Below are 115,027 nucleotides of genomic sequence, written 5' to 3' on the forward strand. Positions count from 1 at the left end.
CTTCTGGCTGGCGCCGCCCAGCCTCGGCGGGCAGGGCGAAGGGCAGCCCAGAAAGAAGCGGTTCGGCCCCAACACCATGCTGCTGTTCAGGCTGCTCGCGAAGTGCAGGCGGCTGCGCGGCACCCGCCTCGATCCGTTTGGCCGGACCGAGGAGCGTCGTGCCGAGCGGCAGCTGGTCGAGGACTATTTCGCGCTGCTGGATGAATTCGCCGGCACGCTGACCGCCGCACGGCTGCCGCTGGCGATCGAGCTGGCGAGCCTGCCCGACGACATCCGCGGCTACGGCCACATCAAGGAAGCCGCGATGCGCAAGGCGGCCGGGCGGCGCGAGGCGCTGCTGCGCCAGTACCGGTCGGCGCCCGCGGTCTTGCCGCAGGGGCGGGTCGCGAACGGGGCGGCCTAGCTCGGAAACGCGTTCAGGCGGCGGTCCGCCTTGGGCGCCGCCGCAGGGAGGCGCCAAACAGTTCCTTGCGCGCCGCCTCGGTGATCGCGGTCACGCAAGGATGCGTGATGCGGCGCTCCACCGAGATCGCGAAGAACTCCTCCTCCACGTCCGGCGTGGCGCCGAGCGCGCGCACGCCGTTCTGCTTCTCGATGTCCCGCTCCAGCACCGTGGGGCCGACGAAGATGCCCAGGCCGCGCCGGCCGAGCTCCTTGGCCAGCGCGCTGTCGTCGCATTCGGCAACGACGCGGGGATGCAGCGCATGCGCCTGCAGCCAGTTGCGCAGGCGCTTGCCGACGGCCGATTCCTGCGCCGGCATGACCATCGGCGCACCGTCGAGGCAGGCGGGAAATCGTCCGCCGTACGTGTCGAGCAGCGCCGGTGCCGCGAAGAAACTCACGCCGCAGCTGCCCAGGCGGTGGTTGAAGGCCGACACGCTGACGTCGGAGGGAATCGGCGCGTCGGCAATGACCAGGTCCAACCGGTGCAGCGCCAGCTCGCCGAGCAGCATATCCAGCTTCCACTCCCGGCAGACGATGCGGACCGGCTCGGGCAGTTGCGAGGCGGGCTCGATCAGCCGGCAGGCGATGGTCTTGGGCACCGCGTCCGCCACGCCGACGCGAAATTCCAGCAGCTTGCCGCGGCGCGGGTGTTCCCGCACGGCCTCCTCCAGCTCGGCGCCGATCGAGAAGATCGCCTCGGCGTAGCCGAGCACCATGCGGCCCGCGTCCGTGAGCGCCAGATTGCGCCCGCTTTTCTCGAACAGCGCCACCCCCAGCGCGTCCTCGAACGACTGGATCTGGCCGCTGATCGTCTGCGGGGCCACGTGCAGGCGTTCGCTGGCGCGCAGCACGCCACCGAGCTTGGCCACCTGGAAGAAGTAGTGCAGATGCTTGTAGTTCATGGCGTGCGTCTTCTCGCTGTCGTCTTGTCGTGTCAGCCGGCCGTTTCCGGCGTCTGTTCGGTTTTTTCTGATAATGGTATCCGAACAATCTGCTTTTCGCGGAACGTGCATGGCCCTAGATTGCATGCATGTCCTGCCGCCGCATAGCCTGCGGCGGCCGTGGTGGTCGACAGCCATTTTCCTGGAGAAACCGGCATGGCAACGCTCCTTCTGCCCTGCGACGGCTCGCCCAGCGCCCTGCTGGCGGTGCGGCACGCCGTCGACGAGTTCCAGCGCGGCGACGCGCAGCGGGTACATCTGCTCAACGTGCAGCCGCCGTTCTCGCACTACGTCGCGCGCCATGTCGGCCGCCAGGTGCGCGCCGAATTCCAGCGCGAGCGCGCGGACGAGGAGCTCGCCGAGGCCCGGCGGCTGCTGGACCAGGCAGGCATGCCGTATGTCGCGCATCGCGAGGTCGGGGACAAGGCGCAGTGCATCGCCGAGGCCGCGCGGCGGCTGCGTTGCGATCGCGTGCTGATCGGTACCGCGCGCAAGAGCGCGCTGGTGCGCGCGGTCGAACATTCGCTGACGAACCAGCTGCTCGACTGCTGCACCGTACCGGTCGAGGTGATCGGCGGCCCGCCGGCCGGCATCATCGAACGCATCGGCATCCCCGCCGGCGTGGGGGCCGGCGTGGCACTGGTCTGGGCCAGCGCGTCCTGAACGATGGCGGGATGCCGGGATGCCGGCATCCCGTACACACCCGCCCGCGGCCACTTTCCGGCAGGGCCGCAAAGGCACGCAAGCTCGCTGGAAGAACGACCCTTTCCCATCTCCACTTTCGACCATGATCGTTGATACCTTCGCCACCGGCCCGATGTGGGCCGGCTTCATCGTCTTCGTCATCGCGATGCTCGCACTGGACCTGTTCGTCTTCGGCGGCAACAAGGCGCACCGCGTCTCCGTCAAGGAGGCGGGCAGCTGGGTCGCGGCGTGGGTCAGCATGGCATTCGGCTTCGCGGCGCTGCTATGGTGGTATCTCGACATGAGCGCCGGCCGTGAGGTCGCCAACAGCAAGGCGCTGGAGTTCATCACCGGCTATCTGATCGAGCAGTCGCTGTCGGTCGACAACATGTTCGTCTTCGTGATGATCTTCAGCTATTTCGCCGTGCCGCCGGAGCTGCAGCGGCGGGTGCTGCTGTACGGCGTGCTCGGCGCTATCATCATGCGCGCCGGCATGATCCTGGCGGGCGTGTGGCTGGTGCAGGAGTTCGCCTGGATCCTCTACCTGTTCGGCGCCTTCCTGATCGTGACCGGCATCAAGATGCTGATCTTCGCGGACCACCAGCCGGACCTGGCGAAGAATCCGCTGCTGCGCTGGCTGCGCAGCCACATGCGCATCACGCCCGATTTCCACCACGAGAAGTTCTTCGTGCGCATCGACGGCGTGCGCTGGGCCACGCCGATGTTCCTGGTGCTGATGATGATCGAGGCGAGCGACCTGGTGTTCGCGGTCGACAGCATCCCCGCGATCTTCGCGGTGACGACCGATCCGTTCATTGTCTTCACCTCGAACATCTTCGCCATCATGGGGCTGCGGGCGCTGTACTTCCTGCTGGCCGACATGGCCGGGCGCTTCCACCTGCTCAAGTATGGCCTGGCGCTGGTGCTGGTCTTTATCGGCGGCAAGATGCTGGCGGCGCCGTGGTTCCACATGCCGGTGCAGTGGTCGCTGCTCGTCGTGGGCTCGGTGATCCTGGTCTCGGTACTGCTCAGCCTCATGGTGACCGCGCGCAAGCTCGACCGCAGAACGACATGACGGGCGCCTGGCCCCCGGCGCTGCCCTCGCGCGGGAGATCACGGCCGCCGTCCGGGGGCTGGCTTGCCAGAGCCGCGCACGGGTAGAATCCCGCCACCAAGCACCTTGGCGTCTCTCGCCAGATCGTGCGGCCATCGCGTGCATGCGGCATGCGGCATGCGATGGCATCGTCAGTCCGCCATCTCCCATGGTTCTATCGCCACATGACCTGGCGGCCATCGCTTCGGTGGCCGTTGGGGCTGCCGGTGCAACGGAGCCGATGATGCGGCGCCAGCCCAATGCCTTATTCCTTCCCGAATGGAGCACCGTGCGACTGGAAGACCTGAACTACTTTGTCGCGGTGGCGCAGGCCGGCCAGGTCGCGCGCGCTTCCGAAATGGTGGGCCAGAGCCAGCCAGCGCTGACCAAGGGCATCCAGCGCCTGGAAGGGGAACTCGGCATCCGGCTGTTCGAGCGGTCGTCCCGCGGCATGGAGCTCACGAGCGCGGGCAGCGCATTTCTGGAGCGCATCCTTCATGTGCGAGGAGCCCTGCACGATGCGATCCGCGAAGCCAACGATCTGCATCTGGGCAAACTGGGCGTCGTGCGCGTCGGGGTGCCATCGTCGCTGGTGGGCTCGCTGTTCTCGGATGCCTTCGCGGAACTGATCCGGCAGCGGCCGGCGGCGCGGGTGCAGGTGACCATCGAACTCAACGATCCGCTGCTGTCCGCCCTGCGGCATGGCGAACTGGATCTGTGCATCGCCACCTTGCCGCGCAAGCGCGAGGCGGATCTTCAGCAGATTGCGCTGTTCGACAACGAGATGGTGGTGGTGGCGCGGGACCAGCATCCGCTGCACTCCCGCGCCGCGTTGCGGTTGTCCGATCTGGCCGCCTGCTCGTGGCTGCTGCCGAACGAGAACGTGATTGGCCGGCGGCTGGTGGATGCCTGCTTCGCGGAGGCCGGCCTTGCTCCGCCCGTGGTGGCGCTGGAAACCAATTCCTCGGCCGAGGGCTTGATGGCGGTCATTCGCAAGACCGACCTGCTGACCGTCATTGGCCGCCGCACGCTGACGCAGTCCGCGCGCGGCCTGCGCGCGCTGGAGGTGCCCAACCTGCGATGGCCCCGCACCGTCGGCGTCCTCCGGCGCAAGGGCGGCTACCAATCGCCGCTGGCCGAGCGGCTGACCGAAATCCTCGTCAAGCGCACGGCCCCGTACCGGGAAGCCTGACTGGCTTCCGGCTTGCGGTCGCTCCCGTCAGTCGCCGTAAATGCCGGCCCGCCGCACGAGCCGGCCCCAGGCCGCCGCTTCGCGCTGCAACTGGCGCTGAATGTCCGCGGGCGCCATCGGCTTCCACGCCGACCACACCTCTTCGCGCTTGCGCGTCCAGTGGGGCATGGCGCCGACCTTGTCGGTGGCCCGGTTCAGGGTGTCGATGATGGCGCCGGGCGTGCCGCTGCGGACCATGAAGCCCGTCCAGCCGGTGCGTTCGTAGCCCTCGAATCCGAGTTCCGCGAAGGTCGGAACGCCAGGCAGGTGCGGCGAGCGGTCCGTTCCCGTGATCGCGAGAATCCGCACCTGCTCCTTGGCGAGCAGGGGCCGCAGGTTGACGACATCGAGCATCATGAACGAGATCTGGCCGCGCAACAGGTCCAGCAGGGCGGGTCCTCCGGCCTTGTACGGAATATGGGCCGCTTCGAATCCGAAGTCGCCGGTCAACTGGAAGCCGTACAGATGGGGCACCGTGCCGTTGCCCAGGGACGCGTAGTTCAGTGCGCCCCCCTGGCGCCGGGCCCAGTCGATCCAATGCGCGAACGTGCGGCTCGGATTGGACGCGGGGATCGCCAGGCCGATGGGCGCGCCGCCGGTCATCGCGACCGGGGTGAAGTCCTGCAGCGGCCGATAGGGCAGCTTGCGGAAATAGCTGGGCGTGATGGTGAAGTTCGCATTGGCCAGCAGCACGTCATGGCCTTCTGGCGGGGACAGCAGCACGGACTGCGCCGCGATCTGGCCGGCGGCGCCCAGTTTGTTCTCCACCACCATCGGGACGTTGCCCAGCTCCGCGGACAGCGACTTCAGGTACTCGCGCAATTGCAGGTCCACCGGATCGCCGGCGCCGGATGCGGTCACGAAGCGGATCGGGCGGGACGGCCACTGCGCGGCGAAGCCAAGGCGGGCCATGGCCAGGCCGAGGGCGCCGCCGCCGGCCTGCGAGAGGAAGCGGCGCCGGGCCGCTGGGTCTTTGGATGTCATTGCTGCGCTCGTCAGAGTGTTTCGGGAGGCGAGTCTGCCTCAGGCCGCGGGGTCAGAACCGGTGCCGGATGCCGGCGGCCACCGCCAGCATGCTGTCGTGTCCCAGGCCCAGGTAGTAGCCGTTCGCGAAGCAGGCATGGGCACCGCGGCGCGCAGGCGGTGGGCATGGCCCAGGCGCAGCGCGGCTAGTCCACGCCGGCCGCGCGGTGAACGGCCAGCGCCGCCGCGATCAGCGCCTCGGAAGTCTCGAGCGCGCGCGCCGGCTCGTCGCGCCGGCGGATATCGGCGGCGCTGGTGGGGCGCGCCGCGTCGTCGGGGCTCGCGGAGAACTTGACGACGGTCAGCGCCTTGCGCGGGTTGATATACATGCGCTGCCCAAAGCGGCCGCTGGCCTCCACGCTGCCGTCGCCGTCGTTGCACTGGAACCAGTAGTGCCGATAGCCGTATCCCTTGCGCCCCGATACCAGATTGCCCTGCGCGAAGCGGTGCTGGTTGTCGGCGGGGCGGAAGGCGATGGCCGCCGCGGCCGGCGCGATGGGGCCGGTGGCGTCGCCCGCCATCGCGCGCCGCACGGCCTCGGCGAAGCGCGCGGCGTCGCGCAGCGTGGAGTTCAGCCCGCCGCTTGCCATCTCGGTGCCCAGGCGGTCGACGCTGGCGTAGGCATCGTCGTCCGCCAGATGCGACCACAGGCGCTCTGTCACCAGCTGCGACCAGCGCTGCCCGGTCACGCGCCGCAACGCCCAGGCCAGCGCTTCGGCGGACCCGTTCTGGTAGTACCACTGCGGTTCGTCGCCCGGCTTGCCCGTGGCGTGCGCCACCTTCAGGAAGTCATAGATGTTGTCCGGCGCGTCGTCCTTGCGGGGAACGATGCCCACCGCGCCGAAGAGACCGAGGTCCGGAGGCAAGGCCGGCGGATAGCCCACCGCGACTTCCATGTCGAGGTTGCGCTGTACCGTGGCGTCGCCGAACGGATTGCCGGCCAGCTCCGGCACGTAGCGATGCAACGGCGCCTGCGGATCGAGCTTGCCTTCGGCAATCAGCATCGATGCCAGCAGGCCCGTCACGGACTTGGTCATCGAGGCCCAGATATGGGGCTGGTGCCGGTCGAAGCCGCCGAAGTAGCGCTCGTACACGATCCGGCCGTGGTGCAGCACGATGAAGCCATCGGTATGCGTCGCGCGCAGATAATCGTCGAGCCGCATCGGCCCGTCGGCAAGCGCGATCTCTACGCCATCGAGGTCCTGCCGCTGCGGCGGCGGCAGCGGCATGGGCGCGTCCGCGTGGCGGATGCCCACGGTGGGCGCCAGCTCGCGGGTATGGCTCAGCGCCCAACGCATGAAGGGCGGACGCAGCCCGCTGCCGCGCATCACCTGCTTGTCGGCGGGAGGGGGGAAGCCCTGCATGATGCCGTCCTCCGGCGCGGCCTGTGCGAGCGCGGCGCCGGCGGGGAGGGCGAACAACACGGTGGCAAGGCCGGTCAGCGGGGTGCCGATCAGGATCCTGGCGAGCGAAAAGGGATGGTGCATGCGCGCTCCGTCGTCTCGGGGTTGCCATGCAGCAATGCCTTTGCCCGCTGCATGCGGCCAGTCCTCGGACCGGCCTCGTGCATGCATGCTGGGGGGCGCAACGCCCGTTCGGTATTCCCGAATGGAATTGGGCTATACGAACGTGGAATGGCGGCGCAAGGGACGCGTGTGGTCCTCGTCATGCCAAAGCTAAAGGAAAGAGCATTTTTGGCCGTTACTCCGTCCTCGGCTGGAACGTCGGGCCGATAGAGTGGCCATGTTTCGCGCATCCGCTGACAGTTCGACCAACCACCGCGTGCCATCGCCCGGCGATCGTGCGGCGCTCCCCCTAACCTCTCGTGTTTCCGATGTTGTCCAGATTCCCTTTGCATTCGCTGCCGGCCTTGCCGCGCAAACCCCTGGCGCTGGCCGTCGTCGGCGTGCTCGCCACGCTCTCGAGCACTGCAGTCCATGCGCAGCTCTCCATCGACGTCATTTCCGCGCCGACAGGCACGAAGTACGTGCCGGATTCCATGTACACCGGCGTGGAAATCCAGTCCACGGGCAGCGTGGAGACGACCGGGACGGACGCCGTCCTCAGCCAGCACCAGCTGGACACCTTCGTCAACCAGGGAACCATCCGCTCCGGCGGGGGCATCGGCCTCGTCGTCGATGGCAGCCAGAGCGGCACGGTTGCCGAGATCGGGATGCTGACCAACGGCGGTGTGATCGACGGCTATAACGGCATCTTCAATGCGAGCGGCGGTGGCACCATCGTCGGGTATGGCATCGGCACGCTGACCAACACCGGGACGATCTCGGGCAGCGCCATCGCCATCGACAACGGTGGCCCGGGCGGGGCTTTTGCGAACGCCTCGATCGGCCTGCTTCACAACACCGGGTCCATCGTCGGCGCCGATATCGGCGTCCGTTCCAGCGGCGCCATCGGCTCGATCAACAACACCGCCAGCGGCACGATCGCCGGCAACGTAGGGATCCAGGTCGACAGCGGCGGCAGCATCGGCCGGCTGACCAACGCCGGCGTGATCCGGGGCGGGCAGGCCATCGTCAATCATTCGACCGAAGCGAACGCGATCATCGAGATCCGCAACACCGGCCTGATCGACGGCACCATCCTGAATCTGGGCAGGCTCGGCGCCGGCACCTTCGGCGTCCAGAACATCGGCACCATCACGACGCTGGAGAACCGTGGCACGATCGGCGGCGCCGCCATGGGCGTCTACAACGTGTCCCCCGGGCGAATCGATACGATCATCAACCGCGGGCTGATGGGGCCGCGCGATCCGTCCACGCCCAGCATGGGCGGCATCCAGAACGACGGCACGATCGGGATGATCTCGAACAGCTCCGGCATCCTGGGCAACAGCTTCGGCATCGTGAACGGCTCGACGGGCACGCTGACCGCCATCGAGAACTGGGGCCTGATCGAGGGCGGCGTGTATGGCGTGCGCAACGCCGGCGCGCTCACCACGCTGGTCAACAACGCCACCATCCGCGGCACCACGGCCGCCATCGTCAACGAGGCGTCGGGCACGCTCGGCGAGATCAAGGCCGCGGGCGGCACCATCGAGGGCTATATCGTCAACCACGCCTCGCAGCCGCTGGTCATCTCCGGCGGCTCCGGCACGAGCTTCGGCACGCTGACCGGCCTGAATGGCGGCCCCGGCATGATCGATTCGGCCGCGGGCGTGATGTTCGGGACCGGCAATGTGCTGCTGAACGACGACATCCAGACGGCAAGCCTGTCCGGCGTGCTGAACAATGCCGCCACGCTGCAGATCAATGGCACGCGCTATATCACGGGCGCATACATGCAGAACCCGGGCGCCACCTTGCAGATCGGTGTCACCGATGCGGCGGACGCGACGGTGGAAGCCGGCGCGGGCCCGGCCGACGCGGGCTATGGACGATTGGTGGTAAGCAACACGGCCATCCTGATGCCGGGCTCCGGCGTCAGTCTGGCCAGGACGGGCAGCTACGCGTTCGCGCCGGGCCAGCGTTTCGTGGTGATCGATGCCATCTCCCCGGGGACCAACTACAACGTCGGCACGCTGCGCTATTCGGCTGTCGGCTATGGCGGCCCTGTCACCGGCACGGAGGTCTACGCCGCCGGACGCCGCTATCTCGTGCTGCAGGTCGGCGCGGCGGCTCCCACCGACCCCGGCACGACGCCGACCGATCCAGGCACCACGCCGACCGATCCAACCACGCCGACCGATCCCACTACGCCGACCCAACCGGAACTGCCGGTGGACCCGGTCGTTCCCGCGCCGGTGCCCGGGATCCAGGCCACCACGTCGAACGCCTACGCGTCGCTCGCCGGCCTGGCGCGCTATACCGGCATCTCCGACGCGGGCCTGCTGAACCTGTACAACGCCTCGATGGCGCTGACGCTGGGCAGCGCCGCGGAATCGAACGCCGCCGGCAAGCGCCTCGGCCCGGGCACGCAGGCATCGTCCACCCGTGCCGCCGCCGCCCCTACGCTCGAAGCGCTGAAGGTCATCGCCTCGCGCACCGACCAGTTGCGCATCGCCCGCGCCGACGGCGTGCCGGCCTCCGGCATCAGCACCGGCGAGCGCGCGCTGTCGTGGGCGGGCTGGGGACAGGTCTTCGGCGGCCACGCGAACCAGGACGCGCGCGGCGAGGTAGACGGCTTCCGCGCCAACTACGGCGGCCTGCTCATTGGCGGCGATCGCATGCTCAACGACGCGTGGACGGTCGGCGGCGCCTTCAGCTACACCAACACGCGGCTGGACAGCACCGGCGACAGCACCGGCAACCGTACGCGCATCAATGCCTACGGTGCGGTCGCCTACGCGGGCTATACGGGCGAACGCTGGTACGCCAACCTGTCGGCCGGCGCCATCCTGCAACGCTACGACAGCACGCGCCAGGTCGCCTTCACGGGCTTTGCCGGCACCACCAACGGCGAATACGACGGCCAGCAGTACGTGGCGCGCCTCGAAGCCGGCTATCCGCTGGCGATGGGCGCCTACACCGTGACGCCGCTGGGCAGCCTCGTCTACAGCTATATGCACCAGGACGCCTATACCGAATCGGGCGGCAACGGCGCGGCGCTGTCGGTCGGGTCCACGCACGCCAACTCGGTGCGCACGCTGCTCGGCGCCAAGTTCGAGCGCGGCTTCGAGACGCGCGCGGGCCTGCTCACGCCGTTCGTGCAGCTGCAATGGAGCCACGAGTACGATCGCTCGCGGCAGGGGCTGACCTCGGCCTTCGCGGCCGATCCGTCCGGCGCGACGCTGTTCACCACGGCCGGTGCGCGTCCCGTCGGCGATATGGCTGTGCTGCACGTCGGCGCCACGCTGATCAACCGCGGCACCACCACGGTGACGGCGCGCTACGGCCTGGAAGCCGGCGGCGGCTTCCAGTCGCACACCGGTTCGCTGCAGGTGCGCAAACTGTTCTGATCCTCCCCGGAGCAGGACCGCTACGCGGCGCGTGCCGGTTGGCGCGCGCCGCGTAGTACCATCCGGGCCTGATTGCGACCAGGACCAGCGAGGAAGTCCGCCATGCCGCAACCGGCAGCCATCACCGTGGAGGACGCCCTCCGCCGCGCCCATGCGCATTGGGACGCGGGACAACCGCGCGAAGCCGAAGCGCTTTGCATGCGCGTGCTCGCCGCCGTGCCGTCCCAGCCCGATGCGCTGCATCTGCTCGGCATCATGGCGCACGCCTATGGCCGGGGCGAACTTGCGCTCGACCTGCTGGCGCGTGCCTGCGCTTCCCCTCACGCCACTGCGATCCATCACAGCAACCGCGCCGAAGTCTGCCGCCAGGCAGGCCGGCTCGACGACGCGGAAGCCGCCGCGCGCCGCGCGGTCGCGCTCGATCCCGCGCTCACCGACGCGTGGAACAACCTCGGCATCGTGCTGCAGGAAAGCGGGCGCCTCGCGCAGAGCCTGGCGTGCCTGGAGCAGGTGGCCGCCCAGCGCCCCGACATGCCGCAAGCGCACAACAATCTTGCCAATACCTTGCTGCGTCTCGGATATGCCGAGCGCGCCGAGTCGCACTATCGCCGGGCCCTGGCGCTGCGGCCGGACTACGCCGAGACCCACAGCAATCTGGCGCTGCTGCTGTGCCAGCGCGGCGATCTGGCCGGGGCCGAGGCGCACGCGCGGCGGGCCATCGAACTGGAACCTTCGCTCGGCGACGCCTACCGCAATCTGGCGCAGATACAGCGGGCCGCGCAACAGGGCGACGCCGCACGGCACACCGTCGATGCGCTGCGCCCGTTCTCTCCCGCGCAAGGAGAGGCCAGTCGATCCGAGGCGGCCGACCCCGCACTGGCCGCATGGCAGGCGGCGGAGCGCGATGCGCGCGCGCTGCTCGCCCAGCGCCGGTATACCGACGCCGAGGCACGGCTGGCCCCGCTGCTCGCAGACCGCCAGGTACCCATCGCGCTGTGGCAACTGATGGCTGCGGCGTTGCGCCCACAGGGACGTATCGAAGAGACGCGCGCGATTCAGCAGATGATCGTCGACACGGTGCCGGGCGAGCTGCCCGCGCGCTTCGATCTGGCCGAGACGCAGCTGCTGCTCGGCGATTTCGGGCGCGGCTGGCGCGAATACCGCTACCGCTACAGCCTGGCCCACACCATCGCCATGGAGCGCAAGATGCAGCAGCCGCGCTGGACGGGCGAACCTGTCCCCGGCAAGACGCTGCTGATCCACGACGAACAGGGCTTCGGCGATGCGTTCCAGTTCCTGCGCATGGTCCCCTGGGCCCGCTCGCGCAGCGGAGCACGCGTGGTGCTGCAGACCATGCCCGAAGTGCTGCCGCTGGCGCGGCGGGCGGGGGGCTTCGACGAGATCGTCGCGCGGGACGATCTGCCGCCCGCGTTCGATGTCCATTGCGAAATGATGAGCCTGCCGATGGCGCTGGGTCTGTCGATGGCCGACCTGCCGGGGCAGGTTCCCTATCTGCGCGCCGATCCGGAGCGTGTGGCGCTGTGGCGCGGGCGCCTGGGCGCGCTGCCGCGCCCGTGGGTCGCGCTGGTGTGGGCGGGCCGACCCACCCACCAGAACGATGCGAACCGCTCGCTCGCGCTGTCGGCGCTGGCGCCGCTCGCCCGCTCCGGCGCCAGCTTCGTGTCGCTGCAGAAGGGCGATGCGGCGGCGCAGGCCGCGGCGCCGCCGGCCGGCATGTGCCTGTACGCGGCGGGCGAGGCTATCGAAGACTTCGACGACACGGCCGCCATCCTCGAACTGGCGGACCTGCTGATCTCGGTGGACTCCTCGCCCGTCCATCTGGCCGGCGCACTGGGCCGACCGGTGTGGACGCTGTTGCCCTTCGTTCCCGACTGGCGCTGGCTGCTTGAGCGCGAGGACTCGCCCTGGTATCCGACCATGCGCCTGTTCCGGCAGGCCCGGCCCGGCGGCTGGGACGATGTGATCGGGCGCGTGGCGCAAGCCCTTTGCGCATGGATGCCGGGCAAGGACGCATAGCCTTGCCGCGGACGGGCGGCCGCACGCGGGCACGGCGCGCAGGCGCCGCGGTGCGGTGGCTCGCGGCCGCGTCCGCATGCCTGCTGGCTGCCTGCGCCATCGTTGGCGAGGACGCTACCGGGCGCGCGGAAGCCGTCGCGGCCAATGCCGGCCTGCGGCAAGAACGCATCGCCGCCGGTCCCTTCCAGCTCACGGCGTTCGTGCGCATCGCGCGTCCGGACCGGCCGCTCGCCGTCTACATCGAGGGGGACGGGCTGGCATGGCTGTCCCGCCATCGGCCTTCGCCGGATCCGACACCACACCGCGCCATCGGCCTGCAGCTTGCCGCCGCCGACCCCGGCCCCAACGTCGCCTATCTCGCGCGGCCATGCCAGTTCACGCCCATGGCGATGAATGCCGAGTGCAAGCCGGCGTACTGGACCGGGAGGCGTTTTGGCGAGAACGTCGTGGCCGCCATGAACGACGCCGTCAATGTGCTCGCGCACCGCGTGCCCGGGCAGCAGCTGGATCTGGTCGGCTATTCCGGCGGCGGGGCCATCGCGGTGCTGGTGGCCGCGCGCCGCGCCGACGTAGCGTCGCTCCGCACGGTGGCGGGCAATCTGGACACCGAGTTCGTCAACCGGCGCCATGGCGTATCGCCGATGCCTGACTCGCTCAACCCGCTGCACGCTGCGGGCAGTATTGCGGCCATCCCGCAGTTGCACCTGTCGGGCGGGGAAGACCGCGTCGTGCCACCGGATGTCGCGCGCCGGTTCGTCGCCGCGCAGGGGGACAGAACCGGCTGTTGCGCCGACCTCGTTCGTGTCGTGCCCGGCATGGAGCATGATGGCGACTGGGCCCGCCATTGGCCGCCCCCCGCGCCCGCCGCGACTGCGCAATGTTGCGCAACAGAGCCCTGATCACCCGTTTGCCGGCCGAGCGCCGCGATAAATGACTAGCGGCTGGTCTACCATTGACTGCATCCACATTGACTGCGGGAGAGGCAACATGAAAATCCTGATGGTTTTGACCTCGCACGACCAGCTCGGCGACACCGGCCGCAAGACAGGCTTCTGGCTCGAGGAGCTGGCCGCTCCGTATTACACATTCAAGGATGCCGGCGCAGAGATCGTGCTGGCGTCGCCCCGCGGCGGGCAGCCGCCGCTCGATCCCAAGAGCGACGAGCCGGCCAGCCAGACCGAACAGACCCGACGCTTCCAGGCCGATGCCGAGGCCAAGGCGCAGCTCGCCGCCACGGTGCCGCTCGCCAGCATTTCGCACTCGGATTTCGACACGGTCTTTTACCCTGGCGGTCACGGGCCGCTGTGGGACCTTGCCGAGGACCGGCATTCCATCGAACTGATCCAGGCGTTCCTGGCGGCGGGCAAGCCCGTGGCCCTGGTGTGCCACGCCCCTGGCGTGCTGCGCCATGCGACCACGCCGGACGGCAAGCCGCTGGTACAGGGCAAGAAGGTCACCGGCTTCGCGAACTCCGAGGAAGCGGCGGTCGGCCTCACCGACATCGTGCCGTTCCTGGTGGAAGACGAACTGAAGGCGAAAGGGGGTATCTATTCGCAATCGGACGACTGGGCGTCCTACGTCGTCACCGATGGCCTGCTTATCACGGGGCAAAACCCGGCTTCGTCGTCCGAAGCAGCCGCGCGGCTGTTGAAGCATCCTGCCATCGCGGCAAGGTAAATTGCCCTACGAGCGGAACTGCCCGGCCAGCTTCCCCAGCTTCGCGCCGATGTCGCCCAGTTCCGGCGCAATGGCGGCGACCGCGCTCGCGCCGTCGGACAGTTCCTGCATGCGCTCGGCCATCAGCACCGCTTCCGGCAAGCCGCGGAAGAAGGGTTCCACGCCGCGAAGCATCGTGAAACTCAGTCCGGCGTTGATGCCGGGGTGTGCCGCGCTGGCCGGCAGCCGGGCGAGGGCCGAGGCGGTCCGCCCGAGCACGTGCATCAGGTCGATGGCGGCGGACAGCGTGCGCGACTGGGCGTTCTCGGGTTCGCCCGGCTTTGTGCCGGTGTGGCCGAACGCCTGCACCAGGCACTGCAGCAACATGGCATAGCAGGCGTTGCCGAAGTCCATCACGCGCGCGGCCTGCGGGTCGTCGACGTAGACCTTGCCCTCCGGTTCCGGCGGCTTGCGCATCACCGGGTTCTCCGCGGCTGGCCATGCGGGTTCGAAGGATGGATTGCGTGCCCGCAGCGCATGGTATTCGTCGCGCATCGAGCAAAAGCGCTGGTAGTGAGAATCCTCGCGGTCGGCGGGCGAGCCTTCGCCCTGTTCCACGATGGTGTCGATGGCCGCCAAAGCCGAAGCGAGGTCGTGGATCGTAGCCACGCCGTCGAGGTCCACCGCGTCTCGCCCCACCTGGCAGCTCGTGGGCCCCACGAACAGGCGCGCGTCGCCGATACGCGCCGACACCGCCTGCAGATTCATGCGCAGCGCTTCGTACAGCGAACCGACGGTCTCGTAGTCCTGGATGCTCGGCATCAGCCCATGGAAGGCCTCTTCGCGCTGATAGACGCGACGCGGCTCGAACCCCGCGCCATCCTCCAGCGCGACGCCGACAGGGCGCTCCAGGTAGACGAAGTGGTCCAGCGTGGCCGTATCGAACGGCGCCAGCTTCAGCACCATGTCGGCGGGGAAATACCCTGGCGACACCGGAAAGTTGGGGCGACTGAAATGGGGCCGGCCACCGATGGCGATCGAGATATTGGCTACCAGCAGCATGTGGACCATCTCGTCGACGGCCACGGTCAGGATGGACTGGCGCCAGCGCTTCACGGCGGCGGCTTCTTCGGCGCTCATGCCGTCCGCGTCGCCGGACTTGAGGCTGAAGGCGGCATACAGATAGCAGCACATCAGCGTGTGCTCGATCTCGGCGGCCTCGGCCAGCAGGTGGAACAGTTGTTCCCGACCGCCGATCACGACGTCGGGCTCGTCGTTGGCCGAGGCAATGGTGTCTTTCATGGGGGCTCGCAAAGTGCGGTGTTGACCTGTCGGGAGGTGCAACGGGCGTGGTGTCCGGTGGTCTTCCCGATGCTACCGATGACCGCACGCCAAAAATGTCGGACATCGCCGCATTCGCGAGGCGCCTGCATGCCGGGGTCCGCACCATCGCACGCCGTCGGGCCGCCAGGGGGCGGAAGAGGCAGCCAGTTTGAGCCCGAAGAGAACGGACACGCGGCCCGTCTGCCGGTACAGCGCGCCAACTGCGGCGGGTCGGCGCAGCAGGCCGTTCAGGCGGCGGCAGCCGCAATCAGCCGCGGCGGATGCCGCCTTGCGCGCGCTCGCCGGCCGTCGGCACACCCGTTACCCGTAACGCGGTCAATGCCCCGCGGGACAAGAGGGGCAACCCGGCGGCACTTTACAGAAACGCGGACGTCGTTCAATAATAGTCGTCGTTCAAGATATGGGCAACCCGACGATGTCCGGCCTTCGCCAACGCAAACGCCTGCAGACCCTGGACCGTATCGCCACGGTCGCACACGCCCTGTTCGAGCGGCATGGCTATGCCGCCGTGACGATGGAGCAGATCGCCGCCGAGGCCGAGGTGGCCAAGGCCACGCTGTACAAATATTTCCCGGTCAAGGAAGCCGTGCTCGCGCATTGGATCCACGCCGAGCTCGCCGGCGACATGGCGGATTTCGTGCCGGCGATCGACGCTGGAGCCGGTTTCGCGCAGGGGGCCCGCGCGCTGCTGCACGCGTCGGCGCGATGGTGCGAGTCGCAACGGGCCTATCTTCCGCACTATCTTCGCTATCGCTTTCTTGGCATCGGCGCGGCGGCGCCCGAGCCGCCCGGTATCGCCCGCAGCGATATCGTCGACGCGTTCGAGGCCCTCGCCGCAATCGGGCAGCAGTGCGGCGAATTGCGCGCCGACATGCCCGCGCGGCAGCTGGCCGAGCTCTTCCATCATCTCTATCTGGCCGCCATGCTGCGCTGGCTGATGCAGCCCGATCTGTCCCTGGTGGAGGAGTTCGACGCCGTGATCATCCTCTTTGTCGAAGGCGCGGCCGCCCGGCCCACCGGTCATCCACAACGCAAAGGCACGCGATGAAACTGGTTGTACTGACCTATGGCACCGACGGCGATACGCGGCCGATGATCGCCCTGTGCCGCGCGCTGATGGACGCGGGACACGCCCCGCACCTGCTGGCCGACGAGGGCACGCTGGCCTTGGCCCATGCCCTCGGCGTGCCGTGCAGCCCCATCGCGGGCGATATCCGCGGCCTGCTGGATCCCGCGGCCGGCATCTCCGGCGTGGTGCAGGAGGGCGCCAGTTTCACGCGCACGGCGCAGGCACTGGCGCGAATCGCCAACACCCATGCGCAGGCATGGATGGGCGCGGCGGTCGAGGCGGGGCAGGGGTGCGATGGCCTGATCCTGTCCGGGCTGGCGGGGTTCGCGGGGCTCTCGGCGGCGCAGGCGCTGGGAATTCCGGCCGTTGGCACCAGCATCATTCCGCTGACACCGACCGCCGAGTTCGCCTCGCCGTTTCTGCCACCGCGCTGGGTACCGCGTGCGCTGCATCGCGCGAGCCATCGCGTGGCCAACCGCCTCTTCTGGTACGCCTTCCGCAAGGCGATCAACCGTGCCCGCGCTTCGGTCGGCGGACTGCCGCCGCTGCGCGCCTTGCCGCAGGGCCATCCGATGCTGTACGGCGTATCGCCCACGCTGCTGCCGCAGCCGCGCGACTGGCCCCGCAACGCGCAGGTGTGCGGGCAATGGCCGCTGCCGGCACCGGACTGGTCGCCGCCGGGGCCGCTGATGGACTTTCTGGCGGCGGGCGATGCGCCCGTCTATGTTGGCTTCGGCAGCATGGTCGGCTTCGAGCCGCGCCGCATGCGCGACGTCATCGTCGAGGGCGTCGCCGGTCGCCGCGCCGTCTTCCATCCGGGTTGGAGCGGCATGGACACCGCCGGGCTACCGTCCAACATTTTTGTCGTTGGCGAGGCGCCCCACGCCTGGCTGTTCCCGCGCATGTCGGCGGTCGTGCATCACGGTGGCGCGGGTACGGCGCACTCGGCCACGCGCGCCGGCGTGCCCTCGGTGGTGGTGCCGTTTGCCGGCGACCAGCCGTTCTGGGCCGAACGCCTGCGGCGACTCGGCGCCGCGCCGCCGCCGCTGGACGTACGCAAGCTGACCGGAACGCAATTGGGGCAGGCCATCGCGGCGACGCAGAGCGGCGCCATGCGCGGCCGTGCGCGCGAACTCGGGGAAGCGATGGGCGCGGAGGATGGGCTGGCTGCCGCGGTGGGGATGATCGAGCGGCTCATTGCGGCAGGCGGAAAACCGCCGGAGCATCGCGTCGCGACTGGCGCGCAGCACGCGGTGGGGCGGCACGCCGTGCGATCCTAGTCGTCGGGACGACCGGGAGGAGGCGAGCGGCCCCTACGCCCGCCGTCGCATATGCAGCAACGGGAAGGGCTTGCCCTGCCCGTCCAGCGGCGATCTGCCGAACACCTCGAAACCCATGTGCGCATAGAAGGCGGTCGCCGCGCGGTTCTGCTCGTTGACGTCCACCAGCGTCGCGCCCATTTCCGACACCGCGTGGTGAAGCAGCGCCTTGCCGATGCCGCGGCCGTGCCACGCGGGCGCGACGAAGAGCATTTCGATCTTTCCGTCGCTGACGCCGACGAAGCCCTGGATATCTCCATCGCCATCGCCATCGCCATCGCCGACGATGGCGACCCGCACATCGACGAGGGGCAGGTATTGGTTCAGGACCAGCGGCCGCAGCGCGTCGATGTCGGCCGGGTCGAGAAAGTCGTGCGTCGCGCGCACGGCGGCTTCCCATACATCGGTGATCGCGGGGTATTCGGAAGGGTCTGGCTGGCGGATCGGCATGGTCTGGATGGCGGGATCGGGCCGCATATTATCGCCGCACGTTTACCGGTGCCCCACGCCGGCGACTGAGCTCCTACGCAGGCAAGCGCTACGCCTGTCTGCGAAGCGGTATCGGCTCCCCGGCCGACGCCTGCGTGGACTGCGCGCGGAACGCGGCGCGATAGCGTTCCGGCGTGGTGCGCAGATGCCGCAGGAACGCCTGCCGCATGCTGTCGGCGCTGCCGAATCCCGCCGTCCGGGCCACGGTCTCCAGCCGGCGGTCCATCTGCTCCAGCATTCGCCGCGCCGCCTCCACGCGCTGCGTCTCCACATAGCGTGCCGGCGTCTGGCCCACCTGCCGGGCGAACACTCGCGCAAAATTGCGCGGGCTCATCGCCACGCGTTCCGCCAGCACACCCACCGACAGGTCGGCGCCGAGATGGTCCGCGATCCATCCCTGCAAGTCCCGCAGTTCCGGGCTTTCCGCGGCCTGCGCCTGCAGGGCGCTGGAAAACTGCGCCTGGCTGCCGGGCCGCCGCAGGAACAGCACGAGTTCGCGCGCCACCGCGAGCGAGGTGGCATGGCCCAGGTCGTCCTCCACCAGCGCCAGCGACAGATCCATGCCGGCGGTGACGCCAGCCGACGTGTAGAGCCCCCCGGCCTGGATCCAGATGGGATCGGCATCGACCGTCACGCGCGGGTGCCGCTGCGCGAGCCGTCCGGCATGGCGCCAGTGGGTGGTGGCGCGCCGCTCGTCCAGCAGACCCGTGCTGGCCAGCACGAACGCGCCGGTGCAGACCGCGCCCAGCCGGCGCACGCGGGGCGCCATCCCGCGCAGCCAGTTGACCAGTGCCGCATTGCCGGCGGCCGCCGCATGACCCGCGCCGCCCGCCAGCAGCAGCGTATCGATCGGACCGGGCAGCGTCTGCTCGATGCGATGGAAGGGCGCATCGGCCAGCAGGCGGACGCCACTCTCGGTACGGACCACGCCATCGTCGCTGACACTGGCGATGCGGATATCGTAGGCCGGACCGGGCCGTCCGCAGAGACGGTTGGCCTGGCCGAATACCGCCGAGGGACCTGTGACATCGAGTTCCTGCGCGGGATCCGGCGCGACGATCAGCACCACACGGGGCGCGTCTGTGATGGAGTGCAATGGGCTGGGCATGGCGGGTACTGTCAGGCGTAGTGGCGGCAGGAGCCTCGACCACGGGAGACCGATCATACCGGCGCCAGTGCGCGCGCACGCCGCTGCCAGCCGAGCGTGACGACGAACGCCAGCGCCAGTGCCGGCAATGCGGCCAGGTTCACGGCAGCCCAGCCGAAGTGGTGCAGGATCTGGCCCGCGGCCAGCGTGGCGCACGCGGTGAGCACCGCGGCCGAGAATTCCGCCACCGCCTGGGTACGGGCGCGCTCGGCATCGCGGTAACTGCTGGCCAGCAGCGTGGTGCCGCCGACGAACATGAAATTCCAGCCCACCCCCAGGCACAGCAGCGCCACATAGAAGGCGACCAATGAGGTCGAAGCCAGGGCGATCACGCTGGCCAGCGCGGACAGCGCGATGCCGGCCATCAGCATCGCCGGATTGCCGAAGCGCTGCAGCAGCCAGCCGGAGACGAAGGACGGCGCGTACATGCCTACCAGATGCCATTCGATGATCTGGGCGCCTTGGGCGATGGTGTGATTGCAGGCCACCGCGGCAATCGGCGTCGCGGTCATCACGAACATCATCACCGCGTTGCCGATGCCGTTGTTGGCGAAGGCGGCGAGAAACACCGGCTGGCGCACGATCTCGCCCAGCGGACGCGGCGGCAGCTGCGATCCGGCCCCGGTGTGCACGGGCTGGGGCGGCGGCTCGCGATAGGCGAGGGCGAGCACCAGGATCGTCGCCACGCCGAACCCCGCCACCACCGCATAGGAGCCGGCGAACGCGAGCGGGCTCATCAGGTCCGTGCTCCACGCGGCGATCGCCGGACCGCAGACGGCCGCGACGACGCCGCCGGTCAGCACCGCCGAGATCGCGCGGGGCTTCTCCGCGGGCGGTGCGGCGTCGGCGGCGGCCAGCCGATAGAAGCGGGCGAATGCCTGGAACACGCCAACCAGCGCCGTGCCGACGCAGAAGGCCACGAAGTCGTAATGGGCAATGGCCCACACCGAAACGAGCCCACCGGCCGTGCAGGCCACGCCGCCCAGGCAGAACGCGAGACGACGCCCCAGCCGCTCGATCAGGAACGCCGCCGCGATCGCGGTCAGCGCCGATGCCACGGTGATCAATGCAAAGGGCAGGGTGGCCAGCGCCTTGTCGGGGGCGAGCGTATAGCCGACCAGCCCGGTCAGCGTCAGGTCGACGGACAAGGCGCAGGTAAAGAGCGCCTGGCAGGTCGCCAGTACGCGGGCATGGGTGAGGAAGTTCGAGGGGCGCATCGGGACATGCCATTGGAGGGAATGGCTCGGAGCATAAAAGTCCCCCGGCATGGCATTCGGACAACGATCCGAAGGATCCTGCCAACGAGAAGCGCTGTTCCTGGGTTGCGCCGGGATTGCCGGTCGCGGGCGGACGGTGGCGGCGCTACGACAGTCGATTCCGCGGAACACGTCTCGCTTGACGATTGTTCTGCCCGGTAGCAATATGCGCAACTTTGCACTTGAGAATCAATCGCATTCTCATTCCACTGGCACTTTCCTCTACCGATATGACCGCCCGCGCTACGCTGTCCACGCCGCCTTCCCTGGCGACCGTCCGTGTCCGTCCTCTTGCCGCCCTTGCCCGTGTCGTCGTCCTCGCCGGCTTCCCGGTGTGCGGCGCCGCCATCGCGCAGACGGCGCCGCCGGCCGCGCCGGAACAGGCACTGCCGGCGGTGACCGTCAGCGCGCAGCAGGAGATCGAAGTCGGGCCGCAGTTGCGGAAGAAGGCGTCCGGCGGTGCGCTCGGCAACCGGTCGCAACTCGACACGCCGTTCTCGACCACCATCGTGACCGGTGAGGACCTGGCGGACCGCCAGGTCACCAAGATCGGCGACGTGTTCTTCAACGATGCGTCGGTCACGGACAACAGCAATCCGGGTAACGCCTGGGCGTCGTACACCACCGTGCGCGGCCTGCAGCTGGACTGGCGCAATGCCTACAAGATCAACGGGATGCCGTTCATCGCCTACGGGCTGACGATGCCCTACGAGCAGCTGGAGCAGGTCGAACTGCTCAAGGGCGCATCGGGCTTCATGTACGGCTTCGGCAATCCCGGCGGCACGGTCAACTACATTACCAAGAGGCCGACGGACCAGTTCACCGCCAGCCTGGATGTGGGATACCGCTCGTCCAGCGTGTGGATGCAGCATCTCGACGTGGGCGGCAGGGCCGGCCCGGACGACATGTTCGGCTACCGCTTCAACGCCACACATGAAGAGGGCAAGCCCAGCAACGCCGTCGGCCTGAAGCGCAATTCGTTCTCGCTGGGGCTGGATGCGCGCATCACGCGTGACCTGACCTGGACGTTCGACGGGCTTTACCAGGACCGCGACACGTTTGGCGGTACGCCGTCTTTCTATGTGGGCCAGATCGCGCCGAACGGCCGGATCCCTTCGGCCATCAGCGGCCGGGGCGGGCGCTACGCGGGCGACGACGCCCACTTCCTGTCGAACCTGCAGATGTACCAGACCGGCCTGCGATACAGGCTGAACGACGACTGGACCGTCAGCACGACCTACAGCTTCAACCAGCAGTCCCGCAGCCGCAACGAGTCGACCTTCTTCCTGCTCGACAGCGGGGGCGACTACACCGACCTGCGCTACGACGGCACGGAAAAGCAGCAGTTCACCAACTGGACGACGATGGTGGAAGGCAAGTTCAGGACGGGTTTGCTGCGCCATGAGCTGGTCGCCGGCCTGAGCTGGCAGAAGCAGATCGACCGCTTCAGCAGCGACTTCACCAACACCAGTCTGCCGGCGGGCAATCTGTTCGCGCCATACACAGGCGTGCGCTACAGCGACCGCGGCTTTACGCTGTACCGCGCCGGCGACACCACGCAGAAGGCCGCCTTTGTCAGCGACACGGTGCACTTCAACGATCAGTGGTCCGTGCTCGCCGGCGTGCGGGCGACCAACTACGAGCAGAACGGCTACGTCGCACCGGGCGCGGCCGGCACCGCCACGCACTACAGCAAGAACGGCCTGCTGACGCCCACCGTGGCGATCATGTACAAGCCGATGCCCAGCACCATGCTGTACGGCAGCTACGTGGAGTCGTTCGACGGCGGCGGCATCGTCTCGTCGTTCTACTCGAACGCGGGAGCCGCGCTGACGCCGGCCAAGAGCCGCCAGTACGAGCTGGGCGTGAAGACCGACCAGGGCCGCTGGACCGGCACCGCCGCGCTCTTCCGCATCGAGCAGCGGACCGAATACGGCCGCGACGTTGGCGGCACGCTGCCGGTCTACGTGCAGGACGGCAAGTCGATCTACCAGGGCGTGGAGCTCGCCGGCGGTGCGCGGATCGGCTCGCAATGGGAAGTCGGCGGCAGCGCGATGTACCTGGACAGCTACTACGACCAGGGCCAGCTCAACCTGGACAATCGCGTGGCGGGCGCCCCCAACCTGATGCTGACCGGGCGGATCGCGTATCTCGTGCCGTTCGTTCCTGGCCTGCGCGTCGGCATCGACGGCAAGTACACCGGCTCGGTCAAGGCTCGCCCCGAAGGCGACCTGGAGCTCGGCGGCTACACGGTGTTCAACCTCGGCGCGACTTACCGCACCCGGCTGAGCGGTCGCGACCTGACGCTGCGCGCGGCGCTGACCAACCTGACCAACAAGCGCTACTGGGGTTTCCAGTACGCCAACTACATCCAGCCCGGCGATCCGCGCGCCATCAGCCTGAGCGCGAGCATCGCGTATTGACGAAGAAGGGGCGCCGCGGCGCCCCTTCTTTTCGGCCCTGATCGGGCTCATCCGACCGGCTGGAAATCGCGCGACAGCAGCGGCACCAGCCTTTCCACGAGAAAGTCGATGAAGACCCGCGCTCGTGCGGGCATATGCCGTTGGCTGCTGAATACGACATGAACATCCTCGACGTCTCCACCGTTGAATCCCGGCAACAGCTCGACGAGCCTGCCGGTCTTCAGGTCTTCGATCACATGAAATAGCCCCAACCGGCTGATGCCCAGACCGTCCAGTGTCAGCTGGCGCATGGTTTCGCCGTTGTTGGTCAGCATGCCGCCGCGCACCGGCAGATACACCGTCTTGCCATCGATCCTGAATGGCCACTCATCGAGCATTCGCCGGAAATTGAAGCGGAGGCAGCGGTGGGAGGCGAGATCGCCCGGCACCTCTGGCGCGCCGAATCGCTCGACATAGCCGGGCGCGGCAACGACCGCGCGCCTGCTCAGCGCAAGCTTGCGTGCCCGGAAGTTCGCGTCGGTCGGCAATTGCCCCATGCGCAATGCGACATCGACGCGCTCGCGCTGCAGATCGACGACGGAATCGGTCAGCGAAAGATCGACGGTCACGCCGGGATAACGTGCGGCGAATTCCGGAATCAGCGGAACGATGTAATGCGTCCCGAGAGGCAGCGAGACGTTGACGCGCAGCACGCCATGCGGTGCGTCCGTGTCCTGCGAAACCCCGAACTCCGCTTCCTCCATGTCGCCAAGAATGCGGACGCAGCTTTCGTAGAACTGTTTTCCCTCGCTGGTCACAGCGAGATGGCGCGTCGAGCGTTGCAGCAGCAGCACCTTGAGCCGCGCCTCCAGCCGGCTGATCAGCTTGCTGACGGCCGAAGGTGTCATGTCCAGTGTCAGCGCGGCGGCCGAGAAACTGCCCGTTTCCACGACACGCACGAACACCTGCATCTCCCCGCTTCTCGTGTTCATTCCTTCGTGAATTCAATTCAAAGATGATGTTCCGTTGCGCGTGATTGTATGCGGAATCGGCGTGCGCCAGACTTGCGGCCAATGACTGGTTGCCCATCGACCATCAGGACCTCTTCCCCAATTTCCATCTGGAATAAAACCTGATCATGCATTTGAACCTCGCAGGAAAGACGGCCCTCATCAGCGCATCCACTTCCGGGATCGGTCACGCTACGGCGTTGCAGCTGCTCGAAGACGGCGCCACGGTCATCATCAATGGCAGGCATGCCGACATCGTCTCCGAAGTCGTCAAACGCCTCGCAGCGCGATTCGGCGACCGCGTGCTGCCCCTGGTGGCAGACCTGAGCACGGCGGCCGGCGCAGAGATCGCCGCCGCGACCTACCCGTCGGTGGACATCCTGGTGAACAACCTCGGCACGTACGCGCTGAGCGATTTCTTTGCCACCAGTGACGACGACTGGAAGCGCATGTTCGAAGTCAACGTGTGGAGTGGGGTGCGGCTCGCGCGCAGCTATATGAAATCCATGCTCGATCGCGGCCACGGCCGGGTGATCTTCATGTCAAGCGAGGTCGCGCTGACGCCGATGGCTGCCATGGCGCACTACAGCGCCAGCAAGGCAACACAGCTGTCCATCTCGCGCAGCCTGGCAGAGCTGACGAAGGGAACGTCCGTCACCGTCAACGCGGTGCTGCCAGGCCCTACCGAGACCGAAAGCCTGAAGGAATTCATCGAATCGGTGAATCCGACGCTCTCCTATGAAGAAGCGGAACGCAAGTTCATGGCCGAGAACCGTCCGTCCTCGCTGATCGCGCGCCTGGCCAAGCCGGCGGAGGTCGCGAACGTCGTGGCATTCCTTTCCAGCGACCGCGCGGCGGCCATCAATGGTGCTGCGATTCGCGCGGAAGGCGGCACGGTCCAGACGATCGCCTGACTGTTCCGGCAGTTGTCCAACGCGCGAAGGTGAACCACATCGTCATGAGCACACCGCTGGTAATCATCGCCCAGGCGTGGGCGAGACCGGGTTTCGAACAACAGCTGGTCGACGCGCAGAAGCGCCTGGTGGAAGCCGCAAGGAATAGTCCGGGGTGCTTGCGATACGAACTCAACGTCTCGACGCAGGACCCGGGACATATCGTGTTCCTGGAGCAGTGGGCTTCGACCGCGGACTGGCAGCGGCACATGTCCGGCCCCCACATCCATACGTTCCGAAGCACGGCGGGACACCTGATTGCGGATTTTGCATTGATGCAAATGAGGCAAGTCGCTTGAAAACCGACCAATAAACCAATCGCACCAACATGAAAACGTCTCGAATCCTCTCCCTGCTGGTTCTGGCCGGCGCCCTCGGCGTATCGCCTTTGGTCTCTGCTGCCACGCCTTCCGTGGCGCAAGCGGACCACGTGCCCCAGTTGATCAATCCCGCCAGCCTGAAGTGGGAGAAAACCATTCCCGCGCTGGGCAAGGACTCACCCGAATACGCGATCCTTCATTCGGATCCGAAAACGAAGCTGACCACGCTGATGTTCCGCACGCCGATTGCGGTGCATATCAAATCGCATACCCACGATCTTGCGGAAACGCACGTGGTCCTGAGCGGTGGTACTCACGTGTTCGAGTCGAACGGCGTTCGCTACAACATCGAAGGCGGCGGCTACTTCCGTATGCCGGGAGGAACGGTTCACGAGGCCTGGCTGCCCGCCGGGTCCCAGACGCTGAACATTCTCGAGAGCGGGTGGGAGGTCAATTGGCTCCATGGCGGCCCGTCGGTCGAAGACGCCGACCAATACCCGCCGAAGAAGAAGTAAGGGGTTTTCATGATCCCAAGGCGCCGCGCGAAGCCGCGGTGCCACCCCGATTTCGGGCGTGAATGGGGACCCGCGCCAAAACTGGGCGCCCCTCGCCCGCAAACGTCGCCAGTTTTCCCGGAAATGGCGCACATGTGCCAGCGGGCATGGCGATTTCCTGCCATATCGGCGTGGCCCGACTCTTGCGTTACGAATCTTAGTTTTCGGGACGGATCGTCCCGGAAATTAAATCCACCCCGTAACCATTGCGCACATCCCAGCGACAGTGCGCCAGGAGTCAAGATGTTCGTTCGCTTCATGACCCGCCATGCTCGCGCCGCCCTGGGTTTGGCGCTGACCTTCGCAGCGCTGTCCGCAACCGCGGCGCAAGTCGTCAATATCGGCGTGCAGCCCGCCACGCAACCGATCTATATCGCCAAGGCGGCTGGCTATCTGGCGCCGCTCGAGGCCAAGTACAACGTGAAGTTCGCCTTCCACAGCTTCCCGTACGGCGCTCCGGAGAACCAGGCCATGGCGGCCGGCAGCCTGGACCTGGCTTCGGCCGGTATGGGCCCGGCGGTGGTCGCGGCGGCGCGGCTGCCGGCCAAGCTGCTCGGCATCACCATCCTGGAGCAGACCGCGATCGTCGTGCCCAGCGATTCGAAGGTGCGCACCATCGCCGATCTGAAAGGCAAGCGCATCGCCTACCCGGGCGAAGGCTCGCAGCAATACCCGCTGCTGCTGAACGCGCTGCAGAAGGCCGGCCTGAAGGCGTCCGACGTGGAACTGTTCAAGACCTCCGGCTCGCAGGTCGGCACGCTGGTGGAGCAACGTAGCGTGGACGCCGGTATTACCTGGGACCCGCACATCTCCAAGGCCCTTGCCGGCGGCAAGACCCGCGTGTTGTTGAAGGCCGAAAAGATCCTGCCTCTGAAGGGCGGACATTACGTCGGCGACGGCTTCTACGGGCGGACGGCGTTCATCGATGCGCATCCCGAACTGGTGCGCGACGTCATGGCGGCGCAGATCCGCGCGATCAAGCTGATCAACAACGAACCGCATAAGGCCGTGGAAATGTGGGCCAAGGAGATCGGCTTCCCGCCGAAGGTCATCGAATATTCGCTCAAGGAAGGCATCTCGGTGTATTCCACGGATATCGTGCCCGACGCCGACACCATGAAGGTCTACGCCTCGTTCCTGAAGCAGGCCGGCATCCTGCAGGATGGCGACGAGCCGAAGCTCGCCCCCGAACCCGCGCGCCAGGCGCTGGCGATCGAGAAGCCCTGATGCGCCGACCTCCAAAGGAGAAGCCGATGGTTGCGCTTTCCCGGTCGGTGGCAAGCCGTGTATTTCCCTATCTGGCCGCGATGATTTCCGTCGTGTTGGTATGGAAGTTCGTCGTGGTGCTGACTCAACCCAGTCCTGCGGTTCTGCCGTCGCCGGAGCTGACCGCCCAAACGCTGTACGGGCTGTTCTCGTCCGGCACGATCTTCCGCGACATCGGGGCCAGCCTCGGGCGCGTGCTCACGGCCTGGCTGCTGGCGGCATGCGTCGCCATTCCGCTCGGGCTGCTGCAGGGCACGCGGCCGCGGCTTGCACGCGTGGTGGAGCCGGTGGTGGAACTGTTCCGGCCCATCTCGCCGCTTGCATGGATCCCGATGGCGATCCTGTGGTTCGGCATCGGCGAAGCGGGCAAGGTGTTCATCATCTTCATCGCCACGTTTTTTCCGATCCTGCTCAATACGGTGTCCGGCGTCAAAGCCGTCGATCCCGTGCTGGTGCGCGCCGGCCGCGTGCTGGGCTGCAATTCGGACGCCCGCCTGTTCTGGCAGGTGGTTCTGCCCGCGGCAATGCCCACGATCCTGGTGGGCCTGCGCATTTCGTTCGGGATCGGCTGGGCCGCGATCATCGCCGCCGAACTCGTGGCGGCCAACAAGGGCCTGGGCTATCTGATCGCCAACGGCATGGAGATCCTGCGCTCCGACCAGGTGCTGGCAGGCATGGTGATCATCGCGCTGCTGGGCATCCTGATCGACAGCGGCTTTCGCATGCTCGGCCATCGGCTGGGCCACAAGGAGTAGAACGATGGACCAGGCTGTGTCCACCGCGTCCCGTGTGGGCGTGGCGATCAACAACGTATCCAAGCTGTACCAGACGCGCGCCGGGGACGCCGTGGAAGCGCTTCGCCCCGTATCGCTGGACATTGCCGGCGGCGAGTTCGTCGCGCTGATCGGCCCGTCGGGCTGCGGCAAAAGTACGCTGCTCAACATCGTGGCCGGCTTCGAGGCGCCGAGCGCCGGGTCCGTCCATGTCGATGGCGAGAAGGTCGTGCGCCCGGACATGCGGCGCGGCATGGTGTTCCAGCAATATGCGTTGTTCCCATGGCTCAACATCCGCGACAATATCGCCTTCGGGCTGCGTCAGAAAGGGATGCCGCGCAGGGAGCGCGAGGCGGTGGCCAACCGGTATCTCCAGCTTGTCGGGCTCGGCGAATTCGGCGACGCGCGGCCCGATGCGCTGTCGGGCGGCATGAAGCAGCGCGTGGCGCTGGCGCGCGTGTTCGCCACGGAACCGAGCACCATCCTGATGGACGAGCCGTTCGGAGCGCTCGATGCGCTCACGCGGGGCTTCCTTCAGCAGGAGCTGCTGCGGATCTGGCGCGAGCACCGAAAGACCGTGCTGCTGGTTACCCATTCCGTGCAGGAGGCGCTTTATCTGGCGACGCGCGTGGTGGTGATGACAAGCCGGCCCGGGCGCATCAAGCTGGACCAGCGCGTGGACCTGCCTTATCCGCGCAGCCTCGCGACGCCCGGCTTTCGCGAACTGGAAACTGCGATTCTCGCCGCCCTCGACGACGAGCTGCGCAAGACGTATGGAACCGCACCCGCGATGGTGTCGGACTGATATCGACATGGCTTTCCCCACTTTGTCTACGCCTGGCAGCGTGCAGCAGCATATCGCCGCGGCAATGGCGCACGTGCGCGAACGCGACCAGGCGTTGCACGCCTTTATCGAACTCGATGAGCCAGGTGCCATGCAACGCGCCCGTGCGCTCGATGGCTTGCCGCAGTCCGGGCACGGGCGCCTTCATGGCATGCCGGTCGCCATCAAGGAAGTCATCGATGTGGCGGGCCGGCTGTGCGCCTGGGGCTCGCCGTTGCATGCGGGACGCCGGCCCGCCGACGACGCGCCGCTGGTGCGGCGCCTGATCGATGCGGGCGCGGTTCCGATCGGCATTACCGCGTCCACCGAGTATGCGTTGGCAGCCGCGGCGGCGACCGTCCATCCGCGCGATGCGCGGCGCTCGCCCGGGGCATCGTCCAGCGGATCGGCCGCGGCTGTCGGCGCGGGCATGGTGCCGGTGGCGTTGGGCACGCAGACCATCGGCTCGATCATCCGTCCCGCCGCATATTGCGGCGTGGTCGGCTTCAAGCCGAGCTACGGCCGCTATCCGACCGACGGCATGTTGTGCCTGTCGAAGCAGCTCGACCACGCTGGCGTGCTCGCGGCGAGCGTCGCGCACGTGATCGCGGTGGACCCCATCCTGGCCGGCGACGACCGCACGGCGTCCATCGAGCAGACGCCACGGCTGCGCGTGGTCCGGCCCTGGTTCGAGGAGACGATGGCGGAGGCCGTGTCGGTGGCGCTCGACACCTTCCACGAATCGCTGCGCCGGGCGGGCTTCGGCCTCGACGAACTGGTCATCGATGCCGATGTCGCAGCTGCCGAGGCCGCATTGACGGATACGCTGCTGACGTTCGAGCTGGCGCGGCGCCATGGCGCGACGTTGCATGGCGCCCCCGACAAGGTGTCCGCCGAGCTGCGCGCGATGCTGGCCAGGGGCGAGGCGGTGAGCGAGTCGCGCTTTGGCGAAGCGGTGGCGCAGCAGGCCGCGTTTTCCGGGCGCCTGGACGCGATGCTGGGGCCCGGCGAGTTCGCGCTGGCACCGGCCACCGTCGGACTCGCACCACTGCTGGCGGAGGGATCCGGCTCGCGCGCACCGCAGCGGCTGTGGACGCTGGCCGGCATGCCCGCCATCACGCTGCCGGTGGGCGAGCATGGCGGCCTGCCCGTGGGAGTCCAGCTGATCGGCCGCATTGGCGAAGACGCCGCGCTGCTGCGGGCCGCCGCACGCATCGAAGCCGTCGTCAATGGGCGTGCCGATGTCTAGCACCGCGCTGCTGCCGCTGGCCGCGACCACGGCCATCGTGTTCTCGGGCACGCTGGTCCGCGCGGTATCGGGCCTCGGTTTTTCCCTGGTGGCGGTGCCGTTGCTCTCGCTTATCTGGACACCGGCGCAGGCCGTCGCCATCGCCGTCGTCTTTCAGACGCTGAGCACGCTTCCCATCGTGGCCGGCGACTATCGGCTGCTGGACTGGCGTCTGCTCGCGCGCATCTGCGCCGGCGGCGTGGTCGGCATGCTGCCCGGTCTTGCGCTGCTGCAATGGCTGCCGGACGACGCCATGCGTGTCGCGCTGGCGGGCATTCTGTTGCTGTCGATCGCGGTAATCGTGGCCGGCCGCCGCCTGGTCCGCACGATGACGCCCGGGCGGCTCACGCTGGTCGGCATCTGCGCGGGCCTGGGGCAGGGGATGGCCGGCGTCGCCGGACCGCCGCTGATGTCCGGCCTGCTGGCGATGCCCGACCTCGGGCCGCGCGTCATCCGGCTGACGGCGGCTACGGTATTCCTGATTCTCGGCGCCGTCTCCGTCGCCGCCCTCGGCATGCATCGTTCGCTCGGGGTCATGACGGCAGGCGAATACGCGACTGCCGGCACCGGCATGCTGGCGGGGCACCTCGCCGGAGAGAGGTTGTTCGCCCGGGCGGGGGCGTCGGGCTTTCGCCGCTACGTGCTGGTGGTAATGGTTGCGTCGGCATTGCTGACGCTGGTGCCGCTATGGCAATAGACTCCCTCGCGATGAACACGGACATCAGTAATGGCGATCTGGACCGGGTCCGTACGACCGGATCCGCATTGGAAAAGGCGGTGGGCATCCTCGAGGCGCTTGCCGAGCAGGTACGCGCGCTGAGCGTGAGCGAACTCGCGGAGCTGACCTCGATGCCGAAGCAGACCGTGCATCGCGTGGTCCGCCAGCTCGAGGAACTCAACCTCGTCGCGCGCGAGGCCGGTACCGACCGCTATGTGTTCGGCGGGCGGCTGCGGCAGATCGGCGTGGCCGCGCTGTCGGCGCAGCGGCAAACGCTCGCCACGCGGCAGATCCTCGCCGAGCTGGTCGCACAGATCGGAGAGACCTGCAATATCGGCGTGCTCGACGGGCCAGAGGTGCTCTATGTCGACCGCGTGGAATGCCACTGGCCGCTGCGCGTGCAACTGCGTCCCGGCAGCCGCGTGCCTTCGCATTGCACAGCCATCGGCAAGCTGTTGCTGGCGCATCTTCCCGGGGCGCAACGCCGGCAATTGCTTCCGCAACTGGAGCTGACCGGATACACGCCCAACACGCTCGTCACCGTGCCCGATCTGGAGGCCGCGTTGGCCGACATCCGGGGGCAGGGCTACGCGATCAACCGCGAAGAAGATTCGCTCGGCCTGAACGCGCTGGCCGTACCGGTGCGCGACGCGGGGGGCAAGGTGCTGGCGGGACTCGCGGTCCATGCGCCCACCGCGCGCCTGCCGCTTGCCGACATGCTCGCACGGCGGCCGCTGCTGGAAGCCGCCGCGGCGAAGGCCGCGGAGGTGCTGTTCTCCGCCTCCGCCGGATGACGGTTCCTTTGCGGCATGGGAGGCAGCGCTGTTCCGGAGCGGTCTCCATGATCCTGCCTCAGGCATTTGCGGGGTACTAATCGCGCGCAGCGGCCGCATGACGCCGCAACGGGTGACGCGCTCGGACGGACCCGCGCCTCAGAGGCAGCAAACGCCGTCGAGATAGGCCTTGCGCCAGCGCGTGATCCGCACTTGCTCGAACAGCGCCGCCCGATAGAACGGATCCGCTTCGATCAGCGCCTGCGCGGCCTCGCGTGTGTCCACATCGACGATATAGACGCCGCCGCCGGCATCGCTGCCATCGTCGTTGAGCTTGGCGCCGCAGGCCAGCAGCAGCGACTTGTTGGCTTCGAGAAAATCCAGGTGCGCGGGCCGGTTGGCCTTGCGGACGTGCTGGTGGTCGGGCTTGTCGAAGGTCTCGATGAGGTACGGCACGGCGTCTCCTTCCTTTGTCGTTGGTTGGCGGCAGCCATCAAGGTGGCGCGGGGAGGCGCACCTGGACCGTCAGACCTGCGCGTGCCAGGAGAGCAGGGCCGGGACAGGTCGGTTGGCCGGCCATACCGACATCATGATCGAGAACATGCCGATGCGGGAAGGGGAGGGCCACGACGAACAGGGTGCTGCGATCGCTATGTCGCCATCGCAGGGGGCAAATGGATGGCGCCGGCCGCCGCGATGGCGCGCGGCGTGCCGGCCCAGCCGGTCGGGATGGAGCCGTCGGAATTACATCGCCTGTAAGAACGACGCGCCGCCGTACGGCCTTACATCGTCAGCATCCTGGTCGTCATAGCGGCCCGGCGCTGCCGACCCAGTACGGCTGGCGTTCCCAGTACTGATGCAGTTGCGTACCCCATTGCGAGTCCGCCATGCGCGGCCATTGGTCCTTGTTGAAGCCTGGCGCGGCCTTGATCCGCTCGGCGGTCAGTCCGAGGCGGAAGCAGTTCTCGTCGGTATCCATGACGAGCGCATTCCACGGGATGGCATGCAGCGTGTCCCCGATGCCCAGAAAGCCACCGGTGGTCAGAACGGCATAGGCAATGCGGCCGTGCGGCACGTCCAGCATGATTTCGCTGATCTCGCCGACATGCTCGCCGTCCGACGAGTAGACCTTCGTGTCTTCCAGGCTCGAGGCCGCCATCACTTCGGGGCCAGGGCCTTCTCCGACACCTGAACCTACGATATTCGCGCCGCCTTGATTGGTGCCGGGTTGGGAGGAATTCATTACCGTCTCCTTGGTGTGTTGGCAGGAATACGGTTAGCCGCAACGACCATGCCATCCCGCTGCAGTGCCCGCCGGTACGGAGCAGGCCGTGCATGGAAGCCGACATGTCATGGCTCGCCCGGGGACACCTCCACCAGGCAGCTCATCGCATTCGGTCCCTGGGTCAGGTCCGACGTGCCGATATCCAGTGTCAGCGTATTGGCTGCTCCAGCGCGGTCGATGCCGTTGGCGTCGGGATCGTACCAGGCACCGGTGGCGATCATCGCCACGCCGCGCGCCACGCCGTCGCTGACCGCCAGGCCGGCCGCGATGGCGCCGCGCGCGTTGTGCACGCGCACCCGCATGCCGGCATGCAGGCCGCGGGCGGCCGCGTCGGCCGGATGCAAGGTGATGCGCTCCGCGCCGGCCACCTTGCCCGACTGCGCCAGCGGCGCCGGGTCGAGCTGGCTATGCAGCCGGTCGGCCGGCTGTACCGATACGAGATGCAGCGGATGGCGCCGGGCCTCCGGGGCGCCCAGCCATTCGGCCGGAGGCTGCCAGTTCGGATGCGTGCCGCAATCGTCGGACAGGCGGCCGAGTGTGGCGCTGGACAGCTCGATGCGGCCGCTCGGTGTGCGCAGTGGATGCGAGCCGGGATCACGGCGGAAATCGTCGAACAGCACGAAGTCCTCGGAGGGCGATGGCAGCGCGACATGGCCGGCGCGCCAGAACGCGTCGAACGCGGGCAGCTCGATGCCTGCGCGCGCCTGGGCCTCGCGGCAGCGTGCGTAGATGGTCGCGATCCAGTCGCGCTCGCCGCGATTCTCGGTAAACGCCTCGCGATAGCCGAGCCGGTCGGAGAGCTCCGTGAAGATGTCGAGGTCGCTGCGCGTCCGGTGCAGCGGCGCGATGGCCTGGTGCATGGCCAGCACATAGCGGTCGCGCGACGAGCCGCCGATATCGTTGCGTTCGAGCGATGTGGTCACCGGCAGCACGATGTCCGCATGGCGCGCGGTGGCGGTCCAGTAGATGTCCTGCACGATCACGGTCTGCGGACGCGCCCATGCTTCGCGCAGCCGCGTCAGCTGCTGATGGTGGTGGAACGGATTGCCGCCGGCCCAGTGGACCAGCTTGATGTCCGGATAGTGGCGCGTCTCGCCCTTGAACCGGTATGCCGTGCCAGGGTTCAGCAGCATGTCCGACAGGCGCGCGCACGGAATGTCGAGGTTCGCCGGATTGCGGCCGACCGGCATTTCCGGACCCGGTGTGGCCACGCGGGGATTGCCCACGCCATTCATCGAGCCATGCCCGAAGCCGAAGCCGCCGCCGGGCAGGCCGATCTGTCCCAGCATGGCCGCCAGGGCGATGGCCATCCAGTACGGTTGCTCGCCACGATGCTGGCGCTGCACGGCGAAGGAGCAGGTGAGATAGCTGCGCTTACCTGCCAGTTGCGCTGCAAGCCGTTGGATGCGTTCGGCCGGAATGCCGCAAATCGCGGCTGCCCAGGCGGCCGTCTTCGGCACGTCGTCGGGCCGGCCCTGCAGATAGGCTTCCAGTTCGGCCCATCCGCTGCAGTGCGACTCGAGGAACGCCGTGTCGTGCGCATTCGCGCGGGTCAGTTCGTAGGCCAGCGCCAGCATCAGGGCCACATCCGTGCCGGGCCGGATCGGTATCCATTCGGCCCCGAGGAAGGCCGGGCAATCGTCGCGCGTGGGGCTGATGTTGATCACCGTGGCGCCGCTGGCGGCGAGCTTGCGCAGCCAGTATTCCTGCGTGTGTTCCGCCGCGCCGCCCGACGATACCTGGCCATTCTTCAGTGCCAGCCCGCCGAACGCGACGAAGACCTCGGTATTTGCAATGAGGCTCGGCCATGCGGTGACGCGGCCCGTCAGCGGCCGGTCGGTGCCGATCACATGCGGCAGCAGGAACTGCGCGGTGCCCCAGCTGTAGTTGCCAACCTGATCGACGCAACCGCCGCCCGCGAAATGAAAGCGCCGGATCAGCGAGCGGGCGTGGTGCAGCCGACCGGCCGAAGACCACCCATAGGAGCCGCCGAATACGCCCGCCGCCCCATGCCGGTCCCGCACCCGGCGGATTTCGCCGGCGACGAGCTCCATGGCCGTGTCCCACGAAACCTCGACGAAGTCGTCCCGGCCCCGCGCACGGCCATCGCTCGCCTCGCGCTGCGCCAGCCAGCCACGCCGGACCATGGGCGTGCGGATGCGCGTGGGCGAGTAGACCATCGGCACGATGGCCTCCAGCAGGGGCGACGGATAGGGATCGGCGGCAAAGGGCTCGCAGCGGACCAGCCTGCCATCGTCGACGACGGCGGTGAAGGCGCCCCAGTGCGCCAGTTGAGGGTAACGGCGGACTGTCACGGCCTCAGTCGCCCTGGATGCCGGCCTTGCGGATCAGGTCGCCCCATTTGGCGCGCTCGGTGGCGAGCAGCTTGGCGAACTGCTGCGGCGTATCGGCCGTGGCGTCCATGCCGGACGCGGCGAGCCGCTGGCGGATGTCGGGTTCGGCCATGACCTTGACGAGCGCCTGGTTCAACCGCGCGACGATGTCGGATGGGGTGCCCGCCGGCGCCACCAGGCCGTACCAGTTGGTCACTTCGTACCCCGGCACGCCGGCTTCGGCCACCGTGGGCACGCCGGGGAACTGCGGCGAGCGCTTCGCGGTGGTCACGGCCAGCGCACGCAGCCGGCCCGAGGCGATCAGCGGCTTGGCGGAGGGATCGGAGAAGGTGATGGGGACTACGCCGCCCATCACGTCGGTCAGTGCCGGCGTCGTGCCCTTGTAAGGCACGTGCTGCATCTGCACGCCGGCCAGCATCTTGAACTGCTCGGCGGCGATCTGGCCGATCGTGCCATTGCCGCCCGACGCATACGAGAACTTGCCATTGGCGTCGCGCACGGCGGCCAGCATGCCATGCACATCCTTGTAGGGCGTATCGGCCCCGGTGACGAGCACGTTGGGCATGGTCACCAGCACGCTGACCGGCGCGAAATCCTTCTGCGGGTCGTAGCTGAGCTTGCGCAGGTTCGGCCAGATCGTGAACGAGCCGGGCGTGGCCACGTACAGCGTATAGCCGTCGGGCGCCGACTTGGCCACGATGTCGGTCGCGATCAGGCCGCCGGCACCGGGGCGGTTGTCGATGATGACGTTGGCCTTGAGCTGGTCGGACAGCGCCGGCGCGATGGCGCGGGCCAGCGCGTCGGCACCGCCGCCGGGCGGGAAGCCGACGACCATGCGGATCGGCTTCGACGGATCGGGCCAGGCGGCATGGGCCAGCGGTGTCAGCAGGGCGAGGCTCAGGACTAGGGCGCGGCGGGCGAACATGGCGGTACTCCGGCAGGCAGGAATGGAAAGGACGGGAAAAGAGGGGTTGGGGCGGGGCTCAGGCAAGTGTCACGGTGTCCCATTCCCACGCCACGAACGCCAGGCGTTCGCCGGTGTGGACGACGGGATCGCTGCGCAGGCCGATCAGCACGCCGTCGCGCGGGATGGGCGCGACCGGCGTGAGAGAGGCGTCGAGCTTGAGCGTGTCGCCGATCGACGCGCCTTCGCGCACCAGGTCTCCGGCACGTGCGGCGGGCACGAACAGGCCGCCTTCGTCGGCCGTGATCCACCCGCGCCGGGTCACGCGCCGCAGCGCCCGGGCGGCGGCCTTCGGCGCCGGACCATCGAGAATGCCCATCTGCACCGCCAGCGTGTGGAACCCCGCCTCGGCCAGCGCGATGTTCTCGGCCTCGAAGCGGCTGCCGCTGCCCAGTTCGAGCATGAAGGCGCAGACGCCGGCGGCCAGGCACTGGTAGTCGAGCGCGCCGGAGATATTGCCGGGCAGTTCGCCCTTGCCGCCCACATCCTGCCGGCAAGCCACGTGCGGATGGAACGGCGCCATCGCGGCCAGCACATCGGCTTCGCTGACGCTGCTGCCCGGATGCACCTTGTAGACCGTATAGGGCCGCGCATCGAACAGCGGATTCATCGTATGGAGATTGATCAGCACGTCGGCGACGCCGCGTACCTCGCTGATCAGCGCGTGGGCCAGGCGCTCCGATACCAGGCCGCCGGCATTGCCCGGATACGTCTGGTCCAGATCGAGCTCGTCGTAGGGATTGCGCTTGCGGCGCGCATCCAGCGCATGCGGATTGCCGGTGGGCGTGACCACCAGATTGCCGCGCATCGTGGCCGGGTCGAGGCTGCGCGCAAAGCGCAGCGCGGCCACCATGCCGTTGATCTCGTCGCCGTGCACCTGGCCGTGGAGCCAGAGCGTGCGGCCGGGCTGCGCCCCACGCACCGCCACGTAGGGCAGCGTGACCGCCATGCCGGAGGCCATCGAGCCCACGGGCAAGTGGCCGCTGGTTCGGTCGGGGCCGGATTGCTGGTGCAGCCAGTCACCGATGATAGGCATGGCAGGTTTCCTTGTCGGTAGAGTCGATCTGGGCGGTGGCGGCGAATGCCTGGTCGAGGTCGGCCAGCAGGTCCGGCACCGCTTCGAGTCCGATGTGCAGGCGGATCACGGTGCCGTGCGCGGACCAGTCGGCAACGCTGCGCGCGCGGCGCATGTCCGCCAGCACCGCCAGGCTTTCGAAGCCGCCCCACGATGCGCCGATGCCGAACAGTTCCAGGCTGTCGACAAAGCGCTCGGGGGAGACCGGGGCTTTCGACGTCAGGGAGAACGAGAGCAGCCCATTGGTGCCGTGGCAATCGCGCAGCCATAGCGCGTGGTTGGGATCGTGGGGCAGGGCGGGGCAGAAGACGTCGGCCACCTCGGGCCGCGCGAGCAGCCACTGGGCCACGGCCAGCGCCCCGGCCTGGTGCTGCGCGAGCCGGGCACCCAGCGAACGGATGCCCCGCTGCACGAGGTAGGCATCGTCCGGGCTCACGGTCATGCCGAACGCGTCCGCCATCGTGGCCAGCGGCTGCCACGCGGCCTCCGTGGTGCAGACCGTGCCCATCATCACGTCGGAATGACCGCCGAGGTATTTGGTGGCGGCCATCAGCGAGATATCGGCGCCCAGCTCCAGCGGGCGGTAGAGCAGGCCTGAGCCCCATGTGTTGTCGGCCGCGACCAGCGCGCCGTGCGCATGCGCCCGGGCCGCCAGCGCGGGCAGGTCGCACATTTCGTAGACCAGCGAGCCGGGCGCCTCCACATAGACAAGGCGCGTCTCGGGGCGCAGCTTCGCATCGAGATCCGACCCATTGGCCGCATAGAAGTCCGCCGCGATGCCGTGCTCCCGCAGGAAGCCGCTGGCCAGATTGCGTACTGGCTCGTACACGCAGTCGGGCAGCAGCACATGCTGACCGGGGCGGACATAGGCCAGGATCGTCATGGCAGCCGCGGCCAGGCCCGACGGAAACAACCGTGTGCGATGGCCGCCTTCGAGCGTCGTGACCATGTCCTCGAGCGCGAAGTTGGTGGGATTGCCGCGCGCGCCGTAGGTGAACAGCCGTTCGGTGTCGCGGCGCGCCCGCATCTCGCGCTGCTGCGCGACGGACTCGAACAGCACGGTGCTGGCACGCACCACGGGCGGGTTCACGGGCTGGCCGCCGGGCACGCTCGCGGTGCGTCCGGCGTGGGCAATACGTGTGGAGAGCGCTTTGGTCATGGCTTGCCTGTAGGTTGGCGCGAGATCCGCAAGGGCGGTCGCAAGGCGCGTGCCGAGATCAGTCGACGCGCGCGCCCGAGAGCTTCACGATCTGGGACCACCGGGCGATGTCGTCCTTCAATTGCGCGGCGAAGGCATCGGGGCTGTTGGCAACCACGGCGCTGCCACCATCGTTGATGGTCTTCACCACGTCGGGCATCTGCAGCACCTGGACGATGGCGCGGTTCAGCAGCGCGACGCGCTCCGGCGACGTCCCGGCCGGCACGAAGAAGCCGTACCAGTCCTCGAAGCGCGCATTGCGATAGCCCAGCTCCTCCAGCGTCGGTACCTTGGCAAAGACCCCGAGCCGGCGCGGGCTGGTCACGGCCAGCGCCCGCATGCGGCCGGTCTGGATGAATCCGGCCACCGAGGACGTGGACGTGATCAGCACGTCGACCTGCCCGCCGAGCAGGTCGTTGATGGCCGGCCCGGCGCCCTTGTAGGGCACGTGCTGCAGCCCCACGCTGCTGTCCTTGTCGAGCACCACGCCGACAAGGTGCGACAGCGTGCCGTTTCCTGGCGTGGCATAGGTGATCTTCTGCGGCTGCGCCCGCGCCTGCGTGGCCAGTTCCTCGAACGTCTTCCACGGCGCATTGGCCGCGACCACGATGGCCAGCGGCGCGGCGTTGATCTGCGTGACCGGGACGAACTGCTTGACCGGATCGAACCCCGGCGCGCGATACAGCGTCGGATTGACCGCCATGATCGACACCTGGGAGGTCAGCACCGTATAGCCATCGGCCTTCGACTCCGCCACATGGCGCGCGCCGATATTGCCGCCCGCGCCGCCACGGTTGTCGATGACCGCGCTCTGGCCCAGCACCTGCGAAAGGCGGGCGGACACGATGCGCGACACGGCATCGTTGCCACCGCCGGCGGGAAACGGCGACACGATGCGCAGCGGCTGCGACGGAAATCCGTTGACGGGCGCCAGCGGCTGCTGCGCCAGGGCGGCAGCGGACAGCGAGAGCGTGCATGCGGCAACCACTTGCCGCGACAGACGGGAAGACATCGGACGGAACATGGGGGTGACCTCGTTTTTCTATGGCAGGTTGCAGGGTCTGGCGCCTGGCATGCAGGCTCTTCGGAATCAGCGCAGGGAAGGGAAGCGGAACGTGGCCAGTTCCTGGGCATCGAGCTGCGCGATCAGGCCCGTTTCCCAGGCCAGGTATTGGCGCGCGGCGGCCTTGTTGCCGTCGTGGCGGTCGTGCACGAAAAAGAGGTAGTCGATGCAGCGCGCATCGGGCAGCGTATCGGCCCCTTCGCCCAGCGCATGGCCGGCATCCCGCCACGCCGCAAAGCCGCCCCGTAGCCTGCGCAGGTCGCGATAGCCGAGCGCGTGCATATCGGCGACGGCCAGATCCGCGGGATCGCCCGCGTCCGCCTCGCCGACCAGCACCAGCGTCGTGTCCTGCGGCACGCCGCGCAGGTCTTGCGCCAGCCGCGCGCGGGTGGACCAGCGCGATCCGGCGATATGGCCGGCGCGATACGCCATGCTGCCGCGCAGGTCCAGTGCGAGCATCGACCGGTTCGCCAGGCCAGCGGCCAGTTGATCGGCGCCGACTGCGGGCAGCGGGGCGATGTCCGGCGTTGGGCCATGCGCGGCGCGCAGGCCGGCGTTTAATCCCGCCTCGAGGCCGCCCGCGAGCACCACGGCGTCGTGTCCCATCTGCCGCAGCCAGCTTGCGACCACCGGGGCACGCACGCCCTCGGCGTCGAACAGCACGAGCCTGGCGCGGCGTACGCCGACATACTGGTCCGTGGCCTGCATCAGCTGGCCACCGGGCGTGTGCTGCGCCCCCGGCAACGTCCGCGCGGCGCACTCCTCGGCGGTACGCACGTCGCACAGGAAGGCCGAACGGCTGGTGTCGGCCAGCCAGGCGGCCGCCTGCGCCGCCTCGATCTCCGGCACGTCGAAACGCCGGGCCAGCGCCGTCGCCGCATCGCGCGCGGCGTCCAGTCCCCGCGGGCTGCCGTTGTCCGGATAGCGCGCCGTGCCGCCGTGTTCGAGCGCGAAGTCGTTCAGGTACCAGCCCTGGGTACCGTTTTCCAGCGCATAAACGGGATTGGAGACGCCGAAATTGATCAGCGTCTGCGCACCGATGATGCTGCGCGTGCGGCCGGCGCAGTTGATCACGATGGGCGTCGTCGCATCGGGCACGAGGTCGCGCAGGCGATACACAAGCTCACCGTTGGGGCAGCAGATCGCCCCGGGAATGTTCATCTTGCGGAATTCGCTGGCCGGGCGACCGTCAAGCACCACCGGCGCCACCGGGCCCGCCTGCATGGCGGCCAGTTCCCGGGCGCTGACGCGTGGGGTGTGGTAGTGATGCTCGGCCAGTTCCCCGAAGGTCTTGGAGGGCACGTTGACGCCGGCGAACAGCGTATAGCCCGCCGCGACCCATGCCGCCATGCCTCCGTCCAGCACGAAGAGGTTCGTGTAACCAAGGCGAGCCAGTGCCATGGCGGCGGCCTGCGCCACGCCGTCGCCGTCGTCGGCCAGCACGATACGCGTGCCCAGGCGTGGCGCCAGGCGTCCCACGTCGAGTTCGAGCCGGCTGTAGGGCAGGGGAACGGCATAGAAGGGATGGCCCTCGCCATACTGGCCGTGCTCACGCACGTCGAAAAGCGCGATTTCGTCGGCATCGTGCAGCCAGCCCTTGAGGGTGGTGGCATCCACGGTGGAGAACGCGGCTTGGGCGGCTCGGGTAGCTTGGGTCATGAAAAATTCGGGCAAAAAGGGGGCTGTCCTCGCGCCAGGCGGAGGAGCCGGGGTTGTTTCTCGGGAGTGGGGCGGGCGTGCCGCCCCGTCAGGCAGCGGCCTAGCGGCGGGTCTGTACGCCCACGTTCATGACCTGGCAGCGACCCGTTTCCAGGTCGAACGACAGCCGCTCGGTCAGCGTCTCGAGCGAGCGGCCGTACATGTGCAGATGGCGGATGACAGCGTCGCCGCGGATTTCCACCGAATGAATGTCGTCGGGCAACAGGGCGATGCCGTGGCGCAGGCCGACTTCCACCGTACGGTCGTGTTCGAGCGTGCCGACACCGGGCTGGCTGCCATCGTCCGTGCGGATATAGACGTCATTGATTTCCACGCCGCTCACGCCGGCCACGCAGGCCCACGTGGTGTGGTTATGCGGCGGGATGCGTTTGCCTGGGCGCATCACGTTCAGATACAGCGCGTAGGTCTGGCCCGGGTCCTCGGCAATGAGGTAACGCGCCTGGCGTTCGTTGGCTTCGGGCGGCGGGTAGTCGGCTTCGCCCCAGAACTCGGTGCGGGCGGCCAGGTCCTCCACCAGCGGCAGCACCTTGGCGAGGCTGGCGCGGGTAACGCCGCCTGTTTCTACGATGTTTCTAATGGATGCGATGGTTTCGCCGACGGCGGACTGGCGCTGCGCTGCGATGGACATGGTGCGATGAATCCTTGCAAACTCTGTTTTTCGGGGATACAACGATGCTTCGTGTTTCACTGTAATGAACGCCCGCCCGGAAAACCACTTAATGCGCGACGAAAATCCATTAGCGGCTCTAATGAATGCGTAACCTCGATCTGGACCTCCTTCGCACCCTCGTGGCCATTGCGGACCACGAGACATTCGGCGCGGCCGCGGAGGCGGTGCAGCGCACGCAATCGGCCGTCACCCAGCAGATGCAGCGGCTGGAAGAGCAGTTGGGCCTGACGTTGTTCGAGCGGCATGGCCGCGTCAAGCAACTGACGCGGCATGGCAAGAAACTGCTCGAATACGCGCGTCAGATGCTCAGCACCAACGACGAGGCGCTGCGCATGCTGCGCGAAGGCGATCTGACCGGATCGCTGCGCATCGGCGCGCCGCACGACGTCGCCGACACCATCCTGCCGGTACTGCTGTCGCATATCGCGCGGTCGTCGCCGGCATTGCGGCTGGAAATCCATGTTGGCCGAAGCCCGTTCCTGATGGAGTCGCTGCGACGCGGCGAGATCGACCTGACGGTGTCCACGCGCGAGGACAGTACGCTCGAGGGGATCGTGCTGCGCACTACGCCCACCATTTGGGTCTGCGCCGCCGACTTCGCCTACGAACGCGGCACGCCGGTGCCCCTGATCCTGGCCGACGAACCGAGCCTCTTCCGCAAACTCTCGCTCGAAGCGCTGACGCAGGCGGGCGTGCCATGGCGCATCGCCTACCTGGCCCCGAGCCTGATCGGCATCAAGGCGGCGCTGCGCGGCGGGTTGGGTATCACGGCGCGCAGCATCGACCTGCTGCAGGCCGACATGCGCATCCTTGGCGAAAGCGACGGCCTGCCGCGGCTGCCCGATGTCACGTATTACCTGTGGGCCCGTCCCAACGCGGTCAATCCAGTCGCGCGACATGTCTTCTCGATGCTCAAGACGGCGTTGCAGCGCGGACTGGCCAGCGCCTGACGCCATGCGAGCGTTTTCCTGGCGGTTGCGAAAACAGGATCGTAGGGCGGGACACGCGTGCGGCAAACGAAGATGTGCGCGTATCGATATTCGACACGCTGCGCGTCCATGGGAATTGCGCCGGTATTGCGTCGCGCATATAATCCATACACGAATCGTATATGGAGGATGCCGTGGGGATTGTCAACATCGAGGATGAACTGCACGACCAGGTGCGCAAAGCGAGCGCGGTGTCGTGCCGATCCATCAACGCGCAAGCTGCCTACTGGATCAAGATCGGCATGCTGTGCGAAATGAATCCCACGGTCGCGTTCAATGACATCGTCGCCGGCGAATTGCGCGCGGCGGGAGTGGTCCCGCAGCCGGTGAAGGCGGCATCGAATTGATCAAACGGCCGGAAGAAATCGCGTTGCTGGCGCAGTCCGGGGAACTGCTCGCGGAAGTGTTCGGCTATCTGGATCAATTGAGCCTGATCGGCATGTCGACCATGCAGATCAATGATCTGGTTGACGGTTTCATCGTCGACAAACTCGCCGCGCGGCCCGCCAGCAAGGGGCAATACGGGTATGCCTACGCGCTCAATGCATCCCGCAACAACGTGGTGTGCCACGGCGTTCCGTCCGAAGCCGATATCCTGCAAAGCGGGGACATCGTGAATTTCGACATCACGCTGGAGAAGAACGGCTACATCGCAGATTCCAGCAAGACATACCTGGTGGGTGATGTTTCTCCGATGGCGAAACGGCTGGTACAAGCCGCCTATGAAGCGATGTGGAAAGGGATCGGAGCGGTTCGTCCAGGCGCCAGGCTTGGCGATATCGGCTATGCCATCGAGCGGCACGCGAAGAGGAACGGCTATTCGGTCGTACGGGAATATTGCGGGCACGGCATTGGCCGGGAAATGCACGAGGAGCCGCAGGTCCTTCATTGGGGCAGGCCGCGGACTGGCCTGATGTTGCGGGAAGGCATGGTGTTCACCATCGAACCGATGGTGAACCAAGGCCGGTCCGCCGTTTTCACCGAAGACGACGGTTGGACCGTCGTGACCTGCGACGGCCAACTGTCCGCGCAGTTCGAGCACACCGTAGCCGTGACCGCGCACGGCGTACGCGTGCTGACACTGCGTCGGGGAGAGAGGATGCTCGGTTGACCTACCGCCGACACGCCCGAACTCGCACAGCTCATGCGACGCAAGCTCGCTGCGTACCGGAGACCGCAGAGCGGTGAGGACCAAGCAGAGCCAGGTACTGCCTCACTCGGCGGACAACCCCGTCCACAACGCCGATACCGCCCACAGGCGTTCCGCCATCGCGACATCGGCGGCCCACGGAGCCACACCCTTGCGCCCGGTCGCCCCGGTATGTAGCGGCGCGATGTCGCAATCCTCGCAATAAACGCCTCCCAGGCCATCCAGGGCGGGGCTCGTGGCGCACCACAGCGTCGTCGCTGCACCCTGCTCAAGGGTCTTCATACCGTTCAGCGGATCGACCCGAGGCACGCCGTGCTCGTCCAGCGCATCGAACGCGGCGATTTCTTCGCCGCTGAGGTGGCGCGCCAGGTCCGTGAGGATCTGGCCGGGATGCAGCGAGAAAGCGCGTATGCCATGGTTGCGCCCGCGCCGGTCCAGCGCCAGTGCGAACAGCGCGTTCGCCGTCTTGGACTGGCCGTAAGCGACCCACTTGTCGTAGGGCCGCTTCAGGAAATCGATATCGTCGAAGTCCACCCCGGCAATCTGATGGCCGCGGGAAGACACCGCCACAACGCGGGCCGCGCCGGCCGCTTTCAGGGCCGGCCACAGTCCGCATGCGAGACGGTAGTGGCCGAGGTGGTTCGTTGCGAACTGCGCCTCGTGGCCCTCCGCATCGCGCGCCAGTGGCATTGCCATGACACCCGCGCTATGGACGAGCAATGGCAGGGGTGTCCCGCCCGCAAGAAAGTCGTCGCAGAACGCCGCGATGGACGCCGGCACCATCAAGTCCATCGGTCGGATCTCGATATTCGGCACGCCCGCGAGCGCTTGCCGGGCACGCCCCGGGTCGCGGGCGGGCACGACGACACGCGCGCCAGCCGACGCCAGCGACTTGGCGGTGACGAGCCCGATCCCGGAATAGCCGCCCGTCACAATCGCTGCGTGGCCGGCCAGGCTGATGCCCGCCATCACGTCGGCGGCAGTGCTGAAGGCGCTGAAAGGTGTGCCGAGCGGCTGTTGCCGGGTCGTCATCGCGTTCTCCGAATCGTTGGATGAGGGGATTTTCCCGTACCATGCTCGGACGAAACAGATCGAGTAGTCCATTTTTCTATCGTGATCATCCAGAATCCTTCGGCCGATCCGTTATCCGATGTGCTGGCCCTTGCCGGACTGCGCGCCGCCTGCTCGGTGCGGCTGCAGGCGGGTGGCGACTGGGCGCTGAGGTTTCAGCCTCTCGAACTGAAGTTCAACGTCATCCGGCGCGGAGCGTGCTGGCTCACCGTCGACGCCGGGCCGGCACGGCAACTCCGGGCGGGCGACGGCTTCGTGATCGTGCGCACGCCGTTCGTGCTCGGTAGCGCCCCGGAGCTACCGCCCGTCGATGCGGCACTGGCCTTCGCAGAACCGGGGATGTCGGCGCGCATCGGGCAGGGCACCGATGTCGAAATTCTCGGTGGCAGCGTGACCCTCGCTGGTGCGGGAGCCGCCGGACTGATTGCACTACTGCCGAAAGCGTTGGTGATCCGGGCAGAGGCGCGCGCGGCTTCCTCCTTCGGCTGGCTGCTGGATGAACTGGACCGGGAGTGGCATGCCAACCTCGCCGGCGGGCATGCCGTCTGCAACGATCTGCTGCGGATGATGTTCGTGCATGCGCTGCGGCAGCATGTCGCCACGGCGGAAGCGGACGAACTCGGTTGGCTGGCCGGCCTGCGCGACCCCGCCATTGCGGCCGCATTGCGCGCAATCCATGCGGACCCGGTCAGGTCGTGGCGGCTCGTGGAGCTGGCGAACATTGCAGGGCTGTCCCGGTCAGGATTCGCGCAACGCTTCAAGATGCGGGTCGGCCAGTCTCCGGTCGAATACGCGGCGCGCTGGCGGATGCAGCTCGCCGCGGCACGCCTGACCGCAACGGTGGACAGCGTATCGACGATCGCGGCATCACTCGGCTACCTCTCGGATGCGGCTTTTGGTGTGGCATTCCGCCGTGTCCACGGCACGGCACCGGGGCAATACCGGCGGCGCCATCCGGGTTGAACGCCTATGTCCGGCAGAGGTTCGATTGTTGTCGAATGTTGTCTGTCGTAGTCACGTATTGCGGTGGGGCGGCCCCTCCGGTGAGCCGCGGGTCGTCACCGCCGCATGCGGGACGCCGCTTCGCCGTCAGGCGGACGTCGCGATCTCGGTGGCGAAGTCGCGATAGGACCGAAGGGGGCGGCCGAGAAGGGCAGTCAGGCGCTCGACATCGCCGTCCTCGGGCATCATGCCGACCGACAGGAAACGCTCGCTCATCAGGCGCATATCGAATGCCATCCAGTTCGGCATGAACCGCCGCAGGTTTTGCTCAAAGCCGACGGTGTCGTCGCCAGGGTAGGCGATCGGGCGACCCAGGACATCCGTCCAGATCCCCGCGACATCCGCGCCGGTCAGCGTATCGGGCCCGACCAGATTGATCCGGTCCAGGGGCAGGGCTGCGGGAGCCTGCTCACGGCGCATCAGCTCGATAGCCGCGATCTCGCCAATGTCCCGCGTATCGACCATTGCCAGGCCCTTGCTGCCGATCGGCATCGGATAGACGCCGTGTCCCATCACCACGTCCTTGATCGCGAGATCGTTGCCGATGAAGTAGGCGGGACGCAGGATGGTCGCGTTCAGCCCCATCTGTTCGATCATGCGCTCGACCCCGAACTTGCCGGCGAAGTGGGGCACGTTCACGTAGCGATCGCTGTGGATCACCGACACGTAGACGATTCGCTCGATGCCGGCCTCGCGCGCGACATTGAGCGCGATGAGGGCCTGTGTAAATTCGTCTGGCACCACCGCGTTAAGCAGGAACAGCGTCGAGACTCCGGCGAAGGCGCCGCGCAGAGAATCGACGTCGAGCAGGTCGCCCTGGACGACGGTGACGCCTGCGGGGAAGTCGGCCTTCGCCGGGTCCCGGACGAGGGCGCGAACATCCGCGCCGCGCTTCACGAGCTGTTCGACAACTTGACCGCCGACAGTGCCGGTCGCGCCGGTAACAAGAATCGTCATGATGATTACTCCTTGGTTTGGGTTCAGGTGGTTGATGTCCACACAGTAAGGGATTCCATAATCGAAACACAGCCCATAAAATGAAGACGACCCGTATCAAAATTGAGACGACATGGACCTGAACGCTCTTCTGGACTTCCAACTGGTAGCCGCGCACGGAGGCTTTGGCAAAGCCAGCCGCGCCAGCGGCCGGTCCAAGGCAACGCTGTCGCGCCGTGTCGCCGATCTCGAAGACGCACTGGCCATCCGGCTCATCGAACGCGGTACGCACAGGCTGGAGTTGACCGAGGCGGGCCAGTTGCTGCTGAGCAGAACGGCGGGGCCGATGCATGAGGTGGCCGAAGCGGTAAGGGCGGCGCGAGACGGCGTCGCGGCGCCGCGGGGCCGTCTGCGTATCGCCGCGCCGCTTCTGTTTTCACAATTGGCGTTAGGGCGGATTGCGGCGCGGTTCCGGGCGAGCTATCCCGAGGTGCAGATCGAAGCCGTGGCCGAGGACCGTCTCGTCGATCTGGTCGACGAGCACTTCGATGTCGCCATCCGTATCAATCCGCGCAAGGACAGCGCATTGGTGGGCAGGTGCTTCGCCAAAGACAGGATGGTGCTGGCTGCCGCACCGTCCGTCCCGATGCCGAAGGGCCGCAGCGACACCCCGTTTCCCGTGCCTGCAGTCGTCATGCCGAGCCATCGCGACGGAGATGTCTGGTCTGTCCGCAATGGCAAGCTGGCGATCGCGCCGCAACCCGTTCTGCGGCTGTCGTCCCTGCTCATGGTCCGCGATGCCATTGCCGCTGGCGCGGGGGCGGCATTATTGCCGCAGTCCATCATCGGCAGCCTCCTTGAGAAAGGCGAACTGGTGACGTGGGGAATTGCCGGTGACGACGTTGAGCTTTGGGTTCTGCACACGTCGCGCCGTTTGCAGAGTCCGAAGGTTCGCGCCTTCGTGGAGTTCCTGTGCAGCGAGTATCCGGCGGGCTCGTTCACCATCTGACTTTGGTCGCGCCTGGCGGGAAGCTGGCCCCACCGGCTAGCCGGTTTCGCGCCAGCCCGTGCCAGCCGGGGATCGAACCGCGTGTTACCGACAAGCTCTTTACCCAAGCGCACGTGACAGGGACCCGCGCCTACTCGACCACTACGAGAATTGCCATGGAAGCGAATGTCATGACCGTGGACCAACGAAAGCGTATGCCTAACGTGTCGCAATTCGCCGTCGCGATGGCCCATCAAGAACCGCCGATCACCTCGAAGATGAGCTGACGTGCAACTACAGCTTGCGCGAGGTCCGGGTCACGCCAACCCTCGCTCCAGTTCCCCGGGGGCGACTGTGCCAAGGCGCCCGCCGCATTGGGCGCCGTGTTGCGATCGACGTCCAGCCACAGCAGGCGTCTCCCACACCGGAATCTACTCGCCCACCACCCGTGGCACCAAATCATGCAACCGCGACAACACCATCCGCGCCGCCCGCGACAGCGGATGATGCCGCGTAACCCCCATTGCTATAGCCCGCGGCATGCGCGGCTCGACGATCTCTACTGCGGCGAGCCGTCTGGCCTCCAGGTCCTGTAGTACTGCGAGCCGGGGAAGCATCGTCAAAGCGCTTCCCGTCAGCGCGACCTCCTTCATCGTACTGAGAGACTCGACTTCGAGCGCGACGTCGAGCTTGATGCCCAGGCGGCGAGCATGCTGGTCGAGGATCGAGCGGAAGCCGTTCGGAGCCGGCGGGAGTACAAGGGGGACGCCGTCGAGCTTGCGGAAGGGCAGTTGAGCGAGGCGCCCGAAGGGGTGAGCAGGGGTGCAGATCAGGTAGGTCGGTACCTCGGCGAGCACATCTTCATCCTGGCGCGGGCCAGGGCTGTAGCGGTTGATGAGCGCGAGGTCGATGCGGCCCGACTCCAGCGCTTCGTCGAGTTGTCCGCTGAAGCCTTCGGCGACATGCAGGCGCACGCCCGGTGCAAGCTTGCGCAGGTCTTCAAACAGTGCCGGCACGAGACGCGGTGCCATCGATGGCAGCACGCCGATCCTGACTAGACCCACCGGGACGCCAGCGGCGTCCTTGACCTCGTCCTGCAGGCGGGCGGACTGGTCGAGCAGCAACCGCACGTGAGGCACGATCCGCTGCCCGAACTCCGACAGCACCACGCCGCGCCCTGTTCGCTCGAACAGCCGGTCTCCCCATTCGCTCTCGATCTGCGCGACGGCGCGGCTTACCAGCGACTGTGCAATGCCGAGCGTGCGGGCGGTGCGCGACAGCGATCCCAGTTCGGCGACGAGGGCAACGGTTTCGAGCTGCTTGAGGTTCATCGGCGATACGTTGGCTGGTAATGCATAAAATCGATATCAGGTATCGCAGATTGTACTCTTTTGCATTGCTGGCGGACTTCATACACTTGCATCAACCTCGGATTCGGCGGCCCTGCGGCAGGCGGGCCGACCGGCGAGGACACAACAACATGGAGACGACATGCCGCACTTCTTCAACCTGTTTCGCGCATGGCGGCAGCCGCTGTGCATTCTGCTGATCGGTGCTGCGCCGGGGGCCGTTGGGAATGCCATTGCCGCGGCCGGCAATGACGCAGGATATCCGGCCAAACCGATCCGGCTGGTGGTGCCGTTTCCGGCCGGCGGCCCGACGGACGGCATGGCCCGCCTGATTGGGCATCAGCTGTCCGAGCGGCTCGGCCAGCCGGTGGTCATCGACAACCGAGGCGGCGCCGGCGGCACGATCGCAACAGAGGCCACGGCGCAGGCCACGCCTGATGGCTACACGATATTTTTCTCGACGACGGGGACGATGGCGATCAATCCGTCGCTGTACCGGACGTTGAAAGTGGATCCCGTGAAGGCGTTCGACTCGGTCGGCTCGGTGGCGGCCACCGTCAATGTGCTGGTGGTGCCAAACAGCCTGCCGGTGACCAACGTCAAGGATCTGATCGCCCTCGCCAGACAGAAGCCGGGATCGCTCACCTTCGGCTCGGCCGGCAATGGCAGTTCCAATCATTTGTCGGGTGAGTTGTTCAAGTCGATGGCGGGTATCGATATCGTTCACGTTCCGTACAAGGGCTCGGCCGCCGCGTTTACGGACCTGCTTGGCGGGCGCATCTCGATGATGTTCGACACCGTATCGAGCCAGGTGCAGTACATCGGCACTGGCAAGGTCAAGGCGCTCGGTGTGACGGGCGCCACGCGCTCCGAGGCGTTGCCGAAGGTGCCGACGGTGGCGGAGGCTGGCCTGCCCGGCTTCGATGTCACGATCTGGTTTGGCCTGTCGGCGCCGAAGGGCACCCCACCCGAGGCGGTTCGCCGGCTCAATGCCGAACTGCAGACGGTACTCGGCCAGCCCGAGGTCAAAACGCAGCTGGCGACGCTGGGAGCGCGCCCCTTGCCCGGCACGCCGGCCGACTTTCAGAAGCTGATCCAACAGGATGCGGCCAAGTGGGGCCCGGTGGTGAAGGCATCGGGAGCGACCGTTGACTGACGCTGCACCAGCCCCCGTGGAAGATGCGATGGATGATGCGTTCAACGCGCTGTTCGATCCGGCATCCGTCGCCGTGATCGGCGCCTCGGACAATCCCAACAAGGTTGGCGGACGCCCCATTCACTATATGCGCGCGTTCGGCTATGCGGGCGACATCCTGCCCGTCAATCCGGGCCGCGACGTCATCCAGGGCTTGCCCGCCCATGCCAGCCTTGCGGACCTCGTTGCGCGGGGCAAGACGCCCGAGGCGGCGATCATCGCGGTGTCAGGCGATGCGACGCTAGAACAGGTGCGCCTGTGTGCGGATGCGGGCGTCAAGGCCGCAGTGATCATGGCGTCTGGTTTTGCAGAGACAGGCGCCCGGGGACGCGAACGCCAACAGGAACTGGTGCGTATCGCCCATAGCGGGGGCATGCGCCTGGTGGGTCCGAACGCCCAGGGCACCGCGAACTTTGCGAGCGGGGCGGTGCTGAACTTCTCGACGATGTTTATGGAAGTGGCGCCGCAGGACGGCCCGATTGCCATCGTCAGCCAAAGCGGCGCGGCCAGCGTGATGCCGTACGCGCTGTTGCGCCAAGCGGGCCATGGCGTGCGATACCTGGTGGCGACCGGCAACGATGCCGATCTCGATGCCTGCGCGATCGCCGCCGCCCTTGCGGCAGATGCCGCCGTGCGGCTGATCCTGGTCTATCTCGAATCGATTTCCAATCCGGACGGCCTGGCCCGCGCGGCGGCCACGGCGCGGGCACGCGGTGCCAGCATCGTTGCCATCAAGGCAGGCAACAGCGCCCGTGGCGCGCAGGCCGCCGCCTCGCATACGGGGGCGCTGGTCGGCAACGACGCCGCAATCGATGCGTTCCTGGCCGCCCACGGGATCTGGCGCGCCCGGGATATCGGCGAACTGGTGCGCGCGGTGCCTTTGTATTTGCAGGACCATGCACCGGGTTCCGGTCGCACGGTGGTCATGAGCCACAGTGGCGCGGTGGGCGTCATGGCCGCCGATCTGGCCGAGCGCCACGCGCTGCCCCTGGCGGAGCTGCATGCGGACACGCTGCTCGCGCTCGAGGCGATCCTGCCCGGATTCGGCACTGCCAGCAATCCGCTCGACATGACAGCGGCGCTGCTGGGCCAGGGAGACATGTTTCCGCGCGTGCTCGACGCGCTCGGTGCCGATCCGCAGGCCGACATGGTGATGGTCGGCATCCCGGTGGCGGGACCCGGCTATGACGTGGAAGCGCTGGCACGGGACGCGGCGGCTTTCAGTGCCGGGAGCCGCAAGCCGCTGGTCGCCAGCGCGCCGCAGCACAGCGTGCGGGAGATCTTTGCGCGGCATGGCGTGCCGACGTTCGTCACCGAGGCCGATGCCGTAGCGGCGCTCGCGCAGTATGCGGGGCATCGCCGGCTCGCCGCGCGCCCGGTCCCTTTGTCCGACAGGCCGGCTTCGCAGCCGCCCGGCGGTCGAGGCTTGCAGGACGAGGCGCGCAGCCTCGCCCTGTTGGGAGAGGCAGGCGTTCCTGTCGTGCCGTATCGCCTTTGTGCAACTGCCGGCGAGGCAGTCGCGGCATTCCGCGAGTTGCGCGGGGCGGGTGCAGGCGCGGTCGTCGTCAAGGGCTGCGCCGACGCCGTACCCCACAAGAGCGAGCATGGCCTGGTGCATTTGCGGCTGGCGTCTGCGCAAGACGTCGCCCGCGCTGCGGACGATTGCCTCGGCACGTTGCGCAGTCTGGGCGTGGAGGCGCCTCGGGTCGTCGTGGCGCGCATGATCAAGGGGCTGCATGAATTTGCGCTCGGCGTCTCCGTCGATCCCGCATTAGGCCCGGTCGTGATGATCGGCGAAGGCGGCACGCTGCTGGAACTGCGCAAGGACATCGTGACCTTGCTGGCGCCGTTTGACGTGGCCGACGTCAAGGCAGCCTGCGCGCGCCTGCGAATCGCCCCGCTGTTCGCCGGGTACCGGGACGTGCCGGCGCTGGACCTCGATGCGCTCGCATCCGCCGCGGTGGCGCTTGGTGACTGGGCGCTGCGTCATCGCACCGCGGTACGGTCGGTCGATATCAATCCGTTGATGGTGATGGCCGCAGGCGAAGGCGTGATGGCCGTCGATGCGGTCGTCCAGCTGGAGGGGTGAAGATGCACGATGACAGGCAAGCGCACGGGGACGCCGTGCGGATCGAGCGAGCTGGCGACATCGCCATCGTTACGCTGAACCGTCCCACCCGCATGAACGCTGTGAACGGCGCGCTGCGCAACGCGCTGATCGCGGCGCTGCGCACGCTGAACGACGATGCTGCCGTCCGGGCGCTGGTACTGACTGGAGCGGGCGAGCGCGCATTCTGCGCGGGACAGGACCTGAGCGAAGCGGCCGAAGTGTCGTGGCAAAACCTCGTCCCGTGGCTCGAGCGGCAGCGCGCCATGTACCAGGCAGTCCGCGACCTCGACAAGCCATGTGTGGCGGCGGTGCGCGGCGTGGCCGCCGGTGCGGGTTTCCAGATTGCGCTGTGCGCGGATTTCCGGTTGACGACCCCGGACAGCCGTTGGGGGCAGCCCGAGGTGAAGGCCGGGTTGGCCAGCATCGTCGGCTCCTACCTGATGACGCTGCACGTCGGGCATACGCATAACGTGCAGATGTCGCTCTCGGGAGAACTCGTCAGCGGCCAGCGCGCCTACGAGATGGGGTTGGTTTCCTCGCTGCATGCCGATGCCGAGCTGATGCCTGCCTCGCTGGCCCGCGCCCGGGCGCTGGCGGCGCTGCCGCCAACAGCGGTGCGCCTGTCCAAGCAGCGCCTGCGCGCGATGACGCAGCCCGGTTTCGACGAGGCGTGTGTCGCGGGCATACGCGCCCAGCTCGAATGCTATGCCGACGGCGAACCTCAGCGCGTGATGGCGCAGTTTCTTGCGCAACGTGGTACGCAGAAGAACCAGGAGTCGAAGTGAAGCAACTGTCGGAACACTATATCGACGGCACGCGCCGGCACATCGAGACCGGGGAGACCGTGACGGTGTTTGACGCCGCCACCGAAGCCCCGCGGGTGACCGTACGGCTTGGCGTCGCGGGCGATGCCGATGTCGCGGTGCGCGCCGCGTCGGCCGCCGCGCCGGGCTGGCGCGGGACGCCGGTAGGCGAACGTGCGAAGTATCTGCTGGCGCTGGCCAATGCGCTGGAGGAACGCGCCGCCGTCCTGGCCGAGGGCATCTCGCGCGAGGTAGGCATGCCATTGAAGCTGTCGCGCCGGATCCAGGTCGATGCACCGATCGCGGCTTGGCGCGCCACCGCTGCGCTTGCGGAAACCTTCGCCTTCGTGCGGCAGGTCGGCCATTCCCGCGTCACCATGACGCCGGTGGGCGTCGTCGCCGCCATCACGCCATGGAATTATCCGCTGCACCAGATCACGGGCAAGGTAGCGCCCGCGCTTCTGGCGGGCTGTACGGTCGTATTGAAGCCCTCCGAGCTGGCGCCCTCGGCAACCCTGCACCTGATCGACGCCTGCGAAGCCGCGCATTTGCCGGCCGGTGTGCTCAACATCGTCTCCGGCGGCGCCGCGCTCGGCAGCGCGCTGGTAGCGCATCCTGGCGTACACATGGTGTCGTTCACGGGGTCCACAGCCGTGGGCCGCAAGGTGGCGGCGAGCGCAGCGGGTGACATGAAACGCCTGTCGATGGAGCTCGGCGGAAAGTCCGCCGCGGTGGTGCTGCCTGGGGCCGACCTGCAGAAGGCGGTCAAGGCCACCATCGCCTCGTGCTATCTCAACTCGGGCCAAACCTGCAGCGCGACGACTCGCCTCATCGTGCCGCGCGACTTGTATCCAGAGTGCCGGGCGCTGCTGGCGGAGGCGGTCTCCGCGATGACGCTCGGCGATCCCGCCGAGGCCGGCACGCGCATCGGACCGTTGCTGTCGGCCGCGCAGCGCGAGCGCGTGCGTGCGCATCTGGCCGAGGCGGAGCAAGCTGGCTTCGACCGGATCGCCGGTGGGCCCGACGCGCCGGTGCCTGCCAGCGGATTCTTTGTGGCACCGACGATCTACGGCCAGGTGTCGCCGGACAGCCGCCTCGCCAACGAAGAGGTATTCGGGCCGGTGCTGGCCGTGCAGTGCTACGAGACCGTCGAGGAGGCCATCACGCTCGCCAATGGCACCCCGTATGGCCTCGCGGCGACGGTATGGGCAGCCGACGATGCGACGGGAGCTGACTTCGCAGATGCGCTCAGGGCAGGGCAGGTCGATGTCAATGGCGCACGCTTCAACCCTGCCGCGCCGTTTGGTGGATTCGGGCTCTCCGGCATGGGGCGGGAAGGCGGCATCTACGGACTCGAGGAGTTCGTCGAACCCCGGGCGGTGCAACTTCCGTAATCCACAGCAAGCCACACATCAGAGGAGACATCAGATGAGCCACACAACCCATGAAGAACTGACGGTCACGCGGGCCGGCCGCAACGGCCGCGTTGCCGTCGTCACCATGAATCGCCCTGACAAGCTCAACGCGCTGACGCAGGTCATGGAAGCGGAATTGCGCGACGCAATGGAAACCCTCGACCGGGACGACGAAGTGAGGGTGGTGGTGCTGACCGGAGCGGGGAAGGGCTTCTGCGCGGGCATGGACATCAACGCCCTGGAGATCCTGCCGCCCGACGACATTCGGGCGGCGCGGTGGATGCGCCCGTTCGACATGAACCGCCGCGCGGACTATCAGACGCGATACGGCTATTTCCCAGCGCTGCGCAAGCCTGTGATCGCGGCGATCAACGGTGCGGCGGCCGGCCTGGGGCTGGTGTTCGCGCTCTACAGCGACATGCGCTTCGCGAGCGCCAACGCCGCGTTCAGCACGGCGTTCGCCCGACGGGGCCTGATCGCCGAGCACGGCATCGCCTGGCTGCTGCCTCGCACCGTCGGTCCGGGGCACGCCGCCGACCTGCTGTACTCGGCGCGCAAGGTTCTGGCTGACGAAGCGCTGCGTATCGGCCTCGTTGATCGGCTCTACGCGCCTGACGCGCTGATGGAAGAAACGATCGGGTATGCGGATGACCTTGCCGAGAACGTGTCGCCGCGCTCGATCGGTGTGATGAAGCGCCAGATGTGGGAGCAGCCGTTCCAGACGCTCGCGGAGGCGACACGCCTGGCCAATGCGGAGATGTTCGAAAGCATCCAGAGCGCGGACTTCAAGGAGGGCGTCGCGCATTTCATCGAGCGCAGGCCGGCGAGATTCACTGGGCAGTGAGGATGCGCGTGCGGGCCTTCGCCGGCCTAAGTGCTCTTGCCTAATGCCATGCACTCACGGGGAGTGAGAGTACCGCTCATTTGAGCGACGGGACGGTGCTATGGACGAAATGCGCTGCGATTTTTGTGCATCGACCGAGCGAGTTGGAGGCATCCAGCGTCGGGCTACTGCGTAACAGCGAACACTTTAAGCAGAGCGGGCTGGGTCAACGCAATACTATGCACAGCGTGTAAAGCCGCTCCCCAACAGCGCTATGGAACGTCGATCAGTCGGCCTCATCTTCTCGAGAGCGTGTATCCCCGTTCTCTGTAACTTATTCCTCAACGGTGCAACACTAAATTTGGGTGACGGGCGCGTGTACTCGTCCCCCTTCGCTAAATCGCTCTTTCTGCCGCCGAGAATGTCGTTAAGAAATAAGCACAGAAGCGGGCGTTTCGATAATTGGCCAGCAACTTTGGGGCGAAACCGGCTTGACGTGCTGATCGAGCAGGTGGTGCGGCCCTTTCATGATGCGTTCGTACCGTTGCTCATCGATGCGATCGACGCAGGCGAGATTCCGCGGCAGGATCCCGACATCATGTTCACGATGCTCGCCAATGGCATCAGCACAACTGTCCCCTATAGCCATGTGCTGAGCCCGTTCTCTTCCTTACCGCGGGACGCCATGGAATTCAAACGTGCCGTTCTGAAGACGGCTTTAGCCATGCTGGGCTGAACCGCCGGGCCCCGTAAGCCGCTCTCGCAATCTGCAGCACAAGCGACGCAATAGGGTCGGACAGCGACCGTCTTCAATAGACCTGGCTTTCCCGTGATATCCGCGCTCCGGCAGGCGCGCGTCGAAGATGTTGTAGACCTGGGGTGCGGAGGCGGAGAGTGAGGCGAGCCTGGGCGCCGCGTATGCGGATAATCGCCCGGCTGAACGCGGCATGCCTCATCCAACTTCTCCGGTCAGACAGCCAGACGGTTCCTGCGCGCCGCGAGCGATCGCGCACAACCGGTCCGGATGTCCGATACCCGCGTCCTACATTCAGCCTTACGGCCTTGGCTGTACGATGGCAAGCGCCCGCGCCCCGGTGCCGGAGGTGTAAGGACTGCCGGGGAGCTCCGTCAGGTCGCCCGTGGTCTGGCTGACCGCGTACCCGCGGATGCCTCCTACGAGCGCAGGTGCGTAAAGATATTTTCCTGTCCCGTCGAAAGCGAGCCGCTCGCCGCGGTAGCCGACTCTCGTGGATCGGCTGGAAATCGGCAATCCCGTTATGGCATCCAATTGATAAACCCGGATGTTGAAGCTCCCCTGGTTGTACGTGTAGGCAAACTTGCCCGAGGGTGCCAGCGTAATATCGCTGGGCACGGAGCCTGTCGTAGACGTCTGACTGCCAGTAATCGTCCCGGAAGCGGGATTGAGCGTATGGGTGCCGACGGTATTTGTCATGGTATTCGCCGTATAGAGACGCGTGCCGTCCGGCGCGAGCGCTATCCGGCTGGGCACGCCGCCTGGCGTCGCCACGGCGTCCACGAAGCCCACGATTGCGGTGGCAGGATCGAACTGAATCTGGAGAATTCTTCCGGTCATCCAGCCAACGGCATAGCTGCGCAGTCCGTCGGCAGACACCGCGATACCGGTCATCGGATCGGAAGCAAACGGGTCGACGACACTATGCACGACGCGGTCCGGCATTCCATCCGCCTTCAGGCCGACAAAATCGACCGACCCGTATCCGCCTACATGCAAGGTATTGCCCAGCGGGTTCGCGGCGATGGAATACCGGTCAGCAATCGGGAAGGCGTAGGCAGGCAGCGCGGTCATCGCGCCGGTCGCGGGGTCAAGAGAATACGGCACCACGGCGCTGGCAGTCAGCGCATAGCCTGTCGCTCCGGAGGGGGAGAACGCGATGTCGCGGATCGCACCGGCTACGGCGAACGGGCTCCCCGGCACGGGGGCCAGGGCCCCGCTAACCGGGTTCACACGGTAGACGTACACCCCGCTCGCGCTGCCGTCTGGCAGCACCACGAACTGGGCCTGCACACACTCGACCGCAACGTTGGTCACGTTGGCGGCAGCGATCGTCCCTGCGCCCCGAGCGACCGTGCAAGTCTGTCCCGCGGGGTGGCCCGACACGGAGAGGGCATAGGCGGTCGCGTCAGCACGCGCCGTGGGAAGCGTGAAAGCGCCATTGCCGCTGACCGCCAGCACGTCGCCATTGCTGTCCGAGAGCATCAGGCTCTTGCCGGTGGCCAGACCTGAGACCGCGCCCCCGACAGTGTATGTGGGAGGCGGGGCGACACTGCGGGCCAAGGCCGCATTGGCACACAGTCTTGCTCCGGAAGGCGCGGTGGCGCAGGCCGTCAGCGTGCCCGCCCCCGCCGTCGTGGCCGAGGCGGGGCTGGCGACATCCGCGCTGTTGCCGCCCGCAGCCATCGTCACCACGAAGCTCGTATCGTCGCTGCTCCAGGACCACTGGGTCAGATCGGCGACGCCATCCACGCCGTCCGAGCGGCGTACGGTTGCGATGACAGTCTGTGCGGCGCCGCCGGCGGAAATGGTCAGCAGGGCCGGCGCCAGCGTCAGCGTGTAGGACTTCGCAGGGGATTCGCTGACGTTCAGCCGTGCGACGCTGGTTACGGTGCTGCCGTCGGGAAGCGTCGCCGTCGCTGAGATGTCGGCGGTACCGGCGGCCAGCGTCCGCACCGTGGCATAGGCGCCGCTTGGCGCGACAGCGGAGGCCGCAGGCTCCTTGTCCGACGCCGCGATCACGATCGCGACGGACTCGTCGGAAGAGGTCCAGGCAAACGTGGCCCCTTTCAGTTCCTGGCCATCCGCTCCGAGGACGACGGCTTTGAGCGTCAGCGTGCCGCCCGCAACAGGGGCCGCGCTGCCGGTGTCGACGATGAGGTGGGCGGCCGGCGCGCTAGGCGGGGCTGGCTGCGCTGGAGGAGCCGGCTGGTCTGGCGCAGCGTCTTCGGAACCGCCGCACGCGGTGATGAGCGACGCGGCAAGCATGGCAAGACCAGCGGCGCGCACGGCGGCATAAACGTGTGAAAGCATGACCTGGTACCCGTTCCCGTTGTATTGGCGAGCGCCCCAGGGACGAGGGCACACCGCTTGCGCGTGTTTTGGCGCATGGCGCTGGACTTTACCAGCGGGGGGCGGGACGGTCACTCGGCATGCAATGCATGGATGCTCTGAAAGTTATTTATAGCGCACATAATAGTCTGAAAAGACTGGCTCTTTACGTGCTCTATATGACCGCGAAGCGACGCCGTCAGGGGAATGGCGGACGACCGGAGCGGGTTTGCCGGGCCATGCAGACCAACACGGGCCGCGTTTAAAGGCGCGGGCATCCAGGAGGCACAGCTTGGCGAAATGATCCGGCAGAGGGTCGTTGGCGGCGCGGGCGGCGGCACCAATCCCGAGCAGCTCTTCGCCGCGGGCTACGCCGCGAGCTTTCCCGGCATGCTGAGTCTGCTGGCGCCCCGGGCCAGGGTCGCCTTTGCCGATGCTACCGTCGCCGCCACGGTGGTCTTCGGGCGCGATCCACGAGACGGCGGCTACGCACTGGTGGCAGACCTGCGCGTGCACCTGTCCGGCGTGGAGCGTGCCGTGGCCGAGGCACTGGTGCGCGATGCCGAACGTCTGTGCCAGAAAATGAGCGAAACAACCCGCAATGTGGCGCCCGTTACCACCAACCTTGGCAACGCAGGTACATGCGCCGGGGGTTCAAAAGACCCGCGGCGTTTTTCTTCCTATTTTCGCTAGCGTTGCTGGCCGGCGCCGATGGCCGGCCCCAATAGCCGGGCCGTTTGCGGCTAGCAATGTCAGGTCAGCGCGATCCCACCATCGACGCGCAGGTTCACGCCGGTGATGAAGCTGCCTTCGCCACTGGTCAGCATCAGCGCCGCAGATGCAATCTCGTCGGCACGCCCAATGCGACCAAGCGGAATGGCACTTGCCATATCTGCCTCGAAAGGTGGCCTGTCGCCCTCGGCAATGCCGAGCTTGGACAGGATCGGCGTATCGACGGGACCTGGGCTGATGACGTTCACCCGAATGCCACGCGCCTTGAACTCGAGCGCCCAGCTCTGCGCAAACGCTTCAATTGCCGCTTTTGTGCCGCATAGACGGCGTGTCCATCGAGCACCTTGGCGCTGGCAATCGAACTGACAAGGAGAACCGAGCCGCCATCGCGCCACACCGGCACGATCTTCTGCACGCCGAAAAACACACCTCGCGAGTTGGTGGCGAACTGTGCGTCGTACTCGTCGATGTCAACCTGGCCGGACGGCGTGTTCTGGTTCATGCCAGCGTTGGCCAGGTAGATGTCGGCCCTGCCAAACCGCTCGGTGACCGCGTCGCCTGCGTACCTGGAAAGTTACGGGCAGCCTCGCACGGCGGCGGACCTGCTGCAGCATCGCCATGTGCGCTACCGGAGGCGCAGACCGCTGCGAACGGCCGTGGGATGGCTGGCCGGACGCCTTGGTTTTGCTAAGGCGCAAGCATGGCATCAGTCAGACGACGAGAAAAGTGATGGGGTAAAATCTGATAAGAATTATCTACTTACGTAGACTTTGTCGCTGCATTCAACACATATTTTCGTCTTTTTTGGGGATGAAATATTCTATCGGTTCTACGCCGAAGATGTAATTGTGTGTCTTTTTCGGGAGCGACCGCAGCCGTTGTCATGCTGCCTATGTCTCCGCTGGCGTGTGAGCGCCGCCTACCCGCCCCTACCTCCCTTGAGCTTGCAGGCAAACGGCGAAAGCCTTGGTTCTGCGCTCTTGTCTCAGAGCTCCTAGTAATCGCCTGCAGTTCATGGAGTTCATTCCGCTCCACTCCACACATTGTCCCCGCAACCGAAAGTATTTTTTTGGGGAAAGTCCTTGGGTTTAAATGCGAATTTTGCGATTTTCTGATAATAAAAAATATTAAAATTATGCGCACTATGCAATCAGTTTCATAGGGTTACTGATACCGTTATCTACTCACAAAATTTTCTACCATATATTCTCCAAGACTCGCCGTTGTGACTCATCATGTATCACGCCGCAGACCAGCACAGATTGAGCCCGGCTGAATTTGTTAGAAATCCAAATCGCGGCCACGCGTCGGTCTATTTTTTTGATTCCCCAAAAAATGATCGTCGCTTTGGCATTTTCGGCGTGGTTGCATTTTCGCATTTATTGCTAGCCGAAGGAAATCCTGAAATACTGTCGTATCTTCCATCCAGGCCACCAAAAGAAAAATCTGAAAAAAAATACAAACAAACAGTTGATGTTTTATATCAGTCTGGCAAGACGGAGTGTTGGCACTTCAATCACTCTAGGAACGGGGAACCCACGCGACACAAGAATAGGATAACCAAGACCGAAGGCGAAATCCGAATGGCGCAATGGCTGCCCCATAATTGGATGTTGCTATGTTCCTATCGAACACGCGTTAGAGGAGCTATAGACCCGAATCCCAGGGCCCTCCCAGGATTAATTAGCGCCAGAAGTAGCTTCACGCTCCAGGAGGTTCTCGCACTAGAAGATTGTGATCCCGCACACTTACTTGCTAGTGTGGCGCGCTACTTGGCAAACGGGAAACTTAAAACCGAACTTCGTACTAGCGCATTTCACCGACGTTCCCTTCTAGAACGGGTTGAATAATGGGCGGGGGCGCGCGGAGATCGTTGATTCAACAATATCACGGTGAGCTTGTCGACTGGCCCCATCCCGATATCACCGTTCTTGACGATGCGACTCGTCGAACGTTTCTGAATCGAAAGCTTGCCGTTGAGTTATATGCTGCCGATATTCCCTACGGTGAGATTCAAGAACAGACAAAATTCTCGCCAAACGAAGTGAGGCGCTTGCTCCGACGATGCGTGGCATCAGCAGGGGAGGGGTGTATTGTAGGATTTTATGCGTTGCTTCCGAGTTTTCGCATTAAGCCTTACTTCAGAACGAAACCCATTATTGCGAAGCATCCATTGGCCGATCAACGCTCTAGTGGTTACGCTGGCGCGCTGGCGCAGTTATTCGAAAAGTTTCCTGATGTCAAGAAAGATTTAATACAAAAATTCTTTCTGCAGCCGGATAAACAAAAGAAGTCAAAAAATAGCCGTTCGCCGCAGTTAGGGCCGCAGCCTTATATTGAAATACATGGCGAGTTTCTTTCTGAATTACGGACAAAAGGGGTTGGAGAGAATGAATGGCCCTTCCTGACGGAAGACAAGGGTAGACGATCCCTTTTGCGCTTCCTTCATTCTTTGAAGAATGAAAGATCAGAGCGTGCGGTAAAAGCCAGAATGGGTGCTGAGGCGACTAACAATCTAGGACATGGTATGGGTCCTAATGCTCTCATATCGCCACTTCTCCCGTTTGCAGTCGTAGAGCTTGATTACACAGTTATTGATATTCCCACTCATGTTAGGGTGATTGATCCCAACGGTACAGGGCATTTGATACCTATATCTCGTTGGTATCTAGGGTTGCTGGTCGAGGTAAAAACAAGCGCAATTTTGGGCGCACATATCTCTCTGGAAGTTAACCCGAGCGCCGATTGTGCGTTGCAGACGATGTTGAGCAGTGTGCCTGTCGTGTTAGACGCACGGAATTCTGGTGACGTTCGCATTGAGGTACGTAGCACCAATATGGATTTTGTTGCACGCGGCCCCACCTTGATATGCTCGTTGATACCGCAGTTGGCAGGGCAAGCATTCAGTTTGCTTAGGGTGGATAACGGTTGGTGCAATATTGCAAATGATTTTGTAAATAACGTTATTGATGTATTTGGTTGTGCCATTGAGTTCGGCCCCCCACGTGCCTGGTGGGGAAGGTCGTTAGTCGAAAGGATCATTGGGGTTTCAAAAGAACGCGGAGAGCATCGCCTGAAGGCCACATACGCGTCGGGCCCCGACGATGTTCGCCGGCCCCCCGATGTCGAACAGCTCGGTTTAAATGACGGAATCGACCTTGATTTTGTGGTCGATATGTTGAATGCCGTTGTCCGTGAACATAATACTATCTCAACCGGTGATCGACTTAATGGTGCAACTGTAATTAATGTTCTGCAAAGATTCGTAGATAAGCATGAGCTTCTATGGGTTCCACAGCCTCTACCAAGATCTATCAATTCAAATGATCGACTCCTTATGCACCGACGAAAGGTGGAGGTTAGGGGAGAATGGGGCGTCCATACGCGTAGGCCGTACATTAATACGGCATACTGCCGATATACAAATCCTCGTATCGCTTCTGATTTTTCTATGATAGGAAGAAAAGTGTTTGTCTACATCAATCGTCTCGATGCGAGAGAGGCATGGGCAAGTGACGCGGAAACTGGCGAGAATTTGGGCAAGCTATACGGTGAGGAAAAATGGGAAAACTGGCGATGTGCATTGCGGGTCAGAGAACTGGTAGGCGCAAAAGCAAAGGGACGGCCCCGAGGCCGGAGCCCCGATATTTATGCTAGATCCGGAAAAGTAGATTATGAGTTTGTAACGAGCGAAAATAGCGGCGAAAATATCGGAAAAAAAACTGCGCTTGCGATAGCGAAAGTAGCTCGGGATAGCTTTACTGGTTCGAAATCAGCATCCCTAAAGCCGGCCGAAGAAGATAACCACAATAATAATGTTGGGAGTGATAACGATCTGCTTCCAAATATAAATCCGCGCGGAATATTCAAGCTGGATTCGGGGAATAAGAAATGATTGCGTGCGATCGTGGAGAAAGAAATGGATGAGGGTCATCTTCGAGCATTAATGCTGCAGCACCCGATTATATCCAAGAAGAGCAGAGCGGAATCACCATTATGGACACTCCCGATATCGAATTTTTATGACAACGCCAGAACTTTATTGTTTCTCAGGCAAAGTTTTTTCATAGAAGAGATCGCTGGCGAGGGAAAAACCATCATGATGAATGTCCTTCGTGAGCGGTTACCAAGAGATCTCAGCGAAATTCACGTACTCTCTTATAGAGGCTTAAATAGGGAAATATTTTCTCATGGTGGATTTGTGAGGGATTTGCTTTATACGGTTAATCATGCTGCTCTTGATGGAAATTCATACGAATTAAGTCGGAGATTGATTAATGACATTGTGGCTTCTGCACTGGAGACTAATTGGAAGCTAATTGTGATGCTGGTTGACGAAGCGCAGGCCCTTCGTCCTATAGATTTCGGTTTTATCAAAGATCTGCATAATGAATTAGAAGAGGTGAGGATTGATTTCGTCGTGATTTGTTGTGGCGAGTCTCCAAAAATTCGTGAATTATTCAGAACCTTATCCAGTGAGCAGCAAATAGGCTGCCTGGATCGGTATTTTAGGCATCGGCTGAGACTCAGCGGATATGGATTGGAAGAGCTGCAAGATCTGCTTGAGGTGATCGACGTGAAAAGATGGCCGACGGATTTTGGACCAACATGGACAGAATTTTGTTTTCCACTCGGATATGCCTCTGGCTTTCGCCTAGCTAATCAAGCCAGTTTATTTTGGCAGGCAATGAAGGAGGTACATCTTATAAGAGACGATAAAATATCAGAACCAAGTCAAAATGGAAAATTGCTTTCGAGGCGTATTTTCGATGCTCTTGGGTTTTTAGCGTTTAAGGGTATGGATAAAGATTGCCCAAACTTCGAGTTTCCAAAGGAAGATTGGCAGAGTGCCGCTAAGTTTGCAGCTAAATCGGCCTGGGATGAAAAACCGGATGCCACGGATAGACCAGACTGCTCTCAAGCTTAGGCATGAAAGACGCTCACTGGTGCGGTGGTGGATTAGATTCGATACCAAATGAGTCTTCATTCGGGTATTTTCATCGGTTGTGTTGGCTGAATGCAGTTGGCATGCAAGCCGCAATGAGGTTACTCGATGCTCCGAATTTTCCCACGCGCACGCAGACTTTTTTCGGCAAGCTGAAACGAATCCGCCATGTCATAGAGCGAGTTAACTTCAATAGTACTAGGTTTCCAGAGGAGCGTTCGCTGGTGGCTGGGGAGGTTTCAAATTTGTTGGGCGCCATTTTTACTAGTCGCCTTAGATTTTGTCCCGTTTGTTTGGAGTCCGGATATCACTCGATCTGGTTTCAGTGTAGCAAGTTAGCGCGATGCCCGATTCACAATGTTGATATACATGATCGTTGCATGAAGTGTAGTAGCCTTCTCTCCGATATAGGTATTTTGGAAAACTTCAGAGAGGCGCTTCATTGTCCGGTATGTCACTGTGCATTATCGGGGGCGCCCCTTAGTCCAGGAGTTTTTGTCGAAAGCTACCTCCACGAACATCGAACCCACGTAAAAATATATCGACAAGCATTCTCTACGTTGAATGAGTGGGTAGAGGATGTCTCCGCTCGCGGTGACAGTTGGATCGCCTACTCCAACGTCGAAATATGGGCCGCGGATGCGGAATGTGCCTTTGCGATTGCATGTGCGCTGGCAAAGCCTCCGGAGATATTGGAACGGCCATCATGCAACGGCGTAGCCCTGTTCTGGCAACGACATTTGGCGGGAAATATGTCATTCGTGCCTTTGTTTACTATTAGACGGCGCGAAGACGAGCTTATACGCGTTGTCTATTGCTGCACTTTGCGGCTTCTGCGTTCTTATGCTGCGGGTATTGCGAGCTCCGGGAGGGTTCCGCTGAAGCAATTTGTCGTCTTCAGGAAGGGCGACGGAATACAAGTCAGCACAGGGGATGCACGAGTACAGGCCTACCTGCTGCTACGCTATTTTGTGGAACAACCTGCCAATAGTGTTATCGCGCTTGATTCAGCAGTAGAACAGGTGTCGCCAAGTAGAGATTTGGGATGGTTTCTCTCCAGGGACGAGAACTCGAGAGCATCGACCCGAGCAGGAATTCTATTGGCGTATGCGACAATGCATCGTGCGATTCGAGAAGCAGCGACCTCCGGATTTGTGAAATGGGATCGTCTGATCGAACTGGTACAAGGTGTCGTCATGGCCCATCAATACTCGGAGACTGTCGAGCGGGGAGTCGTAGTATTCCGGATGCCCGTGGGAATGCCTTTGGCTCCGTTTCGGCCTTTGCCGAATCTTCCCCGCATTTCTGCGTAAGAAATCTGAAATCGGGCATCGCACGGTGGTGGTCGGAGTCATGCGCCAACTCGCCAGCAGCGAAAGCACCTTGAAAGCGGGAAAGCCAGCACGCCCCTTATGATCCCGAGAGGGCGTGGTCGGACCTTCAACGGGCCGATATTTGAGGCTGTGTGGCCGAAGGAAGCACAGTTTAGACGTCCGGCCGTTTCTCATGAACTCGCCGGGCTTTGCGTCAGTGCCGCTGCAGCGTTTCGAGCTTCCTTGGCGGGTATCCGCCATCACTTTGTTTTCGTTGGAGGCAGGCTGGAACGAAAACTAGTTCCGGAGGTAGCGAATGTCACCCGATCGGCAGCGATGTCTTGCCTCGAACTGTTATGGATTCTGTGCGGGCCAGCTTCTCCAGGGCATACCGACCAGTAGGCCGAGTGCCCGATCAACTCTCGGCAACTGACCCAACGTTGGACATTGATCGGCGCTTTCAATGGCTGGAACGCCGCCGCACGCTCCAATACGAGTGATTCTAAGAAAGCTGACGGTACATGCGACGTGAGCCACTCCGCGTACGCGCTGGTTGCGCTAGCGTAATTCGTATTGTGCAGAGCCGGTCCAACCCTGTGCATGGGAGCACGTGCGATACAACTTGTTGCCTCGGATTTCATATTGAGGAACTGCGCTCCAGCTGTCTGCATGCGACACGGTACGGTACACCTTATCGCCACGGATCTCATACTGAGGCAGGCCAGTTCAACCGCTAACATGGGACACCGCCCGGTAGACCTTGTTGTCGCGAATCTCGTATTGCGGGAGGCCAGTCCAGCCATCGACGTGGCTCACCGTTCGGTAGCTTTTTGCCATCACTTTCGCCAGATATGTCCCACACCAAAGCCACATCGGCCCAGTCATTCGGCAATGCCTGACGCGCGTGCTAGGTCGGGAGCGTCAGGGAGGCTTGATAGCCGCCGCCAAACGCGCCCTCGAAGTCATACTCATACAAGGTTGTTCGTCCCATACCCGGCTGACGCTGGCCCAGGAAGAACGTAAAGGCGTTGGGCGCCGCAATAAAAATATGCATTGGAGGTTTCACGTCCTTCCGCTCCATATTGATGCGCTGAACCAAGGCTTCGGCGAGTTCGAAAGCGTGCCTGCCGCTTGCGACCGACTGCGCTCCCGATCCGCACGACGGTTTCGCGACTAATAGCTTGCTGACGCCAGGCAAGGCGGTGGCAATATAGCCGCGCACCGCGTCGGGAATATCGTGGGTGAGCGCAACAGCCACGGCCATCTCTCCTGACTCTGACGTCAAGTCTTCCACTTCAAAGTTCCACGTCGGCCAGTCTGGATTGGTGAAAGTGTCCGTCGCGCTCCAGCTTTGCCGGTCGATCGTACGCTGCTCGATTTCCACGTGCCGTCCAGACTTGATGTTGACGACGGACCCAGCGGCAAACGCCAGCGTCAAGTGGGCGTCTAGCGCCAGGAGTAACGGTTGCGGTTCGCGCGCCGCGTCAATGAGAAAGCGCTTGAGCGCGGGGTACAGGTTGCCGGTCCAATCTTGCTGGTCGCGAATGGCCCGATCGTTGAAATACGGTATCAAGTCCAGGACGGTGCTGCATCGTTCCTCTAGTCGGTCGAACGCGTGCTCGAACGACTTGACACCCACTAGTGTCCTTGGAGAGTTCCTTTTCGCAAACAGATTCTCGCGCTGGCAGGCGTCCCGAAAGGTGTCCCGCGTGAACTCGAGGCGACCCTGGGCGAGCCATTGGAAGACGATGTCGTCATACCGGAAGCTACTCTCGTTCAGCGGTATGCGAAGCAGTCCCCGGTTCTCGAAGTGCATGTCCAACAGTTCGCGGAGGTCATCCAGCGATGTGGAGTCGGTGTCGAGCGAAAGCGTGCGGGCCAGTAGACGCAATTCGGCATCGTCGATGCCCAGATGTTCCCGCCACAGTTTCCGGATCCGGCCTGTCGCCGACGCATCGGTCTTCGTGCCAAACAACTGCTCCAGGCGAATGGCTTTGTGACGCTGATGGATAAGGGGTCGGAGCGGGTCGGTCTGCGCGATCCGCCAGTTGGTTAGCAATTTGAATCGGACCCCGATCCCGTCTTTCGCGTGGGCGTGCTGAGCATTTCGGGCCCGCTGAAGAAAGGAAAAACGATTGGCGTTGATCCACTCGGGATCTATGAGGTCGCTATGTCCGAAGTCGCTTACCGAAACGTGCCACTTGCATTGCGTGTACTCCCGCAGGATTGGTTTTCCTTCTGGGTCATTTGGTGCACGGCTGGGGTCATATTCCACCCATACGTCGTCGAAGCCTTTGGGACCGGATTCGAAACCCACGCGAATGACGGGGCTGTTAGGGTCAAGCAGGCAAACGGCCTTGCGCCAGAAAATCCGGGCCTGGAAGTTGTCGCCGTCCCGACGCACAGGCGCTTTAGTTATCGGCAGTCGATAGCTGACGCGCGGCGGGACATGCATCCGCATCGATGCCGTAGCCCAGCAAATGCAGGGCCGCGGCATGGATCGACGCGTGTTCGTTCGATATAGCTCCCGCGAAGCTTCCATAATTGCGAACTTACGATAATTTCGATTATGGAAGGGCTTCCATAATCGAAAGGCATGGCTCTTCGCAGACACCGTGGCCGGCGCCAAGGCAAGCGCCATGATCTATAGCCTGATGCTGACGTGCCGGGCCTGTGACGTCGAGCCATATGCCTATCTGCTCCACGTGCTCACAGAGTTGCCACAGCGAACGCCAGACGCCGACATCAGCGACCTGTTGCCGTTCAGCTTCGCCCCGCCGAAAGCCGCCCCGCCGCATCCTGCCTGAATACGCTCGTCGCACTCAAGGTGTGCCGAAACTGGCGCTTACGATGGGCAAGCCCTTTCGATGCCGGGCGCCATAGTTGACCAACGTAGACGCGTTGCTCCGCAGGTACCCGCAGACCTTATCTAGATTCCACCACAGCGTACTGAATTCATACCCCGCTCTGGTCAGGAGCTGCGCGTCCAATGCCTTGATGCGCTCCAACGCTTTGCGGCCCTTGCCATGCCACGCGAGCCACTTGGCGTGCGTGATTTCGGTCTCTATCGACTCTCGTTCCAGTGAATCGATAACCTTACTGCCGAACACGGAACGCTGCGCCGCTTTGAACTTCATAGCGATGTGGAACCAATCGAGAATCCTGCCGCGTGCGAGCTGACTGCCCCGGATGGTCTTCTCAAATTCACCGGCGTCGTCGCTGATCACGGTAACGCGCTCGTCGGTCGCCACACCGTTTCGAGTGAGAAATTGATCCAGCCGCGCTACTGCCGAGGTAACTTCCCGGTGCACATAGGCATAGAACTTTGGCGGCCTGTCGGTGAACGTCGCTCGTCCAGCGATGAGGTTGACATGTCGGCCAAGGCCCCTCACCGAGTCGCAATGCCGCAACCACGCCGAGTCAACGCTCACGGTCGCGACATGGCTGGATTCGCGAACCTGGACGCCTCCGTCGAAAGGGGGCAGCTTCGCAATATCACGCTCGATGTCAGCGTCGAGTTGCTTTCCGATAGCACGAATCCGATTTCGAGTGCCGCTGAACGAAATGCCCTTGTCCAGAGGCAGTATTTCCTTCAGCATCGCCGTGGCCTGCCGATATGGCAGATGGCTTGCCCACTTCGCCTGGAGGTATTCCAGCTCTGGCGTGGCGCGATTAGTCAGCGCTTTAGACAAGGGATGGATCACGGATCGTGGCGTCGGCACAGTCCGTTGGCAAGCACACGACCACAGCCTCGGACTGTTCACCATCACCTTGCCATACACCGTGCGCACCACCGTCGAGCGCTGGTCCTTGTGGCTCAAAGCCGCCCCGCAACTCCTGCAATGAGTCTGGCCCGAAAGCCATCCCGCGACTTGTTTCGAAACCAGCTCGGTCTGAACCTTGGCCAACAGCGAGCGGCCCTCCGCGAGGGTCAGGCCCAGATCCGCAAGACTACCGTCACGGCGCTCGATCACTGCCAAAACGCCCTCACCGGCATGGCCAATATCGCTGCCCTCGTCCGCCAACCTGGCTTCGATGATCAACCGCATGGCTTGCTCCCACCGTTGCGATACCGATCAGCCTAGTTCACATACAACCGGCGCGGTGCCTAAGCGGCACTTTCTTGGTGTCCTCCCCAACCTTTGCACGCTCTCCAACGGATAGCGAGAAGATGTTGTTCGAGCGTGAGAAACGCAAATACAATGCGATGCATAGGCCAGTCTGTTCTGGTTGTCGTGTGGCGCCTGGAAAACATCGCACGATATCAGAGCAGTACTGGCCTTCCTTATGTCCGTTGCGTCTCGCGCTGATTGCGGAGATGTTCAGAAAATCGCCCCAGCCGTTCGCGGGATAAACGGCCCTCCCCAAACCTCAGATTGCGCGGGACGTAACAACCCGCAGCCGCAGAAGCTCGATATTGGCGCGGCCATTGTGCATAAGCAGCTTTCGTGATGCCGAAAGCGTGGGGATTTGAGCAAGAACGGTGATGGACGCTGGAGGGGTTCCCTCAGGGAGCGTGCATGCACGCGCCTGAGGGAAGATGTCGCCTTTATTGTGTCGAGCAATGAAGGAGACCTCAGCAGTGTGCCATGCCTTGCTACAAACGCCAGCGTTTTTTGCCCTGTTGCGCCGGATCGACGAAGACTTGATGAAGGTGGCGCGAGACAGGGGCTGCTGCCATTGCGGCTCTGTGCTGCACAGTGCCAACTATCCGCGTAAGCCGCGCGGATGCCCACCGGCAGCACACCCGGACTGCAATACGCGCCTGAGCCTGTGCTGTGCCGGATGCCGCAAACGCATGACGCCCGATTCGGTGCGCTTTCTCGGCCGGCGTGTCTGGCTGGCCATTGTCCTGGTACTGCGATCGAGCCGTGCCACTGGCGCCTGCCTGGACGGCCTGCCGGCGATCAGTTGGGCCACGCTCAAGCGCTGGCGTCAGTGGTGGACCGAGACCTTCCCCAAGACCCCCGTCGGTCGGTGGCTGCGTGGCCTCATCCCGCCAACGCCCGAGCCGTTCATCTATCCCGACTGCCTGCTGCAATCGGTCGAGCACGACAGCGAAGACGAGCGTCTGGCCGCGGTGTTGCTTCTGCTGCTGGGCCCGGCCTGACCACGCTGGCTGAGGGATGCGCCAGATAGGGGAATCTCCCGCAGAACATGTCGATGGCGGGTCACCCGCACTGCCCGTAGCCTGCTCCCGTTATCCCCCCAACGGAGAGTCATGTCACTATCGATTGATCATCGCAACCGATGGGCGCGCTTGCGCTTCTCGGTCATTGGCCCTTTGCTGGCTTCGCCGCCTGCCAAAGGAGAATTGCAGCAAGCGTTCCAGGCACTGGCCGCCAAGGTCTGGCGGCACCCCATCACCGGCGCCGACGTTCAGTTCGGCGCGTCTTCCATCGAACGCTGGTATTACCGGGCCCGTCACGTCCAGGATCCGGTCGATCAACTCAAGAACCGACTGCGCGACGATTGCGGCCACTTCGTCAGTCTGAGCCCAGCCATCATCGAAGCGCTGGTCGAGCAGTACCGTCAGCACCCCGGCTGGACCATGCAGTTGCATTACGACAACCTGCGCGTCGCGACCAAGGATGGCCCGGACACGCTGCCGTCCTACACCACGGTGTGCCGGTATCTGAAGGCGCAGGGTCTGGTGCGCAAGCCAACCCCGCGCTCGAGCACGGATGGGGCCATCGCTGCTGCGGCTCGCCGCGAGGCACGCGAGGTGCGTAGCTACGAGGTCGACCACGTGGCCGCGCTCTGGCACCTGGACTTCCACCATGGTTCGCGCAAGGTGCTCACCCCCGATGGGCAGTGGCACAAGCCGCTGCTGCTCTGCATTATGGACGACCATTCGCGGCTGGTCTGCCACCTGCAGTGGTTCCTCGACGAGACCACTGCCTCGCTGGTGCACGGCGTCTCGCAGGCGATCATGAAGCGAGGGCTGCCGCGGGCCATCATGACCGATAACGGCGCAGCCATGATGGCCGACGAGTTCGTCGAGGGGCTGGCCAGTCTGGGCATCCTGCACCAGACTACCTTGCCCTACAGCCCATACCAGAATGCCAAGCAGGAACGCTTCTGGGGACAGCTCGAGTCCCGGCTGATGGCCATGCTCGAAGGTGAGTCGCACCTCACCCTGGAGCAATTGAACCTCGCCACGCAGGCCTGGGTCGAGCAGGAATACCACCACAAGGAACACGCCGAACTCGAGGCGACGCCTCTGCAGCGCTACCTGTCCTGTGCCGACGTCTCGCGCCCCAGTCCCGAGGCGCTGGCCTTGCGCCGGGCCTTCCGTATCCGCCAGCATCGCCGCCAGCGCAGAACCGACGGCACCTTCACGTTGGACGGCGTGCGCTTCGAGATCCCCGGCGCTTACCGCCACCTCGAGCAAGTCTGCCTGAGCTACGCGCGCTGGGATCTCTCCCAAGTCGACCTGATCGATGCGCGCATCGGCGCGATCCTGGCCGCCGTGTTCCCGCTGGACAAGTCTGCCAATGCCGACGCACGGCGCGCGCATCTCACGGCCAAGGGTGCCTCGCCTGCTAACGAGGAACCCGCGCAGGCTGGCACTGCGCCGCTGCTGCGTCAGTTGCTCGCCGAACACGCCGCCACCGGCCTGCCGCCGGCCTATCTCCCACCCGCACCCACCAAGCTATGAATCAACCCAACCTGCTGGCCTTGTACGGTCTGAAGTTCAACCCCTTCGCCCAGGACATCCCCGTCGAGGCCGTGTTCGTGCCACCCAAGCTCGATCACTTCTGCTGGCGCATTGAGAACGGTATGGCCCGCGAAGGCGGCTTCGCCATGGTGCATGGCGACCCCGGTTGCGGCAAGAGCGTCACGCTGCGCCTGCTCCATCAGCGCCTCATGCGCGTCCCCGATCTGATGGTCGGCTCGATCGCTCACCCACAGAGCAATCTGGCGGACTTCTATCGCGAGCTCAGCGACATCTTTACCGTACCGCTCAAGCCCCACAATCGCTGGGGCGGCTTCAAGGCGCTGCGCGAGCGCTGGCTCACCCACATGGAGGCCAGCCGCCGCCGCTGCGTGCTGCTCATCGATGAAGCCCAGGAGATGGCGGTGCCAGCCCTCTCGGAACTGCGCCTGCTCGCACAGGCACGCTTCGACTCGCAATTGCTGCTGTGCGTGGTGCTTGCCGGCGACGCTCGCCTGCCGGAGAAGTTCAGCCGCGAGGACCTGATCCCGCTGGGCAGCCGCATCCGCTGCCGTCTGGCGCTGGAGAGTGCGAGCATCGACGAGCTGCAGGCCTGCCTGGACCACTTGCTGGCCGCCGCCGGCAACGCCACCCTGATGACCATGCCATTGCGCCAGACCCTGTGTGAGCACGCCGCCGGCAATTACCGCATCCTGATGAACCTGGCGGGCGAGCTTCTGGCCCAGGCCGCGCAGCGGGAGCTACCGCAGATCGACGAGAAGCTCTATCTGGAAACCTACAGCGCAACCCTGAACCGCCGCGCCAGGCGGTGAGTGGCGCCGTTGGCCATCGCCGCCACGTCCATCAACACAACGACGACATCACCATGACCTTCCACCAGCCATCCGGCATCGCCCAGGGGCTGCCCCTGCTCATTGATGCCAACTGGACGCCCGCGCAGGCCTGGGCTGTGATCGAATTGCTCGACGATCTGCGCGACCGTCTGCATGCTCACTATCAATTGGCCTTGGCCCAGTGGCTGGCCGAAGATCGGCAGGAGCATCCTGATGGCCTTGGCGATCTCGCAGATAACGACTTCTGATCCAGTAACAAGGGGCCCGCCGGGCCCCTTGTTACATCAGTGCCGCTGCTCCGCATCCGGTCCACCGCGATAGATCGCCACGTCCATCAGCGTTGCCCGACGGCACGCAACATTGGTGATGGACGGTGCCGCAGCCGACCATCAATTACCGTGCTCGCGCATCCATCGAATCTCGTGCTCACGCACACCATACATTTGGCGCTTGAGGAGCTTGAGCCTGTTGACATGACCCTCCGTCTGGCCATTGCTCCATTGCAGCCTGACACGCGCGGTGGAGCCTGCATGCCCCCATGCCCTTCATGTCGCCTGTTTGGAAGCACAATCCGTTTCTGCCGCGGGAAGAACACTCTCGGAGACGCTGCGCAGCTTGTGAAGCAAGGCAACAGAGTCGCGCTCAATTCGCTTACGCAAAACCAGCCGATCAGCCATGCGGGCCACCACACTGGAAAACCGATACTCCAGCGTCCGCACGAAGCGCGTGCCAGTGGCTGTGCCGATGCACTCATACGTGACGAACATCTCAAGACCCCGGTTGCCACGGGCCCGGGTTCGCCAGAGCCGATCCGGAAGACTTTCCACGACTTCCCACTGCAACTTGCCTGCACGGCCGCCGACGTACGCAAAGTGGCTCCCAACCGGCAGCGACCCTCCCTGCCCGGTGATCGCTACGTGGTAAGGATGCCACTCGTGCCAACGAAGCGGAGTACTCACGTAGGCCAGTACCTGGCTTGGCGTCCGGGCGATATCAATGGAATGCTGCATCTTGACGGTGGGGACCAGGCTCTCGCTTGCTTCTTCGGGCTCCCAATGAAGGGTTCCATAGATCCAGTCCCACAGTGGAAACACTACGGCGAAGTTCTTGGTCTGCATCAGGTCACGGCGGTGATGCAACTCATGCAACCGCCGCATGTGGCGAATCCACGGCAGGCGACAGATCGGATTCTGCGGCGGGAGGTGCTCGCAGGCATGAAAGATCTCGTAGCTGAGATAGCCGCCCAGTAGCGTGGCGGCAAACAGCGCAGCGACGTTCGCATTGACCAGGCCGATGATCGACCAAGCGAGCAGCGCGCCAATGCTGTAGACAACGATCAGCCATGCCGGGAACAGAATCACCCGCCAGTCCTTGGCGAACTCGTAGCGCATCTGGTCATCTGCGAAAAAACTATGATGGTCGCCCGTGTGGCGCTGGTAGAACGCCTTCGCGAATCGCTTCTTGTTGTGCCCGAGACCCTTATGGGTGCGGTACTCGCCACTGCTGTAGAAAATTAAGGTGGCCGGCACAGTTAGCCACTCCACCGCGCTGACGTGGTCCAACTTGTTCAGCAAGAAGAGGATCAAGGTCACGCCGAAAACAAGAACGAAGCCAGCATGCAGCCAGGGGTTGTAGTAAGGCGAAATGTTCGCCCGGTATTTCTTCCGGAAGGTTTGGGTATCAAAAGACATGATCGGCTCTCAAAGACTGTTGCGCTGTCGGGCTCGCGATACGTGGCCAGTTCCGCCAAGCCCCCGCGGACCTTTCTGACGTCTGGCGCCAGTAGGTCGCTTGGTGTTGTAGTCTATTGGTGCGATCATTTTCATTCCAATGGATATTGATGATGAGAATTATTGATGAATCAGAATTTGCAGCAGATTGATCTCAATCTCCTCTTCGTGTTCGACATGCTGATGCAGGAGCGCAACCTGTCACGCGCGGCCGAGCGACTGCACAAGAGCCAGCCGGCGGTGAGCAATGCGCTCAGTCGTCTGCGCGAGCAACTGGGGCAACCTCTTTTCCGCCGTACCGCTAAGGGACTCGAGCCCACTGCCGGGGCGATGACGCTGCACGTGCCGGTACGGCAAGCCCTGCGCTTGCTGCAGGCAGGGCTTGCCGTTCAAGAGAGTTTTCAGCCGGACACGGAGCGAACCTTCCGACTGTCGATGAATGACTATGGGCAGCTACGGCTGTTACCGAGCCTGATGACCCGGCTGATGGCGCTGGCGCCGCAGGTGAAGCTGCAGGTACTGTCGGACGAAGGTGCCCTGATCCCGCAGCGACTGGCCAGCGGAGATCTGGACTTGGCGATTGATTACCTGTACTTCGACGACGCCGATTTGCTCTACCAACCGATTCACGAAGAGCGCCTCGCAGTTATCGGCCGACCGGGCCACCCTGCATTCAGGGAAGGCCTCGACAAGACGGCGTATCTGGCCGCACAGCACGTCTCGCTCTTGCCGCGAGCCGGCCGCGGCAGTCCGCTCGAGATCGTCCTGGGCTCGGCCAAAGTGCAGCGCCATGTGCAGTTGCAAGTTCCGCACTACCTGACCATTCCAGCCATCGTCGCCAGCACCGATTTGCTGGGTACCGTGCCCTGGCACTTGGCCAGGCATTTCGTGCACAACTATGGCTTGCAGCTCGCGGAGCTTCCTTTCGAAACGCCTGCGGTGCAGGTCAGCTTGATATGGCACCGTCAACAACAACACATGTCTGGTCTGCAATGGCTGAAGGAGCAAATTGCGCAAGTTGCACAGACCGAATCGAGCTGATGTGGCGGGCCTCATTGGGCTGCCTGCGCGATGGATCTTTGAATCCATAGTGGCGCTGCCTGCGCTGTGTCGGGAAATCGGGCGGCGCGTTCGAGCCCTGCAGCCGCACCAATAAAATCAAGGGTTTACAGGGGTTTTCCTGTAAACCCTTGTGCATTTTGCGGTCTATGTAACCGCCATGTAACCCGATTGGATCGCCGCGATCCATCTGGAACCATGTCCTGCCTGCGCCTACAGTTGCTTCGTGCCCCATTTGCTCGTGTGGCACATAGGTCTCGCGCGATAAAATCCTACCCACTGCATCAAAGGGGACCGGGGTCGTGTCACAAGCAACAACGCCACAAGAATGCGTCGCTGCCGCAAGGCAGCTTTATGCCGTTTTGAAAGGGCATCTCGATCGTCCAACTTGCACCAGCAGGATGTGCGGAATTCCCTCGTGAGGCGATGGGCCTCGATGGAAGACCGTTCAACGTCATCGACCGTCAGACCAAGGCTCGCGAAATCATGCGGCTATGGGAAGCCTTGGGACGATCAGGACAGTAATGCATGATGGCAAGGTGTTGCACTTTTGATTTGAGGCCGCCATTTATTGTCGAGGTGGCGCAGTACTTTCGCGAATTACTAGGTCAGGCTCGAACTCGGTCTGGATGTTTTTGGCTCCTCCTTCGATCTGCTCAATCAAGTTGCGCGAAGTAAGCTCGCCAATCAGAACGGGATTCGAGTGCACTGTCGTTAGCGCGGGTGTTACCAGTTCCGCCATCTGCCAGTCGCCGAAGCCTGTGACAGAGATGTCGCTCGGAACCGAAAGTCCCAATGTGCGGCACTCCGCGATCGCCGCCACAGCAATGAAGTCATTGATGCATATCAGGGCGGTCGGCTGTTCCCGATGCAACAGCAAGTCCTTGCGCTGCAGGCAGACGCGCACCGCTTGTCGCACAGCAGATGCATCGTAAGGGGTCGGAAAAATGCGGTTATCGGGTAAGGAAATGTCGTTCTCGCTGAGGACGTCTCGGATCCCCAGAAGCCGTTGAGACGATAGAAACTGAGTTTCGAGAGGACCTGGGAGCACTGCAAACTGCCGGTGTCCTTGTTTGACTAAGTAGGTGGTTAGCCTGCGCATAGCCAAGCGGTTGTCATACCCCACCGTCGGATGCATCCCTTCGCGGTCCACGGCCCACATTAGTACATACGGGATAGCGTGCTTGTGTATCAGCGAGAAGACTTCGGGATGATGTTGTGAACCGATTATTGCGATCCCGTCCACTCTACGCTCCAATAGGGCGCGGGCGCAGCGCAATTCGGTCTCACTGTCGTCCCGATGGCAAGTCAACAGAACGGTATATCCAAGCCGGTCGAGCTGGGCCTCCAAGGTATCTACTGCTTTGGCGTAAAGTTCATTCATCAGTGTCGGCGCAATTATGCCCACCGATCGCGTGCGCCCCTGACGTAGTTCGCGAGCCGCCGAGAAGGGAACGTAGTTGAGGCTTGCAATAGCGTTCTGCACTCGCTCCAGCGTGTCAGGTCGCAGCCTATCCGGCGATGTCAGTGCACGGGAGACTGTTGCCGAGGAAACGCCGGCGAGGAGGGCGACTTGCTTGACATTCACCATATCGGGTCAGATGTTATCTTCAGCCGGAATGACGGCCGTCTGCCATCCATTGTAACGATTGGTAGTCGAAAGCAGTTCCCGTCGTTGGAGGGTTCCCGAAGACGGATCGACATCCCTGGTGAGGCTAGTCGAGCCGGACCTTTGCTGAATCTGCCACTCGCTTCCACTTCGAAACTTCGGCGCGAAGCAACGCATTGAACGCCTCAGGCGTGCCGCCTGCGATCTGCGCTCCTTGAGCCATCAGCTTGTCGCGGACCTCCGGATCCTGAAGGGCTTTGTTGAACTCGCTGTTCATCTTAGCAATGATGGCCTGTGATGTCCCGCTCGGGACCATGAACCCGCCCCAGGAAACGGCTTCGTATCCGCTTATCCCGAGCGCTTCATCTACCGTGGGCACATCGGGCAGTGACGGTAATCGAGTCTTGCTCGTGACCGCGAGCGCCCTGAGCTTTCCACTCTTGACTTGCGGCATTCCCGCGAGCGAGGTGGGAAGGGCAACATTGATCTGCTGACCGAGCACGTCTGTGAGCGAAGGCGCGTCTCCCTTATAGGGAACGTGGTTCATCTTGACGCCAGCCATGGTACTAAGGAGTTCCCCGGCCAGATGGCTGCCCGAACCATTGCCGGCGCATCCAAAGGTGATCTGCCCTGGCCTAGCCTTTGCCATCGAGACTAGTTGGCGCAGGTCCTTTATTGGCGAATTTGCTGCTGTGACGATAATGAGCGGCACCGTTGTCACTAAGGAATTGCTGATCAATGAGGTTTGCGCTTGATGTTGCACAAGCCAAGGACTTCAGCTTTCGCAATCCGGGAGAGATGGGCCGATTCAAGCCGTCTTTCTCGCGTTTCGCACCTTTCCTGGTCGCGCTTTTGCGCGCTCAGGACGGATTGCTCCCCTCTAAGGACAACAACAGCCTCCTGGCGAACACCAGATTCGCCAAACCAAACAGGCTGAACAACTGCGCCGTGTTCTTGAACAGGCCCTTGTAGCGAACCTTGCGATGACCAAACAGATTCTTGATAACGTGGAACGGATGCTCAACCCGCGACCGAATCTGTGCCTTGACCCGCTCGACGGCGATCAGCAAGTCCTTGACGGCTCCGTCACACATCGCCTTGATCTTGCCGCGCTTGACGGCCACCTGCCACTTCACGGTCTTGCCTTGCATCTCCTCGCGCTTGTCCACGCCCGTGTAGCCCGCGTCGCCAAACGCATGCTCCTCGTGGCCATGCAGCAAGGCATGGGCCTGCGACACGTCCGACTCTTGGCCGCTGTGCCCACCACGCTATGCACCAGCCCAGAGGCCGCATCCACGCCGACGTCGGGTAGCAGCGGCGCATTTCTGCGCCACTGCCCCCTAAGGTAGGGTCGAGAACTGGCGCGCGCACCTTCAGGTGCCGGTGGTGATTCCACCGCTTTCGCGATGGCCCGCAATCCGGCGACCATAGTCACGTTTCCAACTCCCGCCACGTCAAACGCAGCATGCGGTTTTCCCGCACTACGCTTTCCTGTTTGCTTCATGTCAAGGTATATGGGACCTATCATGCCGGGGCCGCTTTCGTCGATGGTCGACGACGAACCCGATAGCCGTTGAACAGCTTCAGTTCGTCATAGAGCCACCGCCTACTCCACGTCTTCCAGCCGAAGCCCCGACGATTCCGGGAGCGCTCCAGATGGCGCCTGACCTTCTTTTCCACCCAGTCCTGGATGAAGCTGAAGCACTCACTGGAGTGTCCGACCGCGAAGTAGTTCACCCAGCCACGTAGCACCGGATTTATCAGTTGCACCACCCGATCCACCGGCTGCGACTGGTATCGCCTGAACACCTCCTTGAGTTTGCGCAGCAACGCCGTGCGTTTCTTCAACTTGGGCGTATAGTGCGCTCGCCACACCTGTCTCTTTATGCTGCGCAATCGACGGAAGTCGAATCCCAGAAAGCCAAAGCTCTCACCGCAGTCCAAATCCACCGTGCGACTCTTCTCTTCATTGACCTCGACCTGCAACTTGGCAAACTCTTCCCGAAGCCGTCGGCTTTCGCGTCAGTTCATGCTCGACGAGCAGGCGGCGAAACTTCAGCAGCGTGGTCGCGTCTGGCACCGCCTCGACTGCCAGGTCGATCCCGGCAAACGCCCGCATCGCCATGCTGTCGTACAGCGCGTCTTGCAGTGCCTCGTCCGACAGCCCGTACCACTGCTGGAGGAAGTAAATGCGCAGCATCCGCTCAAGGCCGATCGGCGGCCGGCCACGTTTGCCCTTGGGGTAGTACGGCTCGACCGCCGCAATCAGGCGCGCCCACGGCACCACGCTCTCCATCTCCGACAGGAAGCGCTGGCGGCGCGTCACACGCTTCTTGCCGTGACTTTCCGCTTCCGCAAAACTGATCTGTCGCTTCATCACAGGACCTGAATCATGGACACGCTCATGACAACGCGCTCACCCAATGCCTCGATGACTCGCGCACTGATTTAATCAGATGGTATGGACGCCTCCCCCCGGCAACGGGGCGCCGCTTACCTGCAAGAGTAACTGTAAGGGTCCTCGCTGCCATGGCATCCCTATGCCAAAGTGGAGGTGTCGATTGCAAACGACCCTGATCGGGACGATCCAAAATGAAGCTTACCGTCATCGGCATGGATATTGCCAAGCATGTCTTCCAACTTCATGCGGTGAATGCCAACACCGGTGAAATCGAGCGCATCAAGTTGAAGCGGAGCCAGGTCACCGACTTCCTTGCTCAGCGGGAGCGTTCACTCATTGCCATCGAAGCTTGCGGCAGCGCCCACCGTTGGGCACGAGAACTGCAGAAGCTCGGCCACGAAGTGAAGCTCATCTCTGTGCGATCGGTTCGTCCCTTTGTGTTGCGTAATAAAACCGACGCTGCCGATGCCAGAGCTATCTGGACAGCAGTCCAGCAGCCCGAGGCGCGGTTTGTTGCGATCAAGAGCGAGCAGCAACAGACCATTCTGGCGCTGCACCGCATCCGGGCTCAACTGATGAAGTTCCGGATCATGCAGACGAACGCATTGCGCGGCTTACTCTATGAGTTTGGTGAAGTCCTTCCGGAAGGATCTCGGGAATTTGCCGAAAAAATTTCTGGTGCGCTTGCCAAGATCGCGAATCGCTTGCCAGCCATACTGATCGACAGCCTACGAGAGCAATGGGCACGCGTGCAGGCAACCGACAAGGAAATCGCTGTGCTGGAACGTCGGCTCAAGGTTGCGCTTTGCGACAATCAGGAATGCCAGAAGATCGCTGAAATTCCTGGCGTGGGGCTGCTAACCGCCACGGCTGCGGTGGCTGCGATCGGCGATGCCAAAACGTTTCGCTCCGGGCGTGAGTTCGCTGCCTGGTTAGGCTTGGTACCGAAACAAACGGGCACCGGTGGTCACGTGCGCCAGCTTGGCATTAGCAAGCGAGGTGACACCTACCTGCGCACCCTACTCATACACGGCGCCAGATCGGTGATCATCAAAGGCGCATGAACCGCCTGGCTCGACGGATTGCTTCAGCGACGTCCTTTCAATGTAGTGGTGGCTGCCGTAGCCAACAAACTCGCCCGGACCATCTGGGCGGTGCTAGCAAGGGATACGAGATACACGGCACCCGCCATGGCTGCATAGCCAGGTGCGTGGCCCGCCTGAACTGACTTCTTCTCAAGGAGCGCAAGCATTGATCGCATGATGGCTAACAGGTTGGACCGGGGCGAGGAAAACCCGATAGGGAATGTGAGCAGCAACGCTCGATGATCAGATGAGGACCTCGCCAGCGAATTCCATATGGGCCAGCAGGCTGAGCGGCCTGCACAAAAGGGCCGGACATAGGCGTGCTGCCTTCACCTGTCGACCACCATGTCAATCGGCTTGCAATCCGGGAGGCGTCCACATAAGGCGATTCCCTAGTGACGGATCGCGCCGCAGCAACTATGACAGTTGTGCATCGCCAGAACACCGGGTTGTCGCGCCATCATCAGTACGAGCACGCTGACAACCAAGGTGGCCGCATTGATCTGGAGTATCGGATGCGGGCTCAAAGTACTGGCTACTGAGCGGCCCCAGATCTCAATGCCTTTACGTTGACCGCCAGCCAAAGCGGCAGTGTCGCAGACACCACGCATCAGAACAGCTTCGAAGATTGATCCTGCCCGGCAACTTTCATGTCGCAGAATCGTCTGCGTAGCTAGGTACGCCTCCGCTACTCCCAAATTAGGGCGTCATCTCCTGGATGCAGCTTGATGCGGGTTTCAACGTGCCTTCCTTCGGCGCGAGTATGCCTGCGGACGGTCCATTCTCGATCGTCTGTTGCGAAGATATTGGCGCCAACATGGGCGTTGCCGTACGGGGCGTTAGTATGCGCAAGTGATCTGCTAATGCGATTTCCAGCGTCCCATTGCCAGTTGCAGCTAGTAGAACGACCACGCCTGGGTTACGGTGAAATGGGAAGCGCTGATCATCCAAGAAATCAGAATCGTGCGTCAGTATGATGCGTCGCGTTTCACAAGCCGTCGCGAAACTGGCCTCGTCGGCGTGTCCAATGAGCGCCATGCTAGGGTAAGCCGCCTACTTTTCCGATGAGAGTAAGGCGTCCGGGCCAGCCCTTGCGCCCGCAGCGCTCGTGCCGCCGTGATGCCGTGATGCCGTGATGCCGGCGGCGGGTGCCCCGACGACTACGATGTGCTCACGGGAAATCATCAGAGATCCTCGTGAACCTCGATTGCAAGCGCCGGACAGATCCCAGCGGCCAAGCGGGCAGATTCGTGTTGATCAGTCGACGGTTCCGCACCCGGGGCGATGAGCGAACTCCCTACGCTGGCCCCATCCCAACAAGCCTTGAGACCATCGCTGCGGCATTCTGAAGTGTTGGAATGATTTCATTCTCGATCCTTTCGGGTGTCGCCTCGGCTGGCGATGTGGAAATCCCGATAGCCAGCTGGCGGTTGCCAACCCGAGCAAGCGGGACTGCAACTGAGATCTGATTGCTCTCTGGATACTCGACCATCGCCCATTCACCGACCCCGAGGGTCAACGCCTGTGTGAGCGCGCTACTTGGAGGCAGGATGCTTCCAACCCGGAGATTCATCACCACGAGGCGACGGCGTTCCGCGAGTGCCATCGCCCTTCCAATAATGATCACCCCGTCGGGGTTCGCTTCACCCAGGTTGGATGTTCCTGCGTACGTGTCAGCCAGTTGCTGGAGCATCTGCTGAACCGAGTCTGTCACTCCCAAACTTTCCAAAGCAGCAAAGCCGATTTCGAAGACTCGGGTAGTCAAGCGCCATTGGTTGCCCTCGCGCGCGACATATCCCTCCTCCTCCAAAGTCAATAGAAAGCGCAGAACGGTCGGGTGCGGCAGGTCTACGGCACGCGACAACTCCGCCAACGTAGGTCGCCCGTTCTCTCGGAAAGCGCGCAGCACCGCTAGACAGCGTTGGATCGATCTATTATTCTTCATTCGTACACCCTGTGTACCGCTAGTTCACCTAGTGAACATCATAAACCAGGTGCCCTTGAGATGCAACCTGCTTCTTGAGGTCAGGAGACAACGAATGAAACGATGGATATTGGGCTTTAGCGCCGCTGTGGTGGGGTGCTGGGCAGCGACCGGTCAATCTGTTGCGAACGCCAGCGAGTCCTGGCCGAGTCGCCCGATCAAGTGGGTCGTGCCGTATCCGCCGGGCGGCACCACTGACATGCTGGCACGTATCGTCGGTGCCAAGCTCTCTGAACGACTCGGGCAGCCCGTGGTGATCGAGAACAAGCCAGGCGCTGGGGGCGATGTTGGCACGGCCTATGTTGCGAAACAGCCCGCTGATGGATACACCATCGTTATGGGCAATATTGGTCCTATTGCCATCAACCCCACGCTTACTCCCGACGCTCGCTTTTCTCCCACGCGAGATCTCGCGCCGGTGACGCTCCTGGCGGAGGTTCCCAACCTGCTGGTGGTCAACCCGCAACTGCCGGTCAAATCGGTGAAGGAACTCGTTCAGTACGCGAAGCAACAGCCCAATCCCTTGTCGTACGCAACGCCTGGCAACGGAACATCTTTGCACTTGGCGGGTGAACTGTTCGCTTCGACAGCGGGCCTGCGCATGGTTCATGTGCCATACCGCGGTAGCGGCCCCGGCCTGAACGACACGATGGCAGGCCATGTACCGATCATGTTTGACAACATGCCTTCGGCATTGAATCTCGTAAAAGGCGGAAAGGTTCGCGCACTCGCCATCACGAGTGCTGTCCGTTCCCCGTTGCTGCCGGACGTCCCAACGATGACTGAAGCTGGTCTGAGCAACTATCAGATCACTGGTTGGTTCGGCGTCTTGGTACCTGCCGCAACGCCGAAGCCGATCGTCACCCGTTTGGATGCCGAAATTCAAGCTGTACTCAAGATGCCTGACGTCCGCAGCAAGATTGGCGACATCGGCGGAATCATCTCTGGCGCAGGACGAGATGAGTTCGGCCGATTCATCCAGCAGGAGTCGGCGAAATGGCAAAAGCTCATTCGTACCGCGCACATCACCGTGCAGTAGGTCAGTTACTTTAAGGAAGAAGCAATGTTGAACTCGGTTGACAGAATCCTCGTTGCGGTGCGCGACCTCGATCAAGCAGAGCAGAACTACAGGGAAGTACTTGGGGCGCAGTATCTTGATGAGCTTGCAAGCGACCATCTGAATGCCCGTGGCCGTAGCCTGGTAATCGGCGAAAGCACGGTCGAACTTTGGACCCCGCGGGGAGCAGGGGTCGTAAGTGATCATCTTGATAGCTTCGGGGAAGGCCTCTTCTTTGGAGGGGTCTCGACAGCTAGCCTGGCTGAATGCCAGAGGTTCCTTGCCGAGCAAGGTATCCGATTTGCTGAAGCCGACGGCCGTCTCTATTTGAACGCGGGCGGCCTCTATGGCATGCCACTCGTTGTCAGCGAAGCGGCAGCGCGGGTTCGAGCGAATGGTCCTGTGTCGTTTCTGTACGAGCTCACCATGGTTCTCAGCACCGACTGGCGAGAAGTCGCGGATTGCTACGCGCGAAAACTGGGCCTGCAGCGCGACAAGGCAGTAGACATCACGTTCGCGCGATTTGGCTATGAAGGCACGCTGCTGATGTTCGCGCCGGATCGTCTCGATCGCATCGAATTGGCTGAAGCGCATGATCCCGCCTTTGCCATGGGCAGGTTTTCGGGCAAGCGAGGTGACGCACTTTACATGTGCTACATCGAAACGCATGATTTGGCGGACGTAATCAGGCGACTCGAATCGCGCAACGCAAAGTGGACCCGAAGGACCGACACGGGCAAGCCCGAGCAGGACGGCCTCTGGATCCATCCGAGCGCGCTGAATGGCGTCCTACTTGGTGTATCCCGAACCTCGTTGGCGTGGGGATGGTCCGGTAGCCCCGAGAAAGTCGAAGAGATTTCAGAGGTGCAGTCGTGATGCCGGAGATCTTCGATCAGCAATACATCGGGGGATCGTGGCGCCGTGCTTCTGGCACACAGCTCATCGACGTAGAGGACCCGAATACTGGCCTGGTATCGGCCCAAATTCTTCCAGGTACCGAGGAGGACGTCGGTCTCGCCTTGGGTGCCGCGCAGAACGCATTGGCCAGCTGGTCCGCAACATCCGTGTCGGACAAATGCGCAATTCTTAATCGCCTAAAAGACCAACTCACAAATCGGCAGGAGTCGTTGGCCGATGCTATCGCGGCTGAGGTTGGCACGCCCTTGAAGATCTCACGCATCGTTCAAGTCGACTCGCCCATTCGGAACATTGGGAACTTCGTAAAGCTGGCGGAAGGATTTCCATGGCAATCGCGAACGGGCCCATCTGTCATCGTCCGGGAGCCATTCGGCGTCGTGGCATGTATCACGCCATGGAATTTCCCGCTTCATCAGATCATTCTGAAGGTGGTGCCCGCGCTTCTGGCCGGGAACACAGTCGTGCTCAAACCAAGTGAATTGACGCCCCGAACAACGCGCCTTATCTGCGATGCCATCAATGACGCAGGCTTTCCTTCGGGCGTGGTGAACGTTGTGAACGGCTTGGGTGCGGTAGTGGGCGCAGCGTTGGCGCGAGCTGACGGCGTGGACATGGTTAGCTTCACAGGATCCACGGAAGCGGGTCGTGCAGTGTCTTGCTTGGCCGCGTCGACCATTAAGAAGGTGACGCTGGAATTGGGCGGCAAGTCGCCTTCCTTGGTATTGCCGGGTGCGGACCTGACTGTGGCCGTCAAGGGAACGCTCGCTTCCTGCTTCCTCAACAACGGTCAGACTTGCAGCGCGCTGACCAGGTTGATTGTTCACTCGCGTGATGTGTCGGCCGTCGAAGCCCTGGTGAAGCAAGAACTCGCCAAGTTCTCTGTCGGATCCAGCCTCGTCGAAGGCCATCGGATCGGCCCGCTCATTTCTGGCAAGCAGCGTGACCGCGTGCAGGAACTAGCGGAAAAAGGGGTAGCGGAGGGCGCCACGCTCATCGCGTCAGGCCAGGATGTTCCGCCTGCAGGATTCTTCGTCAGCCCGAAGGTGTTTCTCACAGATCAACATAACTATCTGGCCAAGGAAGAGGTGTTTGGCCCCGTGCTCTGCGTGATTCCCTACGACGAAATCGACGACGGCATCCGCATCGCCAACGCAACGGTGTATGGCCTGGCGGCGGCCGTTTGGGGCGATCCTGACCTCGCACTCGACGCCGCTAAGAAGATTCGTGCAGGACAGGTCGATATTAACGGCGCCCGATTCAACCCCGTAGCGCCCTTCGGCGGCTTCAAACAAAGCGGTGTTGGCCGGGAGGCGGGTCACGTCGGTTTGGATGAGTTCCTCGAGTACAAATCTATCCAAATGAACGAGGGATGACGGGATGTCTCTTATGCAGAAACAAGCTCTAGGGAACATTCGCGTATTGGATATGACGCGAGTGCTCGCAGGGCCATGGTGTACCCAGATGCTGGGCGACATGGGAGCCGATGTCATCAAGATTGAGCACCCATCGCGAGGGGATGATACGCGGCAGTGGGGGCCGCCGTATGCGATGACGAGTGAAGCGGAAGTGCTTGAGGATTCCACCTACTTCGCTTCCGCAAATCGGAACAAACGATCGGTTGGCGTGGACATCGCCAACCCAGACGGTGCGGATCTGATCCGTAAGCTCGTTCTTGAGTGCGACATCTTTGTAGAGAACTTTAAGGTTGGTGATCTGGCTCGTCGAGGGCTTGACTACGACAGTCTGAAAAAGATCAATCCGCGCCTGATCTATTGCTCTATCACCGGGTACGGCCAATCCGGGCCGTACGCTGACCGCCCCGGCTACGACTTCGTTTTCCAGGGGGAAAGCGGGCTGATGAGCATAACGGGCGAGCGTGATGACGAGCCTGGTGGTGGGCCACAGAAGGTCGGGATCGCCATTGCTGATCTGACGACGGGACTGTATGCGACGGTCGCGATCCTCGCCGCGTTGAACCACAGGAATGTCACGGGAGAAGGTCAGCACATCGATTTGGCACTGCTCGATTGTCTGGTTGGCTTGTCGTCGAATCAGGGATTGTCGTGCCTGATCAATGGCGCCGAACCGCACCGGTGGGGGAACGCGCATCCGTCTCTCGTACCGTATCAAGTCTTTGATACGGCAGACGGTAAGGTGGTAGTTGCTGTGGGGAACGATTCCCAGTGGCAACGCTTTTGCCAAGCGATCGACGCCAAAGAACTGGCCCGGGATTCGACGTTCTATTCCGCATCCGGACGCATTCGGAATCGAGAGGCGCTAATTGCGCAGGTGTCGTCGGTTCTTGCGGCGCGCCAAACCGAGCATTGGCTTGCCGCGTTCTCCGCAGCGGATATCCCGCACGGTCGTATCAATACCTACAAGGAAGCCTTTGCTCACCCACAGGTCATCCACCGTCAGATGGCGATCGACGTGCCGGTTGACAAAGGTATCGGCTCGGTACGGGGCATCGCCAATCCCATCAAATTCAGTAAAACGCCGGTGCACTACGTTCGGGCGCCCGCGAAACTCGGTCAGCACACAGAAGACGTGCTTTCCGACTTGCTAGAACTTTCCGCGGACCACATCGCCGGTCTCGAAGAACGTGGGGTGATTAGTTGCCAAACGTCAAAAAAGACACTTCAGGAGCAATCATGAGCATCCAAGCTAATAATGTCGGAAACGTCCTGGAGATTTGCATTGCGCGTCCAGAAAAGCGCAATGCGATCAGCGCCGCGATGTACCAGGAACTGACCCGTCTTCTGGATGAGGCCAACGCGGACAAGGAATGTGCCGCAGTCATCGTGCATGGTGCGGGCGGACACTTCACTGTCGGTGCCGATATCAATGATTTCCAGACCCGGCGGGGTAATGAAGATTCCCCTGCTGTCACGCTTCTCCGGAAGATGGCCGCGATCGATGTGCCGCTAATCGCAGCAGTCGAGGGACTGGCGATTGGAATCGGCGCCACGATGCTGCAACACGTCGATTTTGCCTACGCATCCCAAGATGCGCGCTTCCGCATGCCGTTCGTATCGCTGGGTCTGTGCCCCGAGGGCGCATCCAGCTACCTGCTCGAATCGCTGGTAGGTGTCCGGAAGGCACGTGAGTGGTTGATGCTTGGAAAGTTCTTTGATGCAGAAGAAGCTTTCGATGCCGGGCTTCTGACGTCGCTGACGCAGGACGGGGAAGCCCTTGCACGGGCGCGCGAAACGGCTGCCGAACTGGCAAAGCTTCCCAAGGCTTCGGTACGCGCGACAAAGCGGATGTTGAACCACGAGAATCGTGCCGCTGTGGGTTCTGCGCTCGACCTGGAAGTGAAGATGTTCGCCGAACTCTTGAATACCGAAGCCACTCAGGAAATCTTCAAATCCTTCCTGAACAAGAAGCGTTAAGAACGCCATGGCCGAGTTGATAAAAATCGAATCAGAAAATTTCGTCCGGGTCATTACGATGAATCGGCCGGATAAGAGAAACGCGCTGAACTCGGAAATGTGCGACGCGTTGCACGACGCGTGGCAAGACTTCGCGGGCTCAGAGGATCGCGTTGCCCTGCTACGTGCAGAGGGGTCGGTGTTTACGGCAGGCCTCGACACGAACGATCCACCGGATTCCTTTTGGCATGCCATTCCCAATGTCGCATTTGACATTGGAAAGCCGGTTATTGCAGCGGTTAATGGCCCCGTGATAGCGGCGGGCGTATCGATGCTTGCATTCTGCGATCTTTGTGTAGCGACTTCGGCAACGACCTTCGTTTATCCCGAAGGTCGCCTAGGCATGGCAGCCGGCTTGATTAGCTCGCTGGTCGGTCGGATTCCCCACAAGATCGCGATGGAGCTCATGTTGACCGGGCGCCCGGTATCCGCCCAACGGGCCTATGAAGTCGGATTCGTAAACGAACTCTGTGAACCAGGAAGCGAAACAGAGGCAGCTCTAGTGACAGCGCGTCAGATTGCGAGCGCAGCGCCGCTGGTACTGCGTTTCCTCAAACAGGCGGCGAGACACTCGATTCCGGTAGGACTGGTTGAGGCAGGCTATAGCGCCCAGTACCAAGCTCAGATGCTGGCCAGGAGTGAAGACGCCCGGGAAGGGGCGTTGGCGGCCAAGGAGCGTCGCGCTCCCGTTTTCGTGGGCCGCTAGGACTAACTAACACAGTAGGGGACTGAGAAATGGATCTGAATTTCACAGAAGAAGAGCAGGAATTTAGAAAAGAGGTACATGCGTGGATCGACGCCCATTTGCCGAAGGAGATCTCGCACAAGGTGCACAACGGACTGCAGCTATCCCGCACCGATATGCAGCGTTGGCACCAAATTCTGGGGAAAAAGGGTTGGCTGACGTATAAGTGGCCAGTCGAGTTCGGCGGCACGGGCTGGACACCAGTGCAGCGGCACATATTCGAGGAAGAGTGCGCGTTGGCAGGAGCACCGCGACTCGTGCCCTATGGGCCTGTCATGGTGGCACCAGTCATCATGGCATTTGGTAACGCTGAGCAACAGGCGCGCTTCTTGCCCGGCATTGTGACGGGCGATGTTTGGTGGAGCCAGGGTTACAGCGAGCCGGGATCGGGTTCCGACCTGGCTTCGCTCAAGACACGAGCGGAGCGAAAGGGAGACAAGTACATAGTCAATGGTCAAAAGATCTGGACCACGTTGGCTCAGTACGGGGAGTGGATTTTCTGTCTCGTCCGGACCAATACAGAAGGGAAGCCGCAGGCAGGGATCAGTTTCCTGCTCATTGACATGCGTTCGCCTGGCGTCACGGTTCGGCCCATTAAGCTGCTGGACGGCGAGTGCGAGGTCAATGAGGTCTGGTTCGACAATGTTGAGGTCCCCGTTGAGAACCTGATTGGCGAAGAAAATAAGGGCTGGACCTATGCCAAACACCTTCTCAGTCACGAACGCTCGAACATTGCAGAAGTCGGGCGTGCCAAGCGTGAGCTCCGACGCCTGAAGCGAATCGCGGCTGCAGAAGGCATGATGGACGACCCTCGTTTCAAAGACGAGGTTTCGAAGCTCGAGGTAGATATTATCGCGCTCGAAATGCTGGTTCTTCGCGTTATCTCGGCAGAAAAATCCGGGAAGAATCCATTGGATATCGCAGGCCTACTGAAAATCCGAGGCAGTGAGATTCAACAGCGCTACAGTGAATTGATGATGCTGGCTGCAGGTCCCTATAGCCTCCCATTTATTCAAGACGCTATGTTGACGGAGTGGGATGGCGAGTTCCCAGGTGGAGAGCGACGGAACGCTCCGCTTGCCGCGACATATTTTAATCTGCGGAAAACCACTATCTACGGTGGCTCCAATGAAGTGCAGCGTAACATTGTTTCGCAAGTGGTCCTCGGATAAAGGAGTAGAGCATGGATTTCGAATTCACTGACGACCAGGACCAACTGCGAGATGCAGTAAGAAAGTGGGTAAAGCGTAGCTATACGTTTGAGCACCGTCGCAGTTCCGAGAGCAGCGGCGGATTTTCCCCGGACGCGTATTCGGAGCTTGCGGAGCTTGGGCTGACTGGACTTTACGTCCCAGAAGAGTATGGCGGCGTCGGTATGGGGCCGGTCGACGTTATGGTGGTTATGGAGGAACTGGGGCGGGGCATCGTACTCGAACCGCTGGCGCAAGTTCTACTTGCGGGTGCAGTGCTGTCGAACTACGCCGAAGCAAGCGTACGTGCGGCGTGGCTGCCTACGATCGCTTCTGGAGAAAGTCTGGTCGTACTGGCCCAGCAGGAGCGCGCGAATCGTTATCGCATCGATACGTGCGAGACGCGAGCAGTCGAGACGGCGGAAGGTTGGGAGCTTACTGGGAGTAAGAGCCTCGTGCCGGTTGGCGATCATGCTGCTGCGTACATTGTACCCGCCATGATTGCTGACACTCTCGGAGCGTTCCTTGTGGAGCGCTCCGCCCCAGGTGTATTGGTACACCCTTATCAAACTGTCGACGGCTCGCGCGCCGCGGAGCTGACGTTGTCGAAGGCGCCGGGCACGCTAGTCACCCGCGAAGGCCAGGATTGCCTGTCGTATGCCGTGGATCTTGGCATTGCAATGACGTGTGCAGAGGCCGTGGGCGTGATGGACGTAACCCTGGAGGCTCTGGTGGATTACATGAAGACGCGCAAGCAGTTCGGCGTCGCTATCGCGAGCTTCCAAGCGTTGCGTCACCGCGTCGCAGATATGAAGATGAGTCTAGAGCTCGCGAGGTCTATGAGCTACTACGCCTCGCTCAACGTCAACGCGCCGGCGAACCAGAGACGTCGCGCCATGGCACAAGCGAAATATCAGTTGGGCGGGTCGATGCGATTCGTCGGCCAGCAGGCCGTGCAATTGCACGGTGGGATTGGAATGACGGATGAGTATATCGTCAGCCACTATTTTAGACGCCTTACCCAAATGGAATCGGTGTTCGGAGATACGCTGCATCATCTGGCGCAGATGTCGGACTCCATGCATCCCGAGCTTGACAAGGCTGCCTAAGGCGCCGCGAAGAGTAAGTGCTCGATGAATTGCGATGGCGGGTGACCCTCATCGTTTCCGGCAGCGCGGTGGTACATCCTCGCGCTGCTCATAGTATCGGACCGGGATAGTAGCGTAATTGATGCAGACGCAACTTCAGTCACGAAGCCAAGTCGGGATCCATGATATTTTTCTTCCAATTCCAATGAAAGTGACTTCGTTGAGTGGCGAGCAGATAATCAGCCGACAAGGCTATTCACGCGTAATTAAAGAGGGGAAGTTCGTGAAGCTCCCCGCTTTTTCTCCTGCGAGTCTGTTCTTGGGCGGCTCTATTTTTAAGAGCTCGCATTGCAGCTTCGATCTGGATGTAACTAGTTATTCTGTGGTGCGTGATCAACCAATGCACGATCTGTGGGATTCCAGGCCGCTTTGGGAGGCAATTTCATTGTCGGTGTTTATGAATCCAAAGGAAGCTTGGAATATTGCAGATATAGCGGATAGTTTGCAGACAACATCCTCGAGAGTCAGGCGGACCCTCTTCAGCCAGGGCAATTGCTTCACGGAAATATGTAACACGCAGCGGCTTATGCGTTCGCTGTTCGAATTGGCAGGACTGGAAAGATCTATACCGGATATTTCGAACAGAATTGGGTGGAGCCAATCCTATGACTTTGAGTCATCTTTCTATAATAGATTTAAAGTTTCGGCAGATGTTATTTGCGGAATGAAATTTTATGCCCGCTAGGCGATCTATTTAGAGGAGCTCTACTGAACGTTTGCCAGCCATCAACCGCTTCGAAAGAGATGGGCGGCCGTTGGGCAGGCCGCCCTCTTTTGCGATGGAAGTACCATCCGCCCCAGCCTCGCGCGCGCAGGCTGCTCGTGCCGCCGTGATGCCGGCGGCCGTTGCCCCGATGACTACGATTTGCTTAGGGGAATCATCAGAGAGCCTCGTGAATCTCGATTGCCAACGCCGGACAGATCCCAGCAGCCAAGCGTGCAGATTTTGTATTGATCGGCCGACGGATCGGCATTCAAAAGAATGACGATTCCGTCATCCTTTTGGTCGAACAGATCCGGCGCATTGACGACGCATTGGCCGGAACCGCAGCATTTTTCGGGATAGATTGTGATTTTCATCGTGATTCGCCGTAGTGGATTTACCAGCTAACGGGCAGTGCCCTAACACCATACATGAGCGAATCGCTCTTGAACGCGAGGCTCTCGATGGGCACGGCCAGCCGAAGATTCGGCAGGCGCTTCAGTAGGGCGGTGAACATGATCTGCATTTCGACTCTGGCGAGAACTTGTCCCATGCACTGATGCGGGCCGTATCCGAATGCGATCTGTGTCCGGGCATCACGGCGGAGGTCAAAGACGTGGGGATCTTTGAACTGCTCCTGGTCGCGATTTGCGGAAATACTAAGCACGACAACGGGATCACCGGCTCGGATCAATTGCCCATTCACGACAACGTCCTCCAGTGCGACACGTCGCGTCCCGGACTGTATGACATCCAGGAAGCGTAGCATCTCCTCCACCGCGTTTGGAACGAGGCTTGGATTCTGGCGAAGCTCTTCCCAGATGTCCGGCCTCTGAAGTAGGAAGAGCACCCCCATCGACGTCGTATTTGCCGTCGTCTCGTGCCCGGCAATCAGCAGAAGCCTTCCAAGCGAGACCACGTCTGTTTCAGTGATATCGCCCTTCCGTACATGATTAACGATAAGGCGACTGAGGATGTCCTCCCCGGGGCTTTCGGATCTCTTCGCCACCAGTTCACGCAGGTATTCGCACAACGCTTGATTCGCGGCGCTAGCCTCTTCCCTCGTCGCGGTGCTCGACGTCATGATCATCGCCTGTTCTTGGAAGAAGTCGTGATCGTCGTATGGAACACCAAGCAACTCTGAGATAGCCAATGCTGGTGTCGCCAATGTAAAGGCGCTAACCAGGTCAGAAGGCTGCGGCCCCATCGCAAAATCTTCCAAGAGCTTGTCCACGATGGCCTGAAGTCGCGGCCGCAGATTCTCGATCTTTCGGATCGTGAATTCGCTGGTCAGCATCCGCCGTTGCTCTGAATGCTTGGGTTCATCCATGGTAATGAAGGTCCGGTTACTACTCCGAACAACCTTTACTGCGGCGCTGGAAGAGGGAAATCCCGGATGTGAGACGTCGGAGCTAAAGCGAGAGTCCGACAAGACAGCGCGAACATCGTCATAACGCGTGACAAGCCAAGCGATCTTTCCGTCCCAAAGCTTACCTCGTGCCAATTCGCCCTTCTGTTGCATCTGGAAGAACACCGGCGGCGGCGCCAAGGGATCTACGCGCTTAGGGGGGAAATCTGGGATTCCGCCGCTGTCGCCCTCAGCGTGAAAAGGACACGCTGATTTCGGCTCGTTCGCAGCCGCATCAAAAGGACAGCGCCCTTCTACCGCGGAAGATGGGTTGGAGGAAGGGGTGGGAGCAGGCGACTCCGTCATGGAAATATCTCCGAGGGCGATTGGTGGCTAATGTTAGGTAGCCTACCTATGTGGCGCAAAGGGGGGTTTACCCTCAACAACAGAATCGAAGGTCGACCCGTAGACATCAGAAGAAAGCGGAGAACCCATATGTGGCGATATGCCCGCCGACGTTGGAGTGCTTGCCCGCCCGCAACACCATCGCCATGGCATTCCAGCGCGCCATGGCGGCCAGTCGGCGCTCGATCGAGGTGTCGCCTGGGTACGGCTGCTCGCCCGATTCGGCAATCGTATTGACGTAGGGCGTCGTGATTGCGCCATGGAAATCCCCGTGTCGGGCCGCGTCCGATTCATGCAGGCGGCCGATCAGGTAGTGGGCGCGTTCGCGGCCTTCCACTTCGGTCACGGCGGCCAGGGCCTCAATCCATTCCTGGGTTTCCTGCGGGTCCACATCCAGCGGCAATACGTGTAGCGGCAACACCGGGGCATTCATCTCTGTCTCCATGGGATTGACGGGGCTTCGGTTCGCATCAGGCCCGGTCGGATAGGCGTGGCCATTGCGCTTCAAATGAATTGCAGTTGCAATCGTCTGGGCATTGTGAGCGCTCTGCGGCATAATTGCAACTGCAACTATTGGAGATACCATGTCGACTGAGAAGCCGGATTTGTGGTTTTCGTTTGTACGGTCGCACCGGGCCTTGATACGTGAGGTGGATCGGCGTCTTGCCGAGGCTGGACTGCCTGTCTACGCGTGGTACGACGTGCTGTGGGGGATTGAAAGCGGGCCGGAGGAAAGCCGCCGGATGCATGAGCTGGCCGATGTGCTTGCCATCGAGCGGTACAACCTGACTCGCCTGATTGACCGGCTGGAGCGTGAAGAGCTGGTGACCCGTATCCGGTCAGAGGAAGACGGCCGCGCCGCGTTCGTGTCCGTCACACGGCAAGGTAAGGCCTTGCGCAAGAAGATGTGGGGCATCTACGAGGCGGCGGTCAAAGAACTGTTTCTGGCCGAGTTCCGGCCGGAAGACATCGGGCGATTTTCTCGTGCGCTGGATGCGGCGGCAGCCAAAGCGGGGTGGCCGAAATAGGTTCGAACTCCCTTTTCGTGCGGTGACGCTTCTGGCTCGCGCCGGAGGGGACGAATGTGTCCGCTTTTTGGGACACGTTCGACTTAGTTGGCAACGGCGGTACCCTGACGCCTCAATCAAAGGTCAGTGGCATGACCGGCGCTTACCGGCCCACCCTAAGCGGACATCAGGATGGAGCAGAGACTGATATCCATTAGGCGCCCCGCATGACTGAAGAATTCCCTCAGAACGTTGTCTGCAACGCTTCATTTAATAGCTGGACAACGTATGCTTCGACCGCTTTGTGCCCGGTGAGGGCCTAGCTAGAGCGACGGCTGAGTTCCGTCCGTAGCGACAAAACGTAGTTTGGCTCACCAACTATTGGGGCGGCGCCGTACTTTCGCGAACTACAAGGTCAGGCTCGAACTCGGTCTGAATGCGTTTGGACCCGCCTTCAATCTGATCAACCAGGTTACGAGAAGTAAGTTCGCCAATCAGAACGGGATTCGAGTGTACGGTCGTGAGTGCGGGCGTCATCAGTTCCGCCATCTGCCAGTCGCCGAAGCCTGTAACTGAGATGTCGCTCGGAACCGATAGTCCCAATGTGCGGCACTCCGCGATCGCTGCCACAGCAACGAAGTCATTGATGCATATCAGGGCAGTCGGCTGTTCCTGATGCGGCAGCGAGTCATTACGCTCGAGACAGGTCCGAACCGCTTGCCGGACGGCAGATGCTTCGTACGGTGTCGGGAGAATGCGGTCGTCGGGTATCGAAATGCCGTTCTCACTGAGGACGTCTTGGATGCCCAGAAGTCGTTGAGAGGAGAGAAATTGAGTCTCTAGTGGCCCTGGGAGGACGGCAAACTTTCGATGTCCCTGTTTGACCAAATGGCTCGTCAACCTGCGCATCGCCAAGCGATTGTCATATCCCACCGTGGGATGCATACCCTCACGATCGACGGCCCACATTAGGACATACGGAATGGCATGCTTGTGGATTAGCGAGAAGACGTCAGGGTGATGCTGTGACCCGATAATGGCGATTCCGTCGACTCTGCGCTCCAAAAGCGCGCGCGCGCAGCGTAGTTCTGTCTCACTGTCGTCCCGGTGGCACGTCAATAAAACGGTGTATCCGAGCCGATCGAGCTGCGCCTCTAAGGTATCGACCGCTTTCGCGTAAAGCTCGTTCATCAGTGTCGGCGCAATGATGCCGACCGATCGCGTGCGCCCTTGACGCAGGTCCCGAGCCGAGGAAGACGGGACGTAGTTGAGGCTTGCGATGGCGTTCTGCACGCGCTCCAGCGTGTCAGGTCGCAGCCGATCCGGCGATGTCAGTGCACGGGAGACTGTTGCCGAGGAAACGCCGGCGAGGAGGGCGACTTGCTTGACATTCACCATATCGGATCAGCGGTTATCTTCAGCCTGGGATATCGGCCGACTGCCGTCATTGTAACGACCTTGGTAGTCCACAGGCAGTTTCCGTCGTCGGGGGGTATCCCGACGACGGACCGGCATTCCCGGTGAGGGCTAGTCGAGCCGGACCTTTGCTGAATCAGCCACGCGCTTCCATTTCGTAACTTCGGTGCGCAGAAACGCATCGAATGCTTCCGGGGTGCCGCCTGCGATCTGCGCGCCTTGAGCCATCAGCTTGTCGCGGACCTCCGGATCCTGAAGGGCTTTGTTGAACTGGCTGTTCATCTTAGCAACGATGGCTGGTGAGGTCCCGGTCGGCACCATAAATCCACCCCAAGAAACGGCTTCGTATCCGCTTATCCCGAGCGCTTCATCTACCGTCGGCACATCGGGCAGTGCCGGCAATCGAGTCTTGCTCGTGACCGCAAGAGCCCTGAGTTTTCCACTCTTGACATGTGGCATTCCAGCAAGCGCGGTGGGAAGGGCAACATTGATCTGCTGACCGAGCACGTCTGTGAGCGAAGGCGCGTCTCCCTTATAGGGAACGTGGTTCATCTTGACGCCAGCCATGGTACTAAGGAGTTCCCCGGCCAGATGGCTGCCCGAACCGTTGCCTGCAGATCCAAAGGTAATCTGTCCTGGCTTGGCCTTTGCTAATGAGACCAGTTGGCGCAGGTCCTTCACCGGCGAATTTGCTGCCGTGACGATAATGAGCGGCACCTTTGTCACCAAGACAACTGGCGTAAAGTCTTTCAGCGTGTCATAAGGAAGTCTCCCGTATACGGCCGGGTTGATGGCATTCGGCCCAAGGTTGGCCATCAGCACGGTGTAGCCGTCAGGCTGCGCCTTCGCAACGGCTTCATTAGCGATGATGCCGTTTGCGCCAGGCCGGTTCTCCACAACAACAGACTCTCCCCATGCCTGGCTAAGCTTAGCGCTTAGGAGCCTGGCGGTCACGTCTGAGGCGCCGCCAGGGGGATATGGAAGAACGACCCGAATCGGCTGGACCGGCCATTCCTTAGCGTGGGCGGCGGCCAGACCGATGGTCAGTGTCACTCCGCAAACGGCTAATGCCCCCGCAATTCGTAGCAATCGATGCATGTCTGTCTCCTTTGAACGTGATCTTTATGGTGATCACTGTGGTCGGGCGGATTACACGTCAGATCGTCCCATCGCGGCGCATTGCCTCAATTTGCTCCACAGACTTCCCGAGCTCATTTTTCAGGATGGTTTCAGTGTGTTCGCCCAGCGCTGGGGGCGCGCGAAGGTAGTCGATACTGCTGCGAGAGAACTTGATAGGGTTCGCAACCTGGGGCGCGCTTGCACCGCTGCTGTGGGGCAAAGAGAAAACCATTTCACGCGCCCGGATATGGGGATCCTCCAGTGCTTCTGGAATGCTCTGGATCGGGCCACAAGGTACGCCGACCGATTCCAGCAGTTTGAGCCACGTGTCTCTCTCTTCTTCTTCAAAGCGAGCCGAGAGCACCTCCACAAGACTTTCACGGTTCTTTAGACGATCCGCATTGCGTCGATAGCGGTCATCATCCGGAAGATTGATTAAACCCAGCGCTTCGCACATGGCTCGGAACTGCCGGTCATTACCGACTGCTACGATCAGAGAGCCATCGCTTGCAGGGAATGACTGATAAGGTGCGAGATTGGGGTGCGCGTTGCCCCAACGACGCGGGTGGCTCCCGCCCACCAAATAGTTCGAGGCCTGGTTTGCCAGCCACGCCACCTGCGTATCCAGCAGGCTCATATCGATGTACTGCCCGCGGCCACTGCCGACTCGCTCAAATAGCGCGCTGACAATTGCAACGCTTGCATACATGCCAGTCATCAAGTCCGATATGGGCACCCCGCATTTTTGCGGGCCGCCACCGGGGACGCCGTCGCGCTCGCCTGTGATGCTCATCAGCCCGCCCATGGCTTGCACCACGAAATCGTATCCAGCCCGCTTGCGGTATGGGCCCGTCTGCCCGAAGCCGGTGATGGAGCAGTAGACGAGCCGAGGATTGATCTCACTCAGGGTCTTGAAGTCCAACCCGTAACGTTGCATATCGCCGAACTTGTAGTTCTCAACGAAGACGTCGCAATCTTTGACTAGCTCGTGCAGCAAATCCTGACCGACCTTGCTGCTGACATCCAGAGTGATCGAACGCTTCCCGCGATTGGCGCAAAGGAAGTACGCCGACTCTTCCGTCGTCGTGCCATCCTCACGAGTAAGGAACGGCGGGCCCCAAGCTCGCGTGTCATCGCCGGTGCCGGGACGCTCAACCTTCATCACGTCAGCGCCCAGGTCGGACAATAGTTGCGTGCTCCAGGGTCCAGCAAGGATCCGGCTCAAGTCTAGGACCTTGATACCTGCAAGGGGGCCTGCCATATCTCCTACTCCTCTTTTTTGAGTTTCTAACTAATTAGCTCGGGTCGAACAGCACGCCAGGGTTCAAGACCTGGTGCGGATCAAAGGCCTGCTTGGCGGCCTTTAGCGCGGTGCAGAACAGCTCCGGCCGTTCCTTGTCGTACCAAGGGCGATGGTCCCGACCAAGCGCATGGTGGTGGGTCACCGTACCGCCTGCGTCCACCATGGCTTGCTCTCCAATGCGTTTGATCGCTTGGAACTGCTCGGGCAATCGAGCCTTATCGCCATAGGCAAACCACGTGAAATATGGCGCAGGGCCATCAGGGTAGAGGTGGGTAAAGCGGCAAGTCACCGAACCCGGGCGGCCGGTAACTTCGCGAATGGCCCGATGCGTTTCTGCCTTGACGTGCGCGTGAAGAGCGGCGAACTTGTCCCACGTGCACGCGGTTTCCATGGTCTCGCGCATGACGCCGCGAGCAATGGCGTACTCGCGCAGGTATGGGCCGCGCAGGAACTTGTTTCGCCAGCTCGATGTCGCAGCGTCCGCACCACCTTGGTTTCCGCTGACCGGATCATCGTCCCATTCGCCGCCGCACTCCGCGCAAATTTCCAGTGCTCGCTTCAGGCGTGCCTCGACCGGGTGGTCGGCGGACTCGAATCCCAGCACGAGAATGTCATAGCTGCCGTCGCTCGAACCCGTGTACAAGGCTTCTTCGCGTTCCACAAGGCGGGCATTGGCAGGGTTCAGTCCAGATTGAGACAGTACCCGTGTGGCCTCGACAGCGCGCGCATAGTCACGGAAACGTACGGTCACCTGCTTGCGGAAGACCGGCCGGCGGTGAAGCTTGACCCACGCCTCGGTAATGATGCCCAGTGCGCCTTCGGAGCCGAGGAAAAGTCGATCCGGATTGGGTCCCGAACCCGATACCGGGAAACGTCGGGATTCAATGGCACCCTGGGGCGTTACCACTCGCATGCTCTCGACGTGGTCGTCGATCTGAGTGAACGCGGTCGCAAAGTGGCCTGCTGCTCGCGTTGCGATCCAACCCCCCAGTGACGAGAACTCCCACGCTTGCAGGAAGAATCGCATGGTCAGGCCGGTGGGCTTGAGCTGTCGTTCCAGCTCCGGGCCAAGGACGCCCGCTTGAATGCGCGCGGCCTGCGATGTTTGGTCTACCTCCAGCACTTTGTTGAAGTGCTTCATGTCGATGGACACCACGCCACGGTAACGATCGTGCTCGGGCGGATTCACGCCGGCCACGACGCTGGTGCCGCCGCCGTACGGAACTGCAGCAACGTTCTGGCGCCCGCACCAGTCGAACAGGTCCACGATGTCCTGCTCAGTGCGCGGGTAGGCGATGACGTCCGGCGGGTTGGAAAATTCCCGGCGCATTGCGCGCGCAACATCCATGGTGCCCGCGCCGTAGGTGTGATACAGGCGGTCGTAATGATCGCTTGTGCAGATTTCGCGAAGCGACGCGGGCAGCTGTACGCGAGGTTTGCGCAGCGAAATTTCTTCGGGCGTCGGAAAAGGTGTCGCTTCGAAGTGCTCGACACCCAGCAAGCGTGTCCACGCTGCCTCGAACTCCCGGATTTCGTCCGGCGTGACGGTGTCACCCTCATAGCCCCACCCGTAAAACTTACGACGACGTTCCTGCATTGTTGCCTCCTGTGTGATGTGGTAATCGATTACATACGTTACGGTAACCTGCATCAGAGACTGTAAATAACCAATGCCAGTACGGTGATGAGGCGAAAACAGCACTGCGTGCAATCGATTACATAAGTTTAGATTGGTGCGGCATAATGTCAAGCAGTTAACGCAGTCGCGGCCATGGGTTGGAGCAGGAGTCGACGAAGAGATCGGATCGCTAAGAGACCTTCCCGCGGCGAGGTCACTGTGGGTTGGAGAGCGACTTACTTGGTGGTCTTCCCTTGCAGGGCGTCACGTACGTCCTTGCCTGAGGACCCAGTGAGTCGATCCTGAGCAAGCAATCTGGGGGCGCTTGCTCGTTGCAGCGTTGGCATGGTGCTCGAGCGACAGAGCAGCAAGAAGTGTGGCCGCTCCCTAGGCCTCAAGCGATGACATGCGGCATATCCGCCCTGGGTAGCCCACCAAACGGAGAGAAGATATGGCCCTGCAACACATCCCGCCCATTCAATGTCTTGTCACCTTCGAGACGGTTGCAAGGCTTCGGAGCGCCACACGTGCCGCCGACGAGTTGTGTGTAACAACCAGCGCCGTGAGTCATCGAATCCGCCAGCTTGAATCTCACCTCGGTGTTGAACTCTTCGGGCGGAGTGACTTCACGCTTTCTGCACATGGTGCAGCGTACCTGGCGAATGTCCGAAGCGGCCTCGCTGCGCTACAGCAGATGCCGGTCAAAAATGGAAAAGCCTCTTCCACGCGACTGCGGGTCGCGGTGACCCCAACTTTCTCCAGGCAGTTCCTGATGCCCAAACTGGAACTGTTCCGCAACAAGTATCCGGACATCGACCTTATCTTGCAGGTCTCCATCCCATTCCTGGACGTCACAGCCGAGCCATCCGATTTGGAAATCCGGTACGGCGCCGGCGGATATGCGGACGTCGATCATCGCGTCGTTCTCTCGGAGGAGGTGGCGCCGGCTTGCAGCCCTACCTATCTCAACGAGTTCGGCCCCTTCGAAGGCTTCGAAATGGCGGGTGAAATCGACCAGGCGCGTCTGATACGTAGCCCGCTTGAGCCTTGGACGACATGGTTCTCCTCATGTGGATTGACGAGAACGGAGCCGCATGTGGGCGCTCAATTCAACGATCTAGGGCTTCTCTATGACGCAGCCGCGTGCGGGTTCGGCGTGGCACTAGTGAGGACCCGTATGGCGCAGTCATGGCTAGAGGGGGGGCGACTCATCCGCATATCGGATCGATCCGTGCCTTCACCGATGGCGCACTACTTATGCTGGGAACCTGGGGCCCTGGAGAGATGGGAGTGCGCCGCCTTTATGGAGTGGCTCACCGACTCGCTAAGTTGAGCGGCCCAAACACGGCAATCAAGTTTTCTGCAACTCAACCGCAAATAACTCTCAACCTGCTATATCGCGTGATTGTCTACAGTCAAGTCATGGCGTCTCGTCGACGCCTTTGACAGAAGTGTATTAGAACCTCCCCACACAATGCATCGCATTCATCGCTCAACGTTTGAGCCTCAGCGCCCGGAAGCAACGCTCCGCCTTGGAGCTGCAGCATCCGTCCAGGCTGATTGCGCGGTTCGCCGGCTCGCTACGGTCGCGCCGTCGCTCCGCACTGATTATCCAATAGACCGGCACAGCACGACGCAGCTTCATCGCACCAGGAGGGCAAAGTCATGAATGCGACGCGTGACGGCTGGTTGGCACATCCTACTGACGCTGAGCGGAGGGAAGCCCGGCGTGCGGAAGTGGTTTCCGCGCTAGAAGGCGTGCTGCCTAGGGACCTTATCCTGTCGCAGCGCGAGGACACCCAGCCATTTGAATGCGATGGCCTTACGGCCTATCGGGCGCAGCCGCTCGTCGTGGTGCTTCCCGAAACAGAAGAGCAGGTTGTTGCCATTCTGCGAACGTGCAAGACGCTCGGTGCGCCCGTCGTGGCTCGGGGCGCAGGCACGGGATTGTCAGGCGGTGCGCTCCCACATGAGATGGGCGTGCTCCTTTCGCTCGCTCGTTTTAACCGGATCGTCAGGGTAGATCCTGTGAGTTGTACCGCAGTGGTCCAATGCGGTGTACGCAACGCCGCAATCAGTGAGGCAGCCGCTACGTATGGGCTGTACTACGCCCCCGATCCGTCCAGCCAGATTGCCTGCACGATCGGTGGAAACGTGGCCGAGAATTCCGGAGGCGTCCATTGCCTCAAGTACGGACTCACGTTGCAGAACGTAATGAAAGTACGGGGATACACCATTCAGGGCGAGGCGATAGAGTTTGGATCGGAAGCCCTTGATGTCCCTGGGCTCGATTTGCTCGGCGTCGTTGTAGGCAGTGAAGGGATGCTCGCAGTGACATTGGAAGTCACCGTCAAGTTAATTCCTAAGCCAGAACTTGCGCGATGCATCGTTGCAAGCTTCGACACCGTCGAAGCCGCTGGTGACGCCGTAGCCAACGTCATCGCGGCCGGCATCATCCCAGCCGGCCTGGAACTGATGGACAAGCCGATGACCGCCGCCGTAGAGGACTTCGTGCATGCTGGCTATGACCTGGACGCGGCCGCAATCCTATTGTGCGAGAGTGATGGGACGGCGTTGGAGGTCGAGGACGAGATTGTGAAGATGAATGCCGTCCTCACCGCCAGCGGGGCCACTCGTCTTGAAGCAAGTCAGGACGAGGCGCAGCGTCTTCGTTTCTGGAGCGGGCGAAAGAATGCATTTCCCGCGACGGGGCGCATGAGCCCGGATTACCTGTGCATGGATTCCACGATTCCTCGCAAGAGTCTCGCTGCGATCCTTCGAGCAATCAGCGAGATGGAGGTGCGCTATGGGCTTCGCTGCGTGAACGTGTTCCACGCCGGCGACGGGAATCTACATCCGCTGATCCTTTTCGACGCCAACAATCCCGAAGAACTGCACCAGGCGGAGCAATTCGGCGCAGAGATTCTGGAAACAAGCGTCACGCTTGGCGGGACGGTGACCGGAGAGCACGGTGTGGGCGTGGAGAAGCTGAACTCAATGTGCGTTCAGTTCTCAGGCGCAGAGCGAGAACAAATGTTTGCGCTGAAACGTGCATTCGATCCGCAATCGCTCTTGAATCCTGGGAAGGTAATTCCGACGCTGCATCGATGTGCCGAATATGGTCGCATGACTGTTCGGCGTGGGATGCTGCCGCATCCAGAAATCCCGAGGTTCTAGAATGACGACGATCCCCACGGAAGTGTCTCATCTGATTGAGACAGTCCTGCATGCAAGAAAAACGAAGACCTCTCTCAACATCGTTGGCGGCGGTACGAAATGCTTCTACGGTGAAGAGCCGTCGGGTGAACCGTGTGATGTCCGGCGCCTCAGCGGAATTTGCAGCTATGAACCGTCTGAGCTGGTTGTCACCGCTCGTGCAGGCACACCGCTAGAAGAACTTGAGGCCGTGCTGGCCGAGCACAATCAGTACCTTGCCTTTGAGCCGCCACGCTTTGCTAAAGGAAGTACTGTCGGAGGAGCGGTCGCGGCAGGTCTGAGCGGGCCAGCACGCGTCGGGGTAGGGTCCATTCGGGACTTCGTTCTCGGCGCGACCATGATTAACGGCAAAGGCGAGCTTCTGACATTCGGCGGGCAAGTGATGAAGAACGTTGCCGGTTATGACGTTTCGCGTCTCCTGGCGGGCTCAATGGGAATACTCGGTGTTATCTGTGAGGTCTCGCTGAAGGTTCTGCCCATTCATTCATCGAGGATCACCCTGTTCATTGAACGCGACGAAGCAGGGGCGTTGTCTCTCTTAAACGGGCTGACTCGGCAAGCATTGCCAGTCAATGCGAGTGCCTGGCACGACGGAAAGCTGTTCCTCCGACTGAGTGGTGCAGCCTCTGCTGTCACGGAAGCCAGAAAGCGTTTGGGCGGGACTGAGCTGGAACCAGACGAAGCGTTGTCCTGGTGGGATGCCGTCCGCGACCACCGCCACGACTTCTTTTCACAGAGCGACGCGCCTCTCTGGCGTGTTTCCGTTCCGGCAGTCTCCCAACCCTTCTTGGCCGCGAATCAGCTTATTGAATGGGGTGGTGCATTGAGATGGCTATACACCGACGATCCCATCGAGGACGTTCGGGAAATGGCGTCATCGCTTGGTGGTCACGCCACGCTGTTCAGGGATCCGCATCATAGGAGCGGCGTGTTCACGCCACCGAGCGATGCGCTCTTCGAGATTCATCGCAATCTCAAGCAAGCGTTTGATCCCGATGGCATCTTCAATGTTGGTCGACTCTACCCCGGCCTGTAAGGGGCTCCATATGCAGACAAAACTAAGTCATGAGTTTGCCAACACTCCAGAAGGGGCGGAGGCCGAAGAGATTCTGCGCAAGTGCGTGCATTGCGGCTTTTGTACGGCAACGTGTCCGACTTACCTGCTTCTGGGCGATGAACGTAACGGACCCCGGGGACGCATCTACTTGATGAAGCAGTTGCTTGAGGGGGAAGAGGTCACAGCAAGCACCCAACAGAATCTAGACCGCTGCTTGACGTGCCGGAACTGTGAAAGCACCTGTCCCAGCGGTGTCGAGTACGGCAAGCTAGTTCACATTGGGCGGAAGCTAGTCGATGAGCGAATTCCTCGTCCGCCAAAAGACCGCGCGGTGCGTTGGCTGCTGCGTGAGGGGCTAACTTCGCCATTGTTCTTGCCGGCCATGAAGATTGGCCGAATGGTTCGGCCGCTACTTCCTTCCAAGCTCGCCAACAAGCTTACGCCGAGCAGACCTGCGGGTCAGCGCCCAACGCGCCGCCACGCCAGGAAAGTGCTCATGCTCGAAGGTTGTGTGCAGCCGGCGATGATGCCGAACATCAATTCTGCGACCGCGCGGGTACTCGATGCAGCCGACTTTCAGGTTGTAAGTGTTCCTCGAGCCGGTTGCTGTGGCGCGATCCGGCTGCACACCGGAGATCACAAGGGCGGCCTCGATGATATGCGCAGAAACATCGACGCCTGGTGGCCGGCGATTTCCAGCGGTGAAGTCGAGGCAATTGTCATGAACGCGTCCGGCTGCGGCGCGACCGTGAAGGACTACGCCGACTTGCTAAAGCATGACGCGGAGTACGCCGAGAAGGCAGCTCGGGTTAGCGAGTTGACCCGCGACCTGAGCGAATTGCTTCCTGAACTTCTGCCAAGACTGCGCGGCAAAGTCAAAGCGTGCGACAAGCCGGCCTTGGCGTTCCATCCGCCGTGCACGCTGCAACACGGCCAGAAGCTGCGGGGAGTGGTGGAGGAGCATCTGGGACAGTTGGGCTTTTCCGTTCATCGTGCCAGCGTGGAGAGTCACCTTTGTTGCGGCTCAGCCGGCACCTACTCCGTTCTGCAGCCCGAAATTTCACTCCAGCTCAGAGACCGCAAGATCGAGCATCTGAGCGAGAAGCAACCTGACTGCATCGTGTCCGCGAACATCGGTTGCATCCAGCATTTGCAAAGTGGAACGCCCACGCCAGTAAAGCACTGGATCGAGGTACTGGATGATGCAATCGAGCCGGCAGTCCAACCAGAGGAACAAGTATTTATCTAGCGGCAGGGCAAGAAACGGCGTCGAAGTCGGCACGGGCTGCGAGAGCGGCCCATGCAGTAGTGTTTCGCCTCCTGCAAGTAACGCGGTCGGCGAAAAGTTAGTCACATCAAGATAAGAGGAGCATTTTGTGGCGATCTATCGAATTGGAGAGAAAGAACCGACAATTCATCCGAGCTCGTATGTATCCGAGCATGCGGTAATCATCGGCGACGTGGAAATCGCCGAAGACGTGTCCATCTGGCCCGGCGCTGTGATCCGCGGCGACAATGAAAAGATCACGATTAGGCGAGGCGTGAACGTCCAGGAGGGGGCTGTGTTGCACACCGATCCTGGCTTTCCCGTCGAGGTAGGCGAGATGGTCTCCATTGGACACCAGGCGATGCTTCACGGTTGCAAGGTCGGAGCACGTAGTCTGGTCGGCATTCAGGCTGTGATCCTGAATGGATCCGAACTCGGACAACAATGCCTCGTGGGGGCCGGATCCTTGATCGGCGAGCGCAAGAACTTCCCGGCAGGAGGCTTGGTCATGGGCACACCTGCAAAGCAGGTACGTGAACTAACGGAGGAAGTCAAAGCTGCGATCGAGAAGAACGCTGACGACTACATTAACAAGGCGAAGACGTACAAGAAGGACCTGGTCAAGCTGAGTTAGCAAGCTCCGCGCGTCGGCGGATCAAGCGTCGACGCCTTGAGACGAGAGCGCCAGCCAGCGCCTCGTCTCGTCATCCCTCTCCATCAAGATTGGTGCTCCGGCCATCGCGAACGAACGCGACAAGGCCCGGCCTTGAGTTGCTACCCGGCCACAGGCACAGAACCCCTTCACGCGCCGCCGCTGTCTGCGTGGTCGCTACCCTCACCAGTCGGACCATATCGACTCGGTGCCTCCAGGTACTTCGCGCGATCATTCTTCACTGAATCGTTATATCATCTGCTCAGTGATTGCCCCCTTTTTGTAGACATGACAGAACCTACGGTTGAAATGCTTGCGGACGAACTTAGACCCCGCTTGATGCGGATCGTTGTAGCGCTGCGGCGGGAAATGAGAGCGGCGCACGTGCCCCCCGCGCAGAGCGCTGTTCTTAGTGCATTGCTCGTAAGAGGGCCGATGCGAGTTAGCGATCTGGCCAGGAATGAAGGCGTCAGATTGCCTACGATGACGCAGATTGTCGGGCGGATGGTCGACGCCGAGTTAATCGCGCGCTCCGCACCCGTCGGCTCGTACAACAACATGATTCAGATTACTGATGAAGGCCGGGCTGTGGCCGGCAAATTGGCCGCACAGCGGACGGCGGCACTGGGCAAGCGCATGGAGGGATTGACGCCCGAGGAGTTGCAGACGGTGATCGCGATGTTCCCCATCATCGATAAGATGTTCAAAAGAGAACCGTGGCTGGACCACGAGTAATACCAACGAAATCTTCCTGGAAGACGACACGATTCGAGAAGGCTTATCGCTAGCCGGCCGCGCTTGCGCTGCAACTGCGGAGCCATGCAGGGAGTTGTCAGAGTCGCCGAGAGCAACCGCATCGCCCAATATGGGGCGCACTGCCGCGACCTATACGCTAATAAAAAAGGCGCCTAACACTCACTTAGGCGCCAAAACCTGACTGGGAACGTAGCTTCGGGGGAAAGGGCGACGTATCGCCCTTTGCGGCCCCCGATCTACACTTGAGTTACAAATTTCGTGACGAGATAGCCGTCGAACGTCTCGGTCCCACCCTCACTCCCGATACCGCTATCTTTAATGCCTCCAAACGGTGTTTCGGCGAGAGCGCTTCCAAAGTGGTTGATGTTGACCATGCCGGCCTCAAGGCGGGTAGAGACAGCATGCGCTGTCTTCGCTGACTCGGTAAACACGTAAGACGACAGGCCGTAAGTCAGTTTGTTCGCCCGTGCCAGCACCTCATCCAGATCGTCGAACGTTACAACCGGGGCGACAGGGCCGAATGGCTCGCAAGTCATGAGCATGGAGTCGTCTGAAATGTCTATAACGACGCTGGGCGCGAAGAAATGTCCTGTGTCGCTGCACCTGGTCCCTCCCACGACAACCTTTCCGCCGCGCGCTTTGGAGTCGGCAATCAACCCTTCCATTGCAGCAACACGGCGTTGGTTTGCGAGCGGTCCCATCTGTGTCGAGCTGTCTATACCGTTGCCGACCCGCACTGCGCCAATGACGTCCGTAAAACGCCTGAGGAACCTATCGTAAGCCCCGCGCTGGACGAAGAAGCGGGAGGGCGAGACGCATACCTGACCAGCGTTTCGCAGCTTGTAGTTTGCAAGCATCTCGGCGGCGGTATCGACATCCGCATCGTCGAAGACGATTGCAGGGGAGTGACCACCAAGCTCCATAGTGATTCGCTTCATATGGGATCCTGCTAGAGCTGCTAGTTGTTTGCCAACAGCAGTGGACCCCGTAAAGGAGATCTTCTGGACCAGCGGAGATGCAATGAGGTGTGCTGACACCTCCGCCGGGACGCCAAATACAATGTTTAAGCAACCAGGAGGAAGGCCCGCATCATGGAACAGTTGAGCGATCGCCAGCACGGCACTCGGTGTCTCTTCTGGTCCCTTCAGAATGATCGTACAGCCTGCGCCAAGCGCGGCAGAGATTTTCCGGATCGCCTGATTGAAGGGAAAATTCCAAGGGGTGAAGGCTGCGCAGACTCCGACCGGCTGACGTAGCACGAGCTGGCGGACGTTAGGGTTGCGGCTGGGGATCACGCGGCCGTAGATCCGCCGAGCCTCTTCTGCATGCCAGTCCGCATGCTCTGCACAAACCGTTACTTCGCCCACGGCTTCGTGCAGAGGCTTCCCCTGGTCAATGGTCATGTTGCGGCCGATTTCCGGCGCCCTTTGACGGGCGAGCTCCGCAACTTTACGCAAGATTGCACTGCGTTCCAAAGGCGATGAGTCGCGCCACGTCAGGAAAGCTCGATGAGCCGCCTCGACGGCGGTGTCGAGGTCCTCGCGGGTGGCGAGCGGCAGTCGCCCAACGACCTCCTCCGTCGCAGGATTGACTACGTCCTGGTGTCGCCGGCCTTCAATGCCGAGAAATTCGCCATTGATGTAAAGGGATAATTCTGGATACACAGCGTGTACTCCAATGACTAAGAGGTTAGCTACGAAATTCTGTGCTTGTGACGGAGGTCGATCTATTCGAGCTTAAAATCACCGACCTTAATTACTGCATCAATGCTCTTCTTGCGCTGCTTAAGGTAGCCCTCGAAATCCTCCGGGGACTGCGTAATGACTTCCATTCCAGTGCCTTGCATCCGCGTGCGAAGCTCGCCGTTCTTCAAAATCGTAGCGACATCGCTCTGCATTTTTTTGATTGCGTTCTGGGGCATCTTGGCAGGCGCATACAGGGCGATGGTTCCCGTAAGCTGGACGTCAATCCCCGCTTCCTTGAATGTAGGGACGTTTGGCAGCATAGGCGAGCGTTCTGGCGTCGACACGGCAAAGGCCTTCACTTTTCCAGCCTTAACGAGTTGCGCGATCGGTGCCATATCGATCATGAGCATATCGATCTCGCCTGAAACGATAGCGGGGACACTTTGCCCAGCACTCTTGTAGCCGACTGGGGTCATCTTTACCCCGGTCTTTTGCGCGAACTCCTCCATACCGACACGCATGCCCAAGTTGGCCCATCCGTACGTGAACTTCCCGTTGGCCGCACGAGCTGCCTTAATGAGGTCAGCGAGGTTGTTGTATGGCGCGGAAGCCGGGGTCACCACAACGAGTGGGGTTGCGGCTAGCCCGCTCACAAGGGTGAGTTCCTTGGTGGGATCGACAGCAACAGTGGGGCGCAAGTTTGCGTCGATGATCAACGTGGACGGGGGCATGACCAGAAGGATCGAACCGTCCGGTTCAGCTCGCGCGACAGCCTTGCTGGCGATCGCCCCGTTTGCGCCTGGCCGATTTTCGACGATTACGGGCCGATTCCAGATTTTTGCCAGCTCTTCGCCAACTGCGCGTGCAACTACGTCGGTGCCACCGCCCGGTCCGTAGCCAACAAAGAGCCGGACCGGCAACGGGCCAGATTGCTGGGCGTACAGGATGGAGGGCAGGGCCAGGGAGCAGAGTAGGACTGCTCTGCGGATAGCCGAAGCGGGTTTTGTCATGTTGTCTCCTCTTTTATTATGAAATACAGCCTTAACCTGCTACCGCAGCTGGAGCGTGGCTCTTCGTCCACTCCTCCTTCAACAGCTTGATGTGCTCACGCGCTTTTCTACTGGCGTTCCAACTAAGAACGCCCATCAAAACGTCTCCCTGGTAGTAGCGAAAGATGCAGGAGTCGTCTTTCAGTTGATCCCCTTCGACAACTTCAACGGTGTATTGAGGGCCGATGCGTCCGTAGCTGTGGATTTGGACCTGGTACTGATCCGACCAGAAGAACGGCAGCGGAGCGTATTCAACGCGAGAGCCGAGCATGTTCTTTGCCGCGGCCATCGCCTGTTCGCTTGCATTCGTCCGGTGTTCAATACGCATGTGCTCGCCGTAGCCTTTGTGAAACCACTCTGCAGCATCGCCGGCGGCATATACGTTCGGGGCTGCTTCACAGTATTCATTGCAGACTACGCCGCTGCGGATGTTTAATCCGCTGCACCACTGCACGCTGGGAACTGCGCCGATAGCCACAACAATTACGTCGCAAGCAATCACAACCCCAGTGTCCAAGCGGACTTCGGTAATGGTGCGGTCACGCCATTTCACCTCCCTGAGTTCGCAGTCGTTGTGGAAAACCACGCCGTTGGCTTCATGGAGTTTTTCGATCCGCTTCCCAACGATATCCCCGACTCGCGCCCCGAGAGGAACTTTCGACTTGTCGATGACGGTCACCTCACAGCCGCTGGTCTTTGCAATCGCCGCTAACTCTGTGCCGATGAAGCCCGCGCCGACTACTAGTACCCGCTTTCCGGCAGTCAGATGTTCCCGAATCGCCAGCGCGTCGTTTAAGTTGCGCAGGCTGTAGCAGTTCGCCGCCTGGCTGAGGTTGGGAATCACTCGAGCGTCCGCGCCCGTGGCGATCAGCAAGCGATCATATTGAAGTGTGGAGCCGTTGCTGAGTTGCAGTGAACTGGCGTCCGTATCGAGGCCGGTGGCCGATGTCCCGTCCAGGTAGTGCAGGTTCAGCGCCTTCATGCCGTCTTCGGACACAAGGTTGAGCGCCTCTACCGGACATTCTCCTGCCATCAGCCGCTTTGAAAGAGGAGGGCGGTCATAGGGCATGCCGCCTTCCTTTCCAATCAGCGTGAGCCGCCCTCCCCAGCCCTGTGCGCGCAGCGCTCGTGCTGCCGTGATGCCGGCGGCCGAGGCGCCGACAACGACGATGTGCTCGGGGGAGTTCATCACTGATCCTCGTGAATCTCGATGGCGAGCGCTGGGCAGATGCCAGCCGCCAGGCGTGCTGATTCGAATTGGTCAGCCGACGGCTCTGCGTTCAAGAGAATGACGATGCCATTGTCCTTTTGGTCGAACAGATCCGGCGCGTTGACGACACATTGACCAGAACCGCAGCACTTTTCGGGGTAGATTGTGATTTTCATGATGCTTCTCATTTAAGTCGGGATTACCAGCGAACAGGGAGTTCCTTGACGCCATACATGAGTGAATCGCCCTTGAACTCAAGGCTTTCCACGGGAACAGCAAGCTCGAGGTTCGGAAACCGCTCCAGCAAGGCGGTGAACATGATCTGCATTTCGAGCCGTGCGAGGGGTTGACCGATGCACTGATGCGGGCCGTATCCGAACGAGACCTGCGTCCTTGAATCTCGGCGAAGGTCGAACACATTCGGATCTTCAAATTTCGAGCTGTCGCGATTGGCCGAGACACTCAGCACTACAACGGGGTCGCCCGCCTGGATCATTTGTCCGTTCACGACAATGTCCTCGGTCGCGACACGACGCTTTCCTGAATGTGTGACATCCAGATAGCGCAGAATTTCTTCCACCGCATTTGGAACGAGGCTTGTGTCTTGTCGAAGCTCATTCCAGATATCCGGTCGTTGCAGGAGGAAAAGCACTCCCATTGCGGTCGTATTCGCCGTGGTCTCGTGGCCGGCAATCAGCAAGAGCCTTGCAAGGGAAACAACGTCCGTTTCGGTGATATCGCCCTTTCGTACGTGATTGACGATGAGGCGGCTGAGGATATCTTCCCCGGGGTTCTCCGATCTCTTCGCCACCAGGCCCTTCAGGTACACCTCGCACAACTCATGATTTGCGGCGATGGCCTCCTCAAGCGTCGCACTACTCGACGTCAGGACCATCGCCAGTTCCTGAAAGAAGTCATGGTCTTCGTACGGAACGCCAAGCAACTCTGAGATCGCCAATGCCGGCGTAGCCAACGTAAAGGCGCTAACCAGGTCGGAGGGTTGAGGCTTTGTTGCGAAGTCGTCCAGCAGCTTGTCTACGATCGCCTGAATCCGCGGGCGAAGGGCCTCGATTTTGCGGATCGAGAATTCACCTGTCAGCATGCGCCGATGCTCTGCATGCTTGGGTGCATCCATGGTGATGAAGGTCCGGTTACTACCCCGGGCAACTTTCATTGCAGCACTGACAGTGGGATAGCCGGGATTCGTAATGTCAGAACTAAAGCGAGGGTCAGACAGGACCGAGCGGACGTCGTCATAGCGCGTAATCAGCCAGGCGATCTTTCCGTCCCAGAGCCTAGCTTGCCCCAAGCCGCTTCCTTGCTGCATCTGGAAGTACACCGGCGGCGGCGACAAAGGATCGACCCGTTCGGGCGGAAAGTCGGGGATGCCGCTGTCCCCGCCAGCGTGCATCGGACACGTGGACTGCGCAGGTGAGGCCGCGTGAAACGGGCAGCCAGTCGACTGCGTGGGGGTTTGGGGGGCGGTCATGAATATGTCTCCGATGGGAAATTGTGAGTACATATTAGGTAGCCTACCTACTATATGCAAAAGGGGTTTACCCTAATCGGTGCAGAGGATTGACCTCGCGTCACAAATCTCGATCGGGACCAGGGGTGGGAGAGGAGGGCGTGGCTAGACTGGGGGAGCCCAGTTGGCCTGAAGGCGGGCGACCGCCGATTTCAGTGGTCAAGATATGCCGCCGGTGACCCACTGGGTATGCGCGAGGACTGTTTGCCTTCTGGTTGTTATAGCTCGTCCCAGGGTAGATATGCGGTCCGGCCGGGCTGGCTGACGACAGAGGTCGGTACCGAGTGAGGCGCGGCCGGAGGCCCGCTTGGGACCTGCTGGAGGCCACCTTTGACGCCGGGACCTTCCGTAAGGTCGGGATCGCAGGGCTTCGGTTCTTACCTATGCATAGGCGTGAAAAAACACCCGCATGGACGTGGGGTTAGAAGTGCGCGATCGCCACCACTCGCTGACCAAGGGGGCAGCCTCACGACGCGTTGTTAAAGAGGCGCGGGGGGACAGTGAAGCCGGTGCAAGAAGGCAAGCGAGAAAGCCGAAGCGACCTCGCTTTGGCAGCCTACAAATCAAATAAATAGGCTCCAGCTCTCCCCTAACTCGGCACTGAGGTACTCGAACATCGACATGAATCGAAAGCGCTCCCATTGATTGAACGCCTCGCGTACCGCTGCCATCAGTGACATAGCTACCTCCGGGGTGATCGACTTTAGTTAGGGGGGCCACCGCAAGAAAAAAGCAGGTCTTTCAACACTCGTTCGCATCGGCGCATAGCCCATTCCACGATGCAATCGATTACATAGAGCGTAGGTCGCCACGATGGTCTGTCAAGATAAAGCGTAAAAGTGTCATTTGCGGCTCAAAATCAGCCACCTGACTTCGTTGATGGGAGGGTAAACGCCTATTTGATTGTAATAGGTAGGCTACCTAATATTTACCACAAATAAGAGTAAGCGCGCTTCGGTTTTTCAAACATTGCTTATAGAAGGGGAGACAAAATCAATGCAACATCATCCCCGAAGAGGTTCGACCCCCACCCCCCAGCGGGTCCGGGATGTTCTCAAGCCGATCTCCGGTGCCGCCGTGGGAAACATGCTGGAGTGGTTTGACTACTCGTTGTATGGCTATCTTTCCGCCACCCTGGCGAAGGTGTTCTTCCCAAGCAGCGACCCGATCGTTAGCCTGATAGCGGCTTTCGCGGCATTCTCCGTCGCATTCGTTACCCGACCACTCGGCGCTCTGTTTTTTGGATCGCTGGGAGACCGGCTTGGACGGCGCGATACGCTCGCGATTGTCGTTGGTTTGATCAGCGTTTCGACGGGGTTGGTCGGTGTCCTACCGGGATACGAGGCGATTGGCATCGCCGCTCCTTTGCTGCTGGTAGCCCTACGCATGATTCAGGGATTTTCCGCGGGAGGCGAAGCAGGTGGAGCACTCGCATTCCTTGCCGAGTACGCCCCGACACGCCGGCGTGGCGTTGTGATCGGGTTCTTCGGTATGTCGGCTGGAATTGGTGCGTTGAGCGGATCCGGTCTTGTTCTGGCGATCACCAGCATTTTTGGTCAGACGGCAGTTGAGGCATGGGCCTGGCGATTGCCCTTCCTGATCGCTGGTCCGATTGGGTTGGGTGCGTTCTGGCTGCGGCTGCGCATCGAGGAAACACCGGCATTCCGGTTGCACTTGGAACGCGAGGGCGCGGCACAAGCACCATTGCGCGAAGCCCTTCGTGACGACTGGCGAAGCATTGTCAAATGTCTTGGCGTAGCGATCTCACACGGCATCCCTTACTACTTGATCCTGGCGTATCTCCCGTCTTATCTCGTGTCAACTGGACGGTTGAGTAGCGGGCAAGCTCTAGCGGCGTCCGGCCTGGCCTTTCTGGGTTCAGTGATTGTGATCCCATTCGCTGCAGCGCTATCCGACCGCGTGGGTCGACGACCCGTCGCCTTTACGGCGGCATTGGCATACCTCGTCGTTGCGCTTCCTTTGTTCCGGATCGTCGTGGGCTCGACACCAGAGGTGGTAATTGCCACGATGGCTAGCGTCGGGGTATTGATGGGGAT

General features: G+C 62.5%; 97 protein-coding genes and 7 pseudogenes (2 of these 104 cut by a window edge). 60 read left to right on the forward strand and 44 right to left on the reverse strand.

Annotation, left to right across the window (positions count from 1 at the left end; translation table 11 throughout):
- Window positions 1–403 carry the final stretch of an indolepyruvate ferredoxin oxidoreductase family protein gene (locus LDO27_RS01440; protein ID WP_224039205.1) on the forward strand. The gene continues 3,194 nt to the left of window position 1, outside the view, so the window shows 403 of its 3,597 coding nt (coding positions 3,195–3,597); its start codon lies off the left edge, out of view; its stop codon occupies window positions 401–403.
- Between the two features lie 13 nt (window positions 404–416).
- Here LDO27_RS01440 and nhaR read toward each other — a convergent pair whose 3' ends face one another.
- A complete protein-coding gene (gene nhaR / locus LDO27_RS01445) occupies window positions 417–1,346 on the reverse strand; it encodes a transcriptional activator NhaR (RefSeq protein ID WP_224039207.1) in 930 nt (309 codons plus the stop codon).
- A 195-nt stretch (window positions 1,347–1,541) separates the two neighbouring features.
- On the opposite strand from nhaR, the gene LDO27_RS01450 reads away from it, so the two are divergent.
- The 3 genes from LDO27_RS01450 (at window position 1,542) to LDO27_RS01460 (ending at window position 4,354) form a co-directional block, all read left to right on the forward strand.
- Window positions 1,542–2,048, forward strand: coding sequence for a universal stress protein (locus LDO27_RS01450; RefSeq protein ID WP_224039209.1), 507 nt, complete (start codon window positions 1,542–1,544; stop codon window positions 2,046–2,048).
- Window positions 2,049–2,172: 124 nt separating this feature from the next.
- Window positions 2,173–3,144 carry a TerC family protein gene (locus LDO27_RS01455; RefSeq protein ID WP_222205750.1) on the forward strand — a complete coding sequence of 324 codons (972 nt, stop codon included), beginning with the start codon at window positions 2,173–2,175 and terminating at the stop codon, window positions 3,142–3,144.
- Window positions 3,145–3,331: 187 nt separating this feature from the next.
- Window positions 3,332–4,354, forward strand: coding sequence for a LysR family transcriptional regulator (locus LDO27_RS01460; RefSeq protein ID WP_224039212.1), 1,023 nt, complete (start codon window positions 3,332–3,334; stop codon window positions 4,352–4,354).
- A 27-nt stretch (window positions 4,355–4,381) separates the two neighbouring features.
- Here the strand turns inward: LDO27_RS01460 and LDO27_RS01465 are convergent, their stop codons facing one another.
- Together LDO27_RS01465 and LDO27_RS01470 are read right to left on the reverse strand one after the other, a co-directional pair.
- Entirely contained in the window at window positions 4,382–5,377 is a 996-nt protein-coding gene (locus LDO27_RS01465; protein WP_224039214.1) for a Bug family tripartite tricarboxylate transporter substrate binding protein, read from the reverse strand.
- 185 nt (window positions 5,378–5,562) lie between these two features.
- On the reverse strand, window positions 5,563–6,903 hold the full coding sequence (locus LDO27_RS01470) for a serine hydrolase domain-containing protein (RefSeq protein WP_224039216.1): 1,341 nt from the start codon (window positions 6,901–6,903) through the stop codon (window positions 5,563–5,565).
- Window positions 6,904–7,250: 347 nt separating this feature from the next.
- Between LDO27_RS01470 and LDO27_RS01475 the strand changes: the two genes are divergently transcribed.
- From LDO27_RS01475 to LDO27_RS01490, 5 genes and pseudogenes are all read left to right on the forward strand, one after another.
- Entirely contained in the window at window positions 7,251–10,331 is a 3,081-nt protein-coding gene (locus LDO27_RS01475; RefSeq protein WP_224039218.1) for an autotransporter outer membrane beta-barrel domain-containing protein, read from the forward strand.
- A 102-nt stretch (window positions 10,332–10,433) separates the two neighbouring features.
- Window positions 10,434–11,045: pseudogene (locus tag LDO27_RS25640) on the forward strand (tetratricopeptide repeat protein); the annotation flags it as partial.
- A 162-nt stretch (window positions 11,046–11,207) separates the two neighbouring features.
- Window positions 11,208–12,368, forward strand: a complete 1,161-nt coding sequence (locus tag LDO27_RS25645; RefSeq protein WP_377747440.1) for a glycosyltransferase family 9 protein — start codon at window positions 11,208–11,210, stop codon at window positions 12,366–12,368.
- Window positions 12,344–13,267 (forward strand): alpha/beta fold hydrolase, encoded by a 924-nt coding sequence (locus tag LDO27_RS01485; protein WP_224039222.1) that lies wholly within the window; start codon window positions 12,344–12,346, stop codon window positions 13,265–13,267. The genes LDO27_RS25645 and LDO27_RS01485 overlap by 25 nt, the downstream gene beginning before the upstream one ends.
- A gap of 88 nt (window positions 13,268–13,355) precedes the next feature.
- A complete protein-coding gene (locus tag LDO27_RS01490; protein WP_224039224.1) occupies window positions 13,356–14,045 on the forward strand; it encodes a type 1 glutamine amidotransferase domain-containing protein in 690 nt (229 codons plus the stop codon).
- 6 nt (window positions 14,046–14,051) lie between these two features.
- Here LDO27_RS01490 and LDO27_RS01495 read toward each other — a convergent pair whose 3' ends face one another.
- On the reverse strand, window positions 14,052–15,326 hold the full coding sequence (locus LDO27_RS01495; protein WP_224039227.1) for a ferritin-like domain-containing protein: 1,275 nt from the start codon (window positions 15,324–15,326) through the stop codon (window positions 14,052–14,054).
- A 442-nt stretch (window positions 15,327–15,768) separates the two neighbouring features.
- Between LDO27_RS01495 and LDO27_RS01500 the strand changes: the two genes are divergently transcribed.
- Together LDO27_RS01500 and LDO27_RS01505 are read left to right on the forward strand one after the other, a co-directional pair.
- Window positions 15,769–16,416, forward strand: a complete 648-nt coding sequence (locus tag LDO27_RS01500) for a TetR/AcrR family transcriptional regulator (protein WP_224039229.1) — start codon at window positions 15,769–15,771, stop codon at window positions 16,414–16,416.
- A complete protein-coding gene (locus tag LDO27_RS01505; protein WP_224039231.1) occupies window positions 16,413–17,717 on the forward strand; it encodes a glycosyltransferase in 1,305 nt (434 codons plus the stop codon). The genes LDO27_RS01500 and LDO27_RS01505 overlap by 4 nt, the downstream gene beginning before the upstream one ends.
- 33 nt (window positions 17,718–17,750) lie before the next feature.
- Here LDO27_RS01505 and LDO27_RS01510 read toward each other — a convergent pair whose 3' ends face one another.
- The 3 genes from LDO27_RS01510 to LDO27_RS01520 form a co-directional block, all read right to left on the reverse strand.
- The gene (locus LDO27_RS01510) at window positions 17,751–18,233 is read right to left on the reverse strand and encodes a GNAT family N-acetyltransferase (RefSeq protein WP_224039232.1); all 483 of its coding nucleotides are present in this window, start codon (window positions 18,231–18,233) and stop codon (window positions 17,751–17,753) included.
- Window positions 18,234–18,294: 61 nt separating this feature from the next.
- Window positions 18,295–19,353 (reverse strand): GlxA family transcriptional regulator, encoded by a 1,059-nt coding sequence (locus LDO27_RS01515; RefSeq protein ID WP_224039234.1) that lies wholly within the window; start codon window positions 19,351–19,353, stop codon window positions 18,295–18,297.
- Between the two features lie 53 nt (window positions 19,354–19,406).
- Window positions 19,407–20,609 carry an MFS transporter gene (locus LDO27_RS01520; protein ID WP_222205785.1) on the reverse strand — a complete coding sequence of 401 codons (1,203 nt, stop codon included), beginning with the start codon at window positions 20,607–20,609 and terminating at the stop codon, window positions 19,407–19,409.
- 269 nt (window positions 20,610–20,878) lie between these two features.
- Between LDO27_RS01520 and LDO27_RS01525 the strand changes: the two genes are divergently transcribed.
- Window positions 20,879–23,071, forward strand: a complete 2,193-nt coding sequence (locus LDO27_RS01525; RefSeq protein WP_224039236.1) for a TonB-dependent siderophore receptor — start codon at window positions 20,879–20,881, stop codon at window positions 23,069–23,071.
- Between the two features lie 47 nt (window positions 23,072–23,118).
- On the opposite strand, the gene LDO27_RS01530 is transcribed toward LDO27_RS01525, so the two are convergent.
- Complete coding sequence (locus LDO27_RS01530) at window positions 23,119–24,021, reverse strand: LysR family transcriptional regulator (protein ID WP_224039237.1); 903 nt, start codon at window positions 24,019–24,021, stop codon at window positions 23,119–23,121.
- Window positions 24,022–24,188: 167 nt separating this feature from the next.
- Between LDO27_RS01530 and LDO27_RS01535 the strand changes: the two genes are divergently transcribed.
- The 9 genes from LDO27_RS01535 (at window position 24,189) to LDO27_RS01575 (ending at window position 31,549) form a co-directional block, all read left to right on the forward strand.
- A complete protein-coding gene (locus LDO27_RS01535; protein WP_224039239.1) occupies window positions 24,189–24,974 on the forward strand; it encodes an SDR family NAD(P)-dependent oxidoreductase in 786 nt (261 codons plus the stop codon).
- Window positions 24,975–25,018: 44 nt separating this feature from the next.
- Entirely contained in the window at window positions 25,019–25,312 is a 294-nt protein-coding gene (locus LDO27_RS01540) for a putative quinol monooxygenase (protein ID WP_224039241.1), read from the forward strand.
- Between the two features lie 29 nt (window positions 25,313–25,341).
- A complete protein-coding gene (locus tag LDO27_RS01545) occupies window positions 25,342–25,848 on the forward strand; it encodes a cupin domain-containing protein (protein ID WP_224039243.1) in 507 nt (168 codons plus the stop codon).
- A 282-nt stretch (window positions 25,849–26,130) separates the two neighbouring features.
- A complete protein-coding gene (locus tag LDO27_RS01550; protein WP_224039245.1) occupies window positions 26,131–27,114 on the forward strand; it encodes an ABC transporter substrate-binding protein in 984 nt (327 codons plus the stop codon).
- 26 nt (window positions 27,115–27,140) lie between these two features.
- Window positions 27,141–27,908, forward strand: coding sequence for an ABC transporter permease (locus LDO27_RS01555; protein ID WP_224039247.1), 768 nt, complete (start codon window positions 27,141–27,143; stop codon window positions 27,906–27,908).
- A 4-nt stretch (window positions 27,909–27,912) separates the two neighbouring features.
- The gene (locus LDO27_RS01560; protein ID WP_222205794.1) at window positions 27,913–28,731 is read left to right on the forward strand and encodes an ABC transporter ATP-binding protein; all 819 of its coding nucleotides are present in this window, start codon (window positions 27,913–27,915) and stop codon (window positions 28,729–28,731) included.
- A 7-nt stretch (window positions 28,732–28,738) separates the two neighbouring features.
- Window positions 28,739–29,998 (forward strand): amidase, encoded by a 1,260-nt coding sequence (locus tag LDO27_RS01565; RefSeq protein ID WP_224039248.1) that lies wholly within the window; start codon window positions 28,739–28,741, stop codon window positions 29,996–29,998.
- Complete coding sequence (locus tag LDO27_RS01570) at window positions 29,991–30,734, forward strand: sulfite exporter TauE/SafE family protein (protein ID WP_224039250.1); 744 nt, start codon at window positions 29,991–29,993, stop codon at window positions 30,732–30,734. The genes LDO27_RS01565 and LDO27_RS01570 overlap by 8 nt, the downstream gene beginning before the upstream one ends.
- Window positions 30,725–31,549, forward strand: a complete 825-nt coding sequence (locus LDO27_RS01575) for an IclR family transcriptional regulator (protein ID WP_224039252.1) — start codon at window positions 30,725–30,727, stop codon at window positions 31,547–31,549. The genes LDO27_RS01570 and LDO27_RS01575 overlap by 10 nt, the downstream gene beginning before the upstream one ends.
- Before the next feature lie 138 nt (window positions 31,550–31,687).
- Here LDO27_RS01575 and LDO27_RS01580 read toward each other — a convergent pair whose 3' ends face one another.
- The 9 genes from LDO27_RS01580 to LDO27_RS01620 form a co-directional block, all read right to left on the reverse strand.
- Window positions 31,688–31,984, reverse strand: a complete 297-nt coding sequence (locus LDO27_RS01580) for a YciI family protein (protein ID WP_224039254.1) — start codon at window positions 31,982–31,984, stop codon at window positions 31,688–31,690.
- Window positions 31,985–32,333: 349 nt separating this feature from the next.
- Window positions 32,334–32,771 carry a PRC-barrel domain-containing protein gene (locus LDO27_RS01585; protein WP_224039255.1) on the reverse strand — a complete coding sequence of 146 codons (438 nt, stop codon included), beginning with the start codon at window positions 32,769–32,771 and terminating at the stop codon, window positions 32,334–32,336.
- A gap of 107 nt (window positions 32,772–32,878) precedes the next feature.
- Window positions 32,879–35,128 carry a molybdopterin-dependent oxidoreductase gene (locus LDO27_RS01590; RefSeq protein ID WP_224039257.1) on the reverse strand — a complete coding sequence of 750 codons (2,250 nt, stop codon included), beginning with the start codon at window positions 35,126–35,128 and terminating at the stop codon, window positions 32,879–32,881.
- 4 nt (window positions 35,129–35,132) lie between these two features.
- Window positions 35,133–36,092 carry a Bug family tripartite tricarboxylate transporter substrate binding protein gene (locus LDO27_RS01595; RefSeq protein WP_224039259.1) on the reverse strand — a complete coding sequence of 320 codons (960 nt, stop codon included), beginning with the start codon at window positions 36,090–36,092 and terminating at the stop codon, window positions 35,133–35,135.
- 58 nt (window positions 36,093–36,150) lie between these two features.
- Window positions 36,151–37,167 (reverse strand): M14 family metallopeptidase, encoded by a 1,017-nt coding sequence (locus LDO27_RS01600; RefSeq protein WP_224039261.1) that lies wholly within the window; start codon window positions 37,165–37,167, stop codon window positions 36,151–36,153.
- On the reverse strand, window positions 37,151–38,365 hold the full coding sequence (gene metC, locus LDO27_RS01605; protein ID WP_224039263.1) for a cystathionine beta-lyase: 1,215 nt from the start codon (window positions 38,363–38,365) through the stop codon (window positions 37,151–37,153). Before metC ends, LDO27_RS01600 begins: the two co-directional genes overlap by 17 nt.
- Window positions 38,366–38,423: 58 nt before the next feature.
- Window positions 38,424–39,428 carry a Bug family tripartite tricarboxylate transporter substrate binding protein gene (locus LDO27_RS01610; RefSeq protein WP_222205819.1) on the reverse strand — a complete coding sequence of 335 codons (1,005 nt, stop codon included), beginning with the start codon at window positions 39,426–39,428 and terminating at the stop codon, window positions 38,424–38,426.
- Between the two features lie 66 nt (window positions 39,429–39,494).
- Window positions 39,495–41,126: a rhodanese-like domain-containing protein gene (locus tag LDO27_RS01615; RefSeq protein WP_224039265.1), complete on the reverse strand. Its 1,632-nt coding sequence runs from the start codon at window positions 41,124–41,126 to the stop codon at window positions 39,495–39,497.
- A 100-nt stretch (window positions 41,127–41,226) separates the two neighbouring features.
- Entirely contained in the window at window positions 41,227–41,814 is a 588-nt protein-coding gene (locus LDO27_RS01620; RefSeq protein ID WP_222205824.1) for a cysteine dioxygenase family protein, read from the reverse strand.
- Between the two features lie 125 nt (window positions 41,815–41,939).
- Here LDO27_RS01620 and LDO27_RS01625 point away from each other — a divergent pair, with 125 nt between their 5' ends.
- From LDO27_RS01625 to map, 3 genes are all read left to right on the forward strand, one after another.
- The gene (locus LDO27_RS01625) at window positions 41,940–42,806 is read left to right on the forward strand and encodes a LysR substrate-binding domain-containing protein (protein ID WP_222205827.1); all 867 of its coding nucleotides are present in this window, start codon (window positions 41,940–41,942) and stop codon (window positions 42,804–42,806) included.
- Window positions 42,807–42,979: 173 nt separating this feature from the next.
- A complete protein-coding gene (locus LDO27_RS01630; RefSeq protein ID WP_222206281.1) occupies window positions 42,980–43,192 on the forward strand; it encodes a ParD-like family protein in 213 nt (70 codons plus the stop codon).
- Complete coding sequence (gene map / locus LDO27_RS01635; protein WP_224039266.1) at window positions 43,189–43,956, forward strand: type I methionyl aminopeptidase; 768 nt, start codon at window positions 43,189–43,191, stop codon at window positions 43,954–43,956. Before LDO27_RS01630 ends, map begins: the two co-directional genes overlap by 4 nt.
- Window positions 43,957–44,058: 102 nt before the next feature.
- Here map and LDO27_RS01640 read toward each other — a convergent pair whose 3' ends face one another.
- Complete coding sequence (locus LDO27_RS01640) at window positions 44,059–45,027, reverse strand: oxidoreductase (protein ID WP_224040757.1); 969 nt, start codon at window positions 45,025–45,027, stop codon at window positions 44,059–44,061.
- An 81-nt stretch (window positions 45,028–45,108) separates the two neighbouring features.
- Between LDO27_RS01640 and LDO27_RS01645 the strand changes: the two genes are divergently transcribed.
- The gene (locus LDO27_RS01645; RefSeq protein ID WP_224039269.1) at window positions 45,109–46,029 is read left to right on the forward strand and encodes an AraC family transcriptional regulator; all 921 of its coding nucleotides are present in this window, start codon (window positions 45,109–45,111) and stop codon (window positions 46,027–46,029) included.
- Window positions 46,030–46,155: 126 nt separating this feature from the next.
- Here the strand turns inward: LDO27_RS01645 and LDO27_RS01650 are convergent, their stop codons facing one another.
- Window positions 46,156–47,025, reverse strand: a complete 870-nt coding sequence (locus tag LDO27_RS01650) for an SDR family oxidoreductase (protein ID WP_224039271.1) — start codon at window positions 47,023–47,025, stop codon at window positions 46,156–46,158.
- Window positions 47,026–47,137: 112 nt separating this feature from the next.
- Here LDO27_RS01650 and LDO27_RS01655 point away from each other — a divergent pair, with 112 nt between their 5' ends.
- Window positions 47,138–48,013 carry a LysR family transcriptional regulator gene (locus tag LDO27_RS01655; RefSeq protein ID WP_224039273.1) on the forward strand — a complete coding sequence of 292 codons (876 nt, stop codon included), beginning with the start codon at window positions 47,138–47,140 and terminating at the stop codon, window positions 48,011–48,013.
- Window positions 48,014–48,423: 410 nt separating this feature from the next.
- Here LDO27_RS01655 and LDO27_RS01660 read toward each other — a convergent pair whose 3' ends face one another.
- Window positions 48,424–49,323, reverse strand: coding sequence for a LysR family transcriptional regulator (locus LDO27_RS01660; protein WP_222205845.1), 900 nt, complete (start codon window positions 49,321–49,323; stop codon window positions 48,424–48,426).
- 160 nt (window positions 49,324–49,483) lie between these two features.
- Here LDO27_RS01660 and LDO27_RS01665 point away from each other — a divergent pair, with 160 nt between their 5' ends.
- The 6 genes from LDO27_RS01665 to LDO27_RS01690 all read left to right on the forward strand — a co-directional run bounded on the left by LDO27_RS01665 (window position 49,484) and on the right by LDO27_RS01690 (window position 56,423).
- Window positions 49,484–50,497 (forward strand): Bug family tripartite tricarboxylate transporter substrate binding protein, encoded by a 1,014-nt coding sequence (locus tag LDO27_RS01665; RefSeq protein WP_224039274.1) that lies wholly within the window; start codon window positions 49,484–49,486, stop codon window positions 50,495–50,497.
- A 28-nt stretch (window positions 50,498–50,525) separates the two neighbouring features.
- A complete protein-coding gene (locus LDO27_RS01670) occupies window positions 50,526–52,625 on the forward strand; it encodes an acetate--CoA ligase family protein (protein WP_224039276.1) in 2,100 nt (699 codons plus the stop codon).
- Between the two features lie 2 nt (window positions 52,626–52,627).
- Window positions 52,628–53,431 (forward strand): enoyl-CoA hydratase/isomerase family protein, encoded by an 804-nt coding sequence (locus tag LDO27_RS01675; RefSeq protein WP_224039279.1) that lies wholly within the window; start codon window positions 52,628–52,630, stop codon window positions 53,429–53,431.
- Complete coding sequence (locus LDO27_RS01680; protein WP_224039281.1) at window positions 53,428–54,843, forward strand: aldehyde dehydrogenase family protein; 1,416 nt, start codon at window positions 53,428–53,430, stop codon at window positions 54,841–54,843. The genes LDO27_RS01675 and LDO27_RS01680 overlap by 4 nt, the downstream gene beginning before the upstream one ends.
- Window positions 54,844–54,877: 34 nt before the next feature.
- Complete coding sequence (locus LDO27_RS01685) at window positions 54,878–55,708, forward strand: enoyl-CoA hydratase (RefSeq protein ID WP_222205856.1); 831 nt, start codon at window positions 54,878–54,880, stop codon at window positions 55,706–55,708.
- Window positions 55,709–56,183: 475 nt separating this feature from the next.
- Window positions 56,184–56,423 (forward strand): hypothetical protein, encoded by a 240-nt coding sequence (locus LDO27_RS01690; RefSeq protein ID WP_224039282.1) that lies wholly within the window; start codon window positions 56,184–56,186, stop codon window positions 56,421–56,423.
- A 318-nt stretch (window positions 56,424–56,741) separates the two neighbouring features.
- On the opposite strand, the gene LDO27_RS01695 is transcribed toward LDO27_RS01690, so the two are convergent.
- Window positions 56,742–58,754, reverse strand: coding sequence for a lactonase family protein (locus LDO27_RS01695; RefSeq protein WP_224039284.1), 2,013 nt, complete (start codon window positions 58,752–58,754; stop codon window positions 56,742–56,744).
- Window positions 58,755–58,979: 225 nt separating this feature from the next.
- Between LDO27_RS01695 and LDO27_RS01700 the strand changes: the two genes are divergently transcribed.
- Window positions 58,980–59,465, forward strand: a complete 486-nt coding sequence (locus LDO27_RS01700; RefSeq protein ID WP_224039286.1) for an OsmC family protein — start codon at window positions 58,980–58,982, stop codon at window positions 59,463–59,465.
- A gap of 59 nt (window positions 59,466–59,524) precedes the next feature.
- Here the strand turns inward: LDO27_RS01700 and LDO27_RS25650 are convergent.
- Window positions 59,525–60,006, reverse strand: a pseudogene (locus LDO27_RS25650) (SDR family NAD(P)-dependent oxidoreductase).
- A 1,371-nt stretch (window positions 60,007–61,377) separates the two neighbouring features.
- Here LDO27_RS25650 and LDO27_RS01710 point away from each other — a divergent pair.
- The 3 genes from LDO27_RS01710 to LDO27_RS01720 all read left to right on the forward strand — a co-directional run bounded on the left by LDO27_RS01710 (window position 61,378) and on the right by LDO27_RS01720 (window position 65,762).
- Window positions 61,378–63,399, forward strand: a complete 2,022-nt coding sequence (locus LDO27_RS01710; RefSeq protein ID WP_124684261.1) for a hypothetical protein — start codon at window positions 61,378–61,380, stop codon at window positions 63,397–63,399.
- Window positions 63,400–63,423: 24 nt separating this feature from the next.
- Window positions 63,424–64,431, forward strand: a complete 1,008-nt coding sequence (locus tag LDO27_RS01715; RefSeq protein WP_124684262.1) for an ATP-binding protein — start codon at window positions 63,424–63,426, stop codon at window positions 64,429–64,431.
- A gap of 578 nt (window positions 64,432–65,009) precedes the next feature.
- Window positions 65,010–65,762 carry a hypothetical protein gene (locus tag LDO27_RS01720; protein WP_137924358.1) on the forward strand — a complete coding sequence of 251 codons (753 nt, stop codon included), beginning with the start codon at window positions 65,010–65,012 and terminating at the stop codon, window positions 65,760–65,762.
- Window positions 65,763–66,669: 907 nt separating this feature from the next.
- Here LDO27_RS01720 and LDO27_RS01725 read toward each other — a convergent pair.
- The gene (locus LDO27_RS01725; protein ID WP_224039289.1) at window positions 66,670–68,403 is read right to left on the reverse strand and encodes an SAVED domain-containing protein; all 1,734 of its coding nucleotides are present in this window, start codon (window positions 68,401–68,403) and stop codon (window positions 66,670–66,672) included.
- On the opposite strand from LDO27_RS01725, the pseudogene LDO27_RS01730 reads away from it, so the two are divergent.
- Window positions 68,351–68,569: pseudogene (locus LDO27_RS01730) on the forward strand (transposase domain-containing protein); the annotation flags it as partial. The gene LDO27_RS01725 and the pseudogene LDO27_RS01730 sit on opposite strands and share 53 nt — an antisense overlap.
- 15 nt (window positions 68,570–68,584) lie before the next feature.
- Here LDO27_RS01730 and LDO27_RS01735 read toward each other — a convergent pair.
- The gene (locus LDO27_RS01735) at window positions 68,585–69,811 is read right to left on the reverse strand and encodes a hypothetical protein (protein WP_043355374.1); all 1,227 of its coding nucleotides are present in this window, start codon (window positions 69,809–69,811) and stop codon (window positions 68,585–68,587) included.
- 515 nt (window positions 69,812–70,326) lie between these two features.
- Between LDO27_RS01735 and LDO27_RS01740 the strand changes: the two genes are divergently transcribed.
- The 4 genes from LDO27_RS01740 (at window position 70,327) to LDO27_RS01755 (ending at window position 73,522) form a co-directional block, all read left to right on the forward strand.
- Window positions 70,327–70,872 (forward strand): transposase, encoded by a 546-nt coding sequence (locus LDO27_RS01740; protein ID WP_124682078.1) that lies wholly within the window; start codon window positions 70,327–70,329, stop codon window positions 70,870–70,872.
- Window positions 70,873–70,983: 111 nt separating this feature from the next.
- Window positions 70,984–72,423 carry an IS481 family transposase gene (locus LDO27_RS01745; RefSeq protein WP_008651549.1) on the forward strand — a complete coding sequence of 480 codons (1,440 nt, stop codon included), beginning with the start codon at window positions 70,984–70,986 and terminating at the stop codon, window positions 72,421–72,423.
- The gene (locus tag LDO27_RS01750) at window positions 72,420–73,253 is read left to right on the forward strand and encodes an ExeA family protein (protein ID WP_008651548.1); all 834 of its coding nucleotides are present in this window, start codon (window positions 72,420–72,422) and stop codon (window positions 73,251–73,253) included. The genes LDO27_RS01745 and LDO27_RS01750 overlap by 4 nt, the downstream gene beginning before the upstream one ends.
- Before the next feature lie 53 nt (window positions 73,254–73,306).
- Window positions 73,307–73,522 (forward strand): hypothetical protein, encoded by a 216-nt coding sequence (locus tag LDO27_RS01755; RefSeq protein ID WP_011229369.1) that lies wholly within the window; start codon window positions 73,307–73,309, stop codon window positions 73,520–73,522.
- A gap of 297 nt (window positions 73,523–73,819) precedes the next feature.
- Here the strand turns inward: LDO27_RS01755 and LDO27_RS25655 are convergent, their stop codons facing one another.
- Window positions 73,820–74,965 carry a sterol desaturase/SRPBCC family protein gene (locus LDO27_RS25655; protein WP_043355372.1) on the reverse strand — a complete coding sequence of 382 codons (1,146 nt, stop codon included), beginning with the start codon at window positions 74,963–74,965 and terminating at the stop codon, window positions 73,820–73,822.
- Window positions 74,966–75,130: 165 nt separating this feature from the next.
- Here LDO27_RS25655 and bsrA point away from each other — a divergent pair, with 165 nt between their 5' ends.
- Window positions 75,131–76,045: a LysR family transcriptional regulator BsrA gene (gene bsrA / locus LDO27_RS01770; RefSeq protein ID WP_043355370.1), complete on the forward strand. Its 915-nt coding sequence runs from the start codon at window positions 75,131–75,133 to the stop codon at window positions 76,043–76,045.
- Between the two features lie 586 nt (window positions 76,046–76,631).
- Here the strand turns inward: bsrA and LDO27_RS01775 are convergent.
- From LDO27_RS01775 to LDO27_RS01795, 5 genes and pseudogenes are all read right to left on the reverse strand, one after another.
- Window positions 76,632–77,654 carry a LacI family DNA-binding transcriptional regulator gene (locus LDO27_RS01775; protein WP_043355368.1) on the reverse strand — a complete coding sequence of 341 codons (1,023 nt, stop codon included), beginning with the start codon at window positions 77,652–77,654 and terminating at the stop codon, window positions 76,632–76,634.
- Between the two features lie 124 nt (window positions 77,655–77,778).
- The gene (locus LDO27_RS01780; protein WP_253074069.1) at window positions 77,779–78,411 is read right to left on the reverse strand and encodes a tripartite tricarboxylate transporter substrate-binding protein; all 633 of its coding nucleotides are present in this window, start codon (window positions 78,409–78,411) and stop codon (window positions 77,779–77,781) included.
- Window positions 78,412–78,532: 121 nt separating this feature from the next.
- Window positions 78,533–78,975 (reverse strand): annotated as a pseudogene (locus LDO27_RS01785) (transposase); the annotation flags it as partial.
- Window positions 78,976–79,196: 221 nt separating this feature from the next.
- Window positions 79,197–79,658, reverse strand: a complete 462-nt coding sequence (locus LDO27_RS01790) for a group II intron maturase-specific domain-containing protein (RefSeq protein WP_224039293.1) — start codon at window positions 79,656–79,658, stop codon at window positions 79,197–79,199.
- 28 nt (window positions 79,659–79,686) lie between these two features.
- Window positions 79,687–80,049, reverse strand: a pseudogene (locus LDO27_RS01795) (transposase); the annotation flags it as partial.
- A gap of 215 nt (window positions 80,050–80,264) precedes the next feature.
- On the opposite strand from LDO27_RS01795, the pseudogene LDO27_RS01800 reads away from it, so the two are divergent.
- Window positions 80,265–81,275 (forward strand): annotated as a pseudogene (locus LDO27_RS01800) (IS110 family RNA-guided transposase).
- A gap of 582 nt (window positions 81,276–81,857) precedes the next feature.
- Here the strand turns inward: LDO27_RS01800 and LDO27_RS25660 are convergent.
- Window positions 81,858–82,196 carry a DUF5615 family PIN-like protein gene (locus tag LDO27_RS25660; protein ID WP_377747427.1) on the reverse strand — a complete coding sequence of 113 codons (339 nt, stop codon included), beginning with the start codon at window positions 82,194–82,196 and terminating at the stop codon, window positions 81,858–81,860.
- A 259-nt stretch (window positions 82,197–82,455) separates the two neighbouring features.
- On the reverse strand, window positions 82,456–83,103 hold the full coding sequence (locus LDO27_RS01805) for an IclR family transcriptional regulator (RefSeq protein ID WP_043355366.1): 648 nt from the start codon (window positions 83,101–83,103) through the stop codon (window positions 82,456–82,458).
- 94 nt (window positions 83,104–83,197) lie between these two features.
- On the opposite strand from LDO27_RS01805, the gene LDO27_RS01810 reads away from it, so the two are divergent.
- The 9 genes from LDO27_RS01810 (at window position 83,198) to LDO27_RS01850 (ending at window position 92,316) form a co-directional block, all read left to right on the forward strand.
- Window positions 83,198–84,181: a Bug family tripartite tricarboxylate transporter substrate binding protein gene (locus tag LDO27_RS01810; RefSeq protein ID WP_043355363.1), complete on the forward strand. Its 984-nt coding sequence runs from the start codon at window positions 83,198–83,200 to the stop codon at window positions 84,179–84,181.
- A 24-nt stretch (window positions 84,182–84,205) separates the two neighbouring features.
- Complete coding sequence (locus tag LDO27_RS01815) at window positions 84,206–85,075, forward strand: VOC family protein (protein WP_052495072.1); 870 nt, start codon at window positions 84,206–84,208, stop codon at window positions 85,073–85,075.
- On the forward strand, window positions 85,075–86,490 hold the full coding sequence (locus LDO27_RS01820) for an aldehyde dehydrogenase family protein (RefSeq protein ID WP_043355360.1): 1,416 nt from the start codon (window positions 85,075–85,077) through the stop codon (window positions 86,488–86,490). Before LDO27_RS01815 ends, LDO27_RS01820 begins: the two co-directional genes overlap by 1 nt.
- 13 nt (window positions 86,491–86,503) lie before the next feature.
- Entirely contained in the window at window positions 86,504–87,772 is a 1,269-nt protein-coding gene (locus tag LDO27_RS01825) for a CaiB/BaiF CoA transferase family protein (protein ID WP_043358200.1), read from the forward strand.
- On the forward strand, window positions 87,769–88,509 hold the full coding sequence (locus LDO27_RS01830; RefSeq protein WP_043355358.1) for an enoyl-CoA hydratase/isomerase family protein: 741 nt from the start codon (window positions 87,769–87,771) through the stop codon (window positions 88,507–88,509). The genes LDO27_RS01825 and LDO27_RS01830 overlap by 4 nt, the downstream gene beginning before the upstream one ends.
- A 7-nt stretch (window positions 88,510–88,516) precedes the next feature.
- Window positions 88,517–89,254: an enoyl-CoA hydratase/isomerase family protein gene (locus tag LDO27_RS01835; protein ID WP_043355356.1), complete on the forward strand. Its 738-nt coding sequence runs from the start codon at window positions 88,517–88,519 to the stop codon at window positions 89,252–89,254.
- Window positions 89,255–89,283: 29 nt separating this feature from the next.
- Window positions 89,284–90,465: an acyl-CoA dehydrogenase family protein gene (locus tag LDO27_RS01840; protein WP_043355354.1), complete on the forward strand. Its 1,182-nt coding sequence runs from the start codon at window positions 89,284–89,286 to the stop codon at window positions 90,463–90,465.
- Between the two features lie 11 nt (window positions 90,466–90,476).
- Entirely contained in the window at window positions 90,477–91,592 is a 1,116-nt protein-coding gene (locus LDO27_RS01845) for an acyl-CoA dehydrogenase family protein (RefSeq protein ID WP_043355352.1), read from the forward strand.
- 121 nt (window positions 91,593–91,713) lie between these two features.
- Entirely contained in the window at window positions 91,714–92,316 is a 603-nt protein-coding gene (locus LDO27_RS01850) for a helix-turn-helix transcriptional regulator (protein WP_143010733.1), read from the forward strand.
- Window positions 92,317–92,489: 173 nt separating this feature from the next.
- Here LDO27_RS01850 and LDO27_RS01855 read toward each other — a convergent pair whose 3' ends face one another.
- From LDO27_RS01855 to aceE, 3 genes and pseudogenes are all read right to left on the reverse strand, one after another.
- Complete coding sequence (locus LDO27_RS01855; RefSeq protein WP_196765233.1) at window positions 92,490–92,711, reverse strand: ferredoxin; 222 nt, start codon at window positions 92,709–92,711, stop codon at window positions 92,490–92,492.
- A gap of 20 nt (window positions 92,712–92,731) precedes the next feature.
- Window positions 92,732–94,048 (reverse strand): cytochrome P450, encoded by a 1,317-nt coding sequence (locus LDO27_RS01860; protein WP_224039295.1) that lies wholly within the window; start codon window positions 94,046–94,048, stop codon window positions 92,732–92,734.
- Window positions 94,049–94,157: 109 nt separating this feature from the next.
- Window positions 94,158–94,520, reverse strand: a pseudogene (gene aceE / locus LDO27_RS01865) (pyruvate dehydrogenase (acetyl-transferring), homodimeric type); the annotation flags it as partial.
- Window positions 94,521–94,671: 151 nt separating this feature from the next.
- Here aceE and LDO27_RS01870 point away from each other — a divergent pair.
- Window positions 94,672–95,115: a MarR family winged helix-turn-helix transcriptional regulator gene (locus tag LDO27_RS01870; RefSeq protein ID WP_043355349.1), complete on the forward strand. Its 444-nt coding sequence runs from the start codon at window positions 94,672–94,674 to the stop codon at window positions 95,113–95,115.
- Window positions 95,116–95,472: 357 nt separating this feature from the next.
- Here the strand turns inward: LDO27_RS01870 and LDO27_RS01875 are convergent, their stop codons facing one another.
- From LDO27_RS01875 to LDO27_RS01890, 4 genes are all read right to left on the reverse strand, one after another.
- The gene (locus LDO27_RS01875) at window positions 95,473–96,492 is read right to left on the reverse strand and encodes a LacI family DNA-binding transcriptional regulator (RefSeq protein WP_224039298.1); all 1,020 of its coding nucleotides are present in this window, start codon (window positions 96,490–96,492) and stop codon (window positions 95,473–95,475) included.
- Window positions 96,493–96,621: 129 nt separating this feature from the next.
- Window positions 96,622–97,608: a Bug family tripartite tricarboxylate transporter substrate binding protein gene (locus tag LDO27_RS01880; protein ID WP_043355346.1), complete on the reverse strand. Its 987-nt coding sequence runs from the start codon at window positions 97,606–97,608 to the stop codon at window positions 96,622–96,624.
- A 58-nt stretch (window positions 97,609–97,666) separates the two neighbouring features.
- Window positions 97,667–98,890 carry a CaiB/BaiF CoA transferase family protein gene (locus tag LDO27_RS01885; RefSeq protein ID WP_043355344.1) on the reverse strand — a complete coding sequence of 408 codons (1,224 nt, stop codon included), beginning with the start codon at window positions 98,888–98,890 and terminating at the stop codon, window positions 97,667–97,669.
- A gap of 34 nt (window positions 98,891–98,924) precedes the next feature.
- The gene (locus LDO27_RS01890; protein WP_043355342.1) at window positions 98,925–100,529 is read right to left on the reverse strand and encodes an FAD-binding oxidoreductase; all 1,605 of its coding nucleotides are present in this window, start codon (window positions 100,527–100,529) and stop codon (window positions 98,925–98,927) included.
- Window positions 100,530–101,001: 472 nt separating this feature from the next.
- Here LDO27_RS01890 and LDO27_RS01895 point away from each other — a divergent pair, with 472 nt between their 5' ends.
- From LDO27_RS01895 to LDO27_RS01920, 6 genes are all read left to right on the forward strand, one after another.
- Window positions 101,002–101,883 (forward strand): LysR substrate-binding domain-containing protein, encoded by an 882-nt coding sequence (locus tag LDO27_RS01895; protein ID WP_043355340.1) that lies wholly within the window; start codon window positions 101,002–101,004, stop codon window positions 101,881–101,883.
- A gap of 332 nt (window positions 101,884–102,215) precedes the next feature.
- Window positions 102,216–103,727, forward strand: coding sequence for an FAD-linked oxidase C-terminal domain-containing protein (locus LDO27_RS01900; protein WP_043355338.1), 1,512 nt, complete (start codon window positions 102,216–102,218; stop codon window positions 103,725–103,727).
- 1 nt (window position 103,728) lies between these two features.
- Window positions 103,729–104,802, forward strand: coding sequence for a glycolate oxidase subunit GlcE (glcE, locus tag LDO27_RS01905; protein WP_043355335.1), 1,074 nt, complete (start codon window positions 103,729–103,731; stop codon window positions 104,800–104,802).
- Between the two features lie 10 nt (window positions 104,803–104,812).
- Window positions 104,813–106,072: a glycolate oxidase subunit GlcF gene (gene glcF, locus LDO27_RS01910; RefSeq protein WP_043358198.1), complete on the forward strand. Its 1,260-nt coding sequence runs from the start codon at window positions 104,813–104,815 to the stop codon at window positions 106,070–106,072.
- Between the two features lie 127 nt (window positions 106,073–106,199).
- Window positions 106,200–106,724: a gamma carbonic anhydrase family protein gene (locus LDO27_RS01915; RefSeq protein ID WP_043355330.1), complete on the forward strand. Its 525-nt coding sequence runs from the start codon at window positions 106,200–106,202 to the stop codon at window positions 106,722–106,724.
- A 387-nt stretch (window positions 106,725–107,111) separates the two neighbouring features.
- A complete protein-coding gene (locus LDO27_RS01920) occupies window positions 107,112–107,477 on the forward strand; it encodes a MarR family transcriptional regulator (RefSeq protein WP_224040759.1) in 366 nt (121 codons plus the stop codon).
- 257 nt (window positions 107,478–107,734) lie between these two features.
- Here the strand turns inward: LDO27_RS01920 and LDO27_RS01925 are convergent, their stop codons facing one another.
- The 5 genes from LDO27_RS01925 to LDO27_RS01945 form a co-directional block, all read right to left on the reverse strand.
- Window positions 107,735–109,162 carry an NAD-dependent succinate-semialdehyde dehydrogenase gene (locus tag LDO27_RS01925; protein WP_043355329.1) on the reverse strand — a complete coding sequence of 476 codons (1,428 nt, stop codon included), beginning with the start codon at window positions 109,160–109,162 and terminating at the stop codon, window positions 107,735–107,737.
- A gap of 62 nt (window positions 109,163–109,224) precedes the next feature.
- Window positions 109,225–110,193, reverse strand: a complete 969-nt coding sequence (locus tag LDO27_RS01930; protein WP_043355327.1) for a Bug family tripartite tricarboxylate transporter substrate binding protein — start codon at window positions 110,191–110,193, stop codon at window positions 109,225–109,227.
- A 31-nt stretch (window positions 110,194–110,224) separates the two neighbouring features.
- Window positions 110,225–111,421, reverse strand: coding sequence for an NAD(P)/FAD-dependent oxidoreductase (locus tag LDO27_RS01935; protein ID WP_052495069.1), 1,197 nt, complete (start codon window positions 111,419–111,421; stop codon window positions 110,225–110,227).
- Window positions 111,421–111,618 (reverse strand): ferredoxin, encoded by a 198-nt coding sequence (locus LDO27_RS01940; RefSeq protein ID WP_043355325.1) that lies wholly within the window; start codon window positions 111,616–111,618, stop codon window positions 111,421–111,423. Before LDO27_RS01940 ends, LDO27_RS01935 begins: the two co-directional genes overlap by 1 nt.
- Before the next feature lie 23 nt (window positions 111,619–111,641).
- The gene (locus LDO27_RS01945; RefSeq protein ID WP_196765234.1) at window positions 111,642–112,931 is read right to left on the reverse strand and encodes a cytochrome P450; all 1,290 of its coding nucleotides are present in this window, start codon (window positions 112,929–112,931) and stop codon (window positions 111,642–111,644) included.
- Window positions 112,932–113,966: 1,035 nt separating this feature from the next.
- On the opposite strand from LDO27_RS01945, the gene LDO27_RS01950 reads away from it, so the two are divergent.
- A protein-coding gene (locus LDO27_RS01950) for an MFS transporter (RefSeq protein ID WP_063778466.1) crosses the window boundary here: on the forward strand, window positions 113,967–115,027 show its 5' portion. Its footprint extends 316 nt past the window's final position; 1,061 of the gene's 1,377 nt are visible here — the first part of the coding sequence; it begins with the start codon at window positions 113,967–113,969; its stop codon lies off the right edge, out of view.

Source organism: Cupriavidus respiraculi (assembly GCF_914271545.1).
Classification (GTDB): domain Bacteria; phylum Pseudomonadota; class Gammaproteobacteria; order Burkholderiales; family Burkholderiaceae; genus Cupriavidus; species Cupriavidus respiraculi.

Bases quoted from the DNA above. Each gene is read 5' to 3' on its own strand.
- LDO27_RS01500 (WP_224039229.1), top strand. From the start codon at position 15,769: ATGGGCAACCCGACGATGTCCGGCCTTCGCCAACGCAAACGCCTGCAG.
- LDO27_RS01845 (WP_043355352.1), top strand. From the start codon at position 90,477: ATGGATTTCGAATTCACTGACGACCAGGACCAACTGCGAGATGCAGTA.
- LDO27_RS01830 (WP_043355358.1), top strand. From the start codon at position 87,769: ATGAGCATCCAAGCTAATAATGTCGGAAACGTCCTGGAGATTTGCATT.
- LDO27_RS01840 (WP_043355354.1), top strand. From the start codon at position 89,284: ATGGATCTGAATTTCACAGAAGAAGAGCAGGAATTTAGAAAAGAGGTA.
- LDO27_RS01670 (WP_224039276.1), top strand. From the start codon at position 50,526: ATGGATGATGCGTTCAACGCGCTGTTCGATCCGGCATCCGTCGCCGTG.
- LDO27_RS01615 (WP_224039265.1), bottom strand. From the start codon at position 41,126: ATGACCCAAGCTACCCGAGCCGCCCAAGCCGCGTTCTCCACCGTGGAT.
- LDO27_RS01665 (WP_224039274.1), top strand. From the start codon at position 49,484: ATGCCGCACTTCTTCAACCTGTTTCGCGCATGGCGGCAGCCGCTGTGC.
- LDO27_RS01545 (WP_224039243.1), top strand. From the start codon at position 25,342: ATGAAAACGTCTCGAATCCTCTCCCTGCTGGTTCTGGCCGGCGCCCTC.
- LDO27_RS01775 (WP_043355368.1), bottom strand. From the start codon at position 77,654: ATGGTGAATGTCAAGCAAGTCGCCCTCCTCGCCGGCGTTTCCTCGGCA.
- LDO27_RS01940 (WP_043355325.1), bottom strand. From the start codon at position 111,618: ATGAAAATCACAATCTACCCCGAAAAGTGCTGCGGTTCTGGTCAATGT.
- LDO27_RS01750 (WP_008651548.1), top strand. From the start codon at position 72,420: ATGAATCAACCCAACCTGCTGGCCTTGTACGGTCTGAAGTTCAACCCC.
- LDO27_RS01625 (WP_222205827.1), top strand. From the start codon at position 41,940: ATGCGTAACCTCGATCTGGACCTCCTTCGCACCCTCGTGGCCATTGCG.
- LDO27_RS01930 (WP_043355327.1), bottom strand. From the start codon at position 110,193: ATGACAAAACCCGCTTCGGCTATCCGCAGAGCAGTCCTACTCTGCTCC.
- LDO27_RS01920 (WP_224040759.1), top strand. From the start codon at position 107,112: ATGAGAGCGGCGCACGTGCCCCCCGCGCAGAGCGCTGTTCTTAGTGCA.
- LDO27_RS01735 (WP_043355374.1), bottom strand. From the start codon at position 69,811: ATGCGGTTGATCATCGAAGCCAGGTTGGCGGACGAGGGCAGCGATATT.
- bsrA (WP_043355370.1), top strand. From the start codon at position 75,131: ATGAATCAGAATTTGCAGCAGATTGATCTCAATCTCCTCTTCGTGTTC.
- LDO27_RS01595 (WP_224039259.1), bottom strand. From the start codon at position 36,092: ATGTTCGCCCGCCGCGCCCTAGTCCTGAGCCTCGCCCTGCTGACACCG.
- LDO27_RS01850 (WP_143010733.1), top strand. From the start codon at position 91,714: ATGCAGACGCAACTTCAGTCACGAAGCCAAGTCGGGATCCATGATATT.
- LDO27_RS01880 (WP_043355346.1), bottom strand. From the start codon at position 97,608: ATGCATCGATTGCTACGAATTGCGGGGGCATTAGCCGTTTGCGGAGTG.
- LDO27_RS01885 (WP_043355344.1), bottom strand. From the start codon at position 98,890: ATGGCAGGCCCCCTTGCAGGTATCAAGGTCCTAGACTTGAGCCGGATC.
- LDO27_RS01620 (WP_222205824.1), bottom strand. From the start codon at position 41,814: ATGTCCATCGCAGCGCAGCGCCAGTCCGCCGTCGGCGAAACCATCGCA.
- LDO27_RS01465 (WP_224039214.1), bottom strand. From the start codon at position 5,377: ATGACATCCAAAGACCCAGCGGCCCGGCGCCGCTTCCTCTCGCAGGCC.
- LDO27_RS01820 (WP_043355360.1), top strand. From the start codon at position 85,075: ATGCCGGAGATCTTCGATCAGCAATACATCGGGGGATCGTGGCGCCGT.
- LDO27_RS01540 (WP_224039241.1), top strand. From the start codon at position 25,019: ATGAGCACACCGCTGGTAATCATCGCCCAGGCGTGGGCGAGACCGGGT.
- LDO27_RS01855 (WP_196765233.1), bottom strand. From the start codon at position 92,711: ATGAAAATCACAATCTATCCCGAAAAATGCTGCGGTTCCGGCCAATGC.
- LDO27_RS01945 (WP_196765234.1), bottom strand. From the start codon at position 112,931: ATGACCGCCCCCCAAACCCCCACGCAGTCGACTGGCTGCCCGTTTCAC.
- LDO27_RS01515 (WP_224039234.1), bottom strand. From the start codon at position 19,353: ATGCCCAGCCCATTGCACTCCATCACAGACGCGCCCCGTGTGGTGCTG.
- LDO27_RS01565 (WP_224039248.1), top strand. From the start codon at position 28,739: ATGGCTTTCCCCACTTTGTCTACGCCTGGCAGCGTGCAGCAGCATATC.
- metC (WP_224039263.1), bottom strand. From the start codon at position 38,365: ATGACCAAAGCGCTCTCCACACGTATTGCCCACGCCGGACGCACCGCG.
- LDO27_RS01935 (WP_052495069.1), bottom strand. From the start codon at position 111,421: ATGAACTCCCCCGAGCACATCGTCGTTGTCGGCGCCTCGGCCGCCGGC.
- LDO27_RS01585 (WP_224039255.1), bottom strand. From the start codon at position 32,771: ATGAATTCCTCCCAACCCGGCACCAATCAAGGCGGCGCGAATATCGTA.
- LDO27_RS01815 (WP_052495072.1), top strand. From the start codon at position 84,206: ATGTTGAACTCGGTTGACAGAATCCTCGTTGCGGTGCGCGACCTCGAT.
- LDO27_RS01510 (WP_224039232.1), bottom strand. From the start codon at position 18,233: ATGCGGCCCGATCCCGCCATCCAGACCATGCCGATCCGCCAGCCAGAC.
- LDO27_RS01675 (WP_224039279.1), top strand. From the start codon at position 52,628: ATGCACGATGACAGGCAAGCGCACGGGGACGCCGTGCGGATCGAGCGA.
- glcF (WP_043358198.1), top strand. From the start codon at position 104,813: ATGCAGACAAAACTAAGTCATGAGTTTGCCAACACTCCAGAAGGGGCG.
- LDO27_RS01530 (WP_224039237.1), bottom strand. From the start codon at position 24,021: ATGCAGGTGTTCGTGCGTGTCGTGGAAACGGGCAGTTTCTCGGCCGCC.
- LDO27_RS01610 (WP_222205819.1), bottom strand. From the start codon at position 39,428: ATGTTCCGTCCGATGTCTTCCCGTCTGTCGCGGCAAGTGGTTGCCGCA.
- LDO27_RS01525 (WP_224039236.1), top strand. From the start codon at position 20,879: ATGACCGCCCGCGCTACGCTGTCCACGCCGCCTTCCCTGGCGACCGTC.
- LDO27_RS01715 (WP_124684262.1), top strand. From the start codon at position 63,424: ATGGATGAGGGTCATCTTCGAGCATTAATGCTGCAGCACCCGATTATA.
- LDO27_RS01575 (WP_224039252.1), top strand. From the start codon at position 30,725: ATGGCAATAGACTCCCTCGCGATGAACACGGACATCAGTAATGGCGAT.
- LDO27_RS01460 (WP_224039212.1), top strand. From the start codon at position 3,332: ATGGTTCTATCGCCACATGACCTGGCGGCCATCGCTTCGGTGGCCGTT.
- LDO27_RS01740 (WP_124682078.1), top strand. From the start codon at position 70,327: ATGAAGGAGACCTCAGCAGTGTGCCATGCCTTGCTACAAACGCCAGCG.
- LDO27_RS01490 (WP_224039224.1), top strand. From the start codon at position 13,356: ATGAAAATCCTGATGGTTTTGACCTCGCACGACCAGCTCGGCGACACC.
- LDO27_RS01660 (WP_222205845.1), bottom strand. From the start codon at position 49,323: ATGAACCTCAAGCAGCTCGAAACCGTTGCCCTCGTCGCCGAACTGGGA.
- LDO27_RS01640 (WP_224040757.1), bottom strand. From the start codon at position 45,027: ATGACGACCCGGCAACAGCCGCTCGGCACACCTTTCAGCGCCTTCAGC.
- LDO27_RS01810 (WP_043355363.1), top strand. From the start codon at position 83,198: ATGAAACGATGGATATTGGGCTTTAGCGCCGCTGTGGTGGGGTGCTGG.
- LDO27_RS01805 (WP_043355366.1), bottom strand. From the start codon at position 83,103: ATGAAGAATAATAGATCGATCCAACGCTGTCTAGCGGTGCTGCGCGCT.
- LDO27_RS01520 (WP_222205785.1), bottom strand. From the start codon at position 20,609: ATGCGCCCCTCGAACTTCCTCACCCATGCCCGCGTACTGGCGACCTGC.
- LDO27_RS01455 (WP_222205750.1), top strand. From the start codon at position 2,173: ATGATCGTTGATACCTTCGCCACCGGCCCGATGTGGGCCGGCTTCATC.
- glcE (WP_043355335.1), top strand. From the start codon at position 103,729: ATGACGACGATCCCCACGGAAGTGTCTCATCTGATTGAGACAGTCCTG.
- LDO27_RS01555 (WP_224039247.1), top strand. From the start codon at position 27,141: ATGGTTGCGCTTTCCCGGTCGGTGGCAAGCCGTGTATTTCCCTATCTG.
- LDO27_RS01505 (WP_224039231.1), top strand. From the start codon at position 16,413: ATGAAACTGGTTGTACTGACCTATGGCACCGACGGCGATACGCGGCCG.
- LDO27_RS01600 (WP_224039261.1), bottom strand. From the start codon at position 37,167: ATGCCTATCATCGGTGACTGGCTGCACCAGCAATCCGGCCCCGACCGA.
- LDO27_RS25660 (WP_377747427.1), bottom strand. From the start codon at position 82,196: ATGGCGCTCATTGGACACGCCGACGAGGCCAGTTTCGCGACGGCTTGT.
- LDO27_RS01755 (WP_011229369.1), top strand. From the start codon at position 73,307: ATGACCTTCCACCAGCCATCCGGCATCGCCCAGGGGCTGCCCCTGCTC.
- LDO27_RS01700 (WP_224039286.1), top strand. From the start codon at position 58,980: ATGGCGGACGACCGGAGCGGGTTTGCCGGGCCATGCAGACCAACACGG.
- LDO27_RS01825 (WP_043358200.1), top strand. From the start codon at position 86,504: ATGCAGAAACAAGCTCTAGGGAACATTCGCGTATTGGATATGACGCGA.
- LDO27_RS01450 (WP_224039209.1), top strand. From the start codon at position 1,542: ATGGCAACGCTCCTTCTGCCCTGCGACGGCTCGCCCAGCGCCCTGCTG.
- LDO27_RS01835 (WP_043355356.1), top strand. From the start codon at position 88,517: ATGGCCGAGTTGATAAAAATCGAATCAGAAAATTTCGTCCGGGTCATT.
- LDO27_RS01655 (WP_224039273.1), top strand. From the start codon at position 47,138: ATGGACCTGAACGCTCTTCTGGACTTCCAACTGGTAGCCGCGCACGGA.
- nhaR (WP_224039207.1), bottom strand. From the start codon at position 1,346: ATGAACTACAAGCATCTGCACTACTTCTTCCAGGTGGCCAAGCTCGGT.
- LDO27_RS01890 (WP_043355342.1), bottom strand. From the start codon at position 100,529: ATGCAGGAACGTCGTCGTAAGTTTTACGGGTGGGGCTATGAGGGTGAC.
- LDO27_RS01900 (WP_043355338.1), top strand. From the start codon at position 102,216: ATGAATGCGACGCGTGACGGCTGGTTGGCACATCCTACTGACGCTGAG.
- LDO27_RS01650 (WP_224039271.1), bottom strand. From the start codon at position 47,025: ATGACGATTCTTGTTACCGGCGCGACCGGCACTGTCGGCGGTCAAGTT.
- LDO27_RS01535 (WP_224039239.1), top strand. From the start codon at position 24,189: ATGCATTTGAACCTCGCAGGAAAGACGGCCCTCATCAGCGCATCCACT.
- LDO27_RS01875 (WP_224039298.1), bottom strand. From the start codon at position 96,492: ATGGTGAATGTCAAGCAAGTCGCCCTCCTCGCCGGCGTTTCCTCGGCA.
- LDO27_RS01725 (WP_224039289.1), bottom strand. From the start codon at position 68,403: ATGGCGCTTGCCTTGGCGCCGGCCACGGTGTCTGCGAAGAGCCATGCC.
- LDO27_RS25655 (WP_043355372.1), bottom strand. From the start codon at position 74,965: ATGTCTTTTGATACCCAAACCTTCCGGAAGAAATACCGGGCGAACATT.
- LDO27_RS01485 (WP_224039222.1), top strand. From the start codon at position 12,344: ATGGATGCCGGGCAAGGACGCATAGCCTTGCCGCGGACGGGCGGCCGC.
- LDO27_RS01470 (WP_224039216.1), bottom strand. From the start codon at position 6,903: ATGCACCATCCCTTTTCGCTCGCCAGGATCCTGATCGGCACCCCGCTG.
- LDO27_RS01895 (WP_043355340.1), top strand. From the start codon at position 101,002: ATGGCCCTGCAACACATCCCGCCCATTCAATGTCTTGTCACCTTCGAG.
- LDO27_RS01570 (WP_224039250.1), top strand. From the start codon at position 29,991: ATGTCTAGCACCGCGCTGCTGCCGCTGGCCGCGACCACGGCCATCGTG.
- LDO27_RS01860 (WP_224039295.1), bottom strand. From the start codon at position 94,048: ATGACGGAGTCGCCTGCTCCCACCCCTTCCTCCAACCCATCTTCCGCG.
- LDO27_RS01560 (WP_222205794.1), top strand. From the start codon at position 27,913: ATGGACCAGGCTGTGTCCACCGCGTCCCGTGTGGGCGTGGCGATCAAC.
- LDO27_RS01870 (WP_043355349.1), top strand. From the start codon at position 94,672: ATGTCGACTGAGAAGCCGGATTTGTGGTTTTCGTTTGTACGGTCGCAC.
- LDO27_RS01550 (WP_224039245.1), top strand. From the start codon at position 26,131: ATGTTCGTTCGCTTCATGACCCGCCATGCTCGCGCCGCCCTGGGTTTG.
- LDO27_RS01495 (WP_224039227.1), bottom strand. From the start codon at position 15,326: ATGAAAGACACCATTGCCTCGGCCAACGACGAGCCCGACGTCGTGATC.
- LDO27_RS01685 (WP_222205856.1), top strand. From the start codon at position 54,878: ATGAGCCACACAACCCATGAAGAACTGACGGTCACGCGGGCCGGCCGC.
- LDO27_RS01695 (WP_224039284.1), bottom strand. From the start codon at position 58,754: ATGCTTTCACACGTTTATGCCGCCGTGCGCGCCGCTGGTCTTGCCATG.
- LDO27_RS01475 (WP_224039218.1), top strand. From the start codon at position 7,251: ATGTTGTCCAGATTCCCTTTGCATTCGCTGCCGGCCTTGCCGCGCAAA.
- LDO27_RS01745 (WP_008651549.1), top strand. From the start codon at position 70,984: ATGTCACTATCGATTGATCATCGCAACCGATGGGCGCGCTTGCGCTTC.